Origin of the sequence: Flavobacterium beibuense F44-8 (assembly GCF_000769915.1) — a bacterium.
In the GTDB taxonomy this organism is placed as follows: Bacteria; Bacteroidota; Bacteroidia; order Flavobacteriales; family Flavobacteriaceae; genus Flavobacterium; species Flavobacterium beibuense.
Genome location: NZ_JRLV01000015.1, coordinates 1 through 115,343, shown reverse-complemented (window position 1 = coordinate 115,343; position 115,343 = coordinate 1). Strand labels below are relative to the sequence as shown.

Below are 115,343 nucleotides of genomic sequence, written 5' to 3'. Positions count from 1 at the left end.
GTATTTGCTGGGAACCGTATGTGTTGCCGATAAAAAACCACGCTACGGTCATATTAGCAAGCGTAAACAGGAAATGCTTAAAAACCTTGCCGACCTGGTTGTAAATAAACTGGAAATGCGCCTTAGGTATAAAACCCAGCTAAAGGCACAGCACGAGTTAATGAACATTACCCTGCACGAAATAAAAAATCCGTTAGCATCTATTAAACTGGCTAACGATGTAATTAAAAAAGACCCTACACGTTGTGAAAGCATGTATATAAGGGTTAAAGACAGTATTGCCCGTATACAGACAAAACTGCACGACCTGCTTAAAAACAGTGAAGACGAAGAGGTACAGCAAAAACTGTGTATGGAGGAAACAAACCTGAAAGAAATTTTCGAATCGCTTTTAGATACCTTTCAGCTACAGGCTAACAAAAAGAAACAAACCGTAACACTGAGTTACGACACTAACATTCCCCCTGTTTTTATAGACCGGAAAAAGATAACCGACGTGTTTCACAACCTGCTTAGTAACGCGTTAAAATATTCTTATCCTGATTCAGATATTAACATTTTTGTAAGCCGTAACTGCACCTCGGTCGATGTGGAGTTTAGGGACGAAGGTCAGGGACTGGATGAAGATGATATTAATAAACTTTTTACCCGTTTTGCCAAGCTCAGTTCCAAGCCTACAGGTAAGGAAACCTCAAACGGACTGGGGCTTTCCATATGTAAATTTCTCGTGGAAATGCACAACGGAAAAATATACGCTACCAGCCCCGGTAAAGACATGGGTACTTCCTTTTTTGTGTCGCTTCCGCTTATCTATGAGGTGGAAAACGAGCCTCAAATACGTTAATTTATACTTTAACACAGTAACTGTTATAACATTCTGCTAAAGTTTTATTTGTACGAAATTAAGACTTACCTTCGAAGAAGAATAGGAGTTTATTCCCACACAAAAGCACTGTTCTTTCAACGAAGTATGATATATACAAAACCTAAATCCATAATCCCGTCAAACGACATGCAAAGGCTGGAAAAACTGTATGAGTACCGCATACTGGATACTCATAGCGAAGAGGCGTTTGACAAGATTGCTCTGTTGGCTGCACAAATATTTAATACCACCAGTGCATTCATTTCGTTTGTGGATCAGGACAGGGTATTTTTAAAGTCTAACCTTAGCCTACTGCCTCATAATGTGATAGAACGCAGGGACAGCCTATGCTCACTGGCTATACTTAACGACAATATTACTGTTTTTAACGATACTCATACTTCACCTGATTTAATGGAAAGTCCTTATGTGGCTGGTGAAGACGGCATACGCTTTTATGCCGGGGCACCCTTAAAAACACCCGAAGGTTACATTGTAGGTACCGTTTGTGTGATAGACAACGTAGCCCGCGAAGCTACCGATGCACAACTGGACATGCTTAAAACACTGTCTAAAATTATTGTAAACAAACTGGAAAGCCGCCTGCGCTACCGCAAGAGTATTGAGTCGCAAATAGACCTTACCAATATAGCACTGCACGAAATAAAAAATCCATTGGCCTCTATTAAACTGGCCAACGAGATTTTAACCAAAGACAGTTCGAAAGTTGAAAGGATGAGCGGCATGATTAAAGCCTGCGTACTCCGTATACAAAACAAACTTGCCGATGTTTTAAAACAGGCCGAGGAAGATGAACACAGACTTACGCTTTCTATTGAAGAGGTAGACCTTAATGAAATGTTTACCAAAATACTAACGAGTTTTGAATTACTGGCAAACAGGAAAAATCAGGCTTTACTGCTGGAACACGATCCTGAACTGCCTAAAATATATGCCGATAAAGCCAAGATCTCTGATGTTATGCACAACCTTGTAAGCAATGCTCTTAAATATTCTTATGCCGGCACTACAGTAAGAATAATTGCAAGGCAGGAAGATAACATCATCCGTATAGAGGTACAGGATGAAGGACAGGGATTAAGCCAAACAGACATAAGTAAACTGTTTACCAAGTTTGCCAAACTAAGCTCCAAACCTACGGGTAAGGAAACCTCAAACGGACTGGGGTTATCCATAACCAAATCGTTTGTAGAGCTACACCACGGTACTATTGAAGCCAAAAGTGCCGGAAAGGATAAGGGTACATCCTTTATCGTTTCACTTCCACTTAAATATGAAAAGGAAGAATTGCAGGAGTATTTCGGATAGGTATTTCCTGTTTTTTTGATTCAATATCTATATTCTTAAACCGAAAAAATCCCGTGGGTTGGTGATTAACCACGGGATTTTTCATTTTTATGATTTACTTTTTCTTCATAATATATTGCATTATATCTCCTGCATTCATGATTGGAGTTGATGTTGGTAAGTAAGCCTCACTAAAGATTAAAAGATAAACACTATTGTCTTTCCTGAAAAAAGCAATATCAGACCTAAGTTTACCTGTTTTATTCTCTTCAACATACATCCTTACATCAGGTTTATCATTAAAATAAGCAGTAAGATAATTATACTCTGTACTATAAACACTAAGGGTATCATTTGAAAATATTTTTTCCATTTCACCATCAGAAGAAAAATGTATTGATTCCTTTTCCTCTATTTTAGACAGTTTAGCCAGATTATATTTTAACTCATAGTTTCCACCTTCAAGTATATTATATGAAGAGTTAACATCCTTAAAAGATTCGTTACCAACAACACTTAGATTATAGTTTTTAGTTAGACTATCAATTTTAATAATGTGAAGCTTGTACTTATCATCAATAATATAATCTCCTATAATAGCTTTACCCTTATAACTATAACTGCCTAATAATTGATACTGAAAACTTTCGTTTTTAAAAAAACGTTTCAGTCCGATTAAATCCTGTTCGTTATTATAATCAAAAAGCTCTACAGGCTCCATACATGAAATAAAAGACAATGGAATAAACAGCAATATCAAAAAGTACTTCTTCATTATTTAAGGTGTTTGGTTAATTTTTTTTCAAATATAAACAATCACAACCAGCATAGGTTTTCATTAAGATTTTAATTTTTAACAGCCCCGGCAATTGCGTTATTCAAAAATTTTCAGTAATTTTTAACTCTTTAATTTAATGCCATGCATTCCAAAAAATTACTTACCACCCCTGCGCTTACTACAGAGAAATCACTAAAAACGCTGGTGGAAAACAGGTCAGTTTATTCACTGGATAACTGCGAACTCAACATATTTGAAACCTATAAGGAAGCACAGCTCGTTCCGTTAAAGTTTAACGATCTTGTAGTAACCAGTATGCTAAGGGGAAAAAAAGTAATGCATCTTTTTGATGACCCTGAGTTTGAATACCTACCTGGAGAAACGGTTATTGTGCCCTCAAACGTGGAAATGCGTATTGACTTCCCCGAAGCCTCTACCCACAATCCTACACAGTGCCTTGCCCTTGCTATAGACCATGACAAGATTAACAGTACACTTAATTTTTTGAACGAACGCTACCCTAAAGACGGAAAGAACATCTGGAAACTGGACCACGAAAATTATTTCTTTTATAATAATACCGAACTGGCTACATCTATCAATAAACTGATAAAGGAATGTATGAGTACATCAGTCACTAAAGATGCGTTAGTAGACCTTAGCCTACAGGAATTACTGGTTCGCATTGTACAGTCGCAAACCATACAGGGGCTTAACAGTTCTAAAACCTTACAGGCAGGTGGTGACAGTGAAAGTGCCATGCATGTAATTGCCGAATACATTAAAAACAACATTACCCAAAACCTAAGCCTTAAAGACCTTAGCGAAAAAGCATGTATGAGTACAACATCTTTTTACCGTTACTTTAAGCGCGAACTGGGTATGACACCATTGGAATTTATCCTGAACGAAAAAATAAAACAGGCAAAACAGCTTTTAAAACACCCGGGCATACAGGTAAACGAAGTATGTTTCCAGTCGGGGTTTGAGGACTGTAATTATTTTATCAGGCTGTTTAAAAAACATGAAGGTATTACCCCTAAGCAATACCAACAGTTATACATTAATTAATCTTCAAGATATTTTAGCGGTTCAAGGTCTTTGGCTTCCTCTTCAGTAAACAGCCTCGACTCTATTAAAAACCGCATACCATAAGGTATTTCGAGTGAAAAGCTGGCTCCCCTGCCCTCAACTGCTGTAAGAGTAAGATGGGTGTGTTTCCAGTATTCAAACTGATCTTTACTCATCCAAAACTCACAGTCTTCAACCACGCCAAGGCACACATCGCTGTATCCCAGCTTAAAGTCTCCTTTTTCAAAACACATGGGCTGACTGCCGTCACAACATCCCCCACTTTGATGAAACATGAGTTCGCCGTGCCTGTCTTTTAGTTTTGCAATAAGTTCTGCTCCCTGTGGTGTGCAGTCTATTCTTTTATACATAACAGTAGTTTTAGTAAAGTTACTCCGAAAGTTCCGTTTTAACCGTGTGGAAAAATCCAATAAGCGATTATGAGATTTCTCTATTTCATTGCTTTACACTCGTAATGGAAAACAAAACTTCCGGAATAACCCATAATATATTATCCTTCGGCTACCTGAAGCACCATACGCCCTTCAATTTCACCTTTTTTCATTTTGTCAAAAACATCATTAATATCCTCCAGTTTTGCAGCAGTCACATTAGCCTTAACCTTTCCTTCCTGTGCAAACTGTATGGCTTCCTGCAAATCTTTACGTGTCCCAACGATAGATCCCCTCACGGTAATCCTGTTAAGCACAGTATCAAAAATAGGCAGGTCAAAACTTCCCGGTGGCAGTCCGTTAAGGGCAAGCGTACCTTTACGCCTAAGGGTTTCCAGTCCCTGTTTAAAGGCTATGGGCGAAACTGCCGTAACCAGTGCACCGTGCATACCTCCGGTTTCCTTTTTCAGGAAAGTCCCAGGGTCCTGTTCTTTGGCATTTACAACTAAGTCGGCACCCAGTCGTTTTGCCAGTGCCAGTTTATCGTCGGCTACATCAATGGCTGCTACATGCAGTCCCATTGCTTTGGCATACTGTACAGCTACATGCCCCAGTCCGCCAATACCCGATATGGCAACCCACTCACCCGGTTTTGTATCAGTTTCCTTTAAGCCTTTATATACGGTAACTCCGGCACAAAGTATGGGAGCCATTTCTAAAAAGTTAGGATTATTCCCAAGGTGCCCCACATAACGTGCATCGGCAATAACATATTCGGCAAAACCGCCATCTACACTATATCCTCCGTTTTGCTGACTCTCGCACAGGGTTTCCCATCCGGTAATGCAGTGTTCACATCCGCCACAGGCACTATACAGCCACGGCACTCCTACGGCATCTCCTTCCTTTACATTATGAACATCGGGCCCTACAGCTACTACATACCCCACACCCTCGTGACCCGGTATAAGCGGCATTTTAGGCTTTACGGGCCAGTCGCCATCTACAGCATGCAGGTCGGTATGGCAAACGCCACTGGCAATAACCTTAACCAATACCTGATTGCGCCCCGGGCGTTTTACTTCTACTTCTTCAATTTGCAATGGCTTTCCAAACTCGCGCACCACTGCAGCTTTCATGGTTTTTGGTAACATAGTAATTATTTTTGGTTGGTTGTATCAATATCATATTATAAAAAAAAGACAGACTGTGGTACGGCCTGCCTTTTAATCCAAACTCTAAAATCAGAAAAATCCTAATTTCTTTTTGTCATAAGAAATCAGCATGTTTTTAGTTTGCCTGTAATGCTCAAGCATCATTTTATGGTTTTCGCGGCCAAAGCCCGATTTTTTATATCCGCCAAACGGAGCATGTGCAGGGTATGCATGGTAATTGTTAACCCAAACCCTACCTGCCTCTATCGCTCTAGGAACCTGATACAACTCATGTGCATCGCGTGTCCATACACCTGCGCCAAGTCCGTAAAGGGTATCGTTAGCAATCTCAATAGCCTCCTCGGTAGTTTTAAAGGTAGTTACACATACCACAGGGCCAAATATCTCTTCCTGGAAAATCCTCATTTTGTTATTTCCTTTAAAGATGGTTGGCTGAATGTAGTAGCCCGTGCCCAGTTCGCCATCCAGTTGGTTTACCTCACCGCCTGTTAGCACCTGTGCACCTTCGTCCTTACCAATTTTAAGGTATGATTTGATTTTTTCATACTGGTCGTTTGAAGCCTGTGCTCCCATTGCCACGGTTTTATCCAGCGGATGCCCAATTTTAATGGCCTCTGTACGTGTTATTACTCTTTCTATAAACTTATCGTAAATATCTTCGTGTACCAGCATACGTGAGGGACATGTACAAATTTCACCCTGATTAAGGGCAAACATTACAGCTCCTTCTACCGCCTTGTCAAAAAACTCATCATCGGCATCACCAACCGATTTGAAGAAAATATTAGGCGACTTCCCTCCCAGCTCCATAGTAGAAGGGATAATATTTTCGGCAGCATATTGCATGATAAGCCTACCGGTAGTTGTTTCTCCCGTAAACGATACTTTACTTATTCTTGGTGAGGTTGCCAGTGGTTTACCAGCCTCAACACCAAAACCGTTTACAATGTTTATTACCCCCGGCGGCACCACATCTTTAATAAGCTCCATTAATACAATAATGGAAACCGGAGTCTGCTCGGCAGCCTTAACCACTGTACAGTTACCTGCGGCAATAGCGGGGGCAATTTTCCAGGTAGCCATAAGCAGCGGGAAGTTCCACGGGATAATTTGTCCTACAACACCTATAGGCTCATGCAAAACGATGCTAACCGTGTTTTCGTCGTGTTCTGATATTGTACCTTCCTCTCCTCTTATAACCGAGGCGAAGTACCTAAAGTGATCTATACAAAGGGGTAAGTCGGCAGCAAGGGTTTCTCGTATTGCCTTACCGTTATCTATGGTTTCTACCGTTGCCAGGTATTCCAGATTGGCTTCCATAACATCGGCAATTTTATTAAGTACACTGCTACGGTATGCCGGAGAGGCCTTACCCCATGTTTTAAATGCCTCATGGGCAGCATCAAGAGCAAGGTCTATATCTTCTTTAGTAGAGCGGGCTGCTTTTGCAAAAGGTTTTCCGTCTATAGGGGAAATGTTATCAAAATACTCGCCTTTAACAGGTGGTACAAATTTGCCGCCAATAAAGTTATCGTACTTTTCTTTAAACTGCGGTCTTGAAACTATTGAACTCATACTTATAGTAATATTAAAGGTTATATTACCAAAAGTAGATTACTATAACGTTTTAGGATAGCACAATCTTTTCAAATAATAGCACAATTTTGCCACTTTGATTGTTTTACTATTATTTTTTTGAATTAATGATAAAATTAAAGTGTAAAAAATAAAGAGTGTATAATTACATCCATTCCACTAATGATATTCCAACCCCAACAATGGTTTGCAGCTGGTTATAATCAATAAGCGTTTCGCCATAACCATGAAAAAACTGTGCGTGGAACTTTAAATTACCTTTTATACTTCGCGCCCAGTTAAGCTCAATACTGCCTTTCATGTTTTTATTAAAACTGAAATTAGGTGCTATCGTAGCCGAAAAAATGTCCTTATCGGTAGCATAAGTTACTGTGGCATCGCCATGACCTACATAACGGGAAATATTAGGGTTATCGTCTATATCATCGGGAATACGGTACCACGCCCTTACAAAAACCTGCCAGTCGTCCTTTTCAAAAGCGGCATGGGCTATTATCCGGTTCCAACTTCGGGATAAAGGGTACGACCTTCCGTTTGACTGATGGTTAACGCTTATCCCCGCCATTCGCCCTTTAAAACCAAACAGGCTGTAATGTGTAGTAAAATTCAAAATGGCTTCGGGCTCGTAGTTGATTTCCCTAAAAGGTCGCGACAGTGAGGCATTATATACCTGCCAGTGGGCTTTTTGTGAATAGGCTCCCCACAGGTCGCCATTACCCCAAAAAAGTCCCTGTGCTACCTTTACCTTAAAGCTTATCTGGAACTTGGCCTCTAGGTTATTAAGGTTCAGGTTATCGGTTACGGTATAATCCGGATTACTGTTGCCACTACGGGGCTGTCCGTTTGGCGAACTCGACCAACGTAAAGGCAGTATATAAACAGGTTTATAAGGAGTAACCACAAATGTGGCAGGTTGTGATAACGAATCAAGCTCCCAACGTTGTGCAAGGCTGTTTAGCCTTTGCCTGTTGAAAAGCGAATTGGTTTGTGCCGAGGCACACCAACAAAACAGCATTAGGGTAAAAGTAAAATAACGTTGTAAGGCGTTAGGTATTTGTGGCATAATACACGTGTTTCCTAACAAATATAACGTTTTTGAATATAAAACTTCATACTGTTAAACCATAGTAAAGAAACCAGTAAAGCTACTTTATAATAAGCAGTATTAAATTGAGTATTTACTAATAAAACAAAAGCAATTATCAAGAATGTAGTGATTACATCCTGCTTTAGCCATCCTTTTTGTTTAATGTAAACGATACTTCCGGCAATGGCATAAAATACTAACGAAAATAAAAATGCTCTGTAAAGCCCGTTCAAAATCATATCCGGATACAAAGTGGTGTTGACTAAAAAATAATACAATACCATCCCCCAGAAAAAAAGGTAATAAGGCAGATTTACCAAATGATTACCATTACCTAAAAACCTAACAATAAAATAAGAGATTAATGTAACTACTAACGGAAGAGAAACAAGCACAAGGTTCATTTTTAAATTATCGTCCAATTGGGTTTGCATAATGGTAAAATAGCCCAAAAAGGAAAATAATATATAAGCAACCAACAGGTTTAAACTAAAAAAGAGGAAATAAAGAAGTAAGGTTTTCTTCATTTTAAATAACTGATTTTGTTTACATAGTAAATATAATGATTTTACATCTTATCTACCTTAATGTAAAACTCCTTTGTTTTTGGCTGAATATCCTTAATCTTATCGGCTTCAACAGTTAAGGTTTGCCAATTATTGGTTCCGTTAAGTCGTATGTTTTTACCATAAATATCAATATCTACCGGCATAGCAAAGTTTTCCTCGTCGGTTTCCCAGCGGTATTGTAACTGATGGTCTTTCAGCTTTAACTCCAGTTTAGGAATACTTCTGTATCGTAGGTATTGGTTAAATACAGGCTCCAGATTCATACCGCTTTCCTTACTGAAAAAGTTGATAACATCCTGCCCTTCTATCACCTGTTTTTTATAGGTTTCGGCATATTTAAGCAACATCGCCCACCATTTGTCATCATTGTTTACAATATGCCTTATAGTATTGAGCATTAGTGCTCCTTTGTAATACATATCGCCCGATCCTTCATTGTTCACACCAAATATCCCTACAACAGGCTTATCGTTGCGTACTCCCATGCGCTGACCGTATACATACTGCATAGCCTTATCATAGCCCAACATACATTCCAAATATACGGTTTCGCTATACGTTGTAAAACTCTCATGAATCCACATATCGGCAATATCCTTAGAGGTTATACTGTTACCAAACCATTCGTGTCCCGTTTCGTGTATAATTATATAATCAAACGTTAGCCCTACACCAGTGTACGACAGGTCACCTCCCCTATACCCCATTTTATAGTTGTTACCATAAGCAACGGCGCTTTGGTGTTCCATACCCAGATAAGGAGTTTCTACCAGTTTATAACCGTCTTCCTTAAACGGATATTCGCCAAACCTGGTTTGAAAACATTCCATCATGGGTTTTACCTGCTTAAACTGTTCTTCGGCTTTTTCCTTATTGTAACCTAACACGTAGTAATCAAGGTCAAGTCCTTTGTAGTTGTCATGTATATGTACATAGTCGGCAATGTTTACAGTAATATCATAGTTGTTAATTGGATTTATAACCTCCCAGTCCCATCGGGTATAACCGTTTTTAAGATCTTCACTGCCTTTAAAACGCCCGTTAGAAACATTCATAAGTCCGTTTGGAACAGCCACTTTTATAGAGGCTCCGTTATCGGGCTCATCGCTTTGGTGGTCTTTTACAGGATACCAAAGGCTCGCACCTGTTCCCTGTACTGCCACACCTATCCAAGGCTTACCATTACCGTCTTCGGTAAAAACAAAACCTCCGTCCCACGGAGCATTGCGTGCCACTTTAGGCTTCCCCGAATAGTTAAACCTTAGCGTATGCTCACTCCCTGCTTTAAGCTCATTAGGGAACACTATAAAAACAGCATCGTTATCACGGGTATATTCCAGCTTTTTGTTTTTAAGCATTATACTTTCAATCTTCATATTCTCAAAAAGATCCAGCTGAATTTTTTGGGTATTGCTTACCACTTTAAAAGTAATGTCATTATAACCGTTTATAAATCTTTTATCAGGGTTTACCGTAATGTTTAGATCATAGCGAAGTACGTCAAAACTTGTCCTTTCAGGGCGCAGTCCGCCATGCAGGCTGTCCCTTCTGGAAAATTCCTGAGCACTTGCAAAAGCAAAGGCAAATAATGAGGCGATAAGCAATAAGGTGTTTTTCATGATAAACAGTTTACACTATTAGTCATGAAATGTAAGAATTTGTTACCAATAAAAAAATAGTAAGTGGCTTAAACCATACTTTGAGGCAGTACCTCAGGATGAATAACCGGTACAGGAACATTACTATCTGCAGTAACAGCACAGCCTACCTTGTTAAGGTAATCTATATCTATTTTTAGCCTGAGATCCTCCAGTTCTTTTTTATTTACCTTTTTGTAATTGTCCAATAAAAAGGCTTTTATGGCATCATATAACACAAACGAAAGCTGTATATGCAAATCGCCTGCATTTTTAATACTCTCGCCCATTGAGATAAGCACAGGATATACCTTTGCATTATCGGTTTGACAAATAAACGGAGGAAGTGAATTAATATATAGCCCGCTTTCAATTAGATTAATACTAACCTGCACAACTGTTTTGTATTTGGCGTTCACAGCTATGCCCTTGCGCGCTAAAAGTTCTGAAGTGAAAAAGTATTCGAGATAGTTGGTTATCTTCTCTACAAATACAACATTTCGCAGCTCGTCATCACAAGCTACATCAATAGTTAGCTTTTTCATGGCTGATAAGGTTTAGTTTGTTGTGAAGTATATACGAAAGATAAATACGCCTGGTTTTCAAAAAAGTGAAAAAAATTCACTTTATTTCAAAACCCCGGTAACAATGGTAATTTCACGCTCTATATTCTCACCGCTGTTACTTAGTACCTGCTCTGTATCTTCATATACATTCCGGATAACAAAACCGGCCTTATCTAATAATTCTGATGTATGCTCTGCCGTATACATGGTAAAGCCATACTTAGCAAACGGAATTTTTATCATGGTGCTTTGGGGAATTAAGCCTATTGATAAAACACCTCCGGGCTGCATAACGCGTGCAATCTCGTTAGCATACTCCTGTGGGTTTTGCCAAAAGTAAATTGTGTTTACTGTAAATGCCTTATTGAACTGATTATCCTGAAACGGAAGGGAGTTTCCGTTAGTAAGCACAAAAGAAGCATTACTGTAACCTTTATTTAGCTTTTGCGCCTGCTCTATCATAGTGCCCGATATTTCGGCACCCGTATACCGCATGCTTTCATTTAAAAGAACATCACCTACATGGGCACCGTTACCGGGGCCAATTTCCAACACGCTATCGTTTTCATCAAGCGACAAACTGTTTATGGTTTTAATAATGAGATTACTGTTAGTAAAGTTCATCATCTCGGCCACCTTTAACCCGGTATCACCTTCGGGACGGCTTAGTTGGCGTGCCAGCTCCTGTAGTTCGGCATCTGTAAGTTTCATGTGTGGGAAGTTCTTTAATTAGCAATTATGCTAAATATACTAATAAAAAACCGACTGCAAAAGCAGTCGGTTCAACAATTGTTAATTATTTACAATATCTTATTTTCCATACAAGAATAAAAGTACCTCGTCAAATCGTTGTCTCCATGACTTCTCATTGTGTTCTGCACCTTCAAACACTCTTGTTGCATAATTAGCGCCTTTAAGGTAGCCTGACCTAAGCATCAGTTGGTCTACCTGCTCTTGGTGTGGCCCGTACATAGCATCAAGTCCACCTGTACCGTGATCAAAATAAAAACGGTGATTTTTTGACGGAGGCATGTGCAACTCCATGTATTTCCTAATCGCTTCAGACGGATTTGTGTTGTTCTCATCAAACAAAACAGGCCAGTGTGTAGAAAGGCATGCCGCACTGCCAAATACCTCAGGGTACTCAAAAGCAGCATACATAGAAATTAACCCACCCATAGAGCTACCGCAAATGGCCGTGTTTTGAGCATCGGTTAAAGTTCTGTACGTTTTATCTACATATACTTTTAGTTCGCCTACAAGGAATTTAAGGTAGTCGTTACCCATAAATACCCCTTTAGAAGAGCCTCGTGTTTTAGCAATTTCCATCATTTCCTTTACTTCATCATCCGTAAGATATTCTGATGCTTTTTCAGGGAAATACTCCAAATATCTGTCAGATGTGTTCCATATTGCAACAATTATAACAGGCTTAATTTCTTTTTGTGCAGCTAAGTCCATTGCTGTATTCCCTGCATTCCATGAAGTATAATCCATAGCCGTTTCGTCACTCAGTACGTTTTGCCCGTCCTGCATATAAAGCACCGGGAAACGCTGGTTTTTATCTGCCTCATATTCTTTTGGCAACAAAATATCTACCCTGCGGGCATCTACATATTGCGAAGGGAAATGATCAATAGTCTGTACAATTTGCGCCTGCGCAGCAGGTACAAAAACAGCAAAGCAAAGCAATGCCGCAAAAAAAGCTCTTTTCATACTCATTGTTTATGTTGGAACGTAAAAGTAAAAATTATACCTGTATTACGCCAAGGTTAAACGGTTTTTCTATTGGGGCATGGTTTGCAGCCTCTATCCCTATAGAAATCCATTTACGGGTATCAAGCGGATCGATAATTCCGTCGGTCCATATTCTTGAAGCGGCATAGTATGGTGACACCTGTGCATCATACCTTGCCTTTATTTTATTGAAAAGTTCTTCTTCTTTCTCCGGAGTAATTTCTTCTCCTCTTGCCTTTAATGACGAAGCCTCTATCTGCAGTAATACCTTAGCAGCCTGTGTACCACCCATCACGGCAAGTTCGGCACTTGGCCAAGCAAATATAAGCCTTGGGTCATATGCCTTACCACACATAGCATAGTTACCCGCACCATACGAGTTACCCACTACTACGGTAAACTTAGGCACTACCGAGTTACTCACGGCATTTACCATTTTAGCACCATCTTTAATAATACCACCATGTTCGCTTTTTGAACCTACCATAAACCCGGTTACATCCTGCAGGAACACAAGCGGAATTTTCTTTTGGTTACAGTTGGCTATAAAGCGTGTAGCCTTATCGGCACTGTCAGAATAAATCACACCGCCAAACTGCATTTCGCCTTTTTTGGATTTTACCACCTTACGCTGGTTTGCCACAATACCTACAGCCCATCCGTCAATGCGGGCATAACCTGTAATAATTGTTTGTCCGTATCCGGCTTTATATTCTTCAAACTCGCTATTATCAACAAGCCTTTTAATAATCTCCATCATATCATACTGCTCAGAACGCTGCTTAGGCAGTATACCGTAAATCTCATTAGGGTCAAGTGCCGGCTTTTGCGGAGCCGTACGGCTGTATCCTGCCTTCTCAAAGTCGCCTATCTTGTCTACAATATTCCTTATCTTATTAAGGGCATCCTTATCGTCTTTGGCTTTATAATCCGTAACCCCCGATATTTCACAGTGCGTAGTGGCACCACCCAGGGTTTCGTTATCGATATTTTCGCCAATAGCCGCTTTTACAAGATAGCTACCCGCAAGGAAAATACTTCCTGTTTTGTCTACTATAAGTGCTTCATCGCTCATAATAGGCAGGTAAGCACCACCCGCAACACAACTTCCCATTACGGCAGCGATTTGGGTAATACCCATACTACTCATAACAGCGTTGTTACGGAAAATACGCCCAAAGTGTTCTTTATCAGGGAAAATCTCATCCTGCATTGGCAGGTATACCCCTGCGCTGTCCACAAGGTAAATAATAGGCAGTTTGTTCTCTATGGCAATTTCCTGCGCACGTAGGTTTTTCTTTCCGGTAATTGGGAACCATGCCCCTGCCTTTACGGTAGCATCGTTAGCCACAACTATACATTGCTTACCACTAACATAACCTATTTTTACCACAACACCACCCGATGGGCATCCGCCGTGTTCCTCATACATCCCCTCGCCTGCAAAAGCAGCTATTTCGATACTCTCGCTATCTTTATCTAACAGGTAATCTATACGCTCACGCGCTGTCATTTTACCCTCGTTATGTAGTTTTGCTATTCTTTTTTCACCACCTCCAAGCTTTACTTTTGCCAGTTTGCGTTTTAGCTCAGAAAGAAGCAGCTTGTTATGATCTTCATTCTTATTGAAGTTAATATCCATGGGAATTATATCTTTTTTTTGTGATAGTTGTAATTTTCGTGGTGCTAAAATACGAAATCGTTTGAAATTTTCAGTAAAACAGCCTAAATGATTAATATTCATTAAATGTTAAAAATTAAACCTGCTTAAACCGCACTTTCCGTTCGGTTTAAAACCTAACCATAAATTTAGTAAATTGTGTGTTACAAAACCACCACTGCATGTTAGCACAAATAGATACAAAATGGATCTTACTCATTGAGATTATTTATGTACTTATTGTAATTGGCGTATGCATACGCATTATTTATGATACCCGCGCCGTAAGCAAAGCCCTCGCCTATGTACTGTTTGCTGTATTTGTGCCTGTTGTAGGCATAGCATTTTATTTCTCGTTTGGGATAAATTACCGCAAGCGTAAAATATATTCCAAAAAACTGACGGTAGACGAAAAACTCGCCCAGCGCTTTAGGGAAAAAATTACTGAAACCGACCGTAACGTATATGCTTCACACAACCCGGCTATAATTCAGAATAAGGATTTATACCAACTTCTGTTTAATGAAAAAACAGGACGAAATCCTTTGGTTCCAAATAACAAAGTCACCCTGCTTAAAAACGGAGAGGCACTATTCCCCGAACTTATACAGGCTCTTAAAGAAGCTCAAAGCCATATCCATATCGAATTTTATATTTATGAAGATGATGCCATAGGCAATACCATTAAAGAAGTACTAATAGAGAAAGCCAGGCAAGGAGTTGAAGTACGGTTTATGTATGACGATTTCGGGAGCAGAAGCATCCGTAAAACCATAGTGAAAGAACTGCGCAAAAAAAATATAGCCGCTTTCCCTTTTTATAAAATCAGGCTTATGCCGGTGGCTAATCGTATAAACTACCGCAACCACCGTAAAATAGTAATTATAGACGGCAAGACGTCGTTTATAGGCGGTATTAATGTATCCGACAGGTATATCAATTCAGAAAAAAACAAAGTGTATTGGAGGGATACCCACATCAGGATAGACGGTCCGGCAACTTATTCGCTGCAACGTGTATTTCTTAGCGACTGGAACTTTAGCAGTGGGGAATCTTTAGGGATAGACAGTACATACTTCCCCCTGTACCCGTTTAACGAAAAGGCTACCGCTAATATACAGGTGGTTTCCAGCGGCCCCGATTCTGACCTACCCAATATACTCTATACCGTAATCAAAGCCATAAGCCTTGCCAAACAGGAAATACTGCTAACTACCCCTTACTACATCCCTGATGAAGCCCTGCAGGAAACTCTTATCATTGCCGCGCTTAGTGGTATAGAGGTAAAACTGCTTGTCCCTAAGGAATCGGACTCCAAGATAGTGAACCTTGCCTGTCGTGCTTATTTTGAAAACCTGTTAAGGGCTGGCGTGCGCATATTTTTATATGAAAAAGGATTTATACACAGTAAGACTTTTGTGGTAGACAGGACGCTGGCATCTGTAGGAACGGCCAATTTAGACCTGCGCAGCTTTGACCTGAACTTTGAGGTTGCCACTGTTATTTATGACGAAACTATAGCACAACAACTTGCCACTCACTTTGATGAAGACTGCCAGAATGCTGCCGAAATACAGCCACAGGAGTGGTTTAAACGCTCTAAATCAATAAAAGTGACCGAACGCCTTGTAAGGCTCATATCGCCCTTTATGTAAAAAGGGGATGCTTTTTAAAAACATCCCCTTTTTAGCTTAACTAATAAACTAAAACAATATTTAATTTAAGCCCAAAAAGCTTAATACATCATTTTTAATAGCCGGGTTTACCGTTGCTGCAAGAGCAACAGATATTATAAGACCGATAAAAGCAAAAGAGAAATCTTTAGCAATCATCTTAAGTGCTTTGTTTTTATGTTTTTTACCTTTTTTCAAACGGGCAAGGTTAATAGCAATTTCGCGACCACCTATTAAACCAAGGAAAACCCAAGTTGTACTCATTGGTACGGTACTGATAAACAGTTTGTAAATAAGTATAAGTGCATAAGAGAAATCGATTAACGTAGCTGCCCTAACATCTGAAACGCGTGATTTTTCACTAACTACTTTCTGAATCCTGTCACCACGAAGGTAGAATAACACACCAAGACCAAGGAAAATTACAAGTCCGAATATTACAAACTGAAAACCATCAAGTCTTCTTGGTAAGAATACTGCAACGTTTGCTCCATCCTGCATTACCCAAACCGACCATAATATACCACTCACAATCCATTGAGCTACCATCCACGATGGGTGAACTTTACGCCCTTTAAACTTCCTGCGGATATAGTTATAACCAAAAAACCATATAAGTACCGAGAATACAAAAGCAATAACGTAACCTGATAAACTCTTGGTAATCATAGAGGTAATACCACTTGAACTCGAACTAAAAACACTCAGCATAAGGAATGTGGTAGAAACCGGCATTCTTAACCTTGTAAGGATAAGCAGTACAAGCGGCGCCATAAGCATAAAGAACGAGAAGTTCTCAGGGTGCGGATACTTACTTACCTCTTCGGCATTAATAAGCCTACCGTAAGTAACATCTCCGTTTAGGGTAAACCAGCTTATAGAAATGGTAACTAAGAATATAATACCAATATACAGCCAAAGTGTATACCATTTGCGGTGTTTGTTACTTTCAATAAAGGTACCAAGCGACTGTATACTGTCGTTAGAAACCGTTGCATAGGCTGCTGTAAGGAAACCTATCCACATTGCCACCTGCGGCTGATTGTAAAAAAGTGCACTGAAAATGAAGATAGTTGATATAATTACCAGGAATATCTTTTCATTCGAAAACTTCTCAATTAAACTTAAAGGAGGTATCGACTTTTTCTTGTATTTCATTTTCATGTGTAGGGTAGTTTAAAAATCGTTGCAAAAGTAACCAGTTAATAAAGTTAGTTATAAGGTCTAATTTTAAGTTATTGTTAATTAATCGATAATTAAAAATTAATTTTGAAGATAACTATTTTTTAATTCATTTTCAGTAGTTTATTTGCAGCGTCCAAAAAATTATTTTCCTGATTTTTAAAATAATGTAAAATTAACACCTGCAAAACACTTTGTTTTAATAACACTCGGTTCACTGTAACTTAACGATTTCTTAACATTGGTTGAGTACATTTGCGGCAAAATGTTATTCATGTCAATAAACAGTATCTTCCAGTTTCTTGTCCCGAAGGATAAGAAATTTTTCCCGCTATTTGAGCAGGCAACGCAAAACCTTGTAATACTTGCCGAAACACTACATGAAGCGGTTAACGCTCCTAAAGGCAAAAGAGATGAGTACTTTACCAAAGTAGAAGAGTTAGAAGGCATTATTGAAGGCATTGCCCACAAAACAAACCTTGAACTTAGCCGAAATTTTATCACACCTTTTGACAGGGAAGATATCTACTCGCTAATTACAGCTATTGACGATGTGGCCGACTATACCTATGGTGCTGCCAGCAGAATGAGACTGTACCAGGTAGAGAAAATTACCAAGTCGATTAGAAAGATGACGGAAATTAACCTTGAAGCCTGTATACTTATACAGGGGGCCGTTGCCGACCTGAAAGACATGAAAAACCTTAAAGGTATTACAGATGCCTGCAAAAAAATTGCAAAACTGGAAAACAAATCAGACAGCGTTTTTGATAAGGCTGTAGCCGATATTTTTGAAAACGAAACCGATGCTATTAATGTGATTAAGTACAAAGAGGTACTATCGGCACTGGAAACAGCATCAGATAAATGCAAAGGGGTAGCAAACGTTTTAGAGTCTATTGCTGTAAAACATTCGTAAAAAACAAACCAAAACCCCAAGAAACTGATTCATCATGGTTTTACTCATTATAATCATAGTTTTAGCATTAATATTCGACTATATAAACGGATTTCACGATGCGGCTAACTCCATTGCGACCATAGTCGCCACAAAAGTACTTACACCCTTTCAGGCTGTATTATGGGCTGCATTCTTTAACTTTATGGCTTACTTTATATCCAAGTACTGGATTGGTGAGTTTAAAATTGGTAATACCATAGCCAAAACCGTTAGTGAAGACTTTATTACGCTTGAGGTTATCCTTGCCGGGCTTATAGCAGCCATTACATGGAACCTGCTTACCTGGAAACTGGGCATACCTTCGTCGTCATCACATACCCTTATAGGGGGCTTTATGGGAGCTGCACTGGCACATGCCTTTACAATACCGGGAGCCGACCTGAACACGGTAGTTAACTATGCTAAAGTACTTCCTATTGTACTTTTCATATTCATGGCTCCGTTTATTGGTATGGTGGTCGCTTATTTTCTGGCAATACTCGTGCTCAACATCTGTCGTAAGGTAAACCCGTCCAGAGCCGATAAATGGTTTAGAAGGTTACAGTTAGTATCCTCGGCATTATTCAGTTTAGGTCACGGTGCAAACGATGCTCAAAAAGTTATGGGTATTATAGGGGCGGCAGTAATATACTACCACCTTAATATCGACCCCGATCCTGCTTACCTAACAGCAGATAATAAATTTGCCTACTTTGTAGATCACTGGAGCTGGGTGCCGCTTGCGAGTTTCGTTATGATAGGTTTAGGTACCATGAGTGGCGGTTGGAAAATCGTTAAGACTATGGGATCTAAAATCACCAAAGTAAACTCATTTGAAGGTGTTGTTGCCGAAACGGCAGGTGCTATTACCCTGTATACCACAGAGCATTTTGGTATCCCTGTATCTACAACCCATACCATTACCGGTTCTATTATTGGTGTTGGTGTTACAAAAAGGGTATCGGCAGTACGCTGGGGTGTTACAATAAGTCTGCTTTGGGCATGGATATTAACCATACCGGTATCGGCAGTAATTGCCGCATTGGTTTACTACTTTATTAAAATTTTTATCTAAAAGAGATACAGCAAACAATTATCAAAAAAGCATATATCTTTTAGGTATATGCTTTTTTGTTTACTTTTATTTTAATTACACACTTTACAAATTATGACAAACAATCAAATCAGGGCTCAGTATGACGATACTACCATAACCGTATATCAGGCCTATAACAGTGCTATAGCAAAAGGCGCTGTAGAAAACCAAACCTTTGTACCTCCCTTTAAAATGGAGCGAATGACGTGGATTAAACCTTCCTACCTTTGGATGATGTACCGTTCGGGCTGGGCACAAAAGGAAGGACAGGAACATATCCTTAAAATAAAAATTAAGCGTGAGGGGTTTGAATGGGCTTTAAGCAACGCCTGTCTTTCTCATTTTAACAGTAATATCCACCAGGACCGTGAAAGTTGGAAAACAACACTACAGCAAAGTCCTGTAAGGATACAATGGGACCCTGAGAAAAATATATTTCTGGAAGCCCTTCCCTACCGTTCCATACAAATAGGACTATCGGGCGAAGCTGTAGGCAAATATGTAAACGAATGGATTACAGAAATTGAAGATATTACCGATGACTGTAAAAAAATTCATCTGCTTATAACCGAAGGTAAAATTGAGGAAGCCAAAGCCCTATTACCTGTAGAGGAGATTTATACTGTCCCTACTGCAATTGGCGAACCTATTGCTGCGTTGATATGATATAAAAAACTATTTAAATAAAGAAAACATGATAGTATTAGAGATAGATAGAGTCTTAACAAATATGATAAAAGATAAACTAATCACTATTTACAGGCGTTATAGCATTTACTTTTTTTATGTAATATACTTTTGTGTCTTCTTCAAAAACAAGTTTTTCACCATCTTCGTTAACCCTGTTTACAGGAAGGATACCATGATAAACACATAGTAAATCTACTTGATATAAATAGTAGGTAATACAACCGTCAAAAGTATATTTTACAGTTCCCCTTTTGTCTTTTCTATAGTTTTTTTCTACATTATTTACTTCCTTTTTTAAAAAACGCCTAATGCGTTTAACCTGCTTCTTAGAAAGACAAACATCAAGAGAATCAGTTATTGGATGCTGGTCAAAAACAGCATCATATAGCTTATCTGCATTGTCAAATTCCAATATATCTGAAGTCGGAAAAGGAATAGCATAAGCAACAGTAAAGTCGGGATTACCGTCTTCACCTATTTTATAGAGCATTGGATTTTTAGTTTTGTCTGTGGGAGAAAAATTAAAGCATGGGTTAAACTCATTTTGCCTGCATACTTCTACAGCCATTATTCCTTTAACCTGTATGGAATCTCCCTTTTGCTGAGAATACATTTTTACACTCAATAAAAGAACAATAAAAAGCAGGTAATTTTTCATGGTTTAGCAGCATTAAAGTTCATTAACCGTTAATCTGAAACTAAGTGACATCCGTTTTTATTAACTCTTGTATCACTCAATAATTTTATATAGTCTTTATTATCAAGAGGAATATAATTGAACTGTATCGTTTTAAACTCTTCTTTCACATCTACTCTGTTTCCTTTTTGAAAGAAAATAGTAAGCGAATCACCACTAAATTTATATACAAAAGGATCCAGCCCTTTTATTCCGCTTATGGTGTCTTTTCTATCTTTGAGTAAAGTACTGTTTTTAGTAATAACGGTGTATTGATAATCATCTGTCACTCCCCAGTTTAAAGTATTGATATAAATTTTTTCGCCCTTACCCGAAACCAGCATTTTACTTTTAAAAGTATCATGTACATCAACACAGCTATTCAATACCATCACTGATAGTACTATAATTAAATACCTACCTGATTTTTTAACCCGTTTCATGTGTAAGTTATTATAGATTACAAAAAAAACTGTCTCAAATATAGTGTCACTTTGCAAAGTGGAGAACCTTTAAAATTCTGGCAAGAGATTTATTGGCACCACTCAGTTGCACTCAAAATGACATTTGAGACAGTTATATCAAAATATATTTTATTAAGCGCTTTCCAGCGTTTTATCCCTTATTACTTTACCGCTAACGGTTTCAATAAACTGAGGTACAAATACCACCTCTTTTGGTTTTTCAAATTTACCAAGATGCTTAAACGCGTCGGTTGGCAAATCAAAAGGTTCACCCTCTACAACAAGTATCAGTTTTTCACCCAGTGTATCATCCTGACTGCCTTGTACAAAGTAGCGTCGTCCTATATATTCAGAAAGTTTTTCTTCAATCTGCTCCGGGAACAGTTTTACACCACCGCTGTTAATTACATTATCATATCGGCCCAGCCATATAAACTGCTTGTCGTTTACAATCTCAACCACATCGTTAGTAACTACAGGTTCGTCGCAAATTACATAAGGATCAATTACCAGGCATTTGCGTTCATCCTGACTTATATTAACATTAGGCAGTACCGTGAACGCCTCATCTCCTACCGGCTTAGCCGCAATGTGGGTAATGGTTTCGGTCATACCATAAGTTTCATAAATTTTGGTAGGAAGCCCTTTTAGTTGCTTTGTAAGCGCCTGGCTCACCTTTGCTCCACCCAGTATAAGCTTTTTCACTTTTTTAAGCTTCATAAGGCTGTTTTGTGCCTGTAGTGGTACCATAGCACTAAAATTATAAACCGTATCCAGTCGCTCTAACGGATTTGCCACAGGGGCAATCATATCCATATCCCAACCCAGTATAAAGGCACGCACCAGCATCATTTTACCTGCCACAAATTGTGTAGGCAGGCAGTGAAGTACTTTTATGCCTTCATCCAGCTCAAAAAAGCTGCCCGTTGCGAGTGCCGAATTCACCATAGCCTGTTTATCTACCCTAATCATTTTAGGTGCTCCTGTAGTTCCGGATGTTTGCATCTCTATAAAATCGCGATGATCAAACCAGTCCAGTAAAAATTCACCTACCGCTTTTTCATGCGGTTCTCCTTCTTTAATGTAAATGTAAGCCGTACGGCACAGGTCATCTTCATTAAGATGAAATCCATTCAGCTTAAAGCTGTTGTGCACAAAGTGATAATCTGGATTACTCATGTGGGGTTAGTGTTTTGTTAGTAAATTTCGTGGGTTGGCAGCACAACCTTACCGGTAAGTTTCTCTTTCCAGTTGCGCCATTTATATTTCATACTAAAGATAAACAAAAGAATCGGAAAAATTACAACTACCGGAAGCAGAACCGTATATCCTACTTCAGGCTCTGAAAGACTTTTTAAAACCGAATGTGTTTGAAAAGCACTCCATTCAGAAGTTACAAGCAATGCCGTAATAAGGTTGTTGGCTGCATGGAATCCCAGTGCCAGCTCGGTACCTTCGTCCATAAGGGTAATTACACCTAAAAACAATCCGGTACCTATATAGTATACCATTATAACCATCCCCATTTTACCCACCTCAGGGTTAGAAAGGTGCATAACCCCAAATATTACAGATGTCATTACAAGCGGAAACCATTTGGTTAGTCCAAGCCTGCCAAACCCCTGCATTAAATATCCTCTGAAAATAAGTTCTTCAAGAGTGGTTTGTATAGGTATAAAAACAATAGCAATTATAAACAGTATGGCAAACTTTGATAAATTAAACTGTACTTCAAAAGTATCAGGTTTAGAGTAATACTCATAAGCAGTAGTAACCGTTAAAAAAGTTCCCCATAAAAAGAAAGCGAAAAATATACGTTTCCAGTCAACACGGGGTCTGGCAGTTATTACCGTTCTAAACTTTTGACCATGAAAGTTTTTTACCACAAAGTAAAAAGCTATAAAAGCAAAAGTAAACGAAAGCAGTATAAGTAATAAAGTGAGGTTAAGATCCAGATAACGAAGCAATTCAGACTGATCTACGGGCATGCTCTCCCCTTCTTTAACCGACTTTGCAAAAACCGCAATCATTAAAGGTATTTGTCCTATTACAGAAGCTAAAAATACAATAACCGACCCTACCAGATATTTCCAATACTTATTCTCGGGTTTAAATGCCTGTTTAATAAACATGTGTAAAATTGAAAGTTTAAAATTTAGTTTGCCCTAAGTTAATTTAATTTTAAAATTATAATGCCGTTCTTTGCAAAAAAATTATCATGATTACTATATACCATAACCCGCGTTGCAGCAAGTCCCGCGAGGGATTACAGTTTTTAGAACTGGAAGAGAAACCATTTACAACCGTAAAATACCTAAATGAGCCTTTAACCAAAAATGAGCTTACAACTATTATAAAAAAGCTTGGAATAGCCCCTATTGAACTGGTTAGAACGAAAGAAAAAATATGGATTTCTGACTATAAAGGAAAGGAACTTTCTGACAGTGAAGTTATTGAAGCCATGCTACAACACCCTAACCTTATAGAACGCCCTATAGTGGTAAATGGAGACAAAGCTGTTGTTGCCCGTCCGGCCGAAAAAATAAAAGAAATCCTTTAAAAAATTTAACATTTTTTTATGGGGTGTTCATTAAACTTGGGCTGCTTTTTGTAGTCAAACCCCCAATAAAAAAACCAGAACCATTCATGAAAAAAATACAATCCGTATTCTTATTACTCTTACTTTTTACATCAATAGGAGCAATAGCACAAGGAAATCCGGGTAATGTTACCATTAGCGGTAAACTTATTGACCAGGAAACGAAACAACCCCTTGAATTTGCAACAGTAACAATACAAAAACTCGACAACACAACCGTAAACGGTGCAATGACCGATATGAACGGTGAATACAGCATTAATATAGCTCCGGGTACATACAATATTAAATACGATTTTATATCGTTCAAGTCTGTAGTTGTAAGCAACAGACAGGTTAATGCCGATACTAATTTAGGTACTACGGTTATGGCTCCCGATGCCACCCTTTTGCAGGAAGTGGAAATTCGTGCAGAACGTTCTACCGTAGACATTAAACTTGACAAGAAAGTATACAACGTAGGTCAGGACATGATCGTTAAAGGAGGAACCATTAGCGACGTACTTGACAATGTACCATCGGTTACCGTTGATGTAGAAGGTAATGTAAGCCTTAGAGGTAACGAAAGTGTTACTATTATGATAGATGGTAAACCGTCTAACCTGTATGGCTCTAACCTTGCAGATGTACTTAGAGTACTTCCTGCCGACTCGGTAGATAAAATTGAGGTTATTACCAACCCGTCTGCACGTTATGATGCCGAAGGTGGTGGGGGTATTATCAACATTATCCTTAGAAAAGGAAAAGCTCAGGGCTTTAACGGTTCGGTTACCGCAAACACAGGTACGCCCGATAATCACGGTATTATGGCTAACCTAAACTACAGAGGAGAAAAATTCAACGTTTTCTCTAACCTTGGTTACAATTACAGAAACAGCCCGGGTAACAGCATGACCGACTCAGAATACTTTGATGAGAACGGAAACACTACTAGCTTTATAAACGAGCGTAGGGAAAACAAAAGAAAACGTAAAGGATATAACGCTACTCTTGGTTTTGAGTGGTATATTGACAGTACTTTTAGCTGGACCAACTCGGTTTCTGCCAGAAACAGCAATGGTGACAACCCTACCGATACATATTACTACAACTATAATGCAGACGGTTCGTTTAACAACACCCGTTACCGTTTTAACTCGGAAGACGAAGAAGACAGAAACTTTAATTATACTACCAGCTTCCTTAAAAAATTTGACGGAGACGGACACGAACTTAAAGTTGATGCCAATATTTCAAGAAGTACCGACGATGAGAATTCGCAAATCAGGGACATGATTTTAGGAAGCACAAATCCTGATGACAGTTCTATCGAAAGAACACTTAATTATGAAGAGGAAAAACGTACGCTTATTCAGGCAGATTACGTTTTACCTTTTGGCGAAAACAACAGGTTTGAAGCAGGTTACCGTGGTAGTTTTACTCAAAAAGACACCGATGCTAAAGCACAGATACTTGACGAGAACAACGAATGGCAACAAAACGGAAACTTTTCCAGTATGCTTGAGTACAATGAGTATGTAAATGCCCTGTACGCTCAGTATGGTTCTAAATTTGGTTCTAAATTCTCTTACCTTTTAGGGCTTCGCTGGGAAGATTCTAATATCGATGTAAACCTTATAAACAGAGATGAATATAACAACAAACGTTACAATAACTTTTTCCCGAGTGCTTTCCTTACTTACGAATTTTCTGAAGGAAGCAGTGCAAGTATTAGTTACAGCCGTAGGATAAACAGGCCTAGAGGCTTTTTCATTAATCCGTTCTCGAGCCTGCAAAGTAACATTAATGTATTTCAGGGTAACCCAGACCTTGACCCGTCTAAAACCAACTCGTTTGATGTAGGCTATCTAAAAAAATGGAGAGACCTTACACTAAGCACTTCGGCTTATTTAAATATTACCGAAGATTCTTTTCAGTTTGTTAGAAGAACCGAAGATGCCCTACCGGGACAAACTCCGGTTACCTACTCTACTCCTATTAACTTAGCTAAAGAGTACCGTTTTGGTTTTGAGTTTACCTTAAACTACAATCCTTTCAGATGGTGGAAACTTAATGGTAACTTTAACTTCTTTAGGGTTGAAACCGATGGCGATTACACCTGGACATACACTAACGGAAACGGTGAAGAAGTTACCGATTTCCAAAACTTTGACAATACTGCATACACTTGGTTTACCAGAGTAAGCAGTAAAATGAACCTGCCATGGAAAATGGACTGGCAAATTAACGGAACATATAATGCTCCTCAAAACACCGCACAGGGACGCAGCCTGGGTATAATGCACTTTAATACTGCATTAAGCAAAGACATTCTTAAAGAAAAAGCTACGTTAACACTTAACGTAAGCGACATCTTTAATACCCGAAAAAGAAAAAATTATACCAACCTACCTACGGTTTCATCATATAGTGAATGGCAGTGGAGAGAAAGACAGGTTACCCTTTCGTTCACTTACCGTTTCAATATGAACAATCAGCAACGAATGAAACAAGAAAGACAGGGACAGGGCGGTGACGACGATTTTAATATGGGAGGTTAATTATTAATTTTTACAGATACTCCTAAAAAAAGGGCAGCTTTTATAAAGCTGCCCTTTTTGTTTATTATAAATAATGAGTTTTGACATTATAGAATGATAAAAGCATTTCTAAATTATACTAAGAATTATATTTACTTTTGCTTGTACCTTTCTACCATTTGTTTCTGTGTAAGTATTTCCCAAGTTTGAGAATCTAAATTCGCTAACAGAAATAAATCTAGTTTATCATCATCAGTTTCTGAAACTTCTTCAGGTATATTTTTTTGGCATTCAGAATAAATATATTTTAACACTTCAAACATTCCTTCAAGCATAGCATCCATATCATCATCAGAAACTGACTCATCAAATAAAACTTTAACCTTAACTTTGGGATGCAAAAAAGCTTCTAGTGAAACTGTTATCGATTGATTATAATTTCCTGACAACTTTTCAACAGAAGCAGTAGCTGTGACATATTTATATTTACGTGCTCTATTTTTAGATATAAAATCTTTCAACTTCAATTTTACTGCACTATATAAATCTTTAGCAGCTTCTTTTAATATTGTCTCAAAAAAAGGTTTAAGTAAATAAGCTGTAACCACTGTAGGTAAAGCCCATTCAATACCTGCCATAACACCATTATTAGTATAAATGGTTTTTACCTTAAAGTTTAAACTATTTAAATCTCTTTCCATAAAACCATATAAGTCTTCAGGATAATCTTTAGGTACAGCTATAAAAATCATTTCTTCATTATTCATATACAACTATTAAGTGTTAACTATCACTAAATATAAATAAAAAAACGCTTCCAATTTTGGACATAATAATATTAAAATTTTCAGCTCAAGGAGTCACAGCCTTGACTTTTTGGTTCTTTTGTGTCAAGACAAAAGAATATAGTAAACAATAGATTACTTCATGCCTCGCAATGACAAACATTCCTGTCATGTCGACAACAGGAGACATCTCCATTCAAAATGTAAAAGAGATTTCTCCACTACACTTCGTTTCGGTCGAAATGGAAAAACAGATTCCTTCCTTCGTCAGGATGACAGACATTCCTGTCATTGCGAGTAGGTAACGACGCGGCAATCTAAACTCTTAACCCAATAAAAAAAGCAGCCCTAAGGCTGCTTTTAGTGAGTTTTAGTTTAGTTATAATCTTAAGGGAAAATTCCTCTTTGTTTATAAGCCATTTCAATTCTGGTTAGTGCCTGTATGTAAGCGGCAGTTCTCCAGTCTGTTTGATACTGAACAGAAGTGTTGATTACTTTATTAAAAGCATCTTCAAGTTTCTTTCTCAGTTTCACAATAACATCATCCATTGTCCATATCTCACCGTTACGGTTTTGCAGCCACTCAAAGTAACTACCAATAACCCCACCTGAGTTACAAAGGATATCCGGAATCATTTGTACACCGTTAGCAAGTAAAATAGCTTCACCTTCGGTATCAATAGGTCCGTTAGCACCTTCTGCAACCACTTTAGCTTTCACGGTGTTAGCGTTATCTTCGGTAATCTGGTTACCTAAAGCAGCAGGAATAATTACGTCACAGTCAATCCCGAAGAAATCTTCAGAAGGATAATCCTGTGTACCTTTATAACCTGTAATGGTAGCATTATCGCTTTGGTATCTTAATAAAGCTTCAGGGTCAATACCTTCAGGGTTGTAAATAGTACCTGTAGCATCCTGTACACCTATAAGTATTGCACCGTTTTTGTGCATAAAGTGTGCAGCCCAGTAACCTACGTTACCAAATCCCTGTACAATATATTTTTTACCTTCAAGTGAAGTACCGTTAAGCTTAGCCCACGACTCCAGTGTAACAACCACACCAAAACCGGTAGCACGGTCACGACCTTCAAGACCACCCGATCCTACAGGCTTACCTGTAACCACGTGTTGGTTTTTAGAACGCTCGCTTGGTGATTTTGTAGACATATAAGTATCTGCAATCCAAGCCATCATTTGTGCGTTGGTATTTACATCGGGAGCAGGAATATCGTGCTCAGGACCAATATTGTCACCCAGTGCATAGGTGAAACGTCTTGTAATCCTTTCAAGCTCACCCTGAGAGTATTTTTTAGGATCCAGCTGGATACCACCTTTACCACCTCCGTAAGGAAGTCCGGCAAGCGATGTTTTCCATGTCATCCATGTAGCAAGAGCCCTTGCGGCATCAATATCTACCGTTGGGTGATATCTTAAACCTCCTTTATAAGGACCTAAGGCATTATTGTGTTGTACCCTATAACCGGTAAAAACTTCTACTTGACCGTTGTCCATCTTTACAGGAAAGTGAACTACGATTTCGTTATTTGTAATGGAAAGGATTTTTCTTACGCTTTCATCCAGTCCCATAACGGCTGCAGCTTTTTCAAACTGATTCTTTACGTTTTCGTACATGCCCACGCGACGGGGCTTTTGAGTTGTTGCCATAACAAATTTTTTACAACGTGTGTTCTCTATAACAAAATTGTCTTAAAAAGACGTACAAATATATGGGAATTACCAATATGCAAAACGTTTTGATTAATAATTTTACAAAAAATAAAACCTAAAATTATCATTGCTGTAATTTGAACGTATTTTTAAGTATTAAAAATATACATATCACAAAATGTACCAAACTTTACAACCTCATAAACCACTAATTATCAACACACTATAATGACAGCTATTTTTTTCCCTATTTAAGTTGTAAATAGTTCACTTTTATAATATTATCTTTAGCCGCATTAACTAAAAAAATGGAACTAATAACAGCTTATGCCGGAGCGTGTGCCATTGGCCTGGTTTTAGGGTTAATGGGCGGTGGCGGCTCTATACTTACCGTACCTCTGTTAGTATACGTAATGGGCATAAATCCGGTTTTGGCAACCGGCTACTCGCTGTTTATTGTAGGCTTCACTGCCGCTTTTGGCGGAGTGCAAAATTTCCTAAAAGGCAATGTTGCCATAAAACAGGGATTACTAATAGCCGTTCCGTCATTTATAACCGTATACTGCACCCGCAGGTATATAGTACCTTCCCTACCGCAAATTATTCTTGATACTAAGAACGTTACCTTACACAAAGATACGTTTATTATGGCATTATTTGCTATAATAATGCTGCTTGCAGCACTTTCTATGCTTACAAAAAAAGAAACCGTACAACAACCTGACACCAATAAAGAAAAAACCAGTTATGTACGCATACTTCCCTATATCATTTTAACGGGTATAACCATGGGGCTTGTAGGTGCCGGCGGCGGATTCTTAATTATACCCATGCTGGTATTTTTTGGCGGTCTTAGCATGAAAAAAGCAGTAGGTACTTCCCTGCTAATCATTGCTGTAAACTCCCTAACCGGGTTTTTAGGCGATTTACATAACACAACCATAAACTGGCAGTTTCTGTTATCTTTTACTGCCATCTCGATTTTTGGTATATTTGTGGGCAGTTACCTGCACAGGTACGTAAACGAGAAACAGCTAAAAAAAGGTTTTGGGGTATTTATACTTATTATGGCCTGCTTTATTCTCTCTAAAGAAGTTTTTGGATATTAATCTAACCACGATATGAAAATAGAACAAATATACACAGGCTGTATTGCACAGGCAGCCTATTACCTTGAAAGTAATGGCGAAGCTGCCATTTTTGATCCGTTAAGGGAAGTGCAGCCCTACATTGAAAAAGCGGCAAAAGACAACGCTAAAATAAAGTACATTTTTGAAACCCATTTCCATGCCGATTTCGTTTCGGGTCATTTGGATCTGGCTAAAAAAACAGGAGCCGAAATTGTATATGGACCAACAGCTGCTCCCGAGTTTAACGCTATTATTGCCGAAGACAATCAGGAGTTTAAAGTAGGTAACTATACTATTAGGGCTATATACACCCCGGGGCATACTTTAGAAAGTACCTGCTACCTGCTGTTAGACGAAAACAATAACATGCACGGTATTATTACAGGAGATACCTTATTTATTGGCGATGTAGGAAGACCTGATCTTGCACAGGCTCTTACCAGTGAACTTACACAGGAGGTACTTGCCTCTCACCTGTTCGATTCGCTTCGTAATAAGATAATGGTATTGCCTGATGAGCTTATAGTATACCCTAGCCACGGTGCCGGAAGTGCCTGCGGAAAAAACATGAGCAAGGAAACTACCGATACATTAGGTAACCAAAAGAAAACCAACTATGCCCTAAGGGCAGATATGACTAAAGAGGAATTTACCGTCGAATTACTTGACGGACTGGGAGCTCCTCCTGCCTACTTCCCTCAAAATGTTTTAATGAACATTAAAGGGTACGACAGCCTTGACAACATTATAAAAAAAGGTGCTACACCACTTACAGCAAACGAACTGGAAGCTACAGCAAACAGCACCGGTGCCATAGTACTTGATGTAAGGCATGAAAACGACTTTGTAAAAGAACACATCCCTAACTCTATATTCATTGGTCTTCACGGAGGTTTTGCTCCTTGGGTAGGTGCGCTTATCCGCGATGTAAACCAGCCTATACTACTGGTTACTCCAGAAGGTAAGGAAGAAGAAACCATTACAAGACTTGCACGTGTAGGGTTTGATAACACACTAGGCTACCTAAAAGGTGGTATTGAAGCATGGAAAGCTGCCGGTTTTGAAACCGAAAGCATCCGCTCTATCTCACCGGAAGAGTTTGCCGAAGGACTGGCTCAAAACCCAATCACAGTGGTAGATTCACGTAAACCGGGTGAATTTAGTAACGGTCACGTAGCTGAAGCCGTAAACATTCCGCTTGATTTTGTAAACGAGCGTTTTGCAGAAGTACCTGCTGAGGCCGACTTTTACCTTCACTGTGCCGGTGGTTACCGTTCGGTAATAATGGCATCAATTTTGAAAGCAAGAGGTTACCATAACATGATTAATGTAGAGAAAGGTTTTGGCGGTATTAAAAATACAGCAGTGCAAACTGTTGTAAGCCAAGCTTCTTCATGCAGTAATTCATAAATATAAAATAATTGTTAATGCTGCTGTATAACATATATTTTTAGATAATTTAGCAGCTTAAATAAAACTATAAAAACCACATGAAAAAATTTCTTTTGTTTGCATCGGTTGCTGCTTTTGCGGTTTCGTGCAACGATTCACTTAAAGAAAATGAGTTCCTTGTTTCAGGAACCATAGATACTATTTACAACGGTAAACAGGTGTTCCTTAAAGAAGCTCCAAAAGAGCGTATGGCTCAGCCTGTAGCTTTAGATACGGCTGTAGTAGAGAACGGTAAATTTACTTTTAGAGGTATGGCGGAAACTCCTCAGGAGCGTTTCCTTTTTATTGAAGGAGAAGAAAAAAATGCACCTATCCGATTTTTTGCGGAAGAAGGTAACATTACCATCAATGTAAATAAAGATACAATTTACAACTCTACCGTTACCGGTACCTTTAATAACGAAGTGCTTGCTAAGTACAACAAGCTGAATAATGAAGTAAGTAAAAAAGGACAGGAACTTAGTCAGGAATACACAAAAGCTTCTCAGTCACAAGATGCAGAGGCTGTAAAGAAAATTGAAGAGCAGTTTGAAGCATTCTCTGACGAGATGTATACTAAATTCAAAGCTTTTATTGAGGAAAACCCTACGGCAGAAATCTCTATTCAGGCATTCCCTTCTCTGTTAAGAAGTCAGGAGGCTACTTACGAAGAGCTTAAGGCTATTTTTGATAAACTGCCACAATCAAGCAAAGACAGTGACCTTGGTAAAAAAATAAGTGAATACCTGGAGAAGAAAAAACAGGCTGACGCTGCTAAATCGGCAACTTCTGTTGGAAAACAGGTTCCTGATTTTGCTGCCCCAACTCCGGAAGGTAAAATGCTTTCTGTAAAAGAAGCTATGGGTAAAGTTACTATTATCGACCTATGGGCATCTTGGTGTGGTCCATGCCGTAAAGAAAACCCTAACGTAGTGGCTATGTACAACGAGCTTCACGGTAAAGGCCTAAACATTCTTGGTGTTTCTCTTGATGAAGACGGTGACAAATGGAAACAGGCTATCGCTGCCGATAAACTTACATGGCAACACATCTCTAACCTTAAAGGTTGGGACGAGCCAATTGCAAAACAATTTGGTGTAAACAGCATACCTGCAACTTTAGTACTGGATGCTAACGGTGTAATTGTAGCAAGAGACCTTAGAGGCGACGAACTTAAAGCTAAAGTAGAAGAGCTTTTAGCTAAGTAATTCATTTACAATATCACATATACAAAAGGCGCAGATATCCCCTGCGCCTTTTTTTATAAATATAATTTAGTAACTTAGGCGTACCTATGTAACAAATCAAAACCTTTACACTATGAAAAAAATTCTTGTAATCACCTTAACCGTTTTGGCTATCATGTCTTTTAAGGGCATTGATTTGGTTGGAAACGAGTTTAAAATTGTTGGGACAGTCAGTTCTGATTTTAACGGACAAAAAGTTTTTCTGGCAAAATCTATCAATGATGACGTTATGAGTAAGCTGGACTCAACAATAGTAAAAAACGGAAAATTTACCTTTAATGGCGTGGCAGACAAGCCGGAACAGCGACTTATTTATTTTGAAGAAAAACTGATGGACGGGCAAATTGCTATTTATGCCGAAAAAGGAAACATTACCATAAATGTAAATGCCGAAGATATACCAAAATCAGTTGTGGGTGGTACATTAAATAATAACGCTCTGGCTAAACTAAATGTAATGCTTATTGAAGTAGGTGAAAAGGAAGAAGCTTTTAAAAACGAGCATATGGATAACTTTTCCAAAGCCAAATCAGAGGGGGATACTGAAACACAAAACAGGATTATTCAGGAGTACTCAAAACTTACTAAAGAGAACAATAAAAACTATATCGCATTTATTGAGGAAAACCCAAACAGCCTTATATGTGCAGAGCTGTTCCCTGTTATATTAAAAGATCAGGATGTAAAAGCAAAAGATTTAAAACCGATATACGATAAAATGGGTCCGGCTCCAAAAGCAACCGAAATGGGTCAAAAGGTAGAGACTTATCTTAACCAGATGCTGGCTAATGAAAAAGCTATGGAAGCTACCGAAGTGGGTAAAACTGCTCCTGATTTCTCGGCTGCCACACCAAACGGAAAAACACTTTCCCTTAATCAGGCTAAAGGCAAGGTTACCATTATCGATTTTTGGGCTTCCTGGTGCGGACCATGCCGTAAAGAAAATCCTAATGTAGTAGCCATGTATAATGAACTACATGATAAAGGTCTTAACATTATTGGGGTTTCTCTTGATAAAGACGATGCCAAGTGGAAAGGTGCTATTGAAAAAGATAACCTAACATGGCAACATATCTCTAACCTACAGGGTTGGGACGAACCAATAGCGGTACAATATGGTGTTACATCTATACCGGCTACAGTAATACTGGATAAAAACGGTGTTATTGTTGCCCGTAACCTGAGAGGTGAAGAACTTAAAGCTAAAGTAAAAGAGCTTTTAGCCGAATAGTTTCTCTCTAAAAACATAAAATATAAAGCCACACTATAGTGTGGCTTTTTTCGTTTCACAATAATTAGTATATTTATTTTCAAATATTTACATCTTACCAAACTAAACTGTTATGAAAAAATTACTCCTTATTGGCGCAGCTATACTGGCTGTTTGCTGCAACAACCTTAAAGAAAATGAATACCTTATTACAGGCACTGTAGATCCTGCTTTTAACGGCAGATATGTTGTTTTAAAAGAAAATGGCGGAAGTATTATAGCCTTAAATACGGTTGACTCTACCACAATAGAAAATGGTAAATTCAGTTTTAGAGGTACCACAGACAGTATTAAAAGCGGATTCTTTTACGTTGAAGGAAAAGAGGAAGACCCTATGGCTTTATACATTGAAAAAGGCACTATTGATATTAAAGTAGATAAAGATACCGTTTCTAACTCGGTTATTAGTGGTACACTTAACAATAATGCATTTTATAAGTACTTACAGCTTGATAAAGAATTCAATAACCAATATTCCAAAATATATAATATTTATAATGATGATTATATGAAAGCGGTTAAGGAAAAAGATACCGTTAATGTAAAAAGACTTGAAAATATATTTGATGATTTTTACAAAAAAAACTGCAGCAAGTATATTGATTTCATTAAAGAGCACCCTGACTCTGAAGTATCCCTTTTAGCATTTACCTCCTATTATCGTTATACAAAAAACAAAAGCTTTACCTCAATAAATAAAGTTTATCAAACGTTAAGTCATAAAGTAAAAGAAACCGAAAAAGGTAAAAGACTAGGCGAACTAATTAAAAATATGGAATAAAGGAAGTTGCCGGAACTAAGAACAAAAGAGCTTTTAGCGGAGTAATTCTCTATATAAAAACATGAATAAAAATCCCTGCTATAGCGGGGATTTTATATTCCTTTAACTTTATGTATTGAATTTGTCAAAGTCCTTTTATAATACTCTAAAGGTACTCTTTCCTCATACTTTAAAGTATATTGATTTCCGTTTAGCAAATCGTCTCCCGGGCATTTAGAGTAATAATAAATACTGTCTATATAAAACTCCTGTTGCACCAGCGAAGTGTATATTTTATATTCAAACTTACATCCCTGCCCTGCATCGTGACATAAAACCATATTGTCGGCTTTCTTATCAAATGTATCATAGCCACCCCAGGCACGGCTTACTTCGTTACATATCACATTATCATACACACGCCCTACCCTGCTTGATTTCCCATCAACATTAAGCAGTATAACAAGCTTACGGTTATCTTGCCCGCAATAATCAAATCCGGGATAATCCGGGTTTAAGGATGACGGAGAAATTATAACAAGGGTATCTGTCAAAGCATCGTTATTTACATCCATAGGTTTTGCATCTATAACCCTATAGTATGACGAAACCATACAGCCATAAGCCTTAAAATACCCCTTAGATTTTTCAATACATTCGGCAGTGACATCTTTAGGCACATCAAGCGTATCATAAGAGGTAACAGGTTGCCTAGCCTGCCTATAGTTATCTTTACAGGAAATAAGGCTAAGCCCTAAAAACAAAATAAGCAAGGCTGGTTTCATGGTTTTTGGATTTGTATAAAAATAAAAAAAACAACGCTATATTTCTATAACGTTGTTTTACATCCCTTTAGTTTCTGTTCTGTAAATCAGCTGTAATCGTCGGGTTCAATGTGTATCAGTACACGCCCTACTCCGGTGATTTGCTTACGCAGGTAATCTTCCAGTTCATGTGCCAGCCTGTGTCCTTCCTTAACGGTTATATTGGCGTTTACAATGGCATGAAGTTCTATGTGATATACCATCCCTGTTTTCCTTACAAAACATTTTTCTGTACCTAATATACCTTTTACTTTAACCGATGCTTCCCTTATATTCTCAACCACATCGTCATACAAATGCTCGTCCATTATCTCGCCCAGTGCCGGGCGGAAAATAAGATAGCTGTTGTAAATAATAAAACCCGAAGCAAACAGCGCAGCCCAGTCATCTGCCGACTCATACCCCTTTCCGCAAAAAAGAGCAATAGAAATCCCTAAAAATGCGGCTACCGATGTTATAGCATCACTACGATGGTGCCAGGCATCGGCCTTAAGTGCCGAACTGTTGGTTTCCTTACTCTTTTTAAGCACCAGCCTAAATGATATTTCTTTCCAAATGATAATAGCTCCCAGTACAATTAGTGTCCAGCTTTTGGGCAAATCATGTGGTGTTTGTATGTTCACTATACTCTCATAAGCAATAACAGTAGCTGCGGTAATTAAAAAACCCACTACGATAAAGGTGATAAGTGCCTCTGCCCTTCCGTGTCCGTAAGGATGGTTCTCATCTGCCGGTCGTGTGGAATATTTAATCCCAAACAGTACCAGTATTGACGAGAATATATCGGTAGTCGACTCTATTGCATCGGCAATAAGCGCATACGAATTACCAAAAAAGCCCGCCACACCTTTAAGCAACGCTAACAATGTGTTGCCTATAATACTAAAATAACTGGCCTTTATTGCTTTATCTATATTGGTTTCTAACATTGTTATGGGGGAGTAAAGTTTTTGCAGATTAAAAGCAGTATTGTTGCCTTATTTTCACAGCACAAAAATACTACACCAAGACTAATATATAAAGCCATTAACACTTTTTAATTTAAAGATAATACCCAAAATACAAAAAGTGAATTTTTATTTATTTAGCTTCCAGACATTTAAAAAATAGTTTTTAAAATACCCTAAAATATGTTTGTTTAGTAAGAAAACAGTACTATATTTGCACCGCATTAAAACAATAATGCATGTCTAAAACGGCATGGGGAGATACTCAAGCGGCCAACGAGGACGGACTGTAAATCCGTTGGGAAACCTTCGCAGGTTCGAATCCTGCTCTCCCCACCAATAATTAAAAGCCTGCAATTTTTTGCAGGCTTTTTTTATTTACTGCACTTCATTAGAATTTATAAAAGGTTATAAAAGTTTTGTGACAAAATTCAGTGCTGAAAATTTCGCCACAGAATTACACATAAACACCTATATATCAACATTTAAAATAGGCTATCGACTTGATTTAAGACGCTGTACTTCTACATTTATTAACATAAAAAGTTGAATTATGTTAGGGAACAGTTTTGGGATGGCTTTTTTCCTGAAAAGCGCCACAAGGACAGCAAATCCATTTGCTTTGAAATACATTTCATCCTTGCTCTGGTTAGGTTCTATACTGATCTTTCCTCGCTTCATAACTGATACAGTAAGGCAAGTAAGTTGATACGGTGTGGAACACCTTTAAGATTCAATAAATTCTACTATTTCTAATACTGATTTTAACTAAGGATATATCCTTTTTATATATTTGTAATAAGCTGGGAAAGGGACTACTCTTGTCTTTTAAACCTAAGTATAGGACTGTCTGCAATACTAAAAAATACATCAAAGAAAATTGAATCACAGGTTTTACAATAAAAGTAATAATGAGAAAAACAGAATTCTAGCAGTAATAGCTACCCTATCTATTACAATTATAGTTTTTTCAATCATTATATCAATATATTCAGGTATATACCTAATTGGGTTTTTAATATTTGCAATAACCTTATCAATAGTCTCTCCTTTCTTCGACATACCATCACTAAAGAAAAGTGGAAGAATTAATTATTATTCGTCCTTATTCCTAACCGAAAAACCAAGAAACGGTGTGGTTAAAATTCACGGCGGAACCTTATTTGATTACTACTTTGTAATTGACAGAAAAATGAATGGCAAACAAAGGACAGATTTCATAATCCAGCAGTATTTAGAAGGCTTATTGTCTTTCATAGAAGAGCATAAAAACGATAACCAAATTAAAATTCACGGAACAAGCTACATTATAAATGAAAGAACAGCAGAAAAAATTGGCTTTAAATCTGTTGAAACTGATGTTTTACAAAAAGTGATTTTAACTTACAATTACTTCAATCTTTTGATTTCAAATTCAATTGCTAAAAAAAAACTAGCATTTCCCAATTTGAGTAAAACTAAAACATTTGAGGCTGAAATCAGTCAGTTAATTGAAAGAAAAGAATATATAGAAAGATTAAATAAATCGTTGAAAAGAGATTTTTGATAATACTATACTTCTAAAACTAATGTAAGGTACTTACAATTTCATTTTACAAGAGAAAGCACTTCTATTTCAAAAACGAGAGTTTCATCCGGTGGTATAATACCATTCCCTTTTGTACCATAAGCCAAATCAGGAGGGATAACAAAAGTTCCCTTTTCACCTGGTTTTAATAATTTAACCCCTTCATAAAAACCCGGAATCAGGCTTCCTTTGGTTATTGTAAACAGGGGTGGCTCACCCTTATAGGAATCATCAATAACTTTACCATCACTCAGTTTGCATGTATAATGTATAGCATATGTACTGTTTTCCTTAACGTTATCTCCAAAATTGACTTTTTTTGTCACTCTGTATTTTAAGCCCGTTTTAGTATGTATATATCCATCACTATCAGGTATTGATTCGGTTTCAGAATGGTTCCCTAACATACTCCCCTTATCAATGTCCATTACCAAACGAAATTCTTTACTATCCTTCTCGGGGTTATACCCTCCTTCTTTAGGTGTGTACCTCCATAACTCTTCAATAAGATAGGTGCGCCCATGTGCCATACCACGACCTACTATTGACTGTGATGAGGGCGGACAACCTTTATAAACCTTATCTGCTGTCATTTCTGACTGGGATACTCCTTTATCACCAGGGCTGCTTAACTTATAAAAAACCATACCCAGTTCGTTTGGTTCAGCAAACTGAACCCTGTCTTTATAAGTATAAACATAGCGGTATTTAAACCCCTTTCGCTTATTTCCTCCTATAACATATTTTGTTTCCACCAGCCGTTGTTTTTGCCCGCCACGCATAGCATATTCCCATTCATCGTCACTTGGTAAACGAAAACTTTTTCCTGTTACTGCATTGATTTTTTCTATAAATGCTTTCATCTTGGGGTAATTTACATTCAAATCACCAGGATAAGCCGGTTCCATGTTTTTAGTTAATGTGCCTAATACAGGGTGCCCGAACATGGGATCATTGTCCCCCTTATTTCTATACTCCGGCGATACCGTGACATAGGAAAAAACGGGAGTTTGATATAATGCCCAGTATAACTCATTGGTTATAACACCTTTTGATATATAAAAACTATTAGCAACAGTAGTTTTTACAGGACGATAATTAGTAGTATCCTTATATCCGTTTTTACGGTATACCAGTCCATGTGATTTTGCATTTTTATAAAAGCTGCCTTTTTCCACCAAAACAAAACTGTTAAGGAATTCCTGAATTATTTTATTCTTTTTAGATTTTTCTGCCGATTTTATTTCTGCAACTCTGGCATCCCATGCCGCTTGTGTTTGCGGAAATTTAGCCAGTTCTTTTTTAATAGTAAAAACTTCTTTATACTTATCTTCAAGCCCTTCAATATCATAATTATTTAAATAAAAATCACATTCACTATTTAATTTTTCCAACATTAAAAAACCAGACAGTATATAATCTATTCGGGATATACCTAAAACAAAACAGCTTCTTGCCATAATTCTCAAATGAAGCACTTTTGGGTTTTTAAATCCCTTGTCTTCTAATACCTGAAGTTTTGTTACTGCATTTGCATAATCTCCTTTTAAATAACATTGTTCTGCTTCTTCATATTCCAGTTTAGCTAAAGTATTTTGGGCTTTAACACTTACTGTACAAAGGGTACAGAGTAAACAGATAATAATGACTATTTTATTCATAGCTTAGTATTTATTTGTTTTTAACCGGGTTGCCCCAATAATCCAGTTTTTGTTTTTTTGCAGATGTACTTTGTTTTTTTGCAGGTGTAGGGCTAGTTGTTTTTTTTACCGGATTACCCCAGTAATCTACTTTTGTATCGGTATTTTGGGAAGTCACATCAGTATTTTTACCGGCATAGTATTTCTCGGATATCGGAACACCTTCTGTTTTAAACTTTGTAACAAAAGCATTTCTTTCAGTAATAGCTTCCTGTTCAGAAGTATAGTAACCTCTATATACACAATAAGGATTTATAAGGCTATTTAATTCACTTTTTATAGCGTTTTGTAAAGGCCAGGAACCATCGGGGTAACGACCTATAACAAATACGTTGGTGATTTGAAGTTTTGCATCTTCTATACGGGTATGGCTTCCATGATCAGTATAATAGGCAAAATAATATAGTTTATCACTAGTGACATTAGTAGATGAATTGGGAAGACTGGCTCCGGAATAATGACCGTGCTCCTTTAAAAATAAATTGAGACTTTTCATTTTATTGTTAAAAACTTCCTCTTTACGTCTACGCTCCTCATTTTCCTTTTGTAATCTACGCTCTTCTGCTTCTTCCCTGCGTTTGCGCGCCTGCCATTCCCGTTCCTCACGGGCTTCTTTTTCTGCATACTCTTTTTTAACACGCTCATTTTGAGCATCAAAATAAGCATTCACGCCACTTTTTTCCATATAATATCCGCCGGGGTTAGTAGCCTGTTGCAGCTTCTCTTTTTGCTGACGCTGATAAACCTCTCTTTCATACAGCATCTGCTCGTAGGTTTTGGTGCTTTCTTGCTTTCTGTTGGAATTTGGAGTGTTATTGGAACTTGAAGTGTTTTTTGAAGCTGTATTTTTATTGGACGAGGAAGTAGACGCTGTGTTATTAGATTTTGTTGTTGTTTGTGTAACTGATGCCTTGGGTGAGGTTTGGGAAACATTATTTTGTGTGGTCTGTTTCTCTGCGGTTTCCTTTTGCAATCGTTCCTGCTCAGCTTTGTTAAGAATAGCTTTGTCGGCATCTTCAATCAGAGCCAAAGTCTTTGGATCTTTATTTAAGGCATAAGCTTTTTGATACAACTCTTTTGCACCTTTATAATCGGCTATCCCATACTGTACATGTCCCTGACGCAAATACGAATCAGCCTGTGCTTTATTCTCGGCTTCTCTTTTTCCTGTTTCAAGCAGCTTGCCAATTTTATTATCTAACTCCTTAAAACCTCTAAAATTCCTGGATACTGCCTGTACAGAAGTAACCTGAACTTTAAACTTACTCAAAAAGGCTGCAAGAGGATCGGCCTCCTGAGTAATCTTCAATTTCCCTATAGCAGTTACTATTTCGGGCCCATAAGTAAAAAGCCCCCCGTTAATAGTACTGTTTCCTAATTGGGAAACATATTTCTTGTTTTTAAAAGTGTATTGTTTCCCTGTAATAGGGTCTGTATACTGTCCTTCAATTATAAAATCCATGCTCCCACTAAATACAACCTGAAAATCAGAAGGATTATATAGTATTTCACCTCCGCTTGAGTTATATCCTCTAATCTTAATGGGCTTATCAATTGAAAATTCAAAAGCTACCTTGACTTCCTGTAGCCCCGTAGATAATCTTTCAGGTAATATTCTTAACCGCCAGAAACCAAGATTTGCTTCAGGGTTTATATTTTTAAATCCGCTTTTAAATTCAAAACCGTTATCTGGTACAAGACTTACCAGTCCCTGCCCTGATCCGCCATTTACAATTTGTGAATTGACCGTAATACTATTTAATATGAATAGCAATACAATAGTTAATGTTCTCATACTATTCAAAATTTATATTTTTAATAATTAGCTCTCTATACACAAGATTTTAATTTCTGCCTAATCAAAAATAACCCAAACAGTATACACATAACAATACCAAGTTTTAGGTATTTTTATATTGAATATATTAAGGCATATTTGTTTACACTTATTAAAAATAAATGAGGAAACAGTTTCTTTTCTTATTACTAGGCGTTTTATGGGGCTTTTCAGGTTACCTTACTCCCATGATGGCTCAGGATAAAGCTATTTATTCTGACACCCTGTTTGTTAATGGTCCTAATTCTGAGCATCTTTCCAAATACCTCACATTTTGGATTGACAGTACAAAAACTCCTGATATAACTAATGCTGAAAAAGCATTAAAAAACAATGAGTTTAAGCACTGGAACCCTGAAACAACCCTTAACCTTGGCTTAAACCCACATCCGTTGTGGCTGCATCTTAATGTTAAAAGTACAGAGCCTGATTTAAAAAATTACTGGTGGAGCTTTTATACCCATGCCGATACTATAACATTTTATCAAAAATCTGTTGATGGTTGGGTAAGTACAGATACCGTGGCTTATGGATTACAACTCTCAAAACGAAAAATAAAAACCCGGTTTTCTACCACTGAAATAACACTAAAAGGTTATGAGTACAAAGAATTATTAGTAAAAATTGAAAACTACAGGCATACTCAAAATGCCATAACCGACTTCACTACCCCTGAGAATAATTTATTTTGGGAAACAAACTTTTACTGGTCTATCGGCTTTTTTATAGGATGCTTTTTACTTATTAGTAGTATCAGTTTTTTTATCAGTGTTGTACTTCGTGAAAAAAACTTTTTTAAATATGGAGTTTATCTGCTATTAATCATTGTCATGGCGCTGATGGAAGAATTAATGGTTCCCACTATTTCTAATCCGTTTCTCTTTTACATTTTAAAAAGGCTACATTCATTACCTATAGCTATAATAGCTTTGGCTATTCACTATCATATTATACTTTACATCATCAAACCTGAAAATACCATAGGAAAACTGATTAAGTTTTTAACCCGGCTTAATAATATATTCCTTCTCTATGGTATAGTATATTCGGTTTACTACTTTATCAATATGGAAAAACTGAATCATGGACAATGGTTCTATCCCTTAATGTGGTATATAGGAATTATATCTGTATTCATTGTTATTCTCTTAACTGCAGTTATGATTATTCTAACAATGCATCGAAAGAAATTAATAGTACCCGGAATCATTTTGGCTTTTGTTCTTCTTTATTTTAATCCGGCAGGTTATTTTTTAAACTATGCGGGAATACTAAATTATTACAAAGTAACCTATCCTAATTACTTTTATTGGATAGTATGCATAGAGTTTATAGGTATAGGCTGCATCTTGGCCTGGCGTTACAAAAAAACCGTTCAAAATCATTATACGCTTTTACAGGAAAAAGCTTTACAGGATGAACTAACTCTTACAAGGGAAATTGAAATACAGGAGCAGGAACGGGAACAAATTGCCCGCGATCTTCACGATGATTTAGGTACTACTATAAGTGCAATAAAACTAATTATAACAAATAGCTACCTTAACGACAAAACCTTAGTTAAAATGATAACAAAGGCTAATAATGATTTGAGGTACTTTTTTAATAAGTTGACACTACCACAACAGGGATTATTTGACATCCTTCAGGATAAAATAGATGAACTCAATAACATTGGTACAATACAATTTGTGTTTATAGCAACAGGTGAAGAAGATATAGTACCCGATGCTTTAAAACTACCTATAATACGCATTTGTTTTGAATTATTATCTAATGTGCTAAAACATTCTCAAGCCTCAGAGGCTACATTACAGTTATTTTCAGATTCATCACAAGTACAAATTATGATGGAAGATAACGGTAAAGGATTTGACCCTAAGCTAAAAAGTAATGGGATGGGTATCAATAACATACATGCCAGGGCTAAACGGTGGAATGGAGAAATACATATATCAAGCGGAACTAAAGGAACTACAACTATTGTCACAATTCCTTTGAATTAAAAATCAATAATATGAAAGAGAACTATAAAGTAATCATAGTAGATGACCATCAACTATTTGCCGATGGTATGGTGCGCATTTTAGCAGACGAGGATGATTTTGAAGTGATTGGTATTTGTAATAACAGTACCGAGCTTTACCATATGCTCAATAACCATAAGCCAGATTTAATAATGCTTGACATACAAATGGGGGGTACTAACGGGCTTGAGCTTTGTTATGATCTAAAAAAAACAATGCCTCAAATAAAAGTTATACTGATTTCCATGTTCGAATCTATAAATGTGGTTAATGAAGGGAAAAACTCTGGCGCTAATGGCTATATACCTAAAACTACTGATGCTGCACTGGTTAAAAAATCAATACGGGAAGTTATGGAAGGAAGAGATATTTTTATAAAACCGATAAACCCCGAGACAAAAGTTGATTTGGAGGGAGGATCATATGCCTTTCTGCTCAGTAAACGGGAACGGGAAATTATTCTATATATTAAAAAAGGATTTACCTCAAAAGCTACTGCAGAAGAACTTAATATCAGTCAGTTTACAGTTGATACACACAGAAAGAATATTTTAAAAAAACTAAAACTAAATTCTCTTAAAGAACTTATCTCCTATGCTTATGAAAACAACCTGTAAATTAGTTTTTTACTGGCAACACTCTCCTAAAGGTACTTCTGTAATTTCTAAAATAATGAAGTTAAATCTTTAACAGGTAGAGTTTTGCTTTGTCTCATGATATTTACATTTTAAGAGTGAAACTTATATTACTAATTACATTATAACCTTTGTTTAACTTATTTTTTTTCTAATTATTATAGGAATATCAATATTTTTCAAACAATGAATGAGTACCGGTAAGTTGTTTGATACACAAGCTATTCCAGTAATTAAAGGCAAACTAAAATTGTTTTATTTTTAAATACAAAAGTCAAACAAAACATAAAACATTAAAAACCAACCGTATAAAATACAATCTCAACACCTAAACAATAGTTAATTTTAAATTATAGAATGTTAAGAAATAAGTAAAATATTTTTTGTTTAATTAATTTTAAAAATGTTTAAACAAAAAATAGATAACCATGAAAAAGATTACAAAATTTCTGACAGCTATTTTTCTTTTAGCACTTAACTGTGTCACAGCACAGACAGCTCGTGTACAGGTAATACATAATTGTGCCGATCTTGCCGCACAAACCGTTGATGTATACCTGAATGGCACTATTCTTCTTGATGACTTCGCTTTTAGGACTGCAACACCTTTTGTTGATGCACCGGCAGGTGAAGAAATAACTATTGTAGTGGCTCCCGGTAACAGCTCTTCTGCCGATGATGGTATTTATACACTAAGCACTACACTAACAGAGAACGAAAAATACATTTTGGTAGCTAACGGTATTGTAAGTGCTACCGGTTACAGCCCTAACCAGGCTTTTGAGATTTCTGTTTACAGTGGTGCCCGTGAAATGGCCATGTCTGTCGGAACTGATATACTGGTAAATCACGGGTCTACAGACGCTCCAACTGTTGATGCAGTTGAAACCAGTATTCCGGCAGGAACTGTTGTTAACGACCTTTCTTATCCTTCATTTACAGGAGATTACTTAGAACTGGCAACCCAAGACTATATACTTGATATAACAGACGAAACAGGTATGACTGTTGTAGCATCTTATCAGGTGCCTTTAGCAAGCTTAAATCTTGAGGGTGCGGCGCTTACTGTTTTGGCCAGTGGATTTCTTGATCCTTCAATGAACAGTGACGGCCCGGCTTTTGGACTGTGGGTAGCTACTGCTGAAGGTGGCGACCTGATTGAGCTACCTCTTGCCAATCAGACAGCTCGTGTACAGGTACTTCACAATTCGGCCGACCTTGCCGCTCAAACTGTAGATGTTTATCTTAACGAAACACTCCTACTGGATGATTTTGCTTTCAGAACTGCATCTCCTTTTGTTGATGCGCCAGCCGGAGAAGAAATAACTTTAAGTGTTGCCCCTTCAAACAGTTCTTCAGTTAATGATAATATTTACTCGGTTAACGTAACCCTGGAACCTGACGGAACATATATTGTAGTGGCTAACGGAATTGTAAGTGATTCGGGGTACAATCCTTCTCAACCTTTCGGACTATTTGTTTATCCTATGGCAAGAGAAATGGCTAATATGAACGAGAATACCGATGTATTAGTGTTTCACGGAGCAACTGATGCCCCTACTGTAGATGTACAGGCTGTTGGTGCAGGTACTCTGGTAGACGATTTGGAATACAGCAACTTTAGTGATTATTTAGAGCTGCCTACAGCCGATTATATAATTAGTGTAGCAACGGCAGACGGAGAAACAGTTGTAGCTTCCTATCAGGCACCATTAAGCACATTAGGACTGGAAGGACAATCCCTAACGGTATTGGCAAGTGGTTTCTTAGACCCTTCAGAAAACAGTGATGGTCCGGCTTTTGGACTATGGGCAGCTACAAGTGCCGGAGGAGCTATGCTTGAGTTACCGCTCACTACACTGAGTACCGATGAATTTCAAAGCAACAACTTTACCGTTTATCCTAACCCGGCTATTAATAGTGTAAACATAACCGGATTGATAGATGAAGGAGCAGCAGAGCATATAATTTTTGATTCTTACGGACGTCAAGTAATAACTACCACAAACAGTACTATAGATGTTTCGGGGCTGGCAACCGGAATTTACAACATTGTATCTACAGACGGACAACAAGTAAGTACACAAAAACTTGTAATAAAAAGATAAAGTTCCCTATCATCCTCTTCCCCATTTTAGCGTATCGTGTAACTAAATCAGTACACGATACGCTTTTCAGATTATTTTTATGGAGTTTCACACCATTTATAATAAAATCATAGAGCAGATAGCCGCAATTAACCCCGTAGCATATGCACAAACCAGAAACTATACTACAGGAAGCGTCTCTATGCTCTCTCCTTACCTTTCAAGAGGTGTTATTACCAGCAGGCAGGTATATTCAATTATCAGAACTAAATACAATGCACAGCAGTGTGAAACATTTGTAAAAGAGCTTTTTTGGAGGGAATATTTCCAAAGATTACTGCAAAACAATGTATCCCTATCTCCCACCTCCTCTTCTACAGGATTCAAATATAAAGAAGGGATGCCTGATGCATTATTACATGCAGCAACAGGTATAATAGCTATAGATCATGCTATTTCGTCACTTTACACCACGGGCTATATGCACAACCATGTAAGGATGTATACAGCATCTGTTTGTAATATGGCAGAATATGGCTATAATATTCCCGCACAATGGATGTATTATCACCTGCTGGACGGCGATGTAGCCAGTAATTATTTCAGTTGGCAATGGGTATATGGTTTGCTTAACGGGAAAAAATACATTGCTAATCAGGATAATATCAATCGGTTTTGCGGTACGGTTCAAAAAGGTACCTTTTTGGATTATCCTTATGAAGTGCTGCAAAACATTGAAGACATTAATGAGCTGAGCCAACACAGCACTATAAATTTTACTACCCTAATGCCTGAAACCAAAAATATAGTGATTGACAATAGACCGGTACTTATTTACAACTCCTATAATCTTGATCCTAAATGGCATGTAAACGAAGACTTTAACCGAGTACTATTACTGGAGCCTTCTCATTTTAATACCTACCCGGTAAGTGAAAAGGTCATGAATTTTATTTTAAAACTTGCAGATAATATTACCGACATACAAATTTACATTGGGGAATACAACGATCTTAAAAACAAATACCCTAACAGATTTATCGCCAAAGAGCATCCCGTTTTTCAATATAAGGGGGCTGAAATCGAACCTCGTGAATGGCTGGCCGAAGAGATAACCGAATATTTTCCATCTTACTCCAAATACCTTAAAACAATTAAAAAAAATGACTATGAATACTTCCGATTCTAAAACTTACATTATAGCCGGAGCCAGCAGTGGTATAGGGCTTGAACTGGCAAGGATACTTGTTAATAACAATATTGTATATGGTATAAGCCGCACTCCGGGTGAACTTCAGCATCATGAAAACTACAGGCACTTTCCTTATGATTTTTTAACCGGAGAAAAACTTCCCGATATTGCTGCAAATGCAGACGGACTGATTTACTGCCCGGGTAGTATCACCCTAAAGCCGTTAGAACGACTATCTGTTAGCGATATTGAGAACGATTTTACAATCAATGCAAAAGGTGCATTCACTTTCATACAACAATATAAAGGGAACATTAAAAACAGTCCCAATGCGTCTATACTTCTATTTAGCAGCGTAGCAGTACAAACAGGCCTGCCCTATCACATAAGTATCGCTATGGCAAAAGGTGCTATAGAAGGACTTACCCGTGCACTTGCTGCAGAACTCTCTCCCACTGTTCGGGTAAATGCTATAGCTCCTTCTTTAACTAATACGCCACTAGCAGGTACATTACTCAACAGCGAAGCAAAAACAGAGGCCAATAAACAAAGACATCCGCTAAAAAATATTGGCTCGCCACAGGAAATAGCCCTGTTTGCAAATCATTTGCTTACACAGTCTACTTGGATAACAGGACAGATTTTCGGTATAAACGGAGGAATGGGAACTATTATAAAATAAATTATTAAAGCGATTTTTGATTATGAGAAATAAATTTTCAGAAGAAGATACCGACAGAATAATAGAGATGGCGTGGGAAGACCGAACTCCTTTTGAGGCTATTTACCATCAGTTCGGGCTAAGAGAAGATGAAGTAAAAATTTTTATGAAAACTAACCTGAAGTTTTCCAGCTACAGGCTATGGCGAAAAAGAGTTGAAAACTGCAAAACCAAACATGCAGCAAAACGTATTGCAGGCATTAACCGTTTTAAATGTACCAGACAAAGGTTAACAGGTAATAAAATTTCCAAACGTTGAAAAAAGTAAAAAAACAGGATTTGCCCGTTAAAATATGTGTTGTATGTAATCGTCCTTTTACATGGAGAAAAAAATGGGATAAAAACTGGGAGGAGGTTAAGTATTGCAGTAAAAAGTGCAGTAAAAACAAATCATGAAAAAAAACTATCATACGTTACGCCTTATATTGGGCGATCAGTTAAATATAAATCACTCATGGTTTAAAACCACCGATGATTCTGTTTTGTATGTACTAATGGAAGTGCGCTCTGAAACTGATTATACATGGCATCATATTCAAAAGGTTACTGCTTTTTTTGCCGCTATGGAAAACTTTTACGTTGAGCTTAAAAAAAAGCATCATAACGTAACTTATATAAAACTTGATGATCCCAATAACGAAAACTCTTTTACTGGTAATTGCAGTTACCTAATTAAAAAATATAATATTCAAAACTTTGAATATCAATACCCTGATGAATACCGTGTAGACAAAGAACTTTCTGATTTTTGTAATAAGCTTGAAATTAGGCACAAATCCTTTGACACTGAACACTTTTATACTGAAAGAGAAGAACTTGGAAACTTTTTCCGTGATAAAAAAGGAATGCTTATGGAAAGTTTTTACAGGGAAATGAGAAAAAAACACAACATACTCATTAAGGGAAGTGAACCAGAGGGTGGACAATGGAACTTTGATACCCAAAACAGAAAAAAGATACCCAAGAATCATAATACGCTAACTCCATATATTTTTAGTAATGATGTTACTATTCAATACAAGAGGATTACAGAAGCAAAAATAAAAACCATAGGTAAAATAGATCCCGAAAGGTTAATTTGGCCCATTAGTCGTGAACAATCTCTGGAACTGCTTAATTACTTTACAAATAACTGCCTCATTTTTTTTGGCACGTTTCAGGATGCCATGCAAAAATCAGAATGGTCTCTTTATCACTCAAGACTCTCTTTTTCTCTCAATACTAAAATGATATCTCCACAGGAAGTAATCGAAGCTGTACTAAAAGCCTGGAGAGACAATCCTGATACTATATCTTTGAATCAAACCGAAGGCTTTGTAAGACAAATATTAGGCTGGCGGGAATACATGAGAGGGGTATACTGGCTTAAAATGCCTGAATTTGAAAACTTAAACTTTTTCAATCATAAAAATTCACTACCCCGTTGGTATTGGACAGGTGAAACCAAAATGAATTGTTTAAAACAGTCCATAAAACAATCTTTGGATTATGCTTATGCTCATCATATCCAAAGGTTAATGATAACAGGGAATTTTGCACTACTGGCCGGGATAAACCCTAATGATGTTGATGCATGGTATCTGGGTATATATATTGATGCCATACAGTGGGTTGAAATAACTAACACCCGTGGTATGAGCCAGTATGCTGATGGCGGTACTATAGCTACTAAACCTTATACTGCCAGTGCCAATTATATTCATAAAATGAGTAACTATTGTGATAATTGCTTTTACAATTATAAAGAAAAAACAGCTGAGAACGCCTGTCCATTCAATAGCCTATACTGGAACTTTCATGACCGAAACCGTGAGAAGCTGGAAAACAATCCGAGACTGGCTATGGTGTATAGGTTATGGGATAAAATGGATCCTAAAGAAAAATCAGCCCTACTTGAAAAAGCACATTATTACCTCAATGAAATTGAGAGTCTATAATTCTCTTATATCCCAATAAACCCGTAGTCTGAATACACATGAACAGTAAAAACAATTTCAGAATACTTTATTCAGGAGTCATAGGTATAGACCTTCCAGCCGATGTTAATGTAAACACCAAAGTCAATGAAGTTAATCTCTCAGCAAATGCCGTACAGTTGATATTACTGGGTGAGATGAAAATGGAAATTTAGCAGATACCTGTGTTTTATTTATGAAAATAAAAAGAATTATAAATAAAAACCTGAATAGATAGTCCTGATGACCTTAGCAGTAAAACAGGTATGAAAGGATAGGCTCCTCAAGTTGATATATAAACTAAAATGAAAATTTATCTTATGTACTGTAGGTAAATTTCTTTAAGTCCTGTTTAAAGTGGTTGAGAATTGTCTTGTCCTGATCATAATAAAGCCCCCCTAGTTTTACACAATGCTTTTTATATATTCTTTTACATCCTATTAGTTTCTTCATCCAAAGATGTATTTTTAATTTCCTTCTTCTTATCGGAACCAAAATAATAGGTAGCCTGTACAAAAAAGCGGCGGGTTTCCCATCGGTTAGTCCAGTCTGTAGACACATTGTTTACCTGTGTGGTTTGGTTGTAAAGGCTTTTCTTTAGTATGTTGGAACATCCTGCAGAAAGTACCAGTTTTTTGTAAAACAGGCTTTTTTTACCTGAAAGGCTGATATCATAGATAGCCTTTGAAAAACCGTTTGGCGTGGTAGAACGCCCGTTGTAAAAACCATTTACAGTTAATTTCCAGTCGCCTTTTAACTCAACCCCTTGGTATAGGTTTATATCATAGCCAAAACCATTGCCGTTATAGGTAAAGTTTTTAATCTCCGATTTTTCACTGCTTTGGTATGCATCTAAGCTCAATTGTATACTCCACCATTTAAAGGGCTGGTAAGGCACAGAAGCCGAAAACCCAAACCTACTGCCGTTTGCCGCATTAGCAATGTAGGCAATGTTGTAGTTTTTATCGCGCTGATAATCTATAACCTGTGTAAAACCATCTTTAAATAAATATCCGTAAAGACTAAGGTTCAGCATGCTTTTGTATATATAATTCAACTGAAAACTGTCATAATACTGCGGACTAAGCACAGGGTTTCCGGTTTGCAGCGTGTAGGCATCCATATATTGGTAATAAGGGTTAAGTGATAAATAATCAGGCCTGCCTATGCGTCTGCTGTAGCTAAACTGGTATTGGTGGTTTTCATTCCGGTAACCAAATGAAAACGACGGGAACAGGTTGGTATATTCGCCTTTATTTAGCTGTACATTTAGGGGTGATGCTGCTGTAAACCTGTAATACTCGGCTCTGAGGCCCGCCTGTAGGTTCCACGAACCAAACTCGGCTGAGGCCTGAGCATATACTGATGCAAGTTTTTCGTCATACTTAAAATCATTTACCAGCAGGCTGTCCGGTATAAACAACAGCGCTGTATTAGTAGCTTCATAGCGGTTGTAATAGTCCATTTTTACATAAGCATACTTGGCACCGGTCTCAAGATTTATGTTATGAGGCAGCTTTTGGTTAAAATCGACCTGAATATTAGTAATAGTATATGCCGTTTTATTTTCACCATCCAGATTCATGTATTCCCCATCAGCATAATCATTACGCTGAAAACCGTTTCGTTCTGTACTGTATTGTGCAAAATTTGCCTGCAGGTCAAGCTTAGTGGTAAGACTGTCTGAGGTAAAATTGTAAAAAAGATTACCGGTAACACGGTTCTCTGGTCTCTTAAAGCGCTGGCTAAGGTTTACCCTGTTTTGTGGTGTACCATTCAGGTATTCATTGGTATAGCCCTTAGTGGTTTCGGTACTGCTATCTTTATAATATTGCCATTGGGTACTAATAACCTGATTCTGACCAAGTCTGTGTTCTACAGCCGCATTAAAACCACCCGATTTTGTAACCGGCAGCCAGGTATTATACTGGTCAATAATCCTTTCACCATCTTCAGATGCTATAGTTTGCTTTACGTGCCTGTGATTGACAGACTCTCCATTATAATACGAGCCATTTGCCGTAACCGTCCATAGCGAATCGTTATAAAACAGTCTTCCTCCCTGCTGGCTTTTAAAATATTCGCCATAATATGCTGCCGTAGTCACGCTACCAGAGAGTCTTGTATTTCGGGTCTTCTTCAGTATAATGTTTATTATGCCTGCCGTTCCCGCTGCCTCATATCGAGCTGAAGGTTGTGCTATAATTTCAATAGATTCAATATCGCTACCTTTTAAAGACCTGATGTATTCACGTAGGGCGTCGCCGATTAGCAGGCTTTTTTTTCCGTTAATCATTATCTGCAGGTCAGTGCTGCCCCTATACATAAGGTTTTCATCTTTATCAAGACGCATTCCAGGTACAAGGCTTATGGTTTCAAGCCCGTTATTACCGTTACCTATACCCGCAGCCTCAACATTCAGTAGCGTTTTATCGCCTTTCATGGTGATGGCCCTCTTACGTACATTTATTACGACCTCATCAAGCTGCTCCTGCCGTGGGGTGAGAGTAACATTTATTTCCTGGAGAAAGTCAGTAATACTGATTTGCTTCGTGTAGGTAGTAAAGCCAAGGGAATTTACGGTAAAGATGCCGTTTGTAAATTTATCAGGAATGCTTAGTTCATAGCGTCCGGAGTCATCGGTTTCCGAGTAAGTAATTATAGTATCTGCGTGGATGACATATACCGAAGCAAAAGAAACAACGGTACCATTCTGTTCTTTTACCACACCTTTAATCGTTGCCTGAGCCAATGCCGGTAATGAGGCGAAAAGGATAAACGTAACAAGTAATAATTTTTTCATGGCTGTATTAATTTTCTACAGCAATATTACTTTGCCTGTTTCATGAAAAATTACTTTTGGTACCAACCTACCCGTTTATAAAACAAAACGTTTATGGCATGCTATTTTTGGGTTCGTTGTATTAAAAACGGTATTTGTCCTGTATTTTTACCTGTTTAACCAATATCTCGGCATACATTTAGCATAAGTATTACTTTAGCACTATGAGTAAGAAAAAAGAAATACTGTACCATATTGTATTCTGGTTCCTTTTCGTAGGGCTTGAACAGCTTTTAAAGAGTATTACGATTCATAAAGATCTGGATACAACATGGAGTATTTTACAGAATTTAGGCTTTATCTTGTTACAGCTCCTTATCTTTTATAGTAACTACCTGATTATCTGCCCAAAGACGATTCTAAATAAAAGATGGCGATTATTGATAGTGGCTCAATTCGGACTTATAGTATTATTCCCTGCTATACGTTTTGTGTATGAAGAGATAGTACTTTTTAAAATAACGGGCTATCATAATTATGACATGAGCGATCTCAATCCACTGTATTATATATATGATAACTCCTATTATTCTATAAGGATCCTGCTCTTTAGTCTTGTAGGATATTTTATGAAATACATGTGGAATACCAACACGCAGGTTACCCAGTTAATTTTAGAGAAAAAACAGGCTGAATTACAAGCTCTGAAAAACCAGTTAAGTCCGCATTTTTTGTTTAATTCGCTAAACGGTTTTTACTCTGATTTGTATGACACCAACCCAACAGTGGCTACCGATATCCTGAAACTTTCTGAAATGCTGCGCTATGTTACCTATGAAAGTGAGAACGATATGGTACTGCTAAAAGATGAAGTACTGTTCCTTCAAAACTATATCGACCTTTTTAAAAGACGGTTTGACGGCAAAGTAGCTATTACCTTTACATCTCCCTATAATACCGGTACCTGGAAAATACCCTCACTGTTATTGATACACTTCCTTGAAAATGCCTTTAAGCACGGTATTACTGATGATTATGATAATCCTGTTATTATAAAGATAAAAACACAGGCAGGAAGGCTTACCTTTACCACGACCAATAAGTACCGCACTACACAAAGTTATGACGAGCACGGTATAGGTTATAAAAATATCAGCCAGAGGTTAAACATCCTGTATCCTGAAAATCATAGCCTTAATGTAGAGCAGGGTACACAGTATTTTAACGTAACACTTAACATACCATTAAGCTAATGAGTAATACTATAACCTGTATAATAGTAGATGACGAACCACCAGCAATACGCCTGCTGAAAAAATATACTGAACAGTTACAGGATATAGAATGTGTGGGATCCTGTACCCGAGCGGTTGAAGCCCTAGCCCTTATAGAACAGTATAAGCCCGATGTGGTACTTTTAGATATACAAATGCCCGACCTTACCGGTATTCAGCTTTCGGCAATTATTAAAGATAAGGTGAAAATTGTATTTACCACCGCCTATCCGCAATTTGCCGTAGAAGGTTTTGAAATGAATGCGGTAGATTACCTGCTAAAACCCATACCCTTTAACCGTTTTATAGCAGCTGTAGAAAAAATACGTAAGCAAAATACAGAACGAACGGCTGTAAAACTGCCTGTAGACACGGCTACCGATGAATATTTTTTTGTAAAAACCGATGGTAAAAACCGCTACCAGCGTATAGAAATAAAAGACATTAACTATATAGAAAGTATAAAAAACTACGTAGTGCTACATACCTCCAGCGAACAGGTGGTAACCTATAATACCTTAAAATATTTTGAAGAGAACCTGCCCAATAAACTGTTTATAAAAATACACAAGTCGTTTATTGCCGCTATTGGTAAAATTGAAAAGACTGATAATAATGAAGTATGGATAAGCGGTAAGTGCTTGCCCCTGGGCGATACCTATAGGAATGATTTTTTTATCAGGATAGAACATTTTAAAATTTGATACAGGGAGGCTATCGCATTTTCATTATTCAAAAATCCATAAATAATGATCAGGCATGCGATTGTGATTACTTTCATTCTGCAACATTTAAAAAGTTTTAGTTTTCACTGGAGTTTTTTTGTCTGTTCTATACCTATTTTTTGCTTTCTGATACTTAATTTCATAGGGAAAGTTTTCTCATGATTGCCTGTTTGTACCCATACTCCTGCTTTCGTTTGCCAAGCTAAATTATTCGTGTCTTTAATAATTGGTGACAGACATAGGAACAGGAGACAATGAAAAAGTATTGCAAAAAATATTAGATATGAAAAGACTGATCATGGTATTGCCTATATTTTTTGGCATTTCTATTATTAGAGGCACAGTACCTATCTACCATATTATTTATCAACAGTTTACCAACACACAACATCATAAACTAATTGGAATATTACTTTTAGGAGAAGGACCACAGAAGGAATATTTTATACCTTAGCATATATAGAATTAGTGTTCTTAAATAGTTGGATATTTAGCTTTTGTTATCATAATATAATCTGTGGCAAAATCGTGGCAATTTTATTTGCTGGATTTGCATTTGCAGGAATAACGCGGGTTTGAGCGACTAAGTTCGAATCCTGCTCTCCCACCAAAAATTAAAAGCCTGCAATTTTTTGCAGGCTTTTTCCATATCCTTATTTCTAAAAGACACTATATAAAAAAATCCCCAACCTTTCGGTTGGGATTTTTATTTTTAATCAGGGTATCTATAAAAACACTATTCTTCTCAATATCTAATAAAGCTACCTTGTTTTACAAATAGCTTTATGAAAGATTTTAATCTTTACAAGCAAAATCATATAAGTATTACTATTAATCTGCGAGCCTGTTATAAAGGTAATATGCATCCTTTTCAAACTCCTGCATCATAGCAGCCAGCTGACTTGTGACGCTGAGAATACGGTTCTGTGCAGGGGTCTCAAGCGTGTCAAAATACTTACTATGCTTGAGCTGCAAGGCATATTTTAGCAGGTTATGGCAGGTAGTAAACTGTCCGGTAGCAATGATAGCTTTACGTAAGTTATGTTGGTTATCCGTTTCCTGTTCTGGAGTAAACCACAATGTAGTGGGTGCATTATAGGCAAGTTCGGCAACATCCTGCATCTGCGGACTTAATTTAAAGTAAGCGTCTACATCACTGTCAAAGGCAGCTTTTCGCCCTATATATGTCGTATCTCCCTTTTCTTCTGCCTCGTCAAGGCTTACCGGTCTTTTGTTTTTGGCATTGGTATAAGATAGTGCATATATAAAATTACCCAGTCTGCGGTACCTGTAAGCAGGGTTAGAAAACAGCTGATCATAAATCAGCCTTCGTATGTGCTTCAGGAAGACCTCACTTATCATCGTAGCAGAGGAATGAGCACGGGTTTGCGCCATAGTAACGAGTTCCTGCAGCTTGGTTTGTTTCAGATGGGAAACCATCTTAGTACCAATTCGGCCTAAAAAGGAATTATCAGGATAATAATGGGTAAACAGTTCTTCAAGGGTTTTCTTTTCCAAAAGGGTAAACAATTGCTGCTTATTGCTTTTAAAACGGTTATATAAATAGCCGGCAACACCTACCCCTAAAATTGGTAACTGTCCTATTACAGCTAGTAATACCGTTGATAATGAAGCCCCCTGTTTTATAAGCGGAAAAAGTGACAGGCAACCTATCATACCACCTGCAATGTAACCTATAATCAGCGCTTTTCGGATTTTTGCCGGTACTTTGGTAAAACTGTTCCAGTACTGCTCAGGGGTATCCTGATTCCAATGGTTAGCCTCGGTTACCGGTTCTTTGAAGGGTTGCATGAAAAAACTGGTCACATCACTAACCATCATAAGGTCAAAACGATTCTTAGCTTTAGAGCCTCCACTCTTTTTTACTTTTCGTTTATTAGCCATAAGAAGGCTGTAAAGCCCCTGATTGTCACAAATCCCACCGTCCATCAGGCCAAACTCACCGCGTTCGGTAAATTCTTTTTCAGCTGTAGCCCTCCTACTCCTCGAGTTATTATAAATATCCCCTTCCTTCCAGCTGTAGGGATCCATCTCCAGTGCGCTACGCAGCTCGTCTACCCCCGGTCCCCCGGGATAATGGAAATCACGCGGAAACATTATAGGCTCAAAACCAAGGGGAAAGCAGGAAGACGCTGCAAGAATATCGGCCAGTCGGATTTGTCGCAAAGTATCCACTGCTGTTTTTGACGCAATCCTGATATTACTGTTTCCGAATTTACCACCGCTCTTGGATTTCCATCCTTTTGGGCCTCCCTGAAAACGAAAAGATAGTCCTGTATAGAATTCGGATGCGTTAAAACAAAACTCTTCAATATGAAATGAAGCGTCGTTTCCACTCATAATATGGTCAAGGGTTCTATTCTCTTCTTTTACGAAACTCAGTAAGGAATTATGGTAAGTTCTGGCAAAAGCATTTATAGGATTGCGGGCTTTGGGCAAACCTTCCCAGTTTTGTGCTTCAGAAAGATCTCCAAGTGCCTGATGAAGCAGCTCTTCTTGTGTAATTGTTTTGTTAAGATGTGTAAAAAATTCTGCAAACGGCATGTTTTCACGAAGCGATGCCACGTAGGTTACGGCTGTGATAGTACCACCGGATGCCGACGATATGAATTTTACTTTTTGCAGTAAACTAGTACCATCCTCTGTTTTCAGAGCATCAAACACGCTTAGTGTCCCTAAGGCATAGGCTGCTGCACGATAGCCGCCCCCTGAAAATGCCAGTCCGATACTCTCAAAAGGGTTTGTAGGAAATTCAAAGTCTGTACCATCCTGAAATAGCTTTTCGGCTTCGACAGATACATCCAAAGGGTTTTCTATAATTGATTCCATAAGGTGTAAGGTTTTATTACTAGAAACGATTAATAACAAAAATAATACTCTCACAGGTAATTCAGACAGGTAAAAACACCTGTTTTACAGCTACAGGAAAACCCCTTGTTTTCATCTGAGAAACCTATCTATATAATAATTCAGGTTGCCATTTCATCAGGAAGCTACGGTAAGTGGACAGTGGTGAAAAAACATCTACAAGTCAAAAGTACAGCAAGAGGCGGTAACCAAGAAGCACCCCATAACAGGAATAACTTTCCTAACAGTATAATGAAGCAAACACTAATAGTAATAATAAATTTATTACAAACCTCTTTATTTTTATTTTTTTGAAGATTATTTACATTAAATTGAGAAAACACCTGTTTTTTTATCCGCTTTTTAAGACTAAAATCTAAAAATTCATGTAATACTACATTTTTTTAAAACAAAATCGTAGCCTGTTTTCACTTTAAATAAGAATTATAAAACCCCGAAACATGCATAAAAACAGGAGATTGCGACCGAAATACAATTTATTTGAATAAATAATTTATTATTTTTCAATAAGTTAAATTCAAAATACTATCTTTACCCCAAAATTAATTTATTTACAATGCAAGAAGGTACAGTTAAATTCTTCAATGAAGAAAAAGGTTTTGGATTCATTACTCCAAGTAACGGAGGTAAAGATATCTTTGTTCACGTTTCAGGTCTAACGGAAAGTATCCGTGAGAACGACGTAGTTCGTTTTGACGTTGAAGAAGGTCAAAGAGGCCCAAGCGCGAAAAATGTAGTAGTAGCTTAATACTCTATTACAACTGGTACAAAGCATCTGATAATTACAGATGCTTTTTTTTTGCCTTTCTGTTAACCGGATTTAATACCGAGAAATAGCGAACTCTATATTTAGATCAACTGCTTTAAATTAGAATATTCTTTCTTTTAAAAAATGTAAAATATAGTTGAGTTAACCACCTTAAACAATTACCTTGCCCGGTGAAAACCAACTAGTATGACTATTAAATTTTTACGATTTTACCTTTTACTACTCCCTACCCTGTTATGGTCTCAGGATAATTTAGATATAAAAGTAGATAACAGGACGGAAGCTCTGAGTATTTTTTACACCTTAGCAACCGCAGATACCTTAGACACTAAACCTACTCCGTCAACATACTACAGGGATGTAAAACTCTATTTTGAGGCTTATAAAAACCACGAATCATTAAACTGGTACAGAAACCTTGACACTTGGGACGGTTATGATATGGCATCACTGGGTCTTTTCCTTTCAAAGCAACACCCGTTTACCATTGCCGTTAAACCCGAAGTTAACTACATAAGAAGTTCATCACAAGAAACATTTCTTTACCATTTTAATAAATTTTATGCCGATACAGATATGCATGGCTTTATTAATAAACACAAAAAGCTATACGAGTCAGTTTGTCAAAATGCTAAAGATGCCATATTAGCTTCGGGCATATTAAACCACATACAATCTTTTTACGGTACTACTGTTGAGAGCAGGTTTGTTATCTATTTAGACCTGCTAAACAATTTGGGCAGTAATGCTATTAACAGCGATGATCCCGGTTTTATTAATAACCGAATGTTTAGGCTGGCATACCTAAACGATGAAAGTAAGCACCTTACAGATGAATCTCCCGTACTGTTTACGCCTTACATTAATGTAGTAACACACGAAATAAGCCACCTGTTCCTTAAAGAATTTATCCCAAAATACCGTAAGCGTCTTTATAAAATACGCCAGTTGTTTCTCACTATAAGTAACGGAGAGGTATTAAATGAAACCGAATGGGAAAACGAACTTGACGAGCTACTTGTAAGGGTTTGTACTGCAAGGATTTTAGCGCAAAAGTTTGGATATGAAAAGGGTATTGAAGAAATTAACAACCAGGCAAAACATTTTAAACTGGCAAAGCCTCTTTATGAGTTTTTTGAAACCTATATATCAAACAGTTCTTTATATAAAGAGGTTACTATGTTTTACCCTGAGATAGTAGCCTTTTTAGAAAATTACACCGAATAAATAAAACATAAGAAACCAAGCGTTAAAAAAGAGTTATCAATTTTGCGTGATACCCTGTAAATACTATCTTTACACCAATTAGTAACCAATATATTATACAGTATAACATGAAAGAATTATTTGACCAAATTAACGCACAGTTTGAATCGTTTAAAGCAGAAGCTGAGCAACACATTGAAAAAGGTAACAAAGCAGCAGGTACCCGTGCCCGTAAAGCAGCTCTTGAAGTAAGCAAACTAATGAAAGATTTCAGAAAAGTTTCTGTTGAAGAGTCTAAAAAATAAGACTATAACTGTATAGTTATGCATAAAAAAGCCTGCAAATTTTGCAGGCTTTTTTGTTGTGTACTTATTTTAAATTAAGCCTTTTACTAATTTATCGCTTTGTAATTTTTTTTTAGACATAGTCTAGCTCTCCAGCCAATATTCAAATTTGAAATTATCTGATTAATTTATTTCTTCAAAAAGTAATTTTCTATTTTCAGCATTAAGTGGTTCCAATCTAACAATATTAAAATCTATATTTTATTTTAAATGGATAGACTTCATAATACGAGGATAAGAATTCAAAATAATATTAGTATGCTGCTCATCATTCAAAGCTCTTAATCTTAAACTAGGAATAAACACCCCTTCATTATAAAAAGGCAAATAATCTATCATACCGTCTATCCACTCTATACAAACATCTATAGGAAGATATTCCTTTTCAAAATAAAAAAATTCCTCATTTACAAGATCTATGTATTCCGAAGCAATAACATCTGCTGATTTATTATCTTGATTCATAAAGGTTCTAAAATCATTAATACATTTTTCCATAGCAGAAAAATGTATTTGCTTCTTAGAAATTGCATAAGTAACTAAAATCCCTATTAATGAAAAATAAACTCTATTAAATCCTTTAAAGTATCAATACCTATTTCCATAATATAGATTTATTTTCTTTGACAAATTTTTTTAAACTCTTCCCTAACATCTTCAAAAGTTGGTCCTTCAATATCTTTAATTTTTTGATATGAATCTATTCCTCTATCTGTTGCCATAGCACTCCAAAAAAACTGTTCAACTTTTTCAGCACTAACCTGATTGTTTAATCTCATTCTGGTTGCATGAACTTTTTTCTTAATTGTAGCATCAGCCCTTGGGTTTAATTCCACAGGAATTAATACATTTTCATCAAGAAACCTAATTAACTCTTCTTTTGTTGCTTTCATAATTACTGAATTATTTAAATTATCTATTAATATTCAAGCAGCTTATTTACCAACAACATTTCAATATCATTGATATTTTCAAGATCCGGACTTTTTAATTTCAAATTCTGAACATCCTGTAATGCTCCTTGTAATGTTTGTTGAGGAGTCTTATCATTAGCTATTGAAGCTATTGCATCAATATAAGACTCAAGACAATCATCTGAAGACTGTAATAACTTCACTAAAGCGATATTGAACCTAACATAATATAAACCAGCGTCGTAACCAAGTGCCTTATTACTTAATTCTAGACACTTATCAAAATCACCCTTCTCAAAAGCTACCCAACCAAGATTTCCATACATAACTCCCTTTTCATAATCAGAATCAGGCTTTTCTACCAGAGCAACAACCTCAATATAAATCGCTATTCCTGTAAGTGATGACGGATTTTTCATCCCTATATAAAAAGAGTTTCCAAAATCTACATCAACATATTGCACAGCTTGTAGGGTATTTAGCAGACTAATATCCTTATAAAATCTCCAGTTATTATCCTGCTTTTTCAAAAAAGCATCCCGGCTATCTGTTGTCAATATATAAATATCCGCAGCCCCAGATCCATTAGGTACTTTAATCGATGATGCTATTGAAGTACCTGCCGTACCTCCATAGATGGAAGCAGCAATCTGAACTCCTAAATTAAGTAATTCTGTTCCGTCTTCACTAGCTGCTGTATAAAAACTATAGTACCAACTCTTCGTGTTTGGAGGTAAATCAACCTTAATGGTTTCTCTGGATTTCCCTCCTGCAGTAGTGGCATGAAGCCCTCCATTTAAAAAATAAGAGCGCTGTTTTATAAGAGTTACCGTTTCCAAAGACTGAGCAAAGCAATGAAAAGCAAAAAAAATAAAATAAAGTGGTATAAATTTCCTCATAAGTTAATTTCTAATAAATATCTTATTATTTCTTTTATCAATATCATATTGGATATTCAATTAAAAAATTATGTTGTCAATTTATTATTAGCATCATAATCAGAATCTCTAGAAGAATCAATATCTAAATCAGGAAAGTGTCTATGATGACTACTGAAACATAATTTAGAAATAATAGAAAACATTAATATTATAACAATTGTCAATGGAATACTTATACCAATTAACACCCCCATATTACAAACACATTTTTTCAATAACCTAGTCATTGTATATGAACCGAAAGCCAAAGTAAATAAGTAAGATAAAAAAATTGAGATTTTTGAGGTTGAAATATTAGCTCCACTTAATGGACTAAAATAATTATTTTGAACACTCTTGTTAGCAAATACAAAATAAATCCTTTCATGCTCCTTAAACTTAAGAAGATTTTTTTCATAATGATTAACTAGTGTGATAAAATTAATGTTCCAATAGTAGTAACCTTTATTTGCCCAATACCAAAATAAACTGACAGTAAATCCTGCAATTCCTAATAGAATCAATTCATCTTCATAATCTGTACTGTATTTTTCGTTCTTAGATATAATATATGAGAACCCTAATATTATTGAAGCAATTATAACATAAAAATATGCCATCCACTTATTAAAGTTTTCATAATGAAAGTTTCTGGCTCTAATTAAAATTTCATATCTCTCTTTTAAACCAATCAATTCTTCACACTTTACAGATTGATTCTCTTTATTCCCTGTTTCAATATTATCCTCCATTATCAATTATGTTATTTTAATTAGGCTCTAGTTTTTATAAATAATTATATTGTAGAAAAGTCCCCATTTAATCAACATATTTTAATGAAATCATATATTGAAAAGAATCTAAAATAAATCTACAACGCTAAAATGCATAAATATTAAACAACAACACCCCGCTAAACCACCTGTTTTACTACTCCCCGTACTTTTACCTACCGCTTTTCTTACAAACCACACAATTACCCTTTATATATAGAGTATATAAAATAATCTTGCAATCAAAATGATGACTAGCCTCTGGTAGTAAGAAAATTAAGATTTTTCTTTTATATTCTGTTCGCAGAAGTAAAAACAAAAAACCTCCCCGATAAAGGGAGGCTTTAAAAAGAGCTATAAAAATTAAATTTAGTTGGCTTTCACTTTCGTAGCCTGTAATTTATGGTAATACGTATAGGAAACACTCAGTAAAACCAATACAACAATAGGTGCAATTGCTGTAGCAAATCCCTGCACTACCGTATGCGCTATAATGGCAGAAATAAACACTATACCAAAACCGGTATATGCCCACTCCTTAAACTTAGCCGGTACCTGTGGCAGCAGTATTACAAACAGGCCTATTATTTTTGCTATGGCAAGTTCAATCCTAAAATAATCAGGGAATCCCATAAGCTGGAAAGCCTCTTTCATTTGCGGCATTAATAAATATAAAAATCCGCTTACTCCACCCATTAGCATGGCAAGCGATGTGGTAATCCAGTAAATAATTTTGTTTTTCTTCATTATTAAAAAGTTTGTTTTGTATTACAAACTTAAGTACATTTACTTACCAAAAGTTAGCAGTTACCCAAAGGTAAGTGGTAACCTTTATGTAAGCACCCTATGAAAAAACCCGAAAAAGTACACGACCAAACCAGCTGCATGGCGGCGCTTAACGCAATGAGCGATTCGTTTTATGTAATAGGCGGTAAGTGGAAACTACGCATTATAATCTCGCTTAAAAACGGTAACAAACGCTTTAATGAAATACAGCGTTCCATACCGGGACTATCGGCAAAAGTGCTTTCGGGTGAATTAAAAGACCTAGAAGCAAACGGACTCATAAAACGTATGGTGTATACTGAAACTCCTGTGGTGGTGGAATACCTGCTAACCTCATATAGTGATACTTTAGAACCTGTATTAAATTCCCTTGTTGAATGGGGCGAAAACCACCGCGAAAAAATAAGAAGCGGCGAAATTTAAACTTCACCACACTGGTTTTTAATATGTTAAAGAAAACATAATCGGTTTTAGTTTTTAACAGGGTATTAGTAAATTAATACTTTAAAAACCAACCAATTATGAGGCTCTTTTTTAATTTACTGGGAAACATTTCCAAGCTAATATCGGCGCTGGTATTTATTTGCGGACTCATAATGCTTTCCCTCGCCGTGGTAGACCTAATCCATACCATAATGATTACCTTTGAGCAAACCGAAAATAAGCCTGCTAAAATGGCTGTAGGGCTGCTACAAACGGTAGATTTTGTTTTGCTGTCTATAGTATTCTTTATCTTTTCCATTGGTATAACACTACTCTTTAAACACGAAACGGAAGAAAAGGCAAAACTGTTTGCTGAGCTCCCTAAATGGTTACAGATAAAATCACTAACAGAGCTTAAAATAATACTTTGGGAAGCTATACTTACAACTTTCATCATTACTTATATAGGCGACCTGGCACTACATAAAATTATTAAGAACGAGCCCTTTTCATTAGCACAGCTTATACTGCCGGGTGCCATACTAATACTGGCTCTAAGCCTTTACTTCCTAAAAAAAGGAGAATAGCTACTGCCCTTCTATAGCGGTTTTTTCGCGTTCGTATTTCTTTTTAAAGTTAGGAAGGAAATCTGTAAAAATCACGTTGGCCTGTAATACATGATAAGATACTGTTCTGTCATGCCTTGGCAGTATATCCTGTACGTAAGAAACCTCCAGTTGCAAATCGTTTGCAAACGAATATCCCAAACCAGCATTAAAACGATTCCTGTCAAAAACAGAAGATCCGCTTACGCTGCTTTTGGTTTTAAACATAACTTCATCAGAAAGGAAACTATACAGTACCTTTTCCTTTATTACGGGTCCGTTTAACGGATACACACCCTTAAGCTGTAACCGCAATCTGAAAACCGACTCAAAATAGTTATCGTCATTTTTTAAATGACGGTCTTCCAAGCCTGTTTTAAGTCCAAGTCTGAACCTTTGTTTTATCATCAGGTAATTGGCCTGTATAGAAGTTCTTAGCTCCGGTGCTTTTCTTTGGGAAAGTTCGGGTACATCTCGGTTTAAAAAATAACCAAATGAGGCAAATAGCGTCCATCGTTTGGAAATATAGCACCTTGCCCCTGCCTTAGCGTGTATACGGGTGACCTGCGACATAAAACTACTGTTACCCGGCACACTACTGGTACGAAAACCTCCGGCTACATCAATACCCCATTTTGGGTTTATATCCCTTATAAATAAGTACTCATTCCAAAACTGACCATAATCTTCGGTTTGAGAAAACAGTGACTGACTCACAGCCAGCAGGAAAACTAAATACAGTAGCCTGTATTTTATATCACTTAAAAAGAAAGTTTTCATAATATGGTAAGGAGTAAAAAACTGACAATAAGCAAATTATAAGCGTTTTAAAATTACAAAAAAAAGCCCTGAATTTCAGGACTTTAAAAATATCTATATTTTATATACTTACTTAGGGAACAAAAATATTACCACGGCACGCCAGCCCCAGTCGGCCTTACCTCCATCGGGAGCTGCAAGGTTAAGCCTCGGTCCTATTACCAGTGATATTTTCTGACTGCCTAAACTTGTTAATCCGCTAAGGGTTGGATTAAGCCAAATGGTAGTATCACTGCTTTGCCAGTTTTGTGTCATTTCCATATTACAGCCAAGCCCTGCACCACTTTGCCAGTTATAGGTTACAAACGGCTGAAGGAACATTTGGCTAACATCAGGGCGATCACTGTCTCCGGCAACACTCCAAATTTGGTTTACCAGTGCACCATAGGTCCACCCGTTGCTTTGTTTTAATGCTACCGCCGTAGGTCCTACCCCAAACTTTTTAGTTGTAAGATAATCGTCTGTACCTACAGGTAACAACAATACCGGCCCCACACCCCATGTTAAACCGTTTTTAGATGCTTTTGGACTAAAAAAGCCGCTTACTACTGCATCACTAAGTCCGTTTTGTTTTTCACCCGCCCCTGTAATATTATACTGGGTAACAACCGGAAGTATAACCCTGCCTATTAAGTTCCAGTTTTCATTAAGGCTTAATGGGATTACAGGCTGTATGTTCATAGTATTGCGCGAACCGTTAAGCCCGCCTATACCATAATCACTGTTATTTTGAAAAGGCACACTAATAAGCGATGCAATTGGGTTAGAAAGTTTTTTTGCCAGTTCGGCATCATCACTTTGGGCGTTTACCATAAAACAAAACAGTAAACTACAGGTTATTAGTAAAGTGTGTTTCATAATTGATATAGGTTAACGTTAGTATTTTATAGCTTATGGTTAATTACCGTAAATAGTATTCCAGTCGTTTTTCATATCGACAACTGTCCAGCCTTTTGCGGCAGCTTCGTCAAGCCCTTTGTTTAAAGTACCAATAGGCGATTTCCTGTCATAAGCCCATTCCCTAACAGAATCGGTATGATGTACATATAGCTCAAAATTTTTATACTTGTTTGATGCCGCATACTGCATCATTTGTAAATCACCATCAGAATTCCCGGCAGCAAAAACAGGCTTACGCCCAATGAATTTATTAATCCCCACAGGCTTGCCTCCCTTATCGTCCATAAATTCAAGCTCAGGCAATATTCGTATTACCGGGTTACCGTCATTGTAATCGAATTCTGTTTTGTTGGTAGTTCCTACAATCTGGTGATCGGGGATACCGTAAACACCTTCGGTCCAGGCACGCATAAACTCAATACCCCCGCCCGAAACGATAAACAGTTTAAAGTCGTACGCCTTTAAGTAGTCTAAAAGTTCCTGCATGGGTTTATAAGTCAAATCGGTAAAGAGCACATCTTTTGTAGGATGTTTTGCAGTTGCAATCCAGTCTTTTACCAATTTATCAAACTCCTCGGCAGTTACATTGCCGTGTACTTCCATTACCATATCAAAAAGAGCTTTATCGCCCTGTTGCATTAGCGTTTTCAAATCGTGCTCAATAGCAGCTTTATAGGGTTGTTTATCTTTCCATTCGGGATGATTTGCTGAAAGCTGTTTTACCCTGTCCATAGTGAAGAATAGCTGAAAATAAGTAGGTTGCTCGCTCCATAGCGTACCATCGTTATCAAACGTAGCAATACGGTCTGCTACCGGAATAAAATTGGCACTGCCTTCGGTAGTTACATCTTTCACAAAACTGATAATGGCTTTTTTGCTGGCAACATCGTTCCATGATGGCAACGGATCACTGTTTTCAGTAGTTTGTACTGTTGTAGGTTCGGTTTTTACAGATGGTTCCTGCTTACATGCCGTTAAAGAGGCAAATAGCATACAAAAGGCAAATAGCCTTGTTCCGTTTAACTTTACATTCATTGCAATTGTGGTTTTGGTTGATTGTTGCATTAGTAAGTTTATGTCAAGAATTTATCTTGTAGAGGGGGGCTAAAATCGCATCGCTATATCACCGATACACCATGCTAAATCAATTTCCCCGCACATTGCTATGCGGGGAAATATTGCGGGGATTACAATTACATTAATTAACCTGAATATGCACTACTGCCTAGTTCCCGCCCGCAGTATTTTGTCTATAGCTTTATTAACGTCTAGCGAGGCCGCGGCCTGCCTTGGCGGAAATTCCTTAAATGTTTCTAAGTGCTCCTGTAATATTCCTAACGCCGGTTGTAATACCCACGATTTTTCCATTATCTGGTGGAAGCCCGTAATATCGTCATAATGCTCAAACGGGTCTTTCCTTAAATTGAACAGCATAGGCATAGTATGAGTTACCATGTCGTCAAAATAGCGTTCTTTAGTAGCAAAGTGCATTTTCCACGGACCAACCCTAAGCGCCGTTAAGCTGGACTCATAGTAGTAAAAGAAGTAGTTTCTTTTAGAATCATCTGCCTTACCTGTCCAGTAATCAAGGTTATTAAAGCCGTCTATGTGTACCTTGTAGGTCATGTTGCCTACCTTTTTACCTTTTTTAAGATCGTCGCTAATATTAGGCTCTCCTACTGCTGCCATAAGTGTAGGCAGTACATCCTCGTGTGCCGAGATTCCGTTTCTTATCAGTCCGGCAGGGATCTTAGCAGGCCATCTAACCAGAAATGGCGAACGCAATCCTCCTTCCCAGGTTGTCATTTTCTCACCCCTAAACATGGTTGTACCGGCATGAGGCCAGGTACTTTGTTCGGGGCCGTTATCGGTAGTATAAATCACAATAGTATTATCGGCAATACCCAGTTCATCCAGATAGTCTAACAGCTCGCCCACCTGCATGTCGTGTTCCATTAGTCCGCTACCAAACAAATCGACGTCGGTACTAATATCGGCAGCAAGGTATCTGTGTTCTTTTTTAAGATGCGTATACACGTGCATACGGCTGGATGCATGCCATATAAAGAAAGGTTTATTGGCATCTTTAGCGCGTTTCATAAAATCTTTGGACTTGGCTACCAGTGTATCGTCAAAGGTTTCCATACGTGTAGTAGTAAGCGGACCCGTATCTTTAATGCGTTGCTTGCCCACACGTCCAAACCTTGGGTCTACCGTTCCATCATCTTTTGTAGAAGCATAAGACTCTATCACACCACGCGGACCGTATTTTTCGGCAAATTCCTTACTCTTTGGATAATCGGCCTGTTCCGGCTCTTCCGATACGTTTAGGTGGTACAGGTTACCGTAAAACTCATCAAAGCCATGTACCGTAGGTAAATGCTCGTTACGGTCACCAAGGTGGTTTTTACCAAACTGCCCAGTCATGTATCCCATAGGTTTTAAAAGTTCGGCTAGGGTTGGATCGTCAAACTTTAATCCTAACGGATTACCCGGCTGCCCTACTGTAGTAAGCCCTGTTCTAACGGGCTTTTGCCCTGTTATGAATGCAGCACGCCCGGCAGTACAGCTGGGCTGTGAATAATGATCTGTAAACAGTACCCCCTCTTTAGCAATCCTGTCTATGTTAGGTGTTGGGTACTGCATACCCATGGTGTAAGCGCCAAGTGAGTTTGGTGCCACATCATCTACCATAATAACAAGAATGTTGGGTTGTTTTTGTGCTGTTGCAGCAAAAGCCACAAGCAACGCCAGTGTAAGGAATTTTTGTTTCATAATAATTGGCTATTTATTGTTCAGGTTGATTTGATAGTGCAGCAATATGGTTGGTAAAAAACTGTACTTCTATAAAATTAACAAAAATAAAACACTAAAAACCAGTTGATTAACAAAGTTTTAAGAATTATAAGTTGGCTATATAAAAATAAAGTCCTCCTGTTTTTGGCAGGAGGACTGCAGGGGAATCACAATAACTAACCTAATATTTAATCAACTTATTTTTTTACAGAACAGAAAAAAAATCCCCGGGGCGCATTATCCCGGGGACAGGAACAACGTCCAACCTATTTCAGGTAGACAACTAAATTCTTAACTCGTATAATTTGTAATGTGGTTTTCATGTTACTAGCAGAACGTGCAATTAAGGTAAGTGTTAAATTCACACCTTTAAATTAACAAATCCTAAAACATTACTTACACAACTTAACAAAACTTTAGCAACTCATTTACAGGTATTTGACATAAAAAAATCCCCAAAGGCAATGCCCTTGGGGATTTGTATTTGCTAATATTTTTTGTTGACTCTTATTATAGCTTTAAAGCAAAACCTACAGTTACATTTGCCTTTATTTCTATTTCGCCTACAGCAATGGTTTCTCTTGATCCTGTAGAATCAGCAGCCATTTCATAAGATACTGCTTTCATACGCAAAGGCATATAAGACGACGAACCATTCTCGGTAATCATCATAGCAGCACCTATACTTTGCCCAATTGCCGATGCATACTCTTTAGCTTTTTTCTGGGCATCAAGCATAGCTTCTCTCCTTGCCTGTGCTTCATACTCCTTTTGTTTAGACGATTCAAAATTTACGCCCTGTATGTTGTTCACTCCGGCTTCGGTAAGACCTGTAATAAGGTCATCATACTTACTTAAATCTTTTAATTTAACCGATATGGTTTGTGAAGCCCTGTAATAGTATTTCTTTTTATCATAGTCATAGTTCCTGTTAAGGTACACGCGCTCGGTTTGATAATCCTTAGCATCAATACCGGCTTTTTTAAGGTACTTAATAACAGCATCGGTAGCTTTATCGTTTTCCTTTTTAACGTCTTTAGCATCGTTACCTTCGTTATTTACCCCAATGGTAATGGTAGCCATATCCGGCGTTACTTTTATTATACCCTCACCCTGTACGGTAACCTGTGGCGTGGATGCCTGTTGTGCGTTTGCAGCTCCTGCTACCATCATAACTAATACAATTGCAAATTTTTTCATAGTGCTTATTTTTTTGTTTTGGTTAATGAATTCCAAATTGCATGCCATAAAAGCGGGCAATTGTTACGAAATTAGCAAAACCACATAATACAGGCTGTTAAGAAAATGATAATCAAACGAGTGGTGAAAGATAATTTTTTAGCGTTTTTCATAACACTGAGACAACTAACTTTCTTTTTCAGTTTAAAGATTAAGTATTTATTTATACTAAATTTTCCCCGACCGGGCCATGAAGAATAAAATAACAATAGGCACTACAAGTAAGCCTATTACAAGAGTTTGTGTTTGGAAAAGTTCAGGTCTCTTACAAAGTGTAAATACGAGTCCGCCTATGGCACCGCCAAAGTGAGCGGTATGCCCTATGTTATCGGCCTTGGCCTTCATACCATAAATAGAATATAGTAGGTATCCTAAACCAAAAACATATAGAGGCATTTTTAAAATAAAAAACAGGTAGATTTTCTGATCCGGATCTAACAATACCGCCGAATATATAACTCCCATTACAGCTCCCGATGCGCCAATAGCCCTGTAATGCAAGTCGTTTTTATGAATAGAAAGCGTTAACAGATTACCACATATAAGGCTGGAAAAGTAAATAATAAGGAAATTTATTACTCCAAGTTCATCAAGTACCATAGGCGCAAATATGTAAAGTGTATACATATTAAAAATAAGGTGCATTGGATCAGCATGCAAAAACGCACTGGTAAACATTCTAAACTGTTCCCCCGCCCTTATACTGCCTATATGAAAGTCGTATTTCCTAAAGAAATAAACATTATCAAATCCCTTAAAGCTTATCAATGCGGTAATACCTATTATTACCCAAACAACTATATTTTCTATATCCATATTCAATTTTAAAGTGTAAATTTAACCAATAGTGATGAAACTTTTCTTACCAATTGAAGAAGAAAAGCTTAAATAAACCATAATAAAGTATATTTGTAAAAAATTTTGGAATGCAATTCTTAGCCTATATCATAGCCTATCCTATACTTTGGCTAATTTCTATACTACCTTTCAGGTTGCTTTATTTATTATCTGATTTCGCTTATGTACTGGTATACCACGTAGTAGGATACCGCAAGAAAACCGTGCGTCTTAACCTTGCCCTGTGCCTGCCGGAGCTAACCGAAGCCCAACGTAAAAAAACCGAAAAGGAGTTTTACCGTCATTTTTGCGATACCATATTCGAAATGGCAAAAACAATGACCATTAGCGATAAGGAAATTGAAAAACGCTTTGTTTTTGAAAACATAGAGCTTGTAAACGAATATGAAAAGCAAGGCAAAAGCATTGCCATGTTTATAGGTCACTACGGCAGTTATGAATGGCTGCTTGCCATGAACAGGCATTTTAAAACCCATAAAGGTTTTGGTATTTATAAAAAGCTTGCTAACCCGTATTTTGACAAAATGGTAAGGCAACTGCGCGGACGACTTGGTGCCGAACTTATTGATACCAAAGAAAGCGTACCTGTAATGAAAAATAATGCCCGCCAGGGCATACTGGGTGTGTATGGTTTTATTAGTGACCAAAGCCCTAAAATATACCGCGTTCCCTACTGGGGGAAATTCTTCGGGATGGAAGTACCGGTACACGGTGGTGCTGAACTGCTTACCAAAAAGCTGGACATGAACGTAATTTACGTTAAGGGTGAAAAAATAAAACGCGGCCATTATAAAGCCACGTTTATTCCGTATGAGGGTAACCCTAAAGAAGTTCCAAACTTCGGGTTAACCGATATTTTCCTTCGTATGCTGGAAGACCAGATAAGGGAAGCCCCGGCTTATTACCTGTGGACCCACAAACGATTTAAAAACCGTCGTAACGATCCGCCGGGATATCCGCCTAAAGCTTAAACCAGTTATCTACCATGTTTTGTACCACAGGCTGCGATTTTACGTGTGTAAACTCGTTACTGCTTCTGTTGTAATCATACTCTTTACCCCACTCTTCGTGGTTTTTAGCCAGTTCTATAATGCTTTTGCAAACATATTCAATCTCGGCATTAGTGGTAGTTGGGTGAATAGACATTCTAATCCATCCCGGTTTTTGTATCAGGTCGCCTTCGGTAATCTTGTTCGTAAGATACTGTGACTTTTCGTGGTCTACGTGCAACAGATAATGACCATAAGTACCGGCACAACTGCATCCGCCACGGGTTTGAATACCAAACCTGTCGTTTAATATTTTTACACCAAGGTTAAAATGCAGGTTATCTATAAAAAACGAAATAACCCCTAACCTTTCCTGATGTTGCGGAGCCAGTATGTTTATATTTTCCACCTCATTAAACTGAGTGAAAATGTAATCTATAATTTCATGCTCCCTTTTCAGCATGTTCTCTACCCCCATTTGCTCTTTTAGCTTAACGCAAAGTGCTGTTTTAATAACCTGAAGGAAGCCCGGTGTACCACCGTCTTCACGTTCCTCAATGTTATCAAGGTATTTGTGCTCACCCCAAGGGTTGGTCCAGCTAACGGTACCACCTCCCGGATGATCGGGAACCATGTTTTTGTATAATTTTTTATTGAAGATAAGCACTCCCGATGTGCCCGGACCACCAAGGAATTTATGCGGAGAGAAGAAAATGGCATCAAGATAAGCCTCTTCATCTGCCGGGTGCATGTCTATATTTACATAAGGTGCGCTGCAGGCAAAGTCTACAAAGCAAACACCGTTGTACTGATGAACCAGTTTTGCAATTTCATGATACGGAGTCCTGATCCCTGTTACGTTAGAGCAACCTGTAACCGATGCTATTTTAAGCGTACGGTCTTTGTGTTTCTCCAAAAGCGTTTTAAAGCTGTCAAGACAAATAAGCCCTTTCTCACATGCAGGGATAATCTCAACGCGGGCAATCGTTTCCAGCCATGAGGTTTGGTTAGAATGGTGCTCCATGTGCGAAACGAATACCACAGGTCTTTTCTCCTCTGGTATAGTAGTAAACTCCTTTAGGTTTTCCGGCACTTTAAGTCCCAGTATTCTTTGGAATTTGTTTACCACCCCTGTCATACCACTACCATCGGTAATAAGTACATCGTCGGCTCCGGCATTTACATGGTGCTTTATAATATGGCGTGCTTCGTGGTAAGCATTTGTCATTGCCGTACCCGAAACGGTAGTTTCTGTATGGGTGTTGGCAACAAACGGACCAAATTCATTAAGCAGTTTTTCTTCTATAGGTCGGTACAGCCTGCCACTGGCAGTCCAGTCGGTATAAACAATTTTTTGTCTACCAAAGGGAGTATCAAACTCCTGGTTAATACCCACTATATTATTACGGAACTTTTCAAAGTACTGTTCCATTTGTGTACCTAAAGTAGTGTTTGCAGCTTCTAACATTCTCGAGTCTTTATAAAGCGCAAATTTAGGAAAATTAAAACGTTATAGTCAATTACTTTTATAAACTAACGCCCCCTGTTTGTGATATTTATAAAAAAATACCGGAAAGCTTAGAATATTACCCCTAAGCTACCGGCTCAACATATAAAAAACTATAATTAAAAATTATGAGAGTTGTATTAGTAAAAGTCTCTTCTCCTATGGCGTTTTTTAAGGTCCTTGTAAATTAAAAAGGCAAGATAGCTTAGCAGCCCCACCGCCAGTATTGGAACAATGTAATCCATGTCAATCAGTTTTAGAGTTAGTAGTTTTGTGAAATGTGATTTGGTTTCAGTAAGGTGACCGACATGTAGAATGTAACGGGGCAAAACAGGCTATATTTTTAGCCAACTACTTATTTATGAAAAGTATAACATGATTTTAAGGAAGACTGACAACTTCTGTTAAAATCTTACAAAAAAAGGCAGGGGTACTAAACCCTGCCTATAACAACCTATTTTGTTTTCAACGCTGACTCTACTCAAATCTATTTCAACGAAGCGGCGCAAATTTATAAAGACCTGTTAAATTTTTACGGAAATCCGTATTAAATTTATGTTAAAATAATTTGTAACCTATTTATTATGAGTGCATAGTATTTTTTTAACTACAAAAAAATACTCTTAAGATTCACTTAAGACACTGAAACACATAAATTTAAAAATGTAAGAAAAAACACATCAATAAGTAATTACTGTACCAAAATTTATCCGTTTTTAAGAAGAAGGGGGGAAGAAATTTTAGTTTTTCCTCACAGTATAACCTTATATTTCACCACATCCTAAGTATTCACATTTTAATTCCGTAAGTCATTAAAAAATGAAAGCCCCGGTTGCTATATGTAACCGGGGCCATCATTAACCAATAATTAGTAAATACTAATTTACCACTAATAAAGATACACTAAAAAAGACAGACACCCTATACGGAAAACCATATAATTATTTAAAAATCAAAACTTTAACTTCTATAACAGGAAAGTTTTTACAAGAAAAGTTGTTATCAATAAGTAGCTTAAGTACTGAGTGTTACAATTATTATAAAGAGAGATTCCTCCATTACGCTATCGCTTCAGTCGGAATGGAAAAGAGATCCTTCCTATCGTCAGTATGACAGCACCTAAGTGACCAAACGGCATTAGGTTTTGAAGGCGTAAAGTAAATTAGTGAAAGAGGCGTAAAAAAGCATCTGCTGTTTGAGGCGACAGCCGAGTTCAGATGGTTTAGCCGAAAGAGATAATTTATAGCCAGAAAAACCTTAGCCTTGAATTTTTCGTTCTTTTGTTTCAAGACAAAAGGACAAAACCTCAACTGTCATTACGAGGAGGAACGACGAAGTAATCTATTTTTAATGGGATTCCTCCATTACGCTATCGCTTCAGTCGGAATGGAAAAGAGATCCTTCCTATCGTCAGGATGACAACCCGTTATTGTCATTGCGAGGAGGAACGACGCGGCAATCTGTATACCACTTATAAATGAGATTGCCACGCTTCATTACATTACGCTCGCAATGACAACGCCAAGAGTGAGCAAACGGCATTAGGTTTTGAAGGCGTAAAGTAAATTAGCGAAAGAGGCGTAAAAAAGCATCTGCTGTTTGAGGCGAGAGCCGAGTTCAGATGGTTTAGCCGAAAGAGGGAATTTATAGCCTGAGAAACCATAGCCTTGAATTTTTCGTTCTTTTGTTTCAAGACAAAAGGACAAAACCTCAACTGTCATTACGAGGAGGAACGACGAAGTAATCTAAAAGAGATTCCTCCATTACGCTATCGCTTCAGTCGGAATGGAAAAGAGATCCTTCCTATCGTCAGGATAACAACCCGTTACTGTCATTGCGAGGAGGAACGACGCGGCAATCTATTTACGCTATAAACTGAGATTGCCATGCTTCATTACATTACGCTCGCAATGACAACAAGGTCAAACCACAAAAAAAGCCTCCCTAAAAAGAAAGGCTTTATATAATTCAATATGTGAATAGCTTATTAAATTCCCGCTACCTGTTTAATCTCATCTATAATCCTAACAGCAAGGGCATCGGCTTTGTCCTGTCCTTTAGCTTCGGTATAAATCCTGATAATAGGCTCGGTGTTCGATTTTCTAAGGTGTACCCACTCTTCGGCAAAATCAATTTTCACGCCATCAATAGTAGAAATATCTTCGTTAGCATACTTAGTAGCCATAGCTTCTAAAATAGCATCTACATTAATTTGTGGCGTAAGCTCAATTTTATTTTTACTCATGTAGTACTGAGGATAACTTGCCCTAAGTGCAGCAACGCTCATATTCTTTCCGGCAAGATATGTAAGGAAAAGGGCAACACCCACCAATGAATCACGACCATAATGAAGCTCAGGGTAAATAATACCACCGTTACCTTCGCCACCTATAACGGCATTGTTTTTCTTCATAAGTTCCACAACATTAACCTCACCTACAGCACTAGCCTCATACGTACCACCATGCTTTTCGGTAATATCTCTAAGCGCACGTGAAGACGACATGTTACTTACCGTGTTCCCCGGAGTTTTACTCAATACATAATCGGCAACAGCCACAAGAGTATACTCCTCTCCAAACATTTCTCCGTCATCACTAATAAAAGCAAGTCGGTCTACATCCGGATCAACCACAATACCAAAGTGTGCTTTCTCCTTTACCACAAGCTCACAAATATCACCAAGGTGCTCTTTTAAAGGCTCTGGGTTGTGTGGGAAGTGTCCGTTTGGCTCGCAGTACAGCTTTACCACCTCTACTCCCATTTGTTCCAGTAGTTTTGGGATAATAACCCCACCCGATGAGTTTACACCATCTACCACTACTTTAAATTTGGCAGCCTTAACAGCCTCCACATCCACAAGCGGCAGGTTTAATACCTCATCAATATGAATATCCATAAAGGCATCGTTTGATGTAATTTCGCCCAGGTTATCCACATCGGCAAAATCAAACGCTTCACTTTCGGCAATCTCTAAAATCTTTGCACCATCAGCACCGCTTAGAAACTCCCCTTTTTCGTTAAGCAGTTTAAGAGCATTCCATTGTTTTGGGTTATGGCTGGCAGTAAGTATAATACCACCGTCTGCCTGCTCCAACGGAACGGCAACCTCAACCGTAGGCGTAGTAGAAAGGTCTAAATCAACCACATCTATACCAAGCCCTACAAGAGTGTTCATTACCAGGCTATGAATCATAGGTCCTGATATACGGGCATCACGCCCTATAACTACAGTAAGTTTTTCTTTATTGCTTTGTGATTTTAGCCACGTACCGTAAGCAGAGGCAAATTTTACGGCATCTACGGGTGTTAGGTTATCTCCGGTTTTACCACCTATGGTCCCCCTAATCCCTGATATTGATTTAATTAACGTCATTATAAAATTTAGTTAGCAGGTTCTTTTTTACACCACAAAGATAACAATGCAGTTTTTTTAAGCTCAATCCTAAACATATTTTTAACTAACAAATTACAATAATCCCGTAATTGCCCGTTTTTACTATTGATTGCTATTAAACTTATCCCTAAATTGTGCCTATGAACTTTTTGGCACACATATACCTTTCGGGCGATAACGACCTTGTTAAAATAGGCAATTTCATGGCCGATGCCATACAGGGAAACAAAATAGACCACTTTCCGCCCAATGTACAAAAAGGCATACTGCTGCACAGGGCTATAGACAGCCATACCGATGCCCACCCTATTTTCCGTCAGGGAACAAAAAGACTGCATAAACACTACCATCACTATTCGGGGGTTATAATGGATATGTTTTACGATCATCTGCTGGCAAAAAACTGGAACAGGTACTGCAACACGCCCCTGCCTCAATATGCGGCTGCGTTTTACAAAAGCCTTGACGATAATTATGATATACTGGCACCGCGCACCCAGCGCATGATGGTACATCTTAAAAAGGAAAACTGGCTTAGCAAGTATGCCACCATTGAGGGTATCAATTTTATACTGATGCAAATGGATTACCGTACCAAGCACAAATCGGGTATGACAAACGCCGGAGTGCAACTACAGGAGTATTATACCGAATACGAACAGGAATTCTTTGCTTTTTTTGAGGATATGCAGAAATTTGTGGCAGATAAGAAAAATGAACTGGGAATATGACATTCATACAGGAACTTACTGCCGGGTTTGAGGCGAATACCAATGCCGAAAACGCACTGTACATGCACAACTATATGCGCGGACTGTTTACTTTTTACGGATTGAAAACAAACGACAGGAGAGTTATATTTAAGGAAGCCTGCATTAATCATAAGGATGAGATTAAAACCGACTGCCGCAATATAGCCCATGCCCTATATGCCAAAGAAAAAAGGGATTACCACTACTGTGCTGTAGAGCTACTTACAAAAGAGCTTAAAAAGAAGTTTGTAAAAAACGACATTCACCTTATAGAATTTCTTACTATAAACCACTCCTGGTGGGATACTGTAGATGTTATTGCTAAATATTTAGTAGGTGGTTACCTGCAACAGTTCCCCGAAGAAACCATAGCAGTGATTGATGGTTTTTCAAACAGCGACAATATGTGGTTAAACCGTACGGCAATTCTGTTTCAGTTAGGGTATAAAAAAGATACCAATCAGGCGATTTTGTTTGAACAATGTCTAAAACACAAACACAGTAATGAGTTTTTTATACAAAAGGCAATAGGCTGGGCACTACACGAGTACGGAAAAACCAATCCTGATGCCGTTAGGGAATTCGTAACATCAGCATCACTTAAACCCCTAAGCACGAGAGAAGCGTTAAAAAATTTATGATTTAGTCGAAAATAATTTACAAATGCAGTACCTTAGCATTTTTATTTTTTCAATTATTTTCCTCAATTAAAACCTTGTGAAACGCAATGCCCAAAAGAACGATTTCTAAAATCAGATTATTTTTAAGAAATAACTTTAGGCGTCTTGAAACCCTGTTTTTTTTACTTAAAAGCCTTTTGTCCGAAAGGCATTTTATATACCTGTCGTGTGTATTAGTATCAATCACCACAGGGTTTGCGGTAATTATACTTAAAGGGTTTGCCCATAATGTTTTCCGTTTTGCTAACTATGTAAACAGTTACCTTAAACTTCCGTTTATTAACAGTATACTGCCTATAGTGGGTATAGTGCTAACGGTATGGGTAGTGCGCAGGGTGCTTAACAATAAAATTGAGAAAGGAAGCTCACGCATACTCTATGCTGTGGCAAAAAAAGGCGGTATTATTCCGCGTTCGCAAATGTATGCCCAAATACTAACCAGTTCCCTTACCGTAGGTTTAGGAGGATCGGCAGGACTTGAGTCGCCCATAACCATTACGGGTGCAGCCTTTGGGTCTAACTTTGCACAAAAATACAAGCTCTCTAAAAAAGACAGGATACTACTGCTGGCCTGTGGTGTAGCTGCCGGTATTGCCGCAGCGTTTAACGCTCCTATTGCCGGGGTACTTTTTGCCATAGAGGTAGTACTTACCGATGTTACCATAACCGCCTTTATCCCTATTATGATATCGGCTGCTACAGGTGCACTGGTTTCTACCATTGTACTTAACGAAGAGGTATTACTTACCTTCCCTAAAGAACAGTCGTTTGACTATCACAACATACATTACTACGTACTGCTGGGTATACTGGCAGGTTTTGTATCGTTATACCATGCCCGTACGTTTCAGCGTATAGAGGAACATTTTGCCCGTACCAAAATGGGACAGTACCGCAAGGCACTGTATGGAGCCATTCCGCTGGCAATACTTATTTTCTTTTTCCCTACCCTGTTTGGTGAGGGTTATGAAAGTCTTAAAGTACTATCGGGTCTAAACCCCGAAGCTATTATGGAAAACACCCTTGTGGAAAGTCTTAAAGACAACGCCTGGATACTGTTACTGTTTGCAGGGGTTACCATGCTGTTAAAGGTATTTGCAACGGGGTTAACGCTTTCCTGTGGAGGTAATGGCGGTAACTTTGCCCCTTCCCTATTTGTAGGATCGTACCTTGGTTTCTTTGTAGCCAAACTTATAACCCTTACAGGACTGGATAAAGACCTGCCTGTGGGTAACTTTACCATAGTAGGTATGGCAGGTATTTTGAGCGGACTTTTCCATGCGCCGCTAACAGCCATATTCCTTATTGGGGAGATTACCGGTGGTTACAGCCTTATGCTTCCGCTAATGATAGTATCTTCCATCAGTTTTGCTGTATCAAAACAGTTTGAGGTACACTCAATGGACGTAAAACACCTAGCCGACAAGGGTGAGGTATTTACATCTGATAAAGACAGAAATGTACTTAACTCCATTGACATACTTAACGTAGTGACTACCGATGTTCCTACGCTGTTGCCTACCCAAACACCAGACGATGTTATACAACTGCTTAGTACTACCAACCAGAGTATTTTTGCCGTGGTAGACGATAAAAAACGACTGGTGGGTATGATAGACTTTAACGCTATAAGACACATAGCCTTTAGTCCATTTAAAATAAAATACTCTAAACTGGAAGAACTTATGAGCCCTGTGGGTGATACAGTATCGCTGGAAGATTCGGTAGAAATGATAATGGATAAGTTTGATGCCACTAAGGCCGAATACTACCCTATACTGAAAGACGATAAGTTTTACGGACTGGTATTTAAGTCAAAAATACTGAAAGACTACAGGGATAAGCATATAGAGATGATTATTGAGTAACGATCTATGCGCCGTTACCATCCCATTTTGATAAGACCTCTTTAGGTTCGGTAAGTTCCAGCTCCTTAGTAATAGCGTGTATGTCCCTAAACAGGTTAGCACCTTTATTTTCGCTCACCACACATTTTACGCTGTAAGAATCGTTATTTCTGTTTTCAACCTCTACAAGGTCAATCAGTTTTTTACTGCTTGGTATTATAGGCTTACCTATTACCTTATCCTTATAATAATCAACCAGGTAAACCGCTTCTTTGTAACTGTACATAATATTCGATTTCAGTAAATGTACATAAAAGCTATTGGAATTCAGAATTTTGAGCAGGTTAATTCGTTAAAGCTAACCAAACTTCAAAAACTTACTGATTAATTAAAAAACTTTTACATTTCCCAATAATAAAGTTCCACATAGCTAATCTTAAATCCCTCATTGGTTTTGATTAAGGTAAGATCTGTACAAATCGAATCACTATCACCATAATTGGTATAACAAACCGTATAAATATAATTTTTAGGGTCTTTATTTTTAACCTCCAGTGTTGGAATCCAATCTACATTCCAATCCTGAGCAGTCAAAAAGGGATCTAGCTCAAGTCCTCCGGCTATTATCTTATCAGCTAGTTCTTTTGTACAGTATTTCTTTATAACTGCATCAATTTTTGGTCCGGCTTCCCGTGGAGGAATCTCGGATAGAGATAGATATTCGGTATAAAAGGAAATAAGCATTTCAGATGCCAGTTTATAGTCAAGAGACTGTTGCTTTGGCGCTGATGTAATGTCTTTACAGGACACTATAAAAAGCACCGATAATAATAAAATAATCTTCTTCATAAGGTGATAAAATTACATCCCAAATATAAGAGAATTATACATTTGCCGTTAGGTAATAAACAGTTGTTTGTTTATGAAAAACACCTTACTCAAAACTTTTATAATAGTATTTATAAGCGCCTTGCTTACAGGTTGTTCGCACACTGTTGCATATAAAAATGCTTCCAACTATGATTTTATAGTTTATAATGAAAAAATGGAAATAAGCCACGAAGGTTTTCCCGAACATATACTCCAACAGATTGACTATTTTAATACTGCTACAGATGATATAGATATTTTGCAAATCAAACGGGTTAATGATTGTTTTGATAGTTATATTCAATACAAACGTATATCATTATCTAATAACAAGCTAACAGGTACAGATAACGGAAAAAATCTCATTTTTACCGCAGATGAAGTAGCTGAATTTTTAATGACTTTTAAAAACGTACCTGCCAAAAACACATGTATATTCTCGCTTTCAAACCAGTCTACTCTTCACGTTAGAGATACCTACTATATTAAAATTAAGGGAGAAGAAATATATTCTTTCTCCTTAGACAGACATCTTGATAAAATTGCAAAGGCAGGAAGGGAAGAACTGTTTAAATATACAGATTATATTAATACCCTAAAAGCTAAAGAGTAACCATAGCCCTGACTTTTTGGTTCATTTGTGTCAGGACAAAAGGACAAAACCGCAACTGTCATTGCGAGGAGGAACGACGCGGCAATCTAAAAGAGATTCCTCCATTACGCTATCGCTTCAGTCGGAATGGAAAAGAGATTCTTCCTTTCGTCAGGATGACACACTCAACTGTCATTTTGAGCGCAACGAAGTGGAGTCGAAAAATCTCCTAATGAAAAACAGAGACAAACGTCATTCTGTTTTGATGGCATGAAATAAATAGATTCTTTTATTAAGAATGAAAAGCAAATATCCCGCTATCTTTGCACAAATTTTACAAAATCATTATCACGTTCATGCCAATAAAAAAGATTAAAAAAACCTATCGCAAAACCCGCTACGTTTTGTACAGGGAAACTTTAGTAGACTTTAGAGAACATTTTTGGGCTTTTATAGGCTCATTTATAGGTCTAGGTATAATTGCCTATTTGCAGTACGGATTAATACCTGAAAGAGAGCTAGTGTTCTTAATAGGATCTTTTGGAGCTACCTGCGTATTGGTATATGGAGTAATTGAGAGTCCGTTAGCACAACCGCGCAACTTAATTGGCGGACACGTTATATCGGCCATAATTGGCGTAACGGTACAAAAAATATTACCCGATTTGCTATGGGTAGCTGCGCCTCTTGCAGTATCATTATCCATTGTAATGATGCAAATAACCAAAACCCTGCACCCACCCGGTGGCGCAACAGCTTTAATCGCAGCAACAGCATCACCACAAATAAAAGCACTGGGTTATATGTATGTGTTATCGCCTGTACTATCAGGATGTTTAATACTGCTTGCCATAGCACTTATTTTTAATAACCTTACCCCATACAGAAAATACCCATCGCACACAGCCCGAAAAAAATACAAACAGATATACAAAAGGCTGACAAAGAAAAAGTAAACCAGTTATTATTTTAAATGATGAATTTTAAATTTTAAATGAGATCCTTCCTATCGTAAGGATGACAAACTCAACTGTCATTACGAGAAGGAACGACGAAGTAATCTAAAAGAGATTCCTCCGTTACGCTACCGCTACAGTCGGAATGGAAACAAGATCCTTCCTAGCATCAGGATGGCACAACCAACTGTCATTTTGAGCGCAACGAAGTGAAGTCGAAAAATCTAATTAAAATAAAAGATTGCAACACTCCATTACATTACGCTCGCAATGACAGCAAGAGTAAGCAAACGGCATTAGGTTTTGATGGCGTAAAGTAAATTAGTGAAAGAGGCGTAAAAAAGCATCTGCTGTTTAAGGCAAGAGCCGAGTTCAGATGGTTTAGCCGAAAGAGGTAATTTATAGCCTGAAGAACCATAGCCGCAGTCACGCCATAGCGTGATCGTTCTTTTGTGTCAAGACAAAAGGACAAAACCTCAACTGTCATCACGTTCAGTATGTCATGTCGACGGCAGGAGACATCTCTATTCATAGTTCAGAGATTCCTCCGTTACGCTATCGCTTCAGTCGGAATGGAAAAGAGATCTTTCGTATCGTCAGGATGACAACATCTTGCGTCATTGCGAGGAGGAACGACGAAGTAATCTAATACAGATTGCCACGCTCCATTACATTACGCTCGCAATGACGTAAGAGTAAGCAAACGGCATTAGGTTTTGAAGGCGTAAAGTAAATTAGCGAAAGAGGCGTAAAAAAGCATCTGCTGTTTGAGGCAAGAGCCGAGTTCAGATGGTTTAGCCTAAAGAGGTAATTTATAGCCTGAGAAACCATAGCCGCAGTCACGCCATAGCGTGATCGTTCTTTTGTGTCAAGACAAAAGGACAAAACCTCAACTGTCATCACGTTCAGTATGTCATGTCGACGGCAGGAGACATCTCTATTCATAGTTCAGAGATTCCTCCGTTACGCTATCGCTTCAGTCGGAATGGAAAAGAGATCTTTCGTATCGTCAGGATGACAACATCTTGCGTCATTGCGAGGAGGAACGACGAAGTAATCTAATACAGATTGCCACGCTCCATTACATTACGCTCGCAATGACGTAAGAGTAAGCAAACGGCATTAGGTTTTGAAGGCGTAAAGTAAATTAGCGAAAGAGGCGTAAAAAAGCATCTGCTGTTTGAGGCAAGAGCCGAGTTCAGATGGTTTAGCCTAAAGAGGTAATTTATAGCCTGAGAAACCATAGCCGCAGTCACGCCATAGCGTGATCGTTCTTTTGTGTCAAGACAAAAGGACAAAACCTTAACTGTCATCACGTTCAGTATGTCATGTCGACGGCAGGAGACATCTCTATTCATAGTTCAGAGATTCCTCCATTACGCTATCGCTTCAGTCGGAATGGAAAAAAGATCCTTCCTAACGTCAGGATGACAAGCCTGTGCGTCATTGCGAGGAGGAACGACGAAGTAATCTAATACAGATTGCCACGCTCCATTGCATTACGCTCGTAATGACAGCAGGCATCTCTTTTAATCTTTAAACCTTAAATTAACCCCAATAAAAAAGGCTGCCGAAGCAGCCTTTTAAAATATTACTTGTTACCTTTTTCGTAGTCGGCAATAAACTGAGCCAAACCACTATCGGTAAGTGGGTGTTTTAATAAACCTGTAATTGCGCTTAGAGGACCTGTCATAACATCGGCACCAATTTTAGCACAGTTAACAATGTGCATAGTGTGGCGTACAGATGCAGCAAGAATTTCGGTTTCAAAACCGTAGTTGTCATACACCTGACGGATCTCTTCGATAAGTGTTAAACCATCTGTAGAGATATCATCCAGACGACCGATAAACGGAGACACATAACCAGCTCCTGCCTTAGCAGCAAGTAAAGCCTGACCTACAGAGAAAACAAGCGTTACGTTTGTTTTGATACCTTTATCAGAGAAATACTTAGCAGCCTTAACACCATCTTTAGTCATAGGTATTTTAACTACAATTTGCTCGTGCAGTTCGGCAAGCTCTTCACCTTCTTTAATCATACCTTCAAAATCGGTAGCGATAACCTCAGCGCTTACGTCGCCGTCTACAATATTACAGATGTCAACATAATGTTTCAAAATGTTGTTTCTTCCTGTAATGCCTTCTTTCGCCATTAGAGATGGGTTAGTTGTAACTCCGTCTAAAACGCCAAGCTCCTGAGCTTCCTTAATCTGGTCAAGATTAGCTGTGTCGATAAAAAATTTCATGTTATATTAAATTATGTTGCTTACTAATTAAAAGGTATATGATACCATAACACCTGCATTAAATCTTAAAAAGTTTTGCATTCCTTTGTCTTGTTTTTCCCCAAAGCCGTCTGGTCCTTCAATATGATAATCTGACATTAATGCATACAACATACCTATTTTAGGCCCTACCAAAAAGCCTTGAAAAGGATTATAAGAATAACTTAAAGAACATCCAATACCTAATCCTTTTGACGTTACATTATAGTCACCAAGAGCATATACTTTATTTTTATATCTTACATAACCAATTGTTGGTTCATAAGAAAGGTAAAATCTTCTGCTCCTATTTCTTACCAACTGAGAAACACCAATATACGATATTGTAACATCTTCCGAAGCATCTCCTACTCCTACCTCATTATTTGGTGCAAGAATATCTATATCAGATACACTTACAGAAGAGCTAAACCTATTGTATCTTATTCCCCACCCCAAGTTTGGTCTGGGCATATAATAAGCACTCAGTTCAACAGAAACTCCATTTCGTAAACCATCAAGATCATCTGCATTTCTGGCACTAAAAGTCAAATCCTGTGAGTCTATCATATAGCTATAACTAACATTACCATTAACTGTAAAATCCCCAACTACCTGAGAGTAAACAGAAAAACAGCCAGCAAAAAACACAACTGCTACAATAAAAAATGAACGCATAGTAAGGTAATTTGGTTAGTTAGCTAAAATGTTAATTTTTTAAAATGCAAAACTACAATTTATAATGATTCATTAACAACTTTTCATACACTTTATCAGGCAGTAACCTTTTCAAAACGATAGAAAACTTTTGCATAAATGCCCCCACCTTGTAGTGTACTTTAGGGTTAGGGTCTTTCATTATAGAGTAAACCGCTTCGGCCATTTCAAGCGGATTGCTACCACCATCCACGTGATCGTTCATCATATTAAGCGTATTGCCATATGGGGTTTCGTATGGCGAACCCTTTACAAGCGGAGCATGGTAACGCCCTGCGGCAATGTTTGTGGCAAAATCGCCCGGAGCAATATTAGTAATGGTAACCCCAAAACCTTTAACCTCCATACGAAGGCCTTCGGTAATAAGTTCTAGTGCTCCTTTTGAAGCCGAATAAACACTGCGGTATGGCAGCCCCATGTATCCGGCAATAGAAGTAACGTTGATTATAAGTCCGTTTTTCTGCTCACGCATTTGTGGCATCACGGCTTTCATTACCTCTATAGGTCCAAAAACATTGGTTTCAAAGTTGTTTCTAATTTCATCGGCAGGGATTTCCTCAAGCGGACCCGTTATACCAACTCCGGCATTATTGATAAGCACATCCAGCCTGCCCTCTTTCTCAATCACTTCGGCAACTGCAGCCTTAATAGTAACAGCATCACGAACATCAAGCGCCACAAGCGGAAACTTAGAACCGGTTACCCTTTGCGGGTTACGGCTTGTACCATAAACGGTATAGCCTTTTTCAGATAAAAATTCGCCTATGGATTTTCCTATACCCGAAGATCCTCCGGTAATAAAAACAACTCTCTTCATTATTGGTTAATTGGAGATTTATAATTGAATGGCGAAAATACGGATTTTAAGTTAAAGACAATTAGATAATAAATGAGAGACGGAAGACTATTATAAATGATGAATTTTGAATTTTAAATGAGATCCCTCCTATCGTCAGGATGACAAGCCTGTGTGTCATTGCGAGGAGGAACGAAGAAGTAATCTAATAGAGATTCCTCCATTACGCTATCGCTCCAGTCGGAATGGAAAAGAGATCCTTCCTAATGTCAGGATGACAAGCAAGAGTAAGCAAACGGCATTAGGTTTTGATGGCGTAAAGTAAATTAGTGAAAGAGGCGTAAAAAAGCATCTGCTGTTTGAGGCGATAGCCGAGCTCAGATGGTTTAGCCGAAAGAGGTAATTTATAGCCTGAGAAACCTTAGCCTTGACTTTTTCGTTCTTTTGTGTCAAAACAAAAGGACAAAACCTCAACTGTCATTGCGAGGAGGAATGACGAAGTAATCTAATAGAGATTCCTCCATTACGCTATCGCTCCAGTCGGAATGGAAAAGAGATCCTTCCTATCGTCAGGATGACAAGCAGAGTAAGCAAACGGCATTAGGTTTTAAAGGCGTTAAGTAAATTAGCGAAAGAGGCGTAAAAAAGCATCTGCTGTTTGAGGCAATAGCCGAGCTCAGATGGTTTAGCCGAAAAAGGTAATTTATAGCCTGAGAAACTTTAGCCTTGACTTTTTCGTTCTTTTGTGTCAAAACAAAAGGACAAAACCTCAACTGTCATTGCGAGGAGGAATGACGAAGTAATCTAATAGAGATTCCTCCATTACGCTATCGCTCCAGTCGGAATGGAAAAGAGATCCTTCCTATCGTCAGGATGACAAGCAGAGTAAGCAAACGGCATTAGGTTTTAAAGGCGTTAAGTAAATTAGCGAAAGAGGCGTAAAAAAGCATCTGCTGTTTGAGGCAATAGCCGAGTTCAGATGGTTTAGCCGAAAAAGGTAATTTATAGCCTGAGAAACTTTAGCCTTGACTTTTTCGTTCTTTTGTGTCAAGACAAAAGGACAAAACCTCAACTGTCATTGCGAGGAGGAACGACGAAGTAATCTAATAGAGATTCCTCCGTTACGTTATCACTTCAGTCGGAATGTAAAAGAGATCTTTCCTATCGTCAGGATGACAAACTCAACTGTCATTTTGAGCGAAACGAAGTGGAGTCGAAAAATCTCTTAATGAAAACAGTCACAAACGGCATTAGGATTTAAACCTTTTCACTGTTTTGGTGACAGGATAAAAAAACAATTACCCCTATAAACAAAAAAATCTCCCATTGGGAGACCGCTTTTATAAAAGAAAAAAATGGCAAGCGACCTACATCGCACCGCTACAACCGTATACCTTTGCTGCGTTCCCGCCCTGGAGGATTCTACAGGAGCTGGTCGTGTAGGACTTGCCGGTGCAAATATACAATCTTTTTGTATTTTCGCAAAGGTCATTGCCAATTGTAAAATACAATTGTATATTGTAATCACTATTAATACAATCATGAAAAAACATAACTTATTAGCATTCATTTTATTGGGAGCTGCCGCAATGAGCTGTGACGGCGGAAAAAATTCTCAAAAAAATTTATTTAAGCTCGACACAACAGGTCTAAAACAGCTATATCACCCTAATGAAACGTTTCCTTTAGGTATAGAAAACCCTAAAAATGCAACTATCGACTCGGTTATTTACTACATAAACGACACTAAAGTGGGTAGCGTTACCGGAAACACTAAACTAGATTTTAAATTTGAAAACGAAAAATTTGGGTACAAAAACATCAAAGCACTTGTTTATAGTGACGGAGATAACAGCGAAGTTACCGGGCGTGTAGAACTGGGCAGTGGCGTTACACCTACCAAACTGGAGTACGAACTGGTTAATACCTACCCTCACGATATGCAGGCCTACACACAGGGACTGGAATTTTACCGTGATACGCTTATTGAAAGTACCGGAAGACGCGGACTATCGACTCTTCGAAAAACCAACTACAAAACCGGAGAGGTATACAAAAAAACCGAACTGGAAGGCAAATACTTTGGCGAAGGCATCACCGTAGTAGACAATAAAATATATATGCTAACATGGCAAAGCCGAACAGGTTTTGTTTTTAATGCTGATACTTTTGAAAGACTTGAAGAATTTAAATACTTCAAAGAAATTGAAGGCTGGGGACTTACTCACGACGACGACAAGTATATATATATGAGCGACGGAACCGAAAAGATTTGGAAACTGGACCCTAAAACCCTTAAAGAGGTTGATTATGTAAATGTATATACTACTAACAGTAAAATCAAATCGGTTAACGAACTGGAGTGGATAGAAGGTAAAATATACGGTAACGTATACCAAACAGACGGTATTGCCGTAATAGACCCTGCTACAGGAGCTGTAGAACATATATTGGATATAAGTCCGCTAAAAAAACAGGTTACCATGCACCCTGATATGGATGTGCTAAACGGTATTGCCTACAACCCTAAAACCAAAACCATTTTTATTACCGGTAAAAACTGGGATAAAATGTTTGAAATAAGGGTAAAACAATAAAACTGTTTTTACACTGTTATATATAAGCTCCCTTCGGGGAGCTTTTTTATTATCTTAGAGTTGATTATTAAACGTATGAAAAAACTAACACTCCTTTTAGTTATTCCCTTAACAATAATAGCCTTTACATTTTTAACTCCATACAGTATAGTTGAAGTTGAAGATGTAGATAATCTTTTTGTTTTAGGCTACCCTTTTATATATGAGGCTCCTGCTTTTCATACCTCTTTGGCAAGTCAGTTTTTTATATTACCCCTCCTGGCCGACTTACTAATATACTTTACAACACTCTATATAATAATAGCACTTATAAACAGAGTTCGAAAAATTAACCTTCCTAAATTTATATCTATACCGCTTTTAACTATTGCCACCTTATCACTTGCCATAAAACTTTTCCTCATATTTATACTATATAATGATAACAGGTATGAACTCATGCCATCGTTTGAAATGAAAGTACTAAATACGCATGTAGGATCTCCACTTACCTCTCCTAGAAAATTACCACCTGACAATCAATAAAATATCTGTTAAAAACATAGCTTTTTATGGGATTCCTCCTTTTATCTCAACGTTGAGATATTTATATTTGTTTACCTAAGCAATAACAAATACCCAAAAAACTATGCAAACCGATTTCAAAATTACACACCAAACAGTGGTTAACGCCCATGTTAGTGATGTATGGAAAGCCCTTACCGACCCCAAAATGGTTAGGCAGTATTTTTTTGGCTCCAATCTCGAAACCACATGGAAAGTAGGAAAGCCTATTCGCTTTTATGGCGAATATAAAGGCACACGTTATGAGGACAAAGGTATTGTACTGGAGTATAACGAAAACGATAAGCTGTCCTACAGCTATCACAGCAGCTGGACTGCCCTGCCCGATGAACCTCATCACTACCTTGAGGTTTCCTATAAGGTAAAAAAAATTCCCGGCGGAACAGAACTCACCATATCACAAACCAATTACGACGAAGAAAAAGCCTTACACTCCCTTCAAAACTGGGAAGTAGTAACCAACAGACTTAAAGAACTTATTGAACAGTAGATCTTTTTGATTATTATAAATGATGAATTTTAAATTTTTAAGGAGATCCTTCCTATCGTCAGGATGACAACCTGTGCGTCATTGCGAGGAGGAACGACGAAGTAATCTAATAACGATTGCCACGCTCCATTACATTACTTTTGCAATGACAAAACGAATCAGCGTAGTATGGAGCCCTTTTGTGCTCAGTATGCCATGTCGACAGCAGGAGACATCTCTATTCAAAGTTCAGAGATTCCTCCATTACACTATCGCTTCAGTCGGAATGAAAAGAGATCCTCCTAGCGTCAGGATACAAAAAAATAAAAAAGCCCCGGTTATCAATCGGGGCTTTTTACATAAATCAACTTAAACCAAACCATACACTGATTAAATCATGTATATGAAATCCAAACTATTTTAATTGTGCATTAATACAGTATCAATTACATGTATAACACCATTTTTCTGATTCACATCGGCAATAGTAATTTTAGCTCTTCCGCCTTTCTCATCCATAACCCATACATCATTACCATCAAGCATAAAAGTAAGTTCGCCGCCCTGTACTGTTTTTGCGACATATTTACCATTACCTTTTTTAATAGCCTTAACAACATCGGCAGCACTCCATTTACCAGCCACCACATGGTAAGTTAATACACTTTGAAGCATTTTCTTGTTTTCGGGTTTTAAAAGGGTCTCTACAGTTCCTTTAGGTAATTTGTCAAAAGCTTCGTTTGTTGGAGCAAACACGGTAAACGGTCCGGCACCTTTAAGGGTTTCTACCAGTCCGGCAGCCTTAACAGCCGCAACCAGGGTAGTATGATCCTTAGAGTTTACGGCATTATCTACAATGTCTTTAGTAGGATACATAGGTGCACCACCTACCATAACGGTTTTTTGCGCATAGGAAACCGTACCTAAAAGCAGCATAAAAGCCACTATTGCAATCGGATAAATTCTTTTAAGGTTTTTCATAATTGGAAAAATTAACGTTTTATAGGAAGATTTACGTCGTTCATCGATTTTTGGTTTTAATTAAACAATCTTTTATAAAATTTTAACTAATTTTCGATCAAATCAGTAAGCAACCTATGAAGACACATTTAAAATATATAGGTAAAAACGTTAGCTTACAAGCACTTAAAGATGTAGTTACTGAAAAGGGCCTTAACACAACCCATAAACTTTTGTTAAATCCGCAGGATTATAACACGGTGATTTTGGAACAGGCCAATTTGTTTGAAGAAGTGCAGCAAATTCCGCTAACGGTAAACGGCATAGTGATAGAAAAAGACGACGATAAAGAAATCCCATACGGAACAGTAGGGATAACATAAAACATTAAAATTAAAAAACTAATGCAATAAAATATTTGAATACACACAAACCAACCAACCAATAATTATCCACCAAAAACAAATTACAAACATGCTAAGCGGATTTATCGAACTAAGTTCCGGTCAAATCTTTACCATCAAATGGAAAGGTTATGACGAGATCATTAAGCTCACTTTAAACGAGTTAGCAGGCCTTAGCCCAAAGGCCACTTCTAAAAACCTAATCAATAGGCTAAAGTCGCACATTCCACCGCAGGGTTTTAACGAACGCTACGAAATGGGATGGGGTTTTATTGACAGTTTAGAGCATAAAACCATTTGCCGAAGACTTGAAGTATGCAGCCTGTGTGATGATGAGCAGCAACTTTTTTGGGCTGCTGTAGAAAGAGGTTACTCCAAACTTTTACAAAGCTGTGACGAATACATGCACTTGCAGCCGCAATATGTAAAAGACCTGCTTGATTTTAAAACAGGTACCGGGTTAACCAACTAAAAAAATCACTACCACATTAAAAACAGTTATGTGACAGCACCCTAGCTAAGTGCTGCCCTAAATTCTGTTTGCCAGCTAATTAAGTGCAATAGCTTTTGCTAATGCGCCGGGGGAGAATTTTGTTTACTCTTTTTAGACAATTTGCTTTTTCAACTTTAACTGTATTAAAATTATGGAACCGTTTTTTTTAGCCCATAGTCTAGGCATACTAACAATATATGTGTTTTTTACCGCGATTATCATATCGCTTATTATTATAACAATGCTGAATTACGCCTTTTCAAAAAAAATTAAGAACTGGTGGCAAATAATAGCATTCATTTTGGTTGCCTTGCTTGTCCCTGTAGGGGTTTGCAAGTGTGTAATAAGTTTTATCGGATTTATTTAAAAGTATTATTGAGGAATTTACTTTGCTATTTTATATACTAATTGCCTGAAAGCAAAACAAGCTAGGTACGTTATCATTGTGGGGGATTACAAACTAACTTTCTTTCGGGCAATTTTTTTTTAAAGATTGTCATTAAGTGAATGCCTTTTATGGCAAACACATTTAAACATACAGGCCGTAACCTTACCTATCGGCAAAACAGGCAGCATTTTTAAATGCTATTTGGGAAAACAATAGTCCCTACTATTATATATTTTCTTCAAAAAAAATTGCCTGAAATGAGGTGCAGCCTGCGTCATGAGGGATTAAAGGAGGCCAATACGTTCGGGCAGTTTTTTAAAACTGTAAACAATGCACCACGGTGCTTCGATTAATATACGTTCTTATTTGAGATTAATATTTAGTATTACTTTGTTATTCTAATTGCCCTTGAGCTAGTTAGGTGCGTTATCATGGGGGATCACAGCTGAACTTATAAGTCTCTTGGGCAATTTTTTAACTTATTTAAACTTTACTCTACTCTGTTTTACTCTATATCTATTTTTATCAAAAACGCGGAAGCCTGCTATATCTAGCAGGCTTCTTCATTTTATATAGGTATTGTTTTTAGTTTACATGATATAAACACCGCCATTACCGGCTTTAGCATTAACCTTAAACTGCAGTATTACACTATCGCTGTTTTGCAGGCTGTTTACTAAATAATCACTTACCGTAGGCATAACGCCGTCAACAGTAGTAGTAAGTATTGAATTTGGCGCTTTGTACTCTCCGCTGGTTATAGATTCTACCCCATCCCTACCAACAAACTCTACCTTTTCTTTCATTAAACTGTTATCCAGAAAAAGATACTGCTTAACCCGAGCCTCGCCATTTTTAAACTCAATGGTAGCAACGATATCTGTAATACCGTTTTCTTCCTTTTCGGCAATAAGATCTCTAAACTCATCAATAATTTCGGTAAGGTTTTTATCAGATTTAGCTTTTAGCTCCTTCATATTGGCATAACTGTACAATAAGGAAAAGTCGATATTCAGGTTCCAGTGTACATCAGTAAACAGGTTGGAGAAATCCATTCCTTTATACGCCTCTATAGATGCTTCTGCCTGTTTCTGTTGGATTGTAGTATCGTTATCCATAGCGTCTTCGGTACTACAGGAAATCATCCCTGTTCCCATTGCCGCCATAAAGGCTAAGTAAACTGCTTTTTTCATAAATCAAAGGTTTTAATAGGTGTGTTAAAAAAAACTGGTTGTTAACTTATAACGCTAAAAATAGTGAATAAATTATATTGCTGAAAGCTTACTGCTCTTCATGACAATAACCACCACATTCACATAACAATCCGGGATTTTGTACTTCAAATATATTTTTAAGTGTATTAACAAGCTTCATATGATTTTCAAAAGAATACATACACGCTGTATTGACCCAGTAAATTAAATGAGCTTTTCTAAAAATAAAATCGTTTGTATAAGTCAAACCGGGTGCGCCCTGTTGTTGAGTTCCTTCTGTTATTAATACTTTAAATGCTTTTATTGCATTATCTTCATTATCATATTGAAGGATATAAAACTTATGTCCTAATGCATATTGATAGTTTTTGTTTGCTACAGATAAAAACTGATATTCGGTCGTTATCACTAATCCCTGTTTAACTTTAGCTTTATTAGTATTATCAAAAGCCCTAACAATACCGGGAGCAGTCATTTTATTTATAATAAGCTTTGATATACCCGTATGTTCAAACAAAAGTGAATCGGCAGCTTTTTTATACAACTCAATACGGTTTACACCTACAGGCAGTCGTTGTGCATTTGCCTGTTGAAAAACAAAAAAAAGCAATATTGATGTAAGCCACCTCATGCCTCTGACCTGTTTTGTTTGTACCGTTTAATATTATCCCAAACAATAATCAATACAAACCACACAACAGGTAAAATATTTACAGTATTAGGTAACCCCTTATTGAGACCAAACACATATAAAGTAATCCCCGTCACTATGTAAATATAAAAGAGCTGCAAACATCTCTTAACAAACAATGTAACAGCAGGGTGATCTACATTTCCAACCTCTTCACCATTTTTCCATTTCCTGTAACGAATAACGTTACTCCTTACAACAATAAATGTAAACAGTAATATAGGTAATGCTAACTCCCAACTTAACAGAATCGACTCAAAAGGAGAAAACAGTGAAACGATTTTAACCAATGCCATAAAGCACGTAAATATTAAAAAAACCTGAAATGATCGTTTTAAAATATGGTAAATAATACTTTTTTTATCCATCGTTGTAAGGTGTTGTTTTAAGTTTAGTTACAGTACAGGCTTATTACATCGCGTCCTTCTATGGTAAAGCCCAGCTCTTTTGCTTTTTTAAAATCAGTGCAGGCTCCCTCATAGTCGGGTTCGGTTAGCTTTGCCTTACACATGGCGCGAGAGTAATATACCTCCCCCGGGTAATCAGTCCCCAGTTCAATAGCCTCGGTGTAATCTTTTATAGCGCTAAGATAATCTTTACTACTGTAAAAAGCCTCACCACGGCAACGCAAAACACGTGCGGTTTCTCGGTTATAGGCCATTGCTTTATTAAACGTCGCTATGGCATCCAGGTATTTACGGGTACTCACCTCTTTTGCTCCTCTTCGCATTAGCTTTTCAAAATCATCGTCAACAGGAACTTCTTTTGCAACAGTATCGGTCACCACAGGTTTTTGTACATCAGGCTGTTCTGTGGCTTCCTGCTCGGTTTTTGCCTTACCTTTTTTAACTCTGTGCTTAGCATACTCCTGTGCCTGTAGGCCGGTATAGGTAAATAAAACTATCAGTATTAAAAAAATCCTTTTCATTGTAAGCTTATTTAAGGGCTAAGGTATTAATTATAACGTATAATACACAAGCATAGTACGGTAATCTAATCACAATCAGCATCAAGTACTGATCTATCACCACCCAATGCTCCTGTTGCACGGGCAATAGCAATATCGGCACATTTTCTCTCTTTATCTCCCTCACCATCACGCGAACCATAAGCCAGTCCACGCATCATACACAAATTTCCTTTTGCATTTTCATGTGGTAGCTTTGTTTCTTCCAAAGCTCTGGTATAGTCACTTATACACTGATCAAATTCCTTAAGTGAAAAATAGCAATTTCCTCTTAAAAGTAATACCAAATATTCATTTTCAGGCGGACTTATAACTAAGGCTTCGTTAAAAATAGTAATCGCCTGTTTAAACTCTTTAGCAACGGCAAGTTGGCGTGCTTTTTCAAAAAGCTCATCAAATTCGCTTTTAGGCTCTTCTGCCAGCTGAGTCTCGGCAATAATAATATCATCCGTCTTTTCCGGTTGGGTAAACACAGTATCTTTTACCCTTGTAGTTTTGTATTTGGGATAATTTTGAGCATTTACCGAAAAACTTATAGCGATACACAAGACAAAAAATACATATCTATACATAGGGATAATTTTTAATTATTTTAAAAAAGTAAATATCTTTAATCACAATCGGCATCTATAGCTTTATCTCCTTTTAAATTTCCATACTCTCTCGCCTTCTTAAAATCATCACATCTATACAAGTCATCTTCTTTATCAGTTGTTTGAAGCGCTAAACATGCTCTCATAAGATGAGCATACCCTAAGTGTCCTTTATGAATTGTACTGTTTTCCTCAATTATCCTTGTAAAATCTGCCGATGCTTTATCAACATCCGTCATCGCTACATAAGTATTACCTCTACATTCTAATGCATACCATTCATTATCTTTCGTACTGACATTAAAAGCGTCTGTAAAATAACTTACTGATTTTTTGTAATCACCCTCTTTAAAAGCTTCTTTCCCCTTTCTTATAAGCTCATCAAATTCGCTTTTAGGCTCTTCTGCCAGCTGAGTTTCAGCTATAATAATTTCATTGGTCTTTTCCGGTTGGGCAAACACAGTATCTTTCACCCTTGTGGTTTTGTATTTGGGATAATTTTGGGCATTAGCTGTTAAACAGAAACCCAAAAACAACAGTGAAGTTAAATATCTCATAGTAAGGAGGTTTAAAAAGCTAATATACAAATTTTCGCACAGCAACATAGCCTTGACCTTTTCGGTCTTTTATGTCAAGACAAAAGGACAAAACTTCAACCGTCATTACGTTCAGTATGCCATGTCAACAGCAGGAGACATCTCTATTCAACATTAAGAGATTCCTCCATTTCGCTACCGCTACAGTCGGAATGGAAAAGAAATCCTTCCTATCGTCAGTATGACAAAGCGTTGCTGTCATTGCGAGGAGGAACGACGCGCAATCTATATAACACTATAAATGAGATTGCCACGCTTCATTACATTACGCTCGCAATGACAACATCTGAGTAAGCAAACGGCATTAGCTTTTGATGGTATAACCTTAAAATCTTAGTAACATAGGATCTGAATATCTCAGCACATAAAAAAAGCCCTGACCAATGGTCAGGGCTTTGATATTTAAAAGAGGAATTAGTGATTATTTCTCACCTTTTTCCATTCTTTCTTTTAATTCAGCAAGTGCATCGATATCACCTAGAGTGGTTTTCTCTGCATTGTTGTTAGAGTTGTTAGACTCGTTGTTAGCCTTAACATTTTTCTCTTCTTCTTCTCTAAAGATAGCAGTGTGAGAAGCTACAACTCTTTTGAATTCTTTATTGAATTCAATTACTTTAAAGTCAGCGCTTTCACCTTTCTTAAGTTTTTTACCATCTTCTTTCTCAAGGTGTCTTGTAGGGATGAAAGCAACGATATCGTCACCAAACTCTACAGTAGCACCTTTGTCAACGATCTCAGCAATCTCACCTGTGTGAACAGTACCTACTGCAAAAGACTCTTCATATTTATCCCATGGGTTAGCAGTAGTTTGCTTGTGGCCAAGAGATAATTTACGTCCTTCTACATCAAGTTCAAGAACAATAACATCAAGTTTATCACCTACGTTTACAAACTCAGATGGGTGCTTGATTTTCTTAGTCCAAGATAGGTCAGAGATATAAATTAAACCGTCAATACCTTCTTCTAGCTCTACGAATATACCAAAGTTAGTGAAGTTTCTAACGATACCTGTGTGTTTAGAACCTACAGGGTATTTAGCTGTGATGTCAGTCCATGGATCTTGAGAAAGTTGCTTAATACCTAGAGACATTTTACGGTCTTCTCTGTCAAGAGTTAAGATAACTGCTTCTACCTCATCACCAACTTTTACGAAATCCTGAGCAGATCTTAGGTGCGTAGACCAAGACATTTCAGAAACGTGGATTAAACCTTCTACACCTTCAGCAACTTCGATAAACGCACCGTAGTCAGCAATAACTACTACTTTACCTTTAACTTTGTCACCTACTGCAAGGTTTGCATCAAGTGCATCCCATGGGTGAGGGTGTAATTGTTTAAGACCAAGTTGGATTCTTGTTTTCTCATCATCAAAGTCAAGGATAACCACGTTAAGTTTTTGGTCAAGTTCAAGAACTTCACTTGGGTGGTTAATTCTGCTCCAAGAAAGGTCAGTGATGTGGATAAGTCCGTCAACACCTCCAAGGTCGATAAATACACCGTAAGAAGTAATGTTTTTAACAACACCTTCAAGTACCTGGCCTTTTTCAAGCTGACCGATGATTTCTTTCTTCTGTACTTCGATATCCGCTTCGATAAGCGCTTTGTGTGAAACTACTACGTTTTTGAATTCGTGGTTGATTTTAACAACTTTGAACTCCATAGTTTTGTTTACATATTGGTCGTAATCCCTGATAGGCTTAACATCAATTTGAGAACCTGGTAAGAATGCTTCAATACCAAATACGTCAACGATCATACCACCTTTAGTTCTGCACTTAACGAAACCGTTAACGATTTCACCTGTTTCATGAGCATTGATAACTCTGTCCCAAGCTTTAATTGTACGTGCTTTTTTGTGGGATAATACTAACTGTCCTGATTTATCTTCACGAACGTCGATTAATACCTCTACTTTGTCCCCTACTTTTAGGTTAGGGTTGTAACGGAATTCATTTAAAGAGATAACACCTTCAGATTTAGCGTTGATATCAACGATAGCATCTCTGTCAGTGATTCTTACTACTGTACCCTCTACTACTTCATCATTATCAGTAGAAATGAAAGTTTTTTCAACTAGCTCTTCAAACTCTCTTAGGTGTTGCTCATCTACAGGATCAATACCTTCTTCGAAGTTATGCCAGTTAAACTCTTTTAAAAATTCCTCTTGTGTTTTTACTTGTTCAGACATTGCTGATCTAATAATTTGTATCCCGTTGTTTTGCCGGTTTCTTTGGGCAGTAACAAAACGCTACGGAAGTGTTTTACATATTTGATTTTAAACCTTTTAGAAACCATCTCCTGCTAAAAGGTGCGCAAAGGTACAAAACTTTTATAATTCTACAAAACATTTACAAACAATGCTTTAGCAACACAACATTATCACACCCTGATTATTGTAAAATTTTACACACAATTTGTTATAAACATAACTTTTAAAAACAAATTATTTAACATATATTTTATATAGATTATTTTATTTACCTTAGAACCCGGAAACAACTTGAAATTAAGTCCTAAAAACTTAATTTTTTTATGAAATTATCAATCAATCACACCTATTTAAAACTACATTTTCTAAACCGGAACTTTGTAACACTACTCCTATTGCTTTTTTTTAGCACAGCTGCCTATTCTCAGCTTAGTGTAACAATGGTAAGCAAAACAGATGAAACCTGTCCCGGTAACGGCTCCATTACACTGGCTGCACAAAATGCACAAACAGGAACAGATGTATATTATATAGTATACAAACTACCCGATATAGATAACCCCATTTGGAACTCTACTAACCCGGTAGTTACCAGCCTTACCGATGGCACTTACAGAATAGTAGTTAAACAGGGAGCAACCACATCGGCACCCATTGAGGTTATAATTGAAGATAACACACAAACCGTAGCCTACTCTATCACAACAACAGATCCCGTTTGTAACGACGGAGTTATAAACATAACCGTAAACAGCGGCACACCTGTAAGCTACGAGATAATAAGCGGACCGGTTACCTTTCCGCCACAAACCACCCCTTCGTTTACTGATTTACCTGCAGGTATATATACCGTAAGGGTAAACGACAACTGTGGATTTGGTGTACCACAGGCCGTAACACTTTTCTCACAGTCAGAAGAGCTCATACTGGGAGATACAGCAGGATTACCAGACGTGGAACTACCGGGCTGTGACCTGGTAACGGTGACAAATACATTATATACTACCGAGTTTGAAGTTGCAACTACAGTACAAAGTATAATACTTACCGTATACCCTCCGGGGGGAGGCACACCTATAGTAGTAGAAGGGCTATACGACACTATGAATTTAATAACATCTGCAGTCATACCTTTATATTATGAACAAACATACTACTATGACATTGAAGTAACAGACAACTGTACTACCTACACTCAACACTGTGAAGTATATGTAACAATGCTTTCTGTAGTACAGTTTGATAATGCTAACTGTTTTGGTAAAAAATTACTCCTTCAACCCTTTAAGTTTGTAGGTCCTTATACCATTACTTTTGAAACATACCCAGCCGGATGGGACCCTGAATTAGCAAACGATAATTATCCGGGACCTTATGTTGCAGATGACGATCAAATAGAATTTGGCAATGAGCAATACGAATGTCCTTATGGTGTTTATACAGGCTATATTGCTGATTCCTGCGGACGTGTAGGACCATTTACAATTGAGATTGAAGAAATAGATGTAGTCCCCGTTGCCAGTCCAAGTCAGGCAGATTGTAGTACACTACTGGGATCGGTAGAGATATCCATACCGGGACTTGTTATGGCTACTGCCGAAATTGTACAGGCTCCCGATGAGTACCCTAACCCGCTACCCGATGATGTAATGGAGTACTACGAATATTCTGATGAACCGGGCGAAGAAATAAACGTTCTTACAATACCGGGATTACCGCCGGGACTATATGTTGTTATGCTTACCGATGAGTGCGGCAAGGAATACGATCCTATTGAGTTTGTTATTGAGGTATCCGATCCCGATATCCCTACAGGGCAAAGGGTAGATTGTCAGGAAGGCTATGCAACACTTTTTGTAGCAACACAAAAACCTCCCATATCCGAAGCGTATATTACAGCTGCTCCGGCAGCTTTTGGCGAAGCACTCCCTTATGATATTATGCCGTTTTCTACATCTCCGGCAACCATATATATGGATAACCTGCCCGCAGGCTCATATACCATAGAGGTTACCGATGACTGTGGTTTAAAAACAAAAACAATAAACCTTAACGGCTACCAAATCAATTCGACCGAAGTAGATGTTACCCTTAACTGTGGTTCTTTTGATGTGTATGTATCCCATAGCAGTAATGCCATCAATCAGGTTAAATACTGGCTCCAGCAGTACAATGAGACAACAGATACATGGCGCATTCCAGGCGGTGATACAGATTATATAGAAGGTACAGAACCTGATGTAGATACAGCTATTGAGCTAACTAATAACCAAACGCTATATAGTGTAGCTTATTATGGGACATTCAGAGTGATAAAATCGTTCTCTACTTATGGTAGTGGTGTCAGTAAAAAAACCTGTATTGAAATACTGGAAGAGTTTATTGTACCAAACGGACTCCTTATTAGCGATATTTTAAATATTGCCTGCGACGGTGGTGCAACAAACGATGTACTGGTTAATGCCACAGGTGTAGAACCGCTTACCTACCGTATTATAGAAATGAACGGCGACCCCGTAATGATAGATAACGGTACCAGTAATATTTTTTACGGACTGGAAACGGCCTCTTACCTCCTACAGGTAGAAGACCCTTGTGGTACCATAGTACCAATGTATTTTAATGTAAACGACCTGCCTTCACTGGTTACGGCAAACACCGCTCCAGATATTATACTGTGTGATGTAGGCAACGATGGTGACGAAGAGTTTAACCTTGCTGCACAGGTGGCATTTGTACTGGACAATCAGGATCCTGATTTAGTAACCATTACCTTCCACATCAGTGAGAGTGATGCCGATGCAGGTACTAACCCGTTACCGGATACCTATACATCGGGTAATGCCACCATATACGCCAGGGCAACACATAGTGCCAACCCCGACTGTGTATCTATATCACAATTTGAGCTTATATTACAGGAAGCCCCTGCGCTTAATATGGACGATTTCTATGCTCTTTGCGAAGGTCAAAGTACTACAGTTACCGCGCCAGATGGCTACCAAAGCTATGAATGGTCTACAGGAGAGACTACACAAAGTGTAACCTTTACCGATAGCGGAAATTACACCGTTACCGCCACAAACGAAAACGGATGCCAAACTACACATTCCTTTACAGTTACTATGACTGCCATTCCGCGTATTGCACAAGTTGATATTACCGACTGGACTACAGCCGAAAACACTATAAATGTAATTGTAGAACCATCACAATACCCACAGGAGTTTGAATATTCACTGGACGGGTATATCTATCAGGATTCGCCATTATTCACAAACCTAACCCCCGGGCCATACACTGTGTATGTAAGGGATAAATACGACTGTGGCGCTGATCTTGGTGATGTATACCTGCTTACCTACCCTAAGTTCTTTACGCCAAACGGCGACGGAGTAAACGAAACATGGCGCATACAGTACTCTTTCTTTGAGCCCGATATGGAAATCTATATATTTGACAGGTACGGTAAACTCATTATTTCCTTTGGCCCTAACTACGAGGGTTGGGACGGAACCTTCCACGGTAACAGGCTGCCTAGTACTGATTACTGGTTCCTTGTTAAACGCCAGGACGGACGCGAACACAAAGGGCATTTCTCTATGGTAAGGTAGTATTTAGATATGAGATAATAGATTTGAGACATTAGACACTTTTTCGCTGGTGCGAGCTTCCCGCTAGTGCTTAACAATACTACTCTTACTCAACCAAATTAAAAATCATGTCTTTAGTTGCCGAATCAGCATAAACCCATGTAAACTGCAATTGTAATTCATTATCTATAATATAACCAGAGTAAGAACCTTCGCTTAATGCAAAAGCTAATTTTTTGGGTTCAAAATATTGAGCCTTACTGTAAGGACTTACAGTTTCCCTGCTAAATTTATAGTTAGTAAGATTAAAACTTAACCCAGTGCTTTTATTCTTTTCAAAAACCACATCTGCTACAAAAGATATTTCAGGTTGGTTACCATAATACACACCCTTAACAATGCTGTTATTATTAAAGGTAAGTGTAATATAATCTTTAAATACCTCTCCGTTTGCTTCTGGATGATTATATAAATAATTTTTAACCTGAGCGTTACAGCAAAAACCAATAAACAGTAATAAGAAAAGTAAACGTTTTTTCATGGTAAGGTTTTAGTTTAAAACGCTTAACATAGTGAGTAAATTGTCCTCACTGGCACAAGCGTCCCACCCGTATGGGCAAAAGGATAATATTAAATTCAAAAGACTGGACTAGTGCTATTCATTAGAACACATTACTTGTGTTAGTTTTTTCCATCTTATCAATAAAAAAATCAATTTCTTTTAATTTACTATTCTTAGATTTGAATGAGTAAAATAATTTTTGTTCTGTCATTTTAGAAGATTCAATAGGCACCTTAATTAATTTTTGTTTACACAATTGTTTAGGGACAATACTAAATCCATTATTGTTTTTTAAAGTTTCGATTATATCTAAATAAGAAGGTAATATATACCTCGGAATAATTTTAGGATTATTATTGAATCGGGTTTCCCAAAATTTCTCTATATCTTTTTGATTATTGTCATAGCTAAACCAGATTTGCTTTTCTAACCATTTGATTAGCTCCTTATCATTTTTCTCTATATTTTTTGGAATTACAATATCTTCAGAGCATATTAACTCTAATGTTTCAGTCTTAATATATTTGAATTCATGATCATAAACGTTATGCTTTTTTATACCTACCAGTAATTGGATTTTATCCGTTTCAAGAGCTTCAATCAAATCTTTTTCAGTTCCAAAAGTTGTAACAATATACATATCAAAAGAATAGATTTTATTAATTAATTCTTTTTTAAAAAAATCTGTTGTACAACCAATTGTTATTGCATAACGTTCTTTTTTTGCTCTTTGCCCTGAATAATACTCTACTTTTTCTAATTCCTGCAATGGATTAGTAATTTGGGTATACAAGAACTTCCCATATTCGGTAGGTTCTAATTTTCGGGTAGTTCTTTCAAATAGTTTTTTACCGATATGATTTTCAAGAGCAGATAAATGTTTACTAACTCCGGGTTGAGTCATATTCAGTTTTTTTGAGGCTTCTGTAATGTTATTACATTCATAAATAGAACTAAAAGTCCTCAACCACTCCAAATTAATCATAATACATGTTATAAATAGACAAACAAAAATAATTAAAATTATCAATTTTTCGAATCTATATTTGTAGAAAAAATAGAAACAATGACAAAAACATTAGTAATAAACTACACCCCCAGAAAAGGTTCTTACACCAAAATTCTATTTGATGAATTTGTAAAACTGGCGAAAGGAAAAACAGAAATGAAGCATTTAAATTTAGCCGAAACTCCACCGGATTTACTATTAGAAAAAAATTTGAATTTAATAATGGAATGGAATATAGGGAAAAGAGATTTTTCAGAAGAAGAACTCTCAATACTATCAAATCATAATAAACTTATAGATGAAGTTCTTGAAGTTGACAATATTGTATTAGCTTTTCCTATTTATAATTTTACAATGCCGGCAACTGTAAAGGCATGGATAGATGCTATTGTGGTTAGTGATAAAACATTTTCTTTTAGTCCCGAAACAGGATTTACCGGGCTTTGCAATAATAAAAAAGCTTTATCACTTGTGGTTAGTGGGTTTGATTATAATAATTCTGGTGATATTAAAGAATATGCTACATCTACTATAAAGCAAAATTTTGATTTTATGGGAATTTCTTCAGAACAGATTTCAGCTTTTGGTGTAGACCAAAACAGGGACCAATTAAATTCAACTCTTGAAAATGCTAAACTTGAAATAAAAAATTTAATAGACAGATGGTTTCCAAGTGCTTAGTCCTGAAATATGGCTACAGATTAAATACAAATCTAAGCAGTTAACTGGTGTATCGCTCGCGCGTCTCACTCGTGCTTAATAACTACATAGATAAAACTACTGCACACTACCACTACCCTGCCTCCACATGGCTATAGAGTTGTGAAAACGCTGTTGTACCTCAACCGGGAGCAAATCCAAAAAAGCTTCGTTAAACTGATCTTCATCAAAAAGGGTTAGTGCAATTTGATCCAGCATGGCATCATAGTCGGGATACTTATTGTTGTATATAAAAGTAATACAGTCGGCACAATGTTCCATAATAGTGGTACTGTGCATATTATTTGCCGTGAAGAGCGCAAAAAAACAAACAACAATAAAATCGTCTTCGTTTTGGTATTCCCTAAAGTCAAATTCGGGAACCGTAAGCAATAGTTTTTCTTTAAGATTCATGGGGTATATAGCGTGGTAATTCAAAAAAAGATAAACAATAATACTTTTGATTCGCGGTGAGAACCGTACTTAAATTTAACAAATAAGTAAATCACCTATCGTTTACATAACAATTGATGATAAAAAGACTATAAAAAGACAGAATTTATCGATAAACTGCACTTTTGTAACATAATAACTACAATTGAAATACAAAAAAGTACATATCGGTTTAATAACCAATTGTCCCCTCTTAACTCTTACTTAAATACTGATTTTACAGACCACTCATATCCTTTGCAGTATTGGATATGTACATTATAAAGCGAATCAGCATACCTTGTACCATCGGCAGCGTCATTTTCAAGCTGTAGCCTGTCTTTAACCGCCTGCCTTAGCCTACGCTGAATATAAGGCGTTTTATCGGCACCCAGATAAGCATAAAAAAGCTCTGGTCTTTCCAGGAAAATATGGTAAAAATAATCATCGGCACTAATCCCCAGGCTCTCCCCTATAGGGTTAGATGAATCGGCCATTTTATTTTTATAAATCTGTCCTGCAACAAACATGTAAAACGACAGGTTATCCTTTTGTTCCCTTAACGACGATAATACTCCGGTAATTTCCATCATATCACCCATAGTAGCATACTCGCCATAGTGACTTACTACAAGCTCATCAAGGCTTCTTTTGTTTTCCTCAATATAAGCTTTTTTCTCGTTTGGCGTAAGTTTAAAAAACTGAGTTTCCTCAAGCACACAAAATGGTTTAATATCAATGGCCCCCTCATCGTTAATAACCATATCAAACAGCCTTATTTTATCGCCCTCCAGTTTGTAATGGTAGCTTTTACCCCACTCACTGCCGTTTTTAAAGTATATTTTGTCCATCGGGTAAATATCCGACACAAAAACAGTTGCCACCTCATAGTTATCATACCCAAAAAGATTTTGGGCAGTACCATCGGCATTCAGTTTTATATTAGTAGTAAAACCGCCCAAATCAGGACAATGGCAGGAATAGCTCTTATTATCAAAAAGTACCCTGTTAGTAATATCATTCACACCTTTAGACTCGTCTTTGGCATTAGCAACCTCAGCTACCCTAACCAGCTCGGCTTTGTGTCCGTTAAGGTTAAATGTAAGCAGGTTATTATTAATAAAAAGTCGTTCTTCAACAGTACCATCAAGCGTATTATAGCTTATATAAGGTTCGGCGTCCTTTTGTATAATCATACCCTGTTCGCCTTCGGTACCATAATATATTTTTATGGGCGTTTTAGGCTCTTCCGGAGAAGCTGCGATAACAACACTGTTTATACCTTTAAGGAATTTTGATGAGGCAAACGGCGAACGGCTTACCTTTAATGAATCTACATAGTTTTTTGGAACCCAAACACCGTTGTATGGCTGCAGGCTAATAGTATACTCAACCTGCGGAACAACAGTTTCTACAGGTTCAATTTCCGCAATCTTTTCGGGTTCTTTTTTACAACCCACCAGCAATAGCAGTACGGAAAACAGTAAAAGGGGCATCTGTTTCATTATAAGGCGGTGGTTTTAAGGTGATTATGGTTGTTTACGAAAATACTAAATTTTATCCTTGTAAGAAACCAAATATTAAATTTTTGTTTAATCGTTTCGTTTTATTATAAAATATTAATAATAACCAACAATTTAGCGATTAAAGTACGAATTTATTATTGAATTATAACTCCCCAATTATTTGAAACATCGATAAAGGGGGTGTATTTTTCGATAAAAAGCAAATTACCAAGACAAAACGTCGAGTAACTCCTACAAATACGGAAAACCTCAACAAAAAATGTAATATAACCCACAGCTATATCATCGCTGGAAAATCTAAATATAAAAACCCAATCTACACTTATTCCTCCTTAACCATCTCTCCTTTTTCTACCTTAAATACAAAAGGAAAAATAATGGCAAGTACCAGTGCATAACCGGCAAAGGTAAACCAAATGTATTGCCAGTTGCGAATGCCGTTTTCGGTAAAATGGTCTACTACCCATCCGCTTGCCAGTCCGCCTACAAAAGCACCTATACCGTTTGTCATAATCATAAACAATCCCTGCGCGCTCGAACGTATGGTTGGATCGGCCTCTTTCTCCACAAACATAGAACCCGATATATTAAAGAAGTCGAACGCCATACCATAAATAATCATAGACAGTACCAGTAGCCACAATCCGTCATCCGGGTTACCAATACCAAACAGCCCGAAGCGGAAAACCCATGCCAGTATACTAAACAGCATAACGGTTTTTATACCATAACGCTTTAGGAAGAACGGAATTAATAATATGAATACGGTTTCAGAAACCTGTGAGATAGATAGCAGTAGGTTAGGATGCTGTACCCCGAAAGAATCAGGATAATCGGTTTTAAAATCTTCAAGAAAAGGTCCGCCAAAGGCATTGGTTATTTGCAGTGCAGCACCAAGCAGCATGGCAAATATAAAGAACACTGCCATTTTACGTTGTTTAAACAATACAAAGGCATCCAGCCCCAGGGTAGACATAAGGCTCTTTTTGGTTTCCTTTTGCAATGGGGGCGACGGTGGCATGGTAAAGGCATAAAAGCCCAGCAGTAAAGCCGATACAGCCCCAACATACAGCTGACCTGCACTTTGGGTATAGCCTAAAAAATCAACCGTCCACATGGCAGCAATAAAACCTATAGTACCCCACACGCGTATGGGTGGAAAATCGGTCACAATACTGTAACCCTTTTTCTCCAGTACGTTATAGGAAACCGAATTGTTCAGAGCAATGGTAGGCATATACATACAGGCATTAAGCAGCATTATAATATAAAACCAAAAATAATCGGTTACCGTTGTGGCATAAAGCATAAGTAGTGCTCCTATAAGGTGGCAAATACCCAGTAACCTTTCGGCGTTAATCCATCGGTCGGCAACAATGCCCAGTAGCCCGGGCATAAAAAGCGAGGCAATACCCATAGTGGTGTAAACTCCGCCTATCTGTATACCGCTAAAGCCAAGCGAGGCGCCCATATAATTACCTAACGAAATTAACCATGAACCCCATATAAAGAACTGAAGGAAGTTCATTAACACCAAACGGCTTTTTATACCCATGTGTATATGTATTGATTGAACATAGCCGTAAAACTACCAAAAAAGTTGAAATATAGGGAATTATGTAGGTTAAGTTTTAAGACTGGGCGTGCCTATTATCTCATGGCATAAAGCAGTATATTTGATAAAAAATTAAGTCATGGAAATAAAAACCGTAAACCTTAAGGAAAAATTTGATTCATTTACCGAATACTGGAATCCTAAAATTGTAGGCGAACTTAACGGACAGTTAGTTAAGGTAGTAAAGCTTAAAGATGAGTTTGTGATGCACAAACACGACAATGAAGACGAAATGTTCCTGGTTATGGAAGGCAAACTCTTGATGGAACTTGACGATAAAACACTTGAGATAAACGCCGGCGAATTTGTTGTTATCCCAAAAGGAACTAACCATAAGCCGATAGCTGTAGGCGAAGTGAAAGTAATGCTATTTGAACCTAATACCACACTTAATACGGGTAATACCGAGAATGACTTTACCGTAAAAAATTTAGACAGGATATAAACCCAAATCAGTTTTCGTTTATAAAATTGATGTAATTATCCAGTAACGATTTTATTTGTACCGATGCCACGGGGTTAGATGAATGTACCCTGAAAATGAGTTTCTTTAAATCGAGTCCGCTTTGGTATACCAGCCATTGTGCTGCGGCATAACCATCGGGCAGCAGGTTTCCGTTTTCATCTTCCCCCAGGTCATTATCAAAGCTGATAAAATAAGGGAGTCCGTTTTCTCTAATAATCTCTATAAACTCGCTGTAGGTTCTTGCAATTATAAAATCTTTATTAGTGAGGTCGGGGTATACCATAGGGACATCCCTAACATCATCTAAAAAAAGCTTGTAGGCTATTCTTTCGGTATTCAATTTTAATTCTGTTTATAATAGGCAAAATGATGATCGTTAAACCACATTTCATCTTTAGCCTTTTGGGTATAATTATACATTAGGGCTTTGTTGGCATAAAGCTGATTTTTAACATGTACTACCCCGTTACACAGTTTAAAGTCTACATTATAATAATCAAGCACTTTAATAAGGTTCTCGTTAAACGGATGCGACTGTTTCTCTATATTATCTACAACATACTCCTCACCTACATGCTTTACAGGATAAAAAGGCGTGTAATCATACTGCCAGTATAATATAGATGTGCAGGTTACAACAAGTAACAGGGTTAGTAAGGTGTATTTTTTCATACAGTAATATTATTCGTGCTGTCCTAGGCTTTTCATAAGGGTAACCAGCATTTCCGATTTGGTTCTTGGCTGTGCCTCGGCTGCTGTTACCTTTTCAGAAAGACGTCTAACATCCCCCTCCTTAATTTGGGCAATACTAATAAGTTTAAATACGTTTTGTTTTGCCTGTGGCGATACCTCATCCAGCTTTTGTAAAAAAGTATTGGTATGAGTATCCAGTAAGCTGAACAAAATTTTAAATCTTCTGTAATTACACTCGGGGTTTACGTTAGCATCCAGCTTTTCAAAAGTGGTCAGATACTGAAAAATATCATAGTTGCTAACATTTTTAGTACCCTCCAGCTGTGACAGTAAATTAGAGTCGCACGGGGTTACGTGCATGCCGGTTTTAATAGCCGGCTGTAGTGCTGTTTCCTTTTGTTTTTGTTGTGTGCATGCGCAAACAAGTACTGCAAATAGCATTAAGCTAATGTGTTTCATAACAGGCCGTAGTTTTTGGTTGGGAAGTAAATTTAATAAGAAAAATTCCTTGTAAACTATTGTAAGAAAAATATTTACATTGTTTTTCTTAATTATTCGATGAAAAGCAAATTATACCCGACCAACGCACTGTTTTTATGCAAAATTTTTATTCTTTGGAAGATTGATACTTACGTTTCTCCTCTTCTTCAATACGCTTTTTATATGCCCTGTATTCAAAATATATTTCCCCTACACTATCAGTACTAAATTTTTGTACTCTGGGCTCTTCATACCCTTCCTGCACTATAAGTATCTTTTCGTAAACTTTGGCAAATTCCCTATGTATCTCGGCACTCACCTCACTTTCAACATGAAGTCCGGCTGTACCCTCTGATTTTTTTGCATTTACATTAATAACAGTAATAGACTGTATATTTCCGTACAACGAATCTTTTTCATCAATAACCGACTTAAACTCATCCAAATCCACCTCATCCCCCATTAACTTATAAAGTGGTACTCTTTCCTCATGAGACATGGTTTCATAAAACGAATTTGCTAAATGTTTGCTCATAGCAACATCTTCGGGATCATTTATATACTCTTTTTTAATTTCACATCCGGCACATAAAAAGACAATTAAAAAAGCAATAGTGTATTTCATTATAGTAAGATTTAGTACAAAGTAAATATTTAGGTATTATATAGGCTTAATAGAATCGTGTATTGCGCACTTTTAGCTTTGCCGTATTTAAAGCAACAATCACTTCCTGCTTTGTTTCGGGATATTTATCATAAGTTTTAACCTTATCTAAAACAGAAGTAACATCTATTCCGTCATGAACAGGAGAAGCCAGTTCATCCAGTATTTTTGCTTTATTGTATATCCTTTCTAACTGACTTAAAAACTGATTTGTATGGTTAGCCAATAACAAAAACAAAAGTTCATTTTTCGACTGACTGTACTCCACATTATTATAACAGGCTGTGTTATTGTAGTTTTCTAAGAAGAGAAATATTTTCCTGTCATTTAATTTCTCTGCATTTTCAAGCTTATGCAAATAATCAATACTACACGGATTTTGGGCTATACTATTGTTTGCTTTACAGGATATCAGCAACAAAACAATTACTAAAGAAAAATATTTCATGTATACAAGGCTGTGGTTTTGTGCAAATATAAATGTTTACTGTAAATCATTTATCGTCTCAACATTTATAATGGGCGACTGATACAGTATTACCCTATCTTTATAAAACCAATAGGTAAGATTTGAACTGGCATATATAGTATCACTTCCCTTTACTATAGCATAGGTGAAAATTCCATTTGGAATAAGATGATCTCTGCCGGTAACAAGGTACTTTTTCATATAATCAAACTCGGTACTCACCTCTTTGCTCTTTATCTGTTTTAGGGTTGTTTTAGCAGGGTTACTAAACTCTTTAAGATTTTTGCTTGTTATATGGTAGCCATACTCATCATTAGCCGTTATTAACGAAACACTGCTACTGCAGGATGACAGCGCAATTAAAATAAAGGGGATTATTTTTTTCATGGGGATGTTTATAAAATAATTAATACAATTTAAGCTTTTTATTTTAAACATCCCCATGGGCTAACTATTCATCATAGTCGCCATATCTTTGAAAACAATACTCATAGGTATCAAAATCAAAGCTTATTTTTTTTGAAAGGCATTTATTGATTTTATCGGCTGCAACCTGATCAATCGTGTAAGTACTATACAGCTCAGGATCATTTAAATTAGGGGTAATAAACGATTTGATAACTCCAATACTGATTTCGTTAATATCAAATTCTCTGTTTAGTTTATCGTTATGACGATGATACTCCTCTACATAATTGTAGATTTTAATTGGCGGTTTCATAAGGTAATGGTTTGGTTATTTCTGCCGCAAAATAATTATTTTACCTAAAAGTTTAACACTTTTTAACATTTAAAAGTTCAGTAGTTTTCAACAATTAAAACCTGTAAGATATTACATACTAACACTATAGAGGTACAAATTTTGAATGAGATTCCTCCGTTACGCTACAGCTACAGCCGGAATGGAAAAGAGATCCTTCCTATCGTCAGGATGACAAACTCGTACGTCATTGTGGGGAGGAACGACGCGGCAATCTATTTTAAATGATAAATTTTAAATTTTGAATGAGATTGCCACGCTACATTGCATTACGCTCGCAATGACAAGCAGAGTAAGCAAACGGCATTAGGTTTTGAAGGCGTTAAGTAAATTACCGAAAACGGCGTATAAAAGCATCTGCTGTTTGAGGCGATAGCCGAGTTCGGATGGTTTAGCCGAATGAGGGAATTTATAGCCTGAGAAACCATAGCCTTGACTTTTTCGTTCTTTTGTGTCAAGACAAAAGGACAAAACCTCACCACTCATTACGTTCAATATATCATGTCGACGGTAGGAGACATCTCTATTAAAAGTTCAGAGATTCCTCACTACGCTACGTTTCGTATCGGAATGACAACCCCAGAAAAACATCAGAGTAAGCAAACGGCATTAGGTTTTAAAGGCGTTAAGTAAATTACCGAAAACGGCGTATAAAAGCATCCGTTGTTTGAGGCGAGAGCCAAGTTCGGATAGTTTAGCCGAATGAGGGAATTTATAGCCTGAGAAACCATAGCCTTGACTTTTTCGTTCTTTTGTGTCAAGACAAAAGGACAAAACCTCACCACTCATTACGTTCAATATATCATGTCGACGGTAGGAGACATCTCTATTAAAAGTTCAGAGATTCCTCACTACGCTACGTTTCGTATCGGAATGACAACCCCAGAAAAACATCAGAGTAAGCAAACGGCATTAGGTTTTAAAGGCGTTAAGTAAATTACCGAAAACGGCGTATAAAAGCATCCGTTGTTTGAGGCGAGAGCCAAGTTCGGATAGTTTAGCCAAATGAGGGAATTTATAGCCTGAGAAACCACAGCCTTGACTTTTTCGTTCTTTTGTGTCAAGACAAAAGGACAAAACCTTACCACTCATTACGTTCAGTATGTCATGTCGACGGCAGGAGACATCTCTATTAAAAGTTCAGAGATTCCTCCGTTACGCTATCGCTTCAGTCGGAATGACAAACAGAATAGAATGACAAAGTACTACGTCATCATAAAAAACAGCAGTAAAGCAATAAGGACAATTACAAAGTAAGTACGTATTTGAGCAGCACTAAAAAAAGAAACACCTTTTTCACTACGGCGTTGCATAATACTTTTCCTTAAAAAATAAAACAACTGAAAAACCACTATGGCTCCAAATATAAAAAGTAGTTTTTTTTGCATTATACTATCATTAGTATTCCCTAATAAGCTTTACCACTAAAAGTATGATGATAAGCCCAAAAAGTAAAAAGGTTCTTTTAGAAGTATCGCTCCCCTTAACAGTATCACTCCATGGTTTTTTACCTGTCTTTCTTAAAACCAGAATAAGCAAAAAACAAAGTATTACAATTATAGTAAGTAATACATCAACCATTTTAAACCTGTTCGTTAAGCATTTTATTTACAATATCAATAACCTTTTGGAGCTGTTCCTGCTTAGTGATATTAGAGTTATCCATCTCAATAGCATCATCGGCCTTAACAAGCGGAGAGTCTTCACGATGGGTATCCATATAATCACGCTCTACCACGTTTTTATACACCTCATCATAAGTTACCACCTGCCCCAGCTCTGTAAGCTCTTTAAAACGGCGCTGTGCACGCGTTTCGGGAGAGGCATTCATAAATATCTTAAGCTCGGCATTAGGGAACACTACGGTACCTATATCGCGTCCATCCATAACCACACCTTTTGCCTCCCCCATGTGCTTTTGCTGTTCTACCAGCTTGTGGCGCACCTGTGGCACTTCGGCAACGCGGCTTACCAGTTGTGACACGGCAAGAGTACGTATTTCCTTCTCTACATTTACTTCGTTAAGATACATTTCGGCAAACTCCAGTACAGGATTGTACAAAAACTGTAGTGTAACATCATCCAGATGTTCTATTAAACCTTCGCGGTTAAAAAAATCATTACCTATTAGTCCGTTTTGCATGGCATATAGTGTAACGGCACGGTACATAGCACCGGTATCCACATACACATAGCCCAAATGCCTGGCCAGTTGCTTAGCCAGCGTACTTTTTCCGGTAGACGAAAAGCCATCTATGGCAATCGTAATTTTTTTATCCAATTTACTGCAGGTTAATGGTTAACCCTATAAGGCTTGTATTTGCTGCAAGGGTGTATTTTGAGTACGAATAATCAAAGCGCAATTTATTAAACCTTACGCTTACTCCCGCAGAAATTCCCGAAAAAGTTCGCTTGTCCTGTATACTTAATTCCTGCCCTCTCCTAAAGTTATAGCCTAACCTAAGGTTAAAGCTCTTACCCGGAAACAGTTCGGCACCCAGTATAACGTGACGAAGTGCATTATTGATAAACGAAACTTTCTCTTCGGTCACCTCCCCGTCAATGCTCTGTTCGGCACGGTTAGGGTTTGAGAAAGAAATATTCCACTGCTGTAAGTTTTCCAGTGTAATGTGCCAGCGTATGGGCACGTTTTCCACCTCCTGCGATATACCCGCTATAATCTCAAACGGAAGTTTTTCCTGCAGTCCCGCATAAGTAGTTAACTGCGTACCCATATTACGCAGTACCAGCGCATAGTTAATGTCGTTATCGGTATCAATATAAATAGCTCCTATATCCAACGCCACCCCAAAGGAGTTGTAGCTTTCCAGTGTAGAAGATATTAGTTTAAGGTTACTGCCCAGGTAAAGGTTAGTCCAGGGTACATTGTAGGCATATCCAAAAGAAATAGCAATTTCACTACCTGTAAAATCACCCGTTAGGAGTCCGGTTTCGTCACGCCCTTCAAACGTACCATAATCAACGTAGTTAACCCCCATATGGAAGGTTTGTACGTGCCTGTCCCACGTGTAGGCATAAGCAGCAGTACCATAATTCACCTCCCCATAGTAGCTACCATAGTTTGCCGTAAGGTGGTTGTCCATCTCCGGATTAATGGTTGCGGGGTTGTAAATAGCCTGATTTACGTCATAATCGTACAGGGTAACAATCTTACCGCCCAAAGCCGCCTGACGCGGAGAGGTAACAAGATTAAGGAACTGATATGTATATTTACCTCCTATCTGGCTGTAAGACACCGCCGTAAATAAGATAAAGAAGTAAATAAACGCTTTTTTGAACATTGCCGTCTGTAGGTTTTTCTGCATACTATAACGCAGGTGCGAAGATATTATTTTTTTACTTACGAGATAAGAGTAATTAAAGATTAGAATTTTGTGTTTTGACAGCAGAAAACAGACATAATAAAACAGACTTCAATATGACGCGGTAATCTATTTTAAATTTTGAATGAGATTACTCCGTTACGCTATCGCTACAGTCGGAATGGAAAAAAGATCCTTCCTCTCGTCAGGATGACAACTCCTACTGTCATTTTGAGCGCAACGAAGTGAAGTCGAAAAATCTATGATGAGAGTTCCATTGCATTACGCTCGCAATGACAACACGAATTAGCGTAGTATGGAGCTCTTATTGGCTCAGTATGTCATGTCGACGGCAGGAGACATCTCTATTCAAAAAACAGAGATTCCTCACTACACTACGTTTCGTATCGGAATGACAACCTCAGAAAAACATCAGAGTAAGCAAACGGCATT

The 115,343-nt window shown here is 37.6% G+C and carries 114 protein-coding genes, 1 tRNA gene and 1 other RNA gene (1 of these 116 running past the window's edge); 46 read left to right on the top strand and 70 right to left on the bottom strand.

Translation table 11 applies throughout. The features are described 5' to 3' along the window. Both Q763_RS12645 and Q763_RS12640 read left to right on the top strand, forming a co-directional pair. Positions 1-844, top strand: partial view of a GAF domain-containing sensor histidine kinase gene (locus tag Q763_RS12645; protein WP_035134847.1) — the 3' portion only. Its footprint begins 380 nt before the window's first position; 844 of the gene's 1,224 nt are visible here — the last part of the coding sequence; the start codon falls outside the window, past its left edge; it ends in the stop codon at positions 842-844. Positions 845-970: 126 nt separating this feature from the next. Then, on the top strand, positions 971-2,194 hold the full coding sequence (locus Q763_RS12640; RefSeq protein ID WP_035134845.1) for a GAF domain-containing sensor histidine kinase: 1,224 nt from the start codon (positions 971-973) through the stop codon (positions 2,192-2,194). 94 nt (positions 2,195-2,288) lie between these two features. Here the strand turns inward: Q763_RS12640 and Q763_RS12635 are convergent, their stop codons facing one another. Next, the gene (locus Q763_RS12635; protein ID WP_157499429.1) at positions 2,289-2,948 is read right to left on the bottom strand and encodes a hypothetical protein; all 660 of its coding nucleotides are present in this window, start codon (positions 2,946-2,948) and stop codon (positions 2,289-2,291) included. A 144-nt stretch (positions 2,949-3,092) separates the two neighbouring features. Here Q763_RS12635 and Q763_RS12630 point away from each other — a divergent pair, with 144 nt between their 5' ends. Beyond that, on the top strand, positions 3,093-4,022 hold the full coding sequence (locus Q763_RS12630; RefSeq protein WP_035134841.1) for an AraC family transcriptional regulator: 930 nt from the start codon (positions 3,093-3,095) through the stop codon (positions 4,020-4,022). Here the strand turns inward: Q763_RS12630 and Q763_RS12625 are convergent. From Q763_RS12625 to Q763_RS12580, 10 genes are all read right to left on the bottom strand, one after another. Continuing rightward, positions 4,019-4,393, bottom strand: coding sequence for a DUF779 domain-containing protein (locus Q763_RS12625; protein WP_035134839.1), 375 nt, complete (start codon positions 4,391-4,393; stop codon positions 4,019-4,021). The two genes, Q763_RS12630 and Q763_RS12625, sit on opposite strands and share 4 nt — an antisense overlap. Positions 4,394-4,533: 140 nt before the next feature. After that, complete coding sequence (gene adhP / locus Q763_RS12620; protein WP_035134837.1) at positions 4,534-5,568, bottom strand: alcohol dehydrogenase AdhP; 1,035 nt, start codon at positions 5,566-5,568, stop codon at positions 4,534-4,536. 90 nt (positions 5,569-5,658) lie between these two features. Beyond that, on the bottom strand, positions 5,659-7,164 hold the full coding sequence (locus tag Q763_RS12615; protein WP_198133471.1) for an aldehyde dehydrogenase family protein: 1,506 nt from the start codon (positions 7,162-7,164) through the stop codon (positions 5,659-5,661). Positions 7,165-7,330: 166 nt separating this feature from the next. Further along, entirely contained in the window at positions 7,331-8,248 is a 918-nt protein-coding gene (locus tag Q763_RS12610; RefSeq protein ID WP_052123434.1) for a phospholipase A, read from the bottom strand. A 14-nt stretch (positions 8,249-8,262) separates the two neighbouring features. Continuing rightward, positions 8,263-8,799 (bottom strand): hypothetical protein, encoded by a 537-nt coding sequence (locus Q763_RS12605; protein WP_035134833.1) that lies wholly within the window; start codon positions 8,797-8,799, stop codon positions 8,263-8,265. 41 nt (positions 8,800-8,840) lie between these two features. Next, complete coding sequence (locus tag Q763_RS12600; protein WP_035134832.1) at positions 8,841-10,460, bottom strand: M1 family metallopeptidase; 1,620 nt, start codon at positions 10,458-10,460, stop codon at positions 8,841-8,843. 68 nt (positions 10,461-10,528) lie between these two features. Further along, a complete protein-coding gene (locus tag Q763_RS12595; RefSeq protein ID WP_035134830.1) occupies positions 10,529-11,023 on the bottom strand; it encodes a hypothetical protein in 495 nt (164 codons plus the stop codon). Between the two features lie 81 nt (positions 11,024-11,104). Further along, positions 11,105-11,755 carry a class I SAM-dependent methyltransferase gene (locus Q763_RS12590; RefSeq protein WP_035134827.1) on the bottom strand — a complete coding sequence of 217 codons (651 nt, stop codon included), beginning with the start codon at positions 11,753-11,755 and terminating at the stop codon, positions 11,105-11,107. A 99-nt stretch (positions 11,756-11,854) separates the two neighbouring features. Beyond that, positions 11,855-12,760 carry an alpha/beta hydrolase gene (locus Q763_RS12585; protein ID WP_035134825.1) on the bottom strand — a complete coding sequence of 302 codons (906 nt, stop codon included), beginning with the start codon at positions 12,758-12,760 and terminating at the stop codon, positions 11,855-11,857. Positions 12,761-12,794: 34 nt separating this feature from the next. Continuing rightward, the gene (locus tag Q763_RS12580) at positions 12,795-14,423 is read right to left on the bottom strand and encodes an acyl-CoA carboxylase subunit beta (protein ID WP_035134823.1); all 1,629 of its coding nucleotides are present in this window, start codon (positions 14,421-14,423) and stop codon (positions 12,795-12,797) included. A 200-nt stretch (positions 14,424-14,623) separates the two neighbouring features. Between Q763_RS12580 and cls the strand changes: the two genes are divergently transcribed. Further along, on the top strand, positions 14,624-16,096 hold the full coding sequence (cls, locus tag Q763_RS12575; RefSeq protein ID WP_035134818.1) for a cardiolipin synthase: 1,473 nt from the start codon (positions 14,624-14,626) through the stop codon (positions 16,094-16,096). Between the two features lie 60 nt (positions 16,097-16,156). On the opposite strand, the gene Q763_RS12570 is transcribed toward cls, so the two are convergent. After that, on the bottom strand, positions 16,157-17,278 hold the full coding sequence (locus Q763_RS12570; protein ID WP_035134816.1) for a hypothetical protein: 1,122 nt from the start codon (positions 17,276-17,278) through the stop codon (positions 16,157-16,159). 292 nt (positions 17,279-17,570) lie between these two features. Between Q763_RS12570 and Q763_RS12565 the strand changes: the two genes are divergently transcribed. From Q763_RS12565 to Q763_RS12555, 3 genes are all read left to right on the top strand, one after another. After that, positions 17,571-18,215 carry a DUF47 domain-containing protein gene (locus Q763_RS12565; RefSeq protein WP_035134813.1) on the top strand — a complete coding sequence of 215 codons (645 nt, stop codon included), beginning with the start codon at positions 17,571-17,573 and terminating at the stop codon, positions 18,213-18,215. Between the two features lie 34 nt (positions 18,216-18,249). Further along, positions 18,250-19,311 (top strand): inorganic phosphate transporter, encoded by a 1,062-nt coding sequence (locus Q763_RS12560; protein WP_052123433.1) that lies wholly within the window; start codon positions 18,250-18,252, stop codon positions 19,309-19,311. Positions 19,312-19,404: 93 nt separating this feature from the next. Next, the gene (locus Q763_RS12555) at positions 19,405-19,998 is read left to right on the top strand and encodes a DUF4291 domain-containing protein (RefSeq protein WP_035134919.1); all 594 of its coding nucleotides are present in this window, start codon (positions 19,405-19,407) and stop codon (positions 19,996-19,998) included. A 79-nt stretch (positions 19,999-20,077) separates the two neighbouring features. Here Q763_RS12555 and Q763_RS12550 read toward each other — a convergent pair whose 3' ends face one another. The 4 genes from Q763_RS12550 to Q763_RS12535 all read right to left on the bottom strand — a co-directional run bounded on the left by Q763_RS12550 (position 20,078) and on the right by Q763_RS12535 (position 23,294). Beyond that, on the bottom strand, positions 20,078-20,680 hold the full coding sequence (locus Q763_RS12550; protein ID WP_035134809.1) for a hypothetical protein: 603 nt from the start codon (positions 20,678-20,680) through the stop codon (positions 20,078-20,080). A 29-nt stretch (positions 20,681-20,709) separates the two neighbouring features. Then, on the bottom strand, positions 20,710-21,141 hold the full coding sequence (locus Q763_RS12545; RefSeq protein WP_035134807.1) for a hypothetical protein: 432 nt from the start codon (positions 21,139-21,141) through the stop codon (positions 20,710-20,712). A 153-nt stretch (positions 21,142-21,294) separates the two neighbouring features. Further along, the gene (locus tag Q763_RS12540; RefSeq protein ID WP_035134805.1) at positions 21,295-22,341 is read right to left on the bottom strand and encodes an AMP-binding protein; all 1,047 of its coding nucleotides are present in this window, start codon (positions 22,339-22,341) and stop codon (positions 21,295-21,297) included. 17 nt (positions 22,342-22,358) lie between these two features. Next, positions 22,359-23,294: a CPBP family intramembrane glutamic endopeptidase gene (locus tag Q763_RS12535; RefSeq protein ID WP_035134802.1), complete on the bottom strand. Its 936-nt coding sequence runs from the start codon at positions 23,292-23,294 to the stop codon at positions 22,359-22,361. Between the two features lie 86 nt (positions 23,295-23,380). On the opposite strand from Q763_RS12535, the gene arsC reads away from it, so the two are divergent. Next, the gene (arsC, locus tag Q763_RS12530; RefSeq protein WP_035134800.1) at positions 23,381-23,722 is read left to right on the top strand and encodes an arsenate reductase (glutaredoxin); all 342 of its coding nucleotides are present in this window, start codon (positions 23,381-23,383) and stop codon (positions 23,720-23,722) included. Between the two features lie 86 nt (positions 23,723-23,808). Continuing rightward, complete coding sequence (locus Q763_RS12525; RefSeq protein ID WP_035134798.1) at positions 23,809-26,301, top strand: outer membrane beta-barrel family protein; 2,493 nt, start codon at positions 23,809-23,811, stop codon at positions 26,299-26,301. A 131-nt stretch (positions 26,302-26,432) separates the two neighbouring features. Here the strand turns inward: Q763_RS12525 and Q763_RS12520 are convergent, their stop codons facing one another. Continuing rightward, the gene (locus Q763_RS12520) at positions 26,433-27,047 is read right to left on the bottom strand and encodes a hypothetical protein (RefSeq protein WP_035134796.1); all 615 of its coding nucleotides are present in this window, start codon (positions 27,045-27,047) and stop codon (positions 26,433-26,435) included. Between the two features lie 405 nt (positions 27,048-27,452). After that, positions 27,453-28,730 (bottom strand): Glu/Leu/Phe/Val family dehydrogenase, encoded by a 1,278-nt coding sequence (locus Q763_RS12515; protein WP_035134794.1) that lies wholly within the window; start codon positions 28,728-28,730, stop codon positions 27,453-27,455. A 311-nt stretch (positions 28,731-29,041) separates the two neighbouring features. On the opposite strand from Q763_RS12515, the gene Q763_RS12510 reads away from it, so the two are divergent. From Q763_RS12510 to Q763_RS12490, 5 genes are all read left to right on the top strand, one after another. After that, on the top strand, positions 29,042-29,842 hold the full coding sequence (locus Q763_RS12510) for a sulfite exporter TauE/SafE family protein (RefSeq protein ID WP_035134792.1): 801 nt from the start codon (positions 29,042-29,044) through the stop codon (positions 29,840-29,842). A 12-nt stretch (positions 29,843-29,854) separates the two neighbouring features. Then, on the top strand, positions 29,855-31,273 hold the full coding sequence (locus Q763_RS12505; RefSeq protein WP_035134790.1) for an MBL fold metallo-hydrolase: 1,419 nt from the start codon (positions 29,855-29,857) through the stop codon (positions 31,271-31,273). An 80-nt stretch (positions 31,274-31,353) separates the two neighbouring features. Continuing rightward, entirely contained in the window at positions 31,354-32,502 is a 1,149-nt protein-coding gene (locus Q763_RS12500; RefSeq protein WP_035134788.1) for a TlpA disulfide reductase family protein, read from the top strand. A 112-nt stretch (positions 32,503-32,614) separates the two neighbouring features. Continuing rightward, positions 32,615-33,772 (top strand): TlpA disulfide reductase family protein, encoded by a 1,158-nt coding sequence (locus tag Q763_RS12495; protein ID WP_035134786.1) that lies wholly within the window; start codon positions 32,615-32,617, stop codon positions 33,770-33,772. 112 nt (positions 33,773-33,884) lie between these two features. Beyond that, positions 33,885-34,592: a DUF4369 domain-containing protein gene (locus Q763_RS12490; protein ID WP_035134784.1), complete on the top strand. Its 708-nt coding sequence runs from the start codon at positions 33,885-33,887 to the stop codon at positions 34,590-34,592. A gap of 92 nt (positions 34,593-34,684) precedes the next feature. On the opposite strand, the gene Q763_RS12485 is transcribed toward Q763_RS12490, so the two are convergent. Beyond that, the gene (locus tag Q763_RS12485) at positions 34,685-35,356 is read right to left on the bottom strand and encodes a hypothetical protein (protein WP_035134783.1); all 672 of its coding nucleotides are present in this window, start codon (positions 35,354-35,356) and stop codon (positions 34,685-34,687) included. 86 nt (positions 35,357-35,442) lie between these two features. After that, positions 35,443-36,324, bottom strand: a complete 882-nt coding sequence (locus Q763_RS12480; RefSeq protein WP_035134781.1) for a cation diffusion facilitator family transporter — start codon at positions 36,322-36,324, stop codon at positions 35,443-35,445. Between the two features lie 273 nt (positions 36,325-36,597). Between Q763_RS12480 and Q763_RS12475 the strand changes: the two genes are divergently transcribed. Further along, positions 36,598-36,681, top strand: a tRNA-Tyr gene (locus Q763_RS12475). Between the two features lie 156 nt (positions 36,682-36,837). On the opposite strand, the gene Q763_RS17965 is transcribed toward Q763_RS12475, so the two are convergent. Beyond that, positions 36,838-37,023: a hypothetical protein gene (locus tag Q763_RS17965; RefSeq protein WP_035134779.1), complete on the bottom strand. Its 186-nt coding sequence runs from the start codon at positions 37,021-37,023 to the stop codon at positions 36,838-36,840. 199 nt (positions 37,024-37,222) lie between these two features. Between Q763_RS17965 and Q763_RS12465 the strand changes: the two genes are divergently transcribed. After that, positions 37,223-37,888 (top strand): hypothetical protein, encoded by a 666-nt coding sequence (locus Q763_RS12465; RefSeq protein ID WP_035134777.1) that lies wholly within the window; start codon positions 37,223-37,225, stop codon positions 37,886-37,888. Positions 37,889-37,929: 41 nt separating this feature from the next. Here Q763_RS12465 and Q763_RS17535 read toward each other — a convergent pair whose 3' ends face one another. Together Q763_RS17535 and Q763_RS12455 are read right to left on the bottom strand one after the other, a co-directional pair. Next, positions 37,930-39,570 carry an FKBP-type peptidyl-prolyl cis-trans isomerase gene (locus Q763_RS17535; protein ID WP_052123432.1) on the bottom strand — a complete coding sequence of 547 codons (1,641 nt, stop codon included), beginning with the start codon at positions 39,568-39,570 and terminating at the stop codon, positions 37,930-37,932. 10 nt (positions 39,571-39,580) lie between these two features. Beyond that, positions 39,581-41,404: a hypothetical protein gene (locus tag Q763_RS12455; RefSeq protein ID WP_035134776.1), complete on the bottom strand. Its 1,824-nt coding sequence runs from the start codon at positions 41,402-41,404 to the stop codon at positions 39,581-39,583. A 164-nt stretch (positions 41,405-41,568) separates the two neighbouring features. Here Q763_RS12455 and Q763_RS12450 point away from each other — a divergent pair, with 164 nt between their 5' ends. From Q763_RS12450 to Q763_RS17835, 9 genes are all read left to right on the top strand, one after another. Next, positions 41,569-43,452 carry a sensor histidine kinase gene (locus Q763_RS12450; RefSeq protein ID WP_035134774.1) on the top strand — a complete coding sequence of 628 codons (1,884 nt, stop codon included), beginning with the start codon at positions 41,569-41,571 and terminating at the stop codon, positions 43,450-43,452. 11 nt (positions 43,453-43,463) lie between these two features. Beyond that, on the top strand, positions 43,464-44,090 hold the full coding sequence (locus tag Q763_RS12445; RefSeq protein WP_035134772.1) for a response regulator transcription factor: 627 nt from the start codon (positions 43,464-43,466) through the stop codon (positions 44,088-44,090). 446 nt (positions 44,091-44,536) lie between these two features. Continuing rightward, a complete protein-coding gene (locus Q763_RS12440; protein WP_035134770.1) occupies positions 44,537-46,216 on the top strand; it encodes a T9SS type A sorting domain-containing protein in 1,680 nt (559 codons plus the stop codon). Between the two features lie 79 nt (positions 46,217-46,295). Continuing rightward, positions 46,296-47,384, top strand: coding sequence for an FAD-binding domain-containing protein (locus Q763_RS12435; protein WP_035134768.1), 1,089 nt, complete (start codon positions 46,296-46,298; stop codon positions 47,382-47,384). Beyond that, complete coding sequence (locus Q763_RS12430) at positions 47,365-48,069, top strand: SDR family NAD(P)-dependent oxidoreductase (RefSeq protein WP_035134766.1); 705 nt, start codon at positions 47,365-47,367, stop codon at positions 48,067-48,069. The genes Q763_RS12435 and Q763_RS12430 overlap by 20 nt, the downstream gene beginning before the upstream one ends. A 22-nt stretch (positions 48,070-48,091) precedes the next feature. Then, complete coding sequence (locus Q763_RS12425) at positions 48,092-48,367, top strand: TIGR03643 family protein (protein ID WP_035134764.1); 276 nt, start codon at positions 48,092-48,094, stop codon at positions 48,365-48,367. After that, positions 48,364-48,504: a DUF2256 domain-containing protein gene (locus Q763_RS17740; protein WP_084596067.1), complete on the top strand. Its 141-nt coding sequence runs from the start codon at positions 48,364-48,366 to the stop codon at positions 48,502-48,504. Before Q763_RS12425 ends, Q763_RS17740 begins: the two co-directional genes overlap by 4 nt. Next, positions 48,501-50,045, top strand: a complete 1,545-nt coding sequence (locus Q763_RS12420) for a cryptochrome/photolyase family protein (RefSeq protein ID WP_035134762.1) — start codon at positions 48,501-48,503, stop codon at positions 50,043-50,045. The genes Q763_RS17740 and Q763_RS12420 overlap by 4 nt, the downstream gene beginning before the upstream one ends. A gap of 38 nt (positions 50,046-50,083) precedes the next feature. Further along, the gene (locus tag Q763_RS17835; protein WP_157499428.1) at positions 50,084-50,239 is read left to right on the top strand and encodes a hypothetical protein; all 156 of its coding nucleotides are present in this window, start codon (positions 50,084-50,086) and stop codon (positions 50,237-50,239) included. Positions 50,240-50,493: 254 nt separating this feature from the next. Here Q763_RS17835 and Q763_RS12415 read toward each other — a convergent pair whose 3' ends face one another. Further along, a complete protein-coding gene (locus tag Q763_RS12415) occupies positions 50,494-52,866 on the bottom strand; it encodes an outer membrane beta-barrel family protein (protein ID WP_035134760.1) in 2,373 nt (790 codons plus the stop codon). Between the two features lie 203 nt (positions 52,867-53,069). Between Q763_RS12415 and Q763_RS12410 the strand changes: the two genes are divergently transcribed. Together Q763_RS12410 and Q763_RS12405 are read left to right on the top strand one after the other, a co-directional pair. Further along, on the top strand, positions 53,070-54,098 hold the full coding sequence (locus tag Q763_RS12410; protein WP_035134758.1) for a sensor histidine kinase: 1,029 nt from the start codon (positions 53,070-53,072) through the stop codon (positions 54,096-54,098). Further along, a complete protein-coding gene (locus Q763_RS12405) occupies positions 54,098-54,823 on the top strand; it encodes a LytR/AlgR family response regulator transcription factor (RefSeq protein ID WP_035134757.1) in 726 nt (241 codons plus the stop codon). The genes Q763_RS12410 and Q763_RS12405 overlap by 1 nt, the downstream gene beginning before the upstream one ends. Before the next feature lie 852 nt (positions 54,824-55,675). Here Q763_RS12405 and Q763_RS12395 read toward each other — a convergent pair. Then, positions 55,676-57,694, bottom strand: a complete 2,019-nt coding sequence (locus Q763_RS12395) for a patatin-like phospholipase family protein (RefSeq protein ID WP_035134753.1) — start codon at positions 57,692-57,694, stop codon at positions 55,676-55,678. A 595-nt stretch (positions 57,695-58,289) separates the two neighbouring features. On the opposite strand from Q763_RS12395, the gene Q763_RS12385 reads away from it, so the two are divergent. The 3 genes from Q763_RS12385 (at position 58,290) to Q763_RS12375 (ending at position 60,013) form a co-directional block, all read left to right on the top strand. Beyond that, on the top strand, positions 58,290-58,481 hold the full coding sequence (locus Q763_RS12385; RefSeq protein WP_035134749.1) for a cold-shock protein: 192 nt from the start codon (positions 58,290-58,292) through the stop codon (positions 58,479-58,481). A 207-nt stretch (positions 58,482-58,688) separates the two neighbouring features. Continuing rightward, positions 58,689-59,729: a DUF4932 domain-containing protein gene (locus Q763_RS12380; RefSeq protein WP_035134748.1), complete on the top strand. Its 1,041-nt coding sequence runs from the start codon at positions 58,689-58,691 to the stop codon at positions 59,727-59,729. A gap of 107 nt (positions 59,730-59,836) precedes the next feature. After that, a complete protein-coding gene (locus Q763_RS12375) occupies positions 59,837-60,013 on the top strand; it encodes a histone H1 (RefSeq protein ID WP_035134746.1) in 177 nt (58 codons plus the stop codon). A gap of 240 nt (positions 60,014-60,253) precedes the next feature. Here the strand turns inward: Q763_RS12375 and Q763_RS12370 are convergent, their stop codons facing one another. The 5 genes from Q763_RS12370 to Q763_RS12350 all read right to left on the bottom strand — a co-directional run bounded on the left by Q763_RS12370 (position 60,254) and on the right by Q763_RS12350 (position 63,406). After that, entirely contained in the window at positions 60,254-60,550 is a 297-nt protein-coding gene (locus Q763_RS12370; RefSeq protein WP_035134745.1) for a hypothetical protein, read from the bottom strand. Between the two features lie 116 nt (positions 60,551-60,666). After that, the gene (locus tag Q763_RS12365) at positions 60,667-60,945 is read right to left on the bottom strand and encodes a hypothetical protein (protein ID WP_035134742.1); all 279 of its coding nucleotides are present in this window, start codon (positions 60,943-60,945) and stop codon (positions 60,667-60,669) included. 26 nt (positions 60,946-60,971) lie between these two features. Then, positions 60,972-61,865 carry a hypothetical protein gene (locus tag Q763_RS12360; protein ID WP_035134740.1) on the bottom strand — a complete coding sequence of 298 codons (894 nt, stop codon included), beginning with the start codon at positions 61,863-61,865 and terminating at the stop codon, positions 60,972-60,974. A gap of 68 nt (positions 61,866-61,933) precedes the next feature. Then, positions 61,934-62,638, bottom strand: coding sequence for a RipA family octameric membrane protein (locus Q763_RS12355; protein ID WP_157499427.1), 705 nt, complete (start codon positions 62,636-62,638; stop codon positions 61,934-61,936). A gap of 390 nt (positions 62,639-63,028) precedes the next feature. Next, positions 63,029-63,406 carry a DoxX family protein gene (locus Q763_RS12350; protein ID WP_035134736.1) on the bottom strand — a complete coding sequence of 126 codons (378 nt, stop codon included), beginning with the start codon at positions 63,404-63,406 and terminating at the stop codon, positions 63,029-63,031. A 99-nt stretch (positions 63,407-63,505) separates the two neighbouring features. Between Q763_RS12350 and Q763_RS12345 the strand changes: the two genes are divergently transcribed. Then, positions 63,506-63,868: a winged helix-turn-helix transcriptional regulator gene (locus tag Q763_RS12345; protein ID WP_052123431.1), complete on the top strand. Its 363-nt coding sequence runs from the start codon at positions 63,506-63,508 to the stop codon at positions 63,866-63,868. A gap of 98 nt (positions 63,869-63,966) precedes the next feature. Beyond that, on the top strand, positions 63,967-64,455 hold the full coding sequence (locus tag Q763_RS12340; RefSeq protein ID WP_084596066.1) for a YqhA family protein: 489 nt from the start codon (positions 63,967-63,969) through the stop codon (positions 64,453-64,455). On the opposite strand, the gene Q763_RS12335 is transcribed toward Q763_RS12340, so the two are convergent. From Q763_RS12335 to Q763_RS12310, 6 genes are all read right to left on the bottom strand, one after another. Further along, on the bottom strand, positions 64,456-65,253 hold the full coding sequence (locus tag Q763_RS12335; protein WP_035134732.1) for a DUF2490 domain-containing protein: 798 nt from the start codon (positions 65,251-65,253) through the stop codon (positions 64,456-64,458). A gap of 108 nt (positions 65,254-65,361) precedes the next feature. Further along, the gene (locus Q763_RS12330; protein WP_035134730.1) at positions 65,362-66,150 is read right to left on the bottom strand and encodes a hypothetical protein; all 789 of its coding nucleotides are present in this window, start codon (positions 66,148-66,150) and stop codon (positions 65,362-65,364) included. A gap of 39 nt (positions 66,151-66,189) precedes the next feature. Then, a complete protein-coding gene (locus Q763_RS12325) occupies positions 66,190-67,227 on the bottom strand; it encodes an HAD family hydrolase (RefSeq protein WP_232297525.1) in 1,038 nt (345 codons plus the stop codon). A gap of 183 nt (positions 67,228-67,410) precedes the next feature. After that, positions 67,411-68,967 (bottom strand): arylsulfatase, encoded by a 1,557-nt coding sequence (locus Q763_RS12320; RefSeq protein ID WP_035134726.1) that lies wholly within the window; start codon positions 68,965-68,967, stop codon positions 67,411-67,413. A gap of 531 nt (positions 68,968-69,498) precedes the next feature. Beyond that, positions 69,499-70,188, bottom strand: coding sequence for an SIMPL domain-containing protein (locus tag Q763_RS12315; protein ID WP_035134913.1), 690 nt, complete (start codon positions 70,186-70,188; stop codon positions 69,499-69,501). Between the two features lie 207 nt (positions 70,189-70,395). Then, on the bottom strand, positions 70,396-71,043 hold the full coding sequence (locus Q763_RS12310) for a rhomboid family intramembrane serine protease (protein ID WP_035134723.1): 648 nt from the start codon (positions 71,041-71,043) through the stop codon (positions 70,396-70,398). A gap of 110 nt (positions 71,044-71,153) precedes the next feature. On the opposite strand from Q763_RS12310, the gene Q763_RS12305 reads away from it, so the two are divergent. Beyond that, the gene (locus Q763_RS12305) at positions 71,154-72,056 is read left to right on the top strand and encodes a lysophospholipid acyltransferase family protein (RefSeq protein ID WP_035134721.1); all 903 of its coding nucleotides are present in this window, start codon (positions 71,154-71,156) and stop codon (positions 72,054-72,056) included. Here Q763_RS12305 and Q763_RS12300 read toward each other — a convergent pair. Next, positions 72,046-73,542: an aminotransferase class V-fold PLP-dependent enzyme gene (locus Q763_RS12300; RefSeq protein WP_035134719.1), complete on the bottom strand. Its 1,497-nt coding sequence runs from the start codon at positions 73,540-73,542 to the stop codon at positions 72,046-72,048. The genes Q763_RS12305 and Q763_RS12300 overlap by 11 nt on opposite strands. A 2,026-nt stretch (positions 73,543-75,568) precedes the next feature. Continuing rightward, complete coding sequence (gene glmM / locus Q763_RS12295; protein ID WP_035134717.1) at positions 75,569-76,957, bottom strand: phosphoglucosamine mutase; 1,389 nt, start codon at positions 76,955-76,957, stop codon at positions 75,569-75,571. Between the two features lie 161 nt (positions 76,958-77,118). Here glmM and Q763_RS12290 point away from each other — a divergent pair, with 161 nt between their 5' ends. The 3 genes from Q763_RS12290 (at position 77,119) to Q763_RS12280 (ending at position 80,278) form a co-directional block, all read left to right on the top strand. Then, positions 77,119-77,709: an acyl carrier protein phosphodiesterase gene (locus tag Q763_RS12290; protein ID WP_035134715.1), complete on the top strand. Its 591-nt coding sequence runs from the start codon at positions 77,119-77,121 to the stop codon at positions 77,707-77,709. Further along, a complete protein-coding gene (locus Q763_RS12285) occupies positions 77,706-78,371 on the top strand; it encodes a DNA alkylation repair protein (protein WP_035134713.1) in 666 nt (221 codons plus the stop codon). Before Q763_RS12290 ends, Q763_RS12285 begins: the two co-directional genes overlap by 4 nt. 86 nt (positions 78,372-78,457) lie before the next feature. Next, positions 78,458-80,278 carry a chloride channel protein gene (locus Q763_RS12280; RefSeq protein WP_052123430.1) on the top strand — a complete coding sequence of 607 codons (1,821 nt, stop codon included), beginning with the start codon at positions 78,458-78,460 and terminating at the stop codon, positions 80,276-80,278. A 4-nt stretch (positions 80,279-80,282) separates the two neighbouring features. Here the strand turns inward: Q763_RS12280 and Q763_RS12275 are convergent, their stop codons facing one another. Beyond that, positions 80,283-80,543, bottom strand: coding sequence for a hypothetical protein (locus tag Q763_RS12275; RefSeq protein WP_035134711.1), 261 nt, complete (start codon positions 80,541-80,543; stop codon positions 80,283-80,285). Positions 80,544-80,656: 113 nt separating this feature from the next. Beyond that, complete coding sequence (locus tag Q763_RS12270; protein WP_035134709.1) at positions 80,657-81,106, bottom strand: DUF3828 domain-containing protein; 450 nt, start codon at positions 81,104-81,106, stop codon at positions 80,657-80,659. A 73-nt stretch (positions 81,107-81,179) separates the two neighbouring features. Here Q763_RS12270 and Q763_RS12265 point away from each other — a divergent pair, with 73 nt between their 5' ends. Next, complete coding sequence (locus Q763_RS12265; RefSeq protein ID WP_035134707.1) at positions 81,180-81,740, top strand: hypothetical protein; 561 nt, start codon at positions 81,180-81,182, stop codon at positions 81,738-81,740. 335 nt (positions 81,741-82,075) lie between these two features. Next, complete coding sequence (locus Q763_RS12260; protein WP_035134705.1) at positions 82,076-82,675, top strand: HPP family protein; 600 nt, start codon at positions 82,076-82,078, stop codon at positions 82,673-82,675. A gap of 645 nt (positions 82,676-83,320) precedes the next feature. Here Q763_RS12260 and Q763_RS17960 read toward each other — a convergent pair. The 6 genes from Q763_RS17960 to ffs form a co-directional block, all read right to left on the bottom strand. Beyond that, positions 83,321-83,620, bottom strand: coding sequence for a hypothetical protein (locus Q763_RS17960; RefSeq protein WP_198133470.1), 300 nt, complete (start codon positions 83,618-83,620; stop codon positions 83,321-83,323). Between the two features lie 113 nt (positions 83,621-83,733). Further along, positions 83,734-84,033, bottom strand: coding sequence for a hypothetical protein (locus Q763_RS17955; protein WP_198133469.1), 300 nt, complete (start codon positions 84,031-84,033; stop codon positions 83,734-83,736). Positions 84,034-84,266: 233 nt separating this feature from the next. Then, positions 84,267-84,923 carry a fructose-6-phosphate aldolase gene (gene fsa / locus Q763_RS12255; protein ID WP_035134703.1) on the bottom strand — a complete coding sequence of 219 codons (657 nt, stop codon included), beginning with the start codon at positions 84,921-84,923 and terminating at the stop codon, positions 84,267-84,269. A 27-nt stretch (positions 84,924-84,950) separates the two neighbouring features. Then, a complete protein-coding gene (locus Q763_RS12250; protein WP_035134701.1) occupies positions 84,951-85,619 on the bottom strand; it encodes a hypothetical protein in 669 nt (222 codons plus the stop codon). A gap of 52 nt (positions 85,620-85,671) precedes the next feature. After that, positions 85,672-86,475 (bottom strand): SDR family oxidoreductase, encoded by an 804-nt coding sequence (locus Q763_RS12245; RefSeq protein WP_035134699.1) that lies wholly within the window; start codon positions 86,473-86,475, stop codon positions 85,672-85,674. A 1,332-nt stretch (positions 86,476-87,807) separates the two neighbouring features. Beyond that, an RNA gene (ffs, locus tag Q763_RS17735) (signal recognition particle sRNA small type) lies at positions 87,808-87,906 on the bottom strand. Positions 87,907-87,995: 89 nt separating this feature from the next. Between ffs and Q763_RS12240 the strand changes: the two genes are divergently transcribed. The 3 genes from Q763_RS12240 to Q763_RS12230 all read left to right on the top strand — a co-directional run bounded on the left by Q763_RS12240 (position 87,996) and on the right by Q763_RS12230 (position 90,105). After that, positions 87,996-89,051: a glutaminyl-peptide cyclotransferase gene (locus tag Q763_RS12240; protein WP_035134909.1), complete on the top strand. Its 1,056-nt coding sequence runs from the start codon at positions 87,996-87,998 to the stop codon at positions 89,049-89,051. Between the two features lie 75 nt (positions 89,052-89,126). After that, positions 89,127-89,576 carry a hypothetical protein gene (locus tag Q763_RS12235; protein ID WP_035134697.1) on the top strand — a complete coding sequence of 150 codons (450 nt, stop codon included), beginning with the start codon at positions 89,127-89,129 and terminating at the stop codon, positions 89,574-89,576. A gap of 103 nt (positions 89,577-89,679) precedes the next feature. Continuing rightward, positions 89,680-90,105: an SRPBCC family protein gene (locus Q763_RS12230; RefSeq protein ID WP_052123429.1), complete on the top strand. Its 426-nt coding sequence runs from the start codon at positions 89,680-89,682 to the stop codon at positions 90,103-90,105. 399 nt (positions 90,106-90,504) lie between these two features. On the opposite strand, the gene Q763_RS12225 is transcribed toward Q763_RS12230, so the two are convergent. Continuing rightward, the gene (locus tag Q763_RS12225; protein ID WP_084596065.1) at positions 90,505-91,065 is read right to left on the bottom strand and encodes a fasciclin domain-containing protein; all 561 of its coding nucleotides are present in this window, start codon (positions 91,063-91,065) and stop codon (positions 90,505-90,507) included. A 116-nt stretch (positions 91,066-91,181) separates the two neighbouring features. Between Q763_RS12225 and Q763_RS12220 the strand changes: the two genes are divergently transcribed. Both Q763_RS12220 and Q763_RS12215 read left to right on the top strand, forming a co-directional pair. After that, positions 91,182-91,427: a hypothetical protein gene (locus Q763_RS12220; RefSeq protein WP_035134695.1), complete on the top strand. Its 246-nt coding sequence runs from the start codon at positions 91,182-91,184 to the stop codon at positions 91,425-91,427. A gap of 91 nt (positions 91,428-91,518) precedes the next feature. Next, positions 91,519-91,920 carry a hypothetical protein gene (locus tag Q763_RS12215; protein WP_035134693.1) on the top strand — a complete coding sequence of 134 codons (402 nt, stop codon included), beginning with the start codon at positions 91,519-91,521 and terminating at the stop codon, positions 91,918-91,920. A gap of 999 nt (positions 91,921-92,919) precedes the next feature. Here Q763_RS12215 and Q763_RS12205 read toward each other — a convergent pair. The 7 genes from Q763_RS12205 to rpsA all read right to left on the bottom strand — a co-directional run bounded on the left by Q763_RS12205 (position 92,920) and on the right by rpsA (position 98,578). Next, the gene (locus Q763_RS12205) at positions 92,920-93,522 is read right to left on the bottom strand and encodes a hypothetical protein (RefSeq protein ID WP_035134689.1); all 603 of its coding nucleotides are present in this window, start codon (positions 93,520-93,522) and stop codon (positions 92,920-92,922) included. Between the two features lie 88 nt (positions 93,523-93,610). Further along, a complete protein-coding gene (locus tag Q763_RS12200; protein WP_035134687.1) occupies positions 93,611-94,174 on the bottom strand; it encodes a hypothetical protein in 564 nt (187 codons plus the stop codon). After that, positions 94,171-94,530: a hypothetical protein gene (locus Q763_RS12195; protein ID WP_035134685.1), complete on the bottom strand. Its 360-nt coding sequence runs from the start codon at positions 94,528-94,530 to the stop codon at positions 94,171-94,173. Before Q763_RS12195 ends, Q763_RS12200 begins: the two co-directional genes overlap by 4 nt. Before the next feature lie 95 nt (positions 94,531-94,625). Then, positions 94,626-95,162 carry a tetratricopeptide repeat protein gene (locus Q763_RS12190; RefSeq protein WP_035134683.1) on the bottom strand — a complete coding sequence of 179 codons (537 nt, stop codon included), beginning with the start codon at positions 95,160-95,162 and terminating at the stop codon, positions 94,626-94,628. Between the two features lie 65 nt (positions 95,163-95,227). Continuing rightward, positions 95,228-95,773, bottom strand: a complete 546-nt coding sequence (locus tag Q763_RS12185; RefSeq protein ID WP_035134681.1) for a tetratricopeptide repeat protein — start codon at positions 95,771-95,773, stop codon at positions 95,228-95,230. A 38-nt stretch (positions 95,774-95,811) separates the two neighbouring features. Beyond that, positions 95,812-96,351: a tetratricopeptide repeat protein gene (locus tag Q763_RS12180; RefSeq protein WP_035134679.1), complete on the bottom strand. Its 540-nt coding sequence runs from the start codon at positions 96,349-96,351 to the stop codon at positions 95,812-95,814. A 460-nt stretch (positions 96,352-96,811) separates the two neighbouring features. After that, positions 96,812-98,578, bottom strand: a complete 1,767-nt coding sequence (rpsA, locus tag Q763_RS12175) for a 30S ribosomal protein S1 (RefSeq protein WP_035134677.1) — start codon at positions 98,576-98,578, stop codon at positions 96,812-96,814. 344 nt (positions 98,579-98,922) lie between these two features. On the opposite strand from rpsA, the gene Q763_RS12170 reads away from it, so the two are divergent. After that, on the top strand, positions 98,923-102,213 hold the full coding sequence (locus Q763_RS12170) for a T9SS type B sorting domain-containing protein (protein WP_084596064.1): 3,291 nt from the start codon (positions 98,923-98,925) through the stop codon (positions 102,211-102,213). A gap of 85 nt (positions 102,214-102,298) precedes the next feature. Here Q763_RS12170 and Q763_RS12165 read toward each other — a convergent pair whose 3' ends face one another. Continuing rightward, positions 102,299-102,733: a hypothetical protein gene (locus tag Q763_RS12165; protein ID WP_035134673.1), complete on the bottom strand. Its 435-nt coding sequence runs from the start codon at positions 102,731-102,733 to the stop codon at positions 102,299-102,301. A gap of 121 nt (positions 102,734-102,854) precedes the next feature. Further along, complete coding sequence (locus Q763_RS12160; RefSeq protein ID WP_035134671.1) at positions 102,855-103,739, bottom strand: LysR family transcriptional regulator; 885 nt, start codon at positions 103,737-103,739, stop codon at positions 102,855-102,857. An 81-nt stretch (positions 103,740-103,820) separates the two neighbouring features. Here Q763_RS12160 and Q763_RS12155 point away from each other — a divergent pair, with 81 nt between their 5' ends. Further along, a complete protein-coding gene (locus tag Q763_RS12155) occupies positions 103,821-104,444 on the top strand; it encodes an NAD(P)H-dependent oxidoreductase (RefSeq protein ID WP_035134669.1) in 624 nt (207 codons plus the stop codon). Positions 104,445-104,540: 96 nt separating this feature from the next. Here the strand turns inward: Q763_RS12155 and Q763_RS12150 are convergent, their stop codons facing one another. The 3 genes from Q763_RS12150 to Q763_RS12140 all read right to left on the bottom strand — a co-directional run bounded on the left by Q763_RS12150 (position 104,541) and on the right by Q763_RS12140 (position 107,975). Beyond that, entirely contained in the window at positions 104,541-104,876 is a 336-nt protein-coding gene (locus tag Q763_RS12150; RefSeq protein ID WP_035134667.1) for a hypothetical protein, read from the bottom strand. A 239-nt stretch (positions 104,877-105,115) separates the two neighbouring features. Further along, entirely contained in the window at positions 105,116-106,399 is a 1,284-nt protein-coding gene (locus Q763_RS12145) for a hypothetical protein (protein ID WP_035134665.1), read from the bottom strand. 343 nt (positions 106,400-106,742) lie between these two features. Then, on the bottom strand, positions 106,743-107,975 hold the full coding sequence (locus tag Q763_RS12140; RefSeq protein ID WP_035134663.1) for a nucleoside permease: 1,233 nt from the start codon (positions 107,973-107,975) through the stop codon (positions 106,743-106,745). Positions 107,976-108,114: 139 nt separating this feature from the next. On the opposite strand from Q763_RS12140, the gene Q763_RS12135 reads away from it, so the two are divergent. Next, a complete protein-coding gene (locus Q763_RS12135; protein ID WP_035134661.1) occupies positions 108,115-108,480 on the top strand; it encodes a cupin domain-containing protein in 366 nt (121 codons plus the stop codon). 7 nt (positions 108,481-108,487) lie between these two features. Here Q763_RS12135 and Q763_RS12130 read toward each other — a convergent pair whose 3' ends face one another. The 11 genes from Q763_RS12130 to porQ form a co-directional block, all read right to left on the bottom strand. Next, a complete protein-coding gene (locus Q763_RS12130; protein WP_232297524.1) occupies positions 108,488-108,841 on the bottom strand; it encodes a cyclic-phosphate processing receiver domain-containing protein in 354 nt (117 codons plus the stop codon). Positions 108,842-108,843: 2 nt separating this feature from the next. Continuing rightward, positions 108,844-109,173, bottom strand: coding sequence for a hypothetical protein (locus tag Q763_RS12125; RefSeq protein WP_035134659.1), 330 nt, complete (start codon positions 109,171-109,173; stop codon positions 108,844-108,846). A gap of 9 nt (positions 109,174-109,182) precedes the next feature. After that, positions 109,183-109,653, bottom strand: a complete 471-nt coding sequence (locus Q763_RS12120) for a hypothetical protein (protein WP_035134658.1) — start codon at positions 109,651-109,653, stop codon at positions 109,183-109,185. Positions 109,654-109,801: 148 nt separating this feature from the next. Next, positions 109,802-110,299, bottom strand: coding sequence for a hypothetical protein (locus Q763_RS12115; protein WP_035134656.1), 498 nt, complete (start codon positions 110,297-110,299; stop codon positions 109,802-109,804). A 46-nt stretch (positions 110,300-110,345) separates the two neighbouring features. After that, positions 110,346-110,786 carry a hypothetical protein gene (locus Q763_RS12110; RefSeq protein WP_035134654.1) on the bottom strand — a complete coding sequence of 147 codons (441 nt, stop codon included), beginning with the start codon at positions 110,784-110,786 and terminating at the stop codon, positions 110,346-110,348. A gap of 36 nt (positions 110,787-110,822) precedes the next feature. Then, complete coding sequence (locus tag Q763_RS12105) at positions 110,823-111,194, bottom strand: hypothetical protein (RefSeq protein WP_157499426.1); 372 nt, start codon at positions 111,192-111,194, stop codon at positions 110,823-110,825. Between the two features lie 64 nt (positions 111,195-111,258). After that, a complete protein-coding gene (locus tag Q763_RS12100; RefSeq protein ID WP_035134650.1) occupies positions 111,259-111,528 on the bottom strand; it encodes a DUF7683 domain-containing protein in 270 nt (89 codons plus the stop codon). Positions 111,529-112,772: 1,244 nt separating this feature from the next. Beyond that, entirely contained in the window at positions 112,773-112,955 is a 183-nt protein-coding gene (locus Q763_RS12095) for a hypothetical protein (RefSeq protein ID WP_035134648.1), read from the bottom strand. A 10-nt stretch (positions 112,956-112,965) separates the two neighbouring features. Further along, on the bottom strand, positions 112,966-113,148 hold the full coding sequence (locus tag Q763_RS12090; protein ID WP_035134647.1) for a hypothetical protein: 183 nt from the start codon (positions 113,146-113,148) through the stop codon (positions 112,966-112,968). A 1-nt stretch (position 113,149) separates the two neighbouring features. After that, the gene (gene cmk / locus Q763_RS12085; RefSeq protein WP_035134646.1) at positions 113,150-113,848 is read right to left on the bottom strand and encodes a (d)CMP kinase; all 699 of its coding nucleotides are present in this window, start codon (positions 113,846-113,848) and stop codon (positions 113,150-113,152) included. Position 113,849: 1 nt separating this feature from the next. Next, positions 113,850-114,869, bottom strand: coding sequence for a type IX secretion system protein PorQ (gene porQ, locus Q763_RS12080; protein WP_035134901.1), 1,020 nt, complete (start codon positions 114,867-114,869; stop codon positions 113,850-113,852). Positions 114,870-115,343 lie beyond the last annotated feature (474 nt).

Bases quoted from the DNA above. Each gene is read 5' to 3' on its own strand.
- Q763_RS12640 (WP_035134845.1), top strand. From the start codon at position 971: ATGATATATACAAAACCTAAATCCATAATCCCGTCAAACGACATGCAA.
- Q763_RS12635 (WP_157499429.1), bottom strand. From the start codon at position 2,948: ATGAAGAAGTACTTTTTGATATTGCTGTTTATTCCATTGTCTTTTATT.
- Q763_RS12630 (WP_035134841.1), top strand. From the start codon at position 3,093: ATGCATTCCAAAAAATTACTTACCACCCCTGCGCTTACTACAGAGAAA.
- Q763_RS12625 (WP_035134839.1), bottom strand. From the start codon at position 4,393: ATGTATAAAAGAATAGACTGCACACCACAGGGAGCAGAACTTATTGCA.
- adhP (WP_035134837.1), bottom strand. From the start codon at position 5,568: ATGTTACCAAAAACCATGAAAGCTGCAGTGGTGCGCGAGTTTGGAAAG.
- Q763_RS12615 (WP_198133471.1), bottom strand. From the start codon at position 7,164: ATGAGTTCAATAGTTTCAAGACCGCAGTTTAAAGAAAAGTACGATAAC.
- Q763_RS12610 (WP_052123434.1), bottom strand. From the start codon at position 8,248: ATGCCACAAATACCTAACGCCTTACAACGTTATTTTACTTTTACCCTA.
- Q763_RS12605 (WP_035134833.1), bottom strand. From the start codon at position 8,799: ATGAAGAAAACCTTACTTCTTTATTTCCTCTTTTTTAGTTTAAACCTG.
- Q763_RS12600 (WP_035134832.1), bottom strand. From the start codon at position 10,460: ATGAAAAACACCTTATTGCTTATCGCCTCATTATTTGCCTTTGCTTTT.
- Q763_RS12595 (WP_035134830.1), bottom strand. From the start codon at position 11,023: ATGAAAAAGCTAACTATTGATGTAGCTTGTGATGACGAGCTGCGAAAT.
- Q763_RS12590 (WP_035134827.1), bottom strand. From the start codon at position 11,755: ATGAAACTTACAGATGCCGAACTACAGGAGCTGGCACGCCAACTAAGC.
- Q763_RS12585 (WP_035134825.1), bottom strand. From the start codon at position 12,760: ATGAAAAGAGCTTTTTTTGCGGCATTGCTTTGCTTTGCTGTTTTTGTA.
- Q763_RS12580 (WP_035134823.1), bottom strand. From the start codon at position 14,423: ATGGATATTAACTTCAATAAGAATGAAGATCATAACAAGCTGCTTCTT.
- cls (WP_035134818.1), top strand. From the start codon at position 14,624: ATGTTAGCACAAATAGATACAAAATGGATCTTACTCATTGAGATTATT.
- Q763_RS12570 (WP_035134816.1), bottom strand. From the start codon at position 17,278: ATGAAAATGAAATACAAGAAAAAGTCGATACCTCCTTTAAGTTTAATT.
- Q763_RS12565 (WP_035134813.1), top strand. From the start codon at position 17,571: ATGTCAATAAACAGTATCTTCCAGTTTCTTGTCCCGAAGGATAAGAAA.
- Q763_RS12560 (WP_052123433.1), top strand. From the start codon at position 18,250: ATGGTTTTACTCATTATAATCATAGTTTTAGCATTAATATTCGACTAT.
- Q763_RS12555 (WP_035134919.1), top strand. From the start codon at position 19,405: ATGACAAACAATCAAATCAGGGCTCAGTATGACGATACTACCATAACC.
- Q763_RS12550 (WP_035134809.1), bottom strand. From the start codon at position 20,680: ATGAAAAATTACCTGCTTTTTATTGTTCTTTTATTGAGTGTAAAAATG.
- Q763_RS12545 (WP_035134807.1), bottom strand. From the start codon at position 21,141: ATGAAACGGGTTAAAAAATCAGGTAGGTATTTAATTATAGTACTATCA.
- Q763_RS12540 (WP_035134805.1), bottom strand. From the start codon at position 22,341: ATGAGTAATCCAGATTATCACTTTGTGCACAACAGCTTTAAGCTGAAT.
- Q763_RS12535 (WP_035134802.1), bottom strand. From the start codon at position 23,294: ATGTTTATTAAACAGGCATTTAAACCCGAGAATAAGTATTGGAAATAT.
- arsC (WP_035134800.1), top strand. From the start codon at position 23,381: ATGATTACTATATACCATAACCCGCGTTGCAGCAAGTCCCGCGAGGGA.
- Q763_RS12525 (WP_035134798.1), top strand. From the start codon at position 23,809: ATGAAAAAAATACAATCCGTATTCTTATTACTCTTACTTTTTACATCA.
- Q763_RS12520 (WP_035134796.1), bottom strand. From the start codon at position 27,047: ATGAATAATGAAGAAATGATTTTTATAGCTGTACCTAAAGATTATCCT.
- Q763_RS12515 (WP_035134794.1), bottom strand. From the start codon at position 28,730: ATGGCAACAACTCAAAAGCCCCGTCGCGTGGGCATGTACGAAAACGTA.
- Q763_RS12510 (WP_035134792.1), top strand. From the start codon at position 29,042: ATGGAACTAATAACAGCTTATGCCGGAGCGTGTGCCATTGGCCTGGTT.
- Q763_RS12505 (WP_035134790.1), top strand. From the start codon at position 29,855: ATGAAAATAGAACAAATATACACAGGCTGTATTGCACAGGCAGCCTAT.
- Q763_RS12500 (WP_035134788.1), top strand. From the start codon at position 31,354: ATGAAAAAATTTCTTTTGTTTGCATCGGTTGCTGCTTTTGCGGTTTCG.
- Q763_RS12495 (WP_035134786.1), top strand. From the start codon at position 32,615: ATGAAAAAAATTCTTGTAATCACCTTAACCGTTTTGGCTATCATGTCT.
- Q763_RS12490 (WP_035134784.1), top strand. From the start codon at position 33,885: ATGAAAAAATTACTCCTTATTGGCGCAGCTATACTGGCTGTTTGCTGC.
- Q763_RS12485 (WP_035134783.1), bottom strand. From the start codon at position 35,356: ATGAAACCAGCCTTGCTTATTTTGTTTTTAGGGCTTAGCCTTATTTCC.
- Q763_RS12480 (WP_035134781.1), bottom strand. From the start codon at position 36,324: ATGTTAGAAACCAATATAGATAAAGCAATAAAGGCCAGTTATTTTAGT.
- Q763_RS17965 (WP_035134779.1), bottom strand. From the start codon at position 37,023: ATGAAGCGAGGAAAGATCAGTATAGAACCTAACCAGAGCAAGGATGAA.
- Q763_RS17535 (WP_052123432.1), bottom strand. From the start codon at position 39,570: ATGAATAAAATAGTCATTATTATCTGTTTACTCTGTACCCTTTGTACA.
- Q763_RS12455 (WP_035134776.1), bottom strand. From the start codon at position 41,404: ATGAGAACATTAACTATTGTATTGCTATTCATATTAAATAGTATTACG.
- Q763_RS12450 (WP_035134774.1), top strand. From the start codon at position 41,569: ATGAGGAAACAGTTTCTTTTCTTATTACTAGGCGTTTTATGGGGCTTT.
- Q763_RS12445 (WP_035134772.1), top strand. From the start codon at position 43,464: ATGAAAGAGAACTATAAAGTAATCATAGTAGATGACCATCAACTATTT.
- Q763_RS12440 (WP_035134770.1), top strand. From the start codon at position 44,537: ATGAAAAAGATTACAAAATTTCTGACAGCTATTTTTCTTTTAGCACTT.
- Q763_RS12435 (WP_035134768.1), top strand. From the start codon at position 46,296: ATGGAGTTTCACACCATTTATAATAAAATCATAGAGCAGATAGCCGCA.
- Q763_RS12430 (WP_035134766.1), top strand. From the start codon at position 47,365: ATGAATACTTCCGATTCTAAAACTTACATTATAGCCGGAGCCAGCAGT.
- Q763_RS12425 (WP_035134764.1), top strand. From the start codon at position 48,092: ATGAGAAATAAATTTTCAGAAGAAGATACCGACAGAATAATAGAGATG.
- Q763_RS12420 (WP_035134762.1), top strand. From the start codon at position 48,501: ATGAAAAAAAACTATCATACGTTACGCCTTATATTGGGCGATCAGTTA.
- Q763_RS17835 (WP_157499428.1), top strand. From the start codon at position 50,084: ATGAACAGTAAAAACAATTTCAGAATACTTTATTCAGGAGTCATAGGT.
- Q763_RS12415 (WP_035134760.1), bottom strand. From the start codon at position 52,866: ATGAAAAAATTATTACTTGTTACGTTTATCCTTTTCGCCTCATTACCG.
- Q763_RS12410 (WP_035134758.1), top strand. From the start codon at position 53,070: ATGAGTAAGAAAAAAGAAATACTGTACCATATTGTATTCTGGTTCCTT.
- Q763_RS12405 (WP_035134757.1), top strand. From the start codon at position 54,098: ATGAGTAATACTATAACCTGTATAATAGTAGATGACGAACCACCAGCA.
- Q763_RS12395 (WP_035134753.1), bottom strand. From the start codon at position 57,694: ATGGAATCAATTATAGAAAACCCTTTGGATGTATCTGTCGAAGCCGAA.
- Q763_RS12385 (WP_035134749.1), top strand. From the start codon at position 58,290: ATGCAAGAAGGTACAGTTAAATTCTTCAATGAAGAAAAAGGTTTTGGA.
- Q763_RS12380 (WP_035134748.1), top strand. From the start codon at position 58,689: ATGACTATTAAATTTTTACGATTTTACCTTTTACTACTCCCTACCCTG.
- Q763_RS12375 (WP_035134746.1), top strand. From the start codon at position 59,837: ATGAAAGAATTATTTGACCAAATTAACGCACAGTTTGAATCGTTTAAA.
- Q763_RS12370 (WP_035134745.1), bottom strand. From the start codon at position 60,550: ATGGAAAAATGTATTAATGATTTTAGAACCTTTATGAATCAAGATAAT.
- Q763_RS12365 (WP_035134742.1), bottom strand. From the start codon at position 60,945: ATGAAAGCAACAAAAGAAGAGTTAATTAGGTTTCTTGATGAAAATGTA.
- Q763_RS12360 (WP_035134740.1), bottom strand. From the start codon at position 61,865: ATGAGGAAATTTATACCACTTTATTTTATTTTTTTTGCTTTTCATTGC.
- Q763_RS12355 (WP_157499427.1), bottom strand. From the start codon at position 62,638: ATGGAGGATAATATTGAAACAGGGAATAAAGAGAATCAATCTGTAAAG.
- Q763_RS12350 (WP_035134736.1), bottom strand. From the start codon at position 63,406: ATGAAGAAAAACAAAATTATTTACTGGATTACCACATCGCTTGCCATG.
- Q763_RS12345 (WP_052123431.1), top strand. From the start codon at position 63,506: ATGAAAAAACCCGAAAAAGTACACGACCAAACCAGCTGCATGGCGGCG.
- Q763_RS12340 (WP_084596066.1), top strand. From the start codon at position 63,967: ATGAGGCTCTTTTTTAATTTACTGGGAAACATTTCCAAGCTAATATCG.
- Q763_RS12335 (WP_035134732.1), bottom strand. From the start codon at position 65,253: ATGAAAACTTTCTTTTTAAGTGATATAAAATACAGGCTACTGTATTTA.
- Q763_RS12330 (WP_035134730.1), bottom strand. From the start codon at position 66,150: ATGAAACACACTTTACTAATAACCTGTAGTTTACTGTTTTGTTTTATG.
- Q763_RS12325 (WP_232297525.1), bottom strand. From the start codon at position 67,227: ATGAATGTAAAGTTAAACGGAACAAGGCTATTTGCCTTTTGTATGCTA.
- Q763_RS12320 (WP_035134726.1), bottom strand. From the start codon at position 68,967: ATGAAACAAAAATTCCTTACACTGGCGTTGCTTGTGGCTTTTGCTGCA.
- Q763_RS12315 (WP_035134913.1), bottom strand. From the start codon at position 70,188: ATGAAAAAATTTGCAATTGTATTAGTTATGATGGTAGCAGGAGCTGCA.
- Q763_RS12310 (WP_035134723.1), bottom strand. From the start codon at position 71,043: ATGGATATAGAAAATATAGTTGTTTGGGTAATAATAGGTATTACCGCA.
- Q763_RS12305 (WP_035134721.1), top strand. From the start codon at position 71,154: ATGCAATTCTTAGCCTATATCATAGCCTATCCTATACTTTGGCTAATT.
- Q763_RS12300 (WP_035134719.1), bottom strand. From the start codon at position 73,542: ATGTTAGAAGCTGCAAACACTACTTTAGGTACACAAATGGAACAGTAC.
- glmM (WP_035134717.1), bottom strand. From the start codon at position 76,957: ATGACGTTAATTAAATCAATATCAGGGATTAGGGGGACCATAGGTGGT.
- Q763_RS12290 (WP_035134715.1), top strand. From the start codon at position 77,119: ATGAACTTTTTGGCACACATATACCTTTCGGGCGATAACGACCTTGTT.
- Q763_RS12285 (WP_035134713.1), top strand. From the start codon at position 77,706: ATGACATTCATACAGGAACTTACTGCCGGGTTTGAGGCGAATACCAAT.
- Q763_RS12280 (WP_052123430.1), top strand. From the start codon at position 78,458: ATGCCCAAAAGAACGATTTCTAAAATCAGATTATTTTTAAGAAATAAC.
- Q763_RS12275 (WP_035134711.1), bottom strand. From the start codon at position 80,543: ATGTACAGTTACAAAGAAGCGGTTTACCTGGTTGATTATTATAAGGAT.
- Q763_RS12270 (WP_035134709.1), bottom strand. From the start codon at position 81,106: ATGAAGAAGATTATTTTATTATTATCGGTGCTTTTTATAGTGTCCTGT.
- Q763_RS12265 (WP_035134707.1), top strand. From the start codon at position 81,180: ATGAAAAACACCTTACTCAAAACTTTTATAATAGTATTTATAAGCGCC.
- Q763_RS12260 (WP_035134705.1), top strand. From the start codon at position 82,076: ATGCCAATAAAAAAGATTAAAAAAACCTATCGCAAAACCCGCTACGTT.
- Q763_RS17960 (WP_198133470.1), bottom strand. From the start codon at position 83,620: ATGAATAGAGATGTCTCCTGCCGTCGACATGACATACTGAACGTGATG.
- Q763_RS17955 (WP_198133469.1), bottom strand. From the start codon at position 84,033: ATGAATAGAGATGTCTCCTGCCGTCGACATGACATACTGAACGTGATG.
- fsa (WP_035134703.1), bottom strand. From the start codon at position 84,923: ATGAAATTTTTTATCGACACAGCTAATCTTGACCAGATTAAGGAAGCT.
- Q763_RS12250 (WP_035134701.1), bottom strand. From the start codon at position 85,619: ATGCGTTCATTTTTTATTGTAGCAGTTGTGTTTTTTGCTGGCTGTTTT.
- Q763_RS12245 (WP_035134699.1), bottom strand. From the start codon at position 86,475: ATGAAGAGAGTTGTTTTTATTACCGGAGGATCTTCGGGTATAGGAAAA.
- Q763_RS12240 (WP_035134909.1), top strand. From the start codon at position 87,996: ATGAAAAAACATAACTTATTAGCATTCATTTTATTGGGAGCTGCCGCA.
- Q763_RS12235 (WP_035134697.1), top strand. From the start codon at position 89,127: ATGAAAAAACTAACACTCCTTTTAGTTATTCCCTTAACAATAATAGCC.
- Q763_RS12230 (WP_052123429.1), top strand. From the start codon at position 89,680: ATGCAAACCGATTTCAAAATTACACACCAAACAGTGGTTAACGCCCAT.
- Q763_RS12225 (WP_084596065.1), bottom strand. From the start codon at position 91,065: ATGAAAAACCTTAAAAGAATTTATCCGATTGCAATAGTGGCTTTTATG.
- Q763_RS12220 (WP_035134695.1), top strand. From the start codon at position 91,182: ATGAAGACACATTTAAAATATATAGGTAAAAACGTTAGCTTACAAGCA.
- Q763_RS12215 (WP_035134693.1), top strand. From the start codon at position 91,519: ATGCTAAGCGGATTTATCGAACTAAGTTCCGGTCAAATCTTTACCATC.
- Q763_RS12205 (WP_035134689.1), bottom strand. From the start codon at position 93,522: ATGAAAAAAGCAGTTTACTTAGCCTTTATGGCGGCAATGGGAACAGGG.
- Q763_RS12200 (WP_035134687.1), bottom strand. From the start codon at position 94,174: ATGAGGTGGCTTACATCAATATTGCTTTTTTTTGTTTTTCAACAGGCA.
- Q763_RS12195 (WP_035134685.1), bottom strand. From the start codon at position 94,530: ATGGCATTGGTTAAAATCGTTTCACTGTTTTCTCCTTTTGAGTCGATT.
- Q763_RS12190 (WP_035134683.1), bottom strand. From the start codon at position 95,162: ATGAAAAGGATTTTTTTAATACTGATAGTTTTATTTACCTATACCGGC.
- Q763_RS12185 (WP_035134681.1), bottom strand. From the start codon at position 95,773: ATGTATAGATATGTATTTTTTGTCTTGTGTATCGCTATAAGTTTTTCG.
- Q763_RS12180 (WP_035134679.1), bottom strand. From the start codon at position 96,351: ATGAGATATTTAACTTCACTGTTGTTTTTGGGTTTCTGTTTAACAGCT.
- rpsA (WP_035134677.1), bottom strand. From the start codon at position 98,578: ATGTCTGAACAAGTAAAAACACAAGAGGAATTTTTAAAAGAGTTTAAC.
- Q763_RS12170 (WP_084596064.1), top strand. From the start codon at position 98,923: ATGAAATTATCAATCAATCACACCTATTTAAAACTACATTTTCTAAAC.
- Q763_RS12165 (WP_035134673.1), bottom strand. From the start codon at position 102,733: ATGAAAAAACGTTTACTTTTCTTATTACTGTTTATTGGTTTTTGCTGT.
- Q763_RS12160 (WP_035134671.1), bottom strand. From the start codon at position 103,739: ATGATTAATTTGGAGTGGTTGAGGACTTTTAGTTCTATTTATGAATGT.
- Q763_RS12155 (WP_035134669.1), top strand. From the start codon at position 103,821: ATGACAAAAACATTAGTAATAAACTACACCCCCAGAAAAGGTTCTTAC.
- Q763_RS12150 (WP_035134667.1), bottom strand. From the start codon at position 104,876: ATGAATCTTAAAGAAAAACTATTGCTTACGGTTCCCGAATTTGACTTT.
- Q763_RS12145 (WP_035134665.1), bottom strand. From the start codon at position 106,399: ATGAAACAGATGCCCCTTTTACTGTTTTCCGTACTGCTATTGCTGGTG.
- Q763_RS12140 (WP_035134663.1), bottom strand. From the start codon at position 107,975: ATGGGTATAAAAAGCCGTTTGGTGTTAATGAACTTCCTTCAGTTCTTT.
- Q763_RS12135 (WP_035134661.1), top strand. From the start codon at position 108,115: ATGGAAATAAAAACCGTAAACCTTAAGGAAAAATTTGATTCATTTACC.
- Q763_RS12125 (WP_035134659.1), bottom strand. From the start codon at position 109,173: ATGAAAAAATACACCTTACTAACCCTGTTACTTGTTGTAACCTGCACA.
- Q763_RS12120 (WP_035134658.1), bottom strand. From the start codon at position 109,653: ATGAAACACATTAGCTTAATGCTATTTGCAGTACTTGTTTGCGCATGC.
- Q763_RS12115 (WP_035134656.1), bottom strand. From the start codon at position 110,299: ATGAAATACACTATTGCTTTTTTAATTGTCTTTTTATGTGCCGGATGT.
- Q763_RS12110 (WP_035134654.1), bottom strand. From the start codon at position 110,786: ATGAAATATTTTTCTTTAGTAATTGTTTTGTTGCTGATATCCTGTAAA.
- Q763_RS12105 (WP_157499426.1), bottom strand. From the start codon at position 111,194: ATGAAAAAAATAATCCCCTTTATTTTAATTGCGCTGTCATCCTGCAGT.
- Q763_RS12100 (WP_035134650.1), bottom strand. From the start codon at position 111,528: ATGAAACCGCCAATTAAAATCTACAATTATGTAGAGGAGTATCATCGT.
- Q763_RS12095 (WP_035134648.1), bottom strand. From the start codon at position 112,955: ATGCAAAAAAAACTACTTTTTATATTTGGAGCCATAGTGGTTTTTCAG.
- Q763_RS12090 (WP_035134647.1), bottom strand. From the start codon at position 113,148: ATGGTTGATGTATTACTTACTATAATTGTAATACTTTGTTTTTTGCTT.
- porQ (WP_035134901.1), bottom strand. From the start codon at position 114,869: ATGTTCAAAAAAGCGTTTATTTACTTCTTTATCTTATTTACGGCGGTG.